This window comes from Geodermatophilus sp. SYSU D00663 (genome assembly GCF_054050655.1).
In genome coordinates this window covers 1-114,561 of record NZ_JBJGZT010000010.1, presented here as the reverse complement: position 1 = coordinate 114,561, position 114,561 = coordinate 1, and the positions used below count along the sequence as shown (strand labels likewise).

Here is a 114,561-nt window from a genome sequence, read left to right as displayed (position 1 = left end):
GAGCATGACCAGCAGGAACGCCGCGGAGTAGACGGCCCCGCGCAGCAGCGCCCACACCGTCTCCCCCACCGCGGCGTCGGCGGCCGAGACCGGCGTGGCGAGGACGGCGTCGTAGAGCTTGGCGTAGCGCAGCTTGAAGAACAGGTTGAAGACGGCGTCGTAGATGGCGCCGTTCATCGCGGCCGACGCGAGCAGCGCCGGGGCGACGAACTCCTGGTAGGTCAGCGCGGTGCCGGTGTCGGTGACGACGTCGCCGACCAGCCCGCCGATGCCGACGCCGATGGAGAACAGGTAGAAGAACGGCTCGGCGAACCCGGAGACGAACACCAGCCAGCTGCGCCGGGCCACCAGCAGGTTCCGGTACACCAGCTGCCCGGCCCGCCGCGCGGACAGCGGGTACAGCGGCACGATCCGCAGCAGCAGCGACGCCGGGCGCACCGGCGCGGGGACGCCGGTCACCGGACCAGCCGCCGCTGCAGCGCCCGGGCGGCCAGCCACGTGCCGGCGGCGACCCACAGCGCCAGGTAGCCGACGTGCAGCAGCGCGGACCCCGCCCCCGCCGTCCCGAGGGCGAGGTCGCGGGCCAGCGCGACGCCGTGCCACAGCGGGGTGGCGTAGGCGAACCACTCCAGCGCCGCCGGCAGCTGCGTCACCGGGAAGAACGTCCCGCTGAACAGGAACATCGGCACGATGAGGAACCGCTGCAGCGCGGCGAAGGCGGCGTCCTCCTCCAGCCGGGCGGCCATGGCCGTCACCGGCGCGGCGAAGGCCAGGCCGGTGAGCAGCGCGACCGGCAGCGCGAGCACCACCAGCGGGCTCTCCGCGGCGCCGAACAGCACGAGGACGACGAGGAACGCCGCGGCCGACGTCGTGACGCGGAAGGCGACGTAGAGCAGGTGGCCGGTGAGGACGTCGGCCGGGCGGGCGGGGGTGGCGAGCACCGCCTCGTAGAGCCGGTCCCACTTGAGCGCCCCGAGCACCGGGTAGGTCGACTCGCCCGTCGCCGTCTGCATCGCCGCGGCCACCAGCAGGCCCGGGGCGAGGAAGGCCAGGTAGCCCACCCCGCCCGGGACGCCGGGCCCGCGGTCGACGAGGGTGCCGAGCGTCAGGCCCATCGCGGCGAGGAACAGCACCGGCTCCAGCACGCTGCCGATCGCGCTGCTGCGCCAGAAGTGCCGGTGCGCGGTCAGCCGCTGGGCCAGGAAGGAGCGGGCGGCCGGGGACGGGACCACGTCAGTCGACCAGCGTCCGGCCGGTCAGCCGCAGGAAGACGTCCTCCAGCGAGCTGCGCCGGACCAGCGACGACAGCGGCCGCAGCCCGAGCGCGAGCACCTCGCTCAGCGCGGCGTCGCCGTCGGCGGTGTAGAGCAGCAGCCGGTCGGGCAGCACCTCGACCCGCTCGACGGCGCCGCGGGAGAGCAGCGGCGTCAGCGCGTCGGCGTGCGCGGCCGGCCCGCCGCCGCCCTCGGTCAGCGGGAAGCGCAGCTCGCACACCTCGCGGGTGGACCAGGTGGCGATCAGCTGCGCCGGCGAGCCCTCGGCGGCGATCCGCCCGCGGTCCATGACCACCAGCCGGTCGCACAGCTGCTCGGCCTCGTCCATGTAGTGGGTGGTGAGGACGAGGGTGACCCCGCGCTGCTTGAGCCGGTACAGCCGCTCCCAGAGCACGTGCCGGGCCTGCGGGTCCAGCCCGGTGGTGGGCTCGTCGAGCAGCACGACGTCGGGGTCGTTGACCAGTGCGCGGGCGATGGTGACCCGCCGCTTCATCCCGCCCGACAGCGGCTCGACCCGGTCCCGCGCCCGGTCGCTGAGCTGCACGAAGTCCAGCAGCTCCGCCGTGCGCTCCCGCACGACGGCCCGCGGCAGCCCGAAGTACCGGCCGTAGACCAGCAGGTTCTCCTCGACGGTGAGCTCGAGGTCGAGGTTGTCGGTCTGGGGGACGACGCCGAGGCGGGCGCGGATCGCCGGGCCGTCGACGGCGGGGTCCATGCCGAGGATCCGCAGCTCCCCCGCCGTCGGCGGCGACACCGCCCCGACCATGCGCATGGTCGTGCTCTTGCCGGCGCCGTTGGGCCCGAGGAAGCCGAAGGCCTCCCCGGGCGCGATGTCGACGTCGATGCCGTCGACGGCGGTGTGACCGCCGAAGCGCTTCACCAGGCCCCGGGCCCGGACCAGCGACTCCACCATGTCCCCCATGCTGACCCCGGCCCCGGGGGCCGGGTCGAGCCGACTACGCCGCGAGGTCCGGGAAGAACAGGCCGATCTCGCGGGCGGCGGACTCGGCGGAGTCCGAGCCGTGCACGATGTTCGACTGCACCTCGAGGGCGAAGTCGCCGCGGATGGTGCCGGGGGCGGCCTTGACCGGGTCCGTGGCGCCGGCCAGCGCGCGGAACGCCTCGACCGCGCGCGGCCCCTCGACGACGAGGGCGAGCAGCGGGCCGCCGGTGATGAACTCGACGAGCGAGCCGAAGAAGGGCTTCTCGCGGTGTTCGCCGTAGTGCTCCTCGGCGACCTCACGGGTCAGGGTGCGCAGCTCGGCGGCGACCAGGCGCAGGCCCTTGGCCTCCAGCCGCGAGACGACCTCTCCGACCAGGCCGCGGGCGACGCCGTCGGGCTTGACGAGGACCAGGGTGCGATCAGTCACGGGACGGCAGCCTACGGGTCGCCGTCCGTCAACTGTGGTTGACATCCCCGCGGGTGTCAACCACAGTTGACACCGTGACCGGCCGGACCGCGGACGAGACGCTCACCGCCGCCACCAGCGACGACCCCGCCGTCGGCCTGCGCGGGGTCCGCGCCCTGCGGGAGCTGGCCGACCGGCTCGAGGGGTTGCAGGTCGCCGCCGCCCGCCGGCGGGGCTGGTCCTGGCAGCAGGTCGCCGACGCGCTCGGCGTCACGCGCCAGGCGGTGCACAAGAAGCACGCCCGGTCGTCCGGGGCGACGTGGAGGGAGTCCTGAGGTGTTCGAACGGTTCGCCGCCGAGGCACGCACGGTCGTGGTCCTGGCGCAGGAGGAGGCCCGCTCCGCCGGGTCGGACGGCGTCGACCCGGTGCACCTGCTGGTCGCCCTCGCCGCCGCGCCCGGCCCGGCCGGCCCGCTGCTGGCCGCCGCGGGCGTGCACGTGACCGACCTCCGCGCCGGCCTGCCCTCCTCCGGGGGCGGTGCGCTCGACGCGGAGGCGCTGGCCGCGCTCGGCATCGACCTGGACCGGGTGCGGGCGGCCGCCGAGGCGGCGTTCGGCCCCGGCGCGCTGGACCGCGGGTCCCCCGGCCGCCGGAGGGGGCACCTGCGCTTCGCCTCCGGCAGCAGGGAGGCGCTCAAGGAGGCGCTGCGCGCGGCGATCGCGCGCGGCGACCGGGTCATCGACGGCCGGCACCTGCTCGCCGGGGTGCTCGAGGTCGGCGACCCCGCGGTGTCCGCGGCGCTGGCCCGCGCCGGCGCCGACGTCGCCGGCCTGCGCCGCCGCCTGGCGGGCGAGGCCGACGCGGCCTGACTCAGGCGGGCGGCGCGTCGTCCCCGGAGGGAGCGGCCGGCTCGCGGAACGGCGCGCCGAGCAGCTCCTTGCGGATCTGCAGCAGGTACAGCCAGATCAGCAGGAACACGCCGCCGACGAACCACATCGACGAGTCGATGAGCCCGGTGAGCAGCAGCGGGACCTGCAGCGCGGTGCCGATCTCCAGGCCGCGCGGCCGCCGCTGGACGCCGCTGGCCAGCACGAGGACGACGGCGAGCACGAGCAGGACCGTCAGCCGGGTGGCGCCGAGGCCGGCCTCGGTCTGCGCGATCGCCCGCGGGACGAACAGCACCGCGATGCCCTCGAGCAGCAGCACGGCGGCGGCCGCCCCGCGCAGCGCCCTCGCGGCCCGGACCGGGTCCGGCGCCGTCACGGCCGGCCGCCCAGGACCGTGCGGGCCTCGCCGGCGGTGACCACGCTGCCGGTGACCAGCACGCCGGAGCCGCCGAGGGCGTCGTCGGGACCGGCCTCGGCCAGCTCGATCGCCTCGGTGAGCGCCTCGGGCAGCCGCGGGGAGACGCTCACCCGGTCGGCGCCGAACACGTCGACGGCGAGCGCGCCGAGCTCGTCGGCCGGCACCGCCCGCGGCGAGCTGTTCTGCGTCACCACCAGCTCCGCGCAGACGGTCTCCAGCTCGCGCAGCATGCCCTCGACGTCCTTGCCGCGCACCGCGCCGACCACCCCGACCAGCCGGGTGAAGTCGAAGGACTCCCGGATCGCCTCGACGGTCGCGGCCATCCCGGCGGGGTTGTGCGCGGCGTCGACCAGCACCGTCGGGCTGGTGCGCACCCGCTCGAGGCGGCCGGGCGAGCGGACGGCGGCGAAGGCCGCGCGCACCGTCTCGACGTCGACGGTCCCGGTGGCCGCGCCGGCGCCGAGGAACGCCTCGACCGCGGCCAGCGCGGTGGCCGCGTTCTGCGCCTGGTGCGCGCCGAACAGCGGGAGGTAGACGTCGTCGTACTCCCCGCCCAGGCCCTGCAACCGCAGCTGCTGCCCGCCGACGGCGACCCGCCGGTCCAGCACGCCGAACTCGGTGCCCTCGCGCGCCACCACGGCCTCGACCTCGACCGCGCGACGGACCAGCGCGTCCAGCGCCCCGGGCTGCTGGTGGGCGAGGACGGCGATCGCGTCGGCCTTGATGATCCCGGCCTTCTCGCCGGCGATGGTGGCGACGTCGGGACCGAGGTACTCGGCGTGGTCCAGCGCCACCGGCGTGACGACGGCGACCCGCGCGTCGACGACGTTCGTGGCGTCCCACGTGCCGCCCATGCCGACCTCGACGACCGCGACGTCGACCGGCGCCTCGGCGAACAGCGCGTACGCCATGCCGACCACGACCTCGAAGAAGCTCATCGGGTGCTCGCCGGCGGCGTCGACCATCTGCACGTAGGGCGCGATGTCGTCGTACGTCTCCACGAACCGCTCGGCGCTCACCGGCTCGCCGTCGAGCACGATCCGCTCGCGCACCGACTGCAGGTGCGGGCTGGTGAACCGGCCCACGCGCAGGCCGAAGCCGCGCAGCAGCTCGTCGACCATCCGCGACGTCGTCGTCTTGCCGTTGGTGCCGGCGACGTGCACGACCGGGTAGGCCCGGTGCGGGCTGCCCAGCAGGTCCACCAGGGCGGCGATGCGGCCCAGCGAGGGCTCCAGCCGGGTCTCCGGCCAGCGGGCCAGCAGCTCCTTCTCGACGCGGGCCAGCTCGGCCTCGGGACTGCTGCTCATCCTCCCCAGGATGCCAGTCGCGCACTTCCTAGGATGGGGGCATGGTCGCCGATCCCCTCACCCCGGTCAGCACCACCCCGGGAGCCGGGGCCGGGGTACCCGAGAAGCCGAGCCTCGACGGACTCGAGGACACCTGGGTCGCCCGCTGGGCCGAGCAGGACACCTACGCCTTCGACCGCGCCGCCGCCCTCGCCGCGCCGCGCGAGCAGGTGTACTCGATCGACACCCCGCCGCCGACCGCCAGCGGGTCGCTGCACGTGGGGCACGTGTTCAGCTACACCCACACCGACATCGTCGCCCGCTACCAGCGCATGCGCGGCAAGCACGTCTTCTACCCGATGGGCTGGGACGACAACGGGCTGCCGACCGAGCGGCGGGTGCAGAACTACTACGGCGTCCGCTGCGACCCCTCGCTCCCCTACGACCCGGGCTTCGAGCCGCCGGCCAAGCCGGGCAAGGACCAGGTGCCGATCAGCCGGCGCAACTTCGTCGAGCTGTGCATGCAGCTGACGGAGGAGGACGAGCGCGCCTACGAGCAGCTGTGGCGCCGGGTCGGGCTGTCGGTGGACTGGTCGAACGTCTACCGGACCATCTCGGAGACCTCGCGGGCCACCGCGCAGCGGATGTTCCTGCACAACCTGGCCCGCGGTGAGGCCTACGCCCAGGAGGCGCCGACCCTCTGGGACGTCAGCTTCCGCACCGCCGTGGCGCAGGCCGAGCTCGAGGACCGCGAGCGCCCCGGCGCCTACCACCGGATCTCGTTCCACTCCGCCGACGGCCCGGTGTTCATCGAGACCACCCGGCCGGAGCTGCTGCCCGCCTGCGTCGCGCTGGTCGCCCACCCCGACGACGAGCGCTACCGGCAGCTGTTCGGCACGACGGTGCGCACGCCGCTGTTCGACGTCGAGGTGCCGGTGGTCGCCCACCGCCTGGCCGAGCCGGACAAGGGCTCGGGCATCGCGATGATCTGCACCTTCGGCGACCTCAACGACGTCACCTGGTGGCGCGAGCTGCAGCTGCCCACCCGCGCGGTGGTCGGCTGGGACGGCCGCTTCGTCGCCGACGCCCCGGACGGCGTCCCCGCCGGCGTCTACGCCGAGCTCGCCGGGAAGACGCCGTTCAGCGCCCAGCAGCGGATCGTGGAGATGCTGCGCGAGTCCGGCGACCTGCAGGGGGAGCCGAAGGCGATCACCCACCCGGTCAAGTTCTTCGAGAAGGGCGACCGGCCGCTGGAGATCGTCACCACGCGGCAGTGGTACATCCGCAACGGCGGGCGGGACGCCTCGCTCCGGGACGCCCTCGTCGCCCGCGGGCGGGAGATCCAGTGGGTGCCCGAGCACATGCGGCACCGCTACGAGAACTGGGTCGAGGGCCTCAACGGCGACTGGCTGATCAGCCGGCAACGGTTCTTCGGCGTCCCGTTCCCGGTCTGGTACCGGCTCGACCCCTCCGGCGACCCCGTCTACGACGAGCCGATCCTGGCCGACGAGGCGTCGCTGCCGGTCGACCCCTCCTCGGACGTGCCGCCGGGCTTCGACGAGTCGCAGCGCGGCGTCCCCGGCGGCTTCATGGCCGACCCCGACGTCATGGACACCTGGGCGACGTCGTCGCTGTCGCCGCAGGTGGCCTCGGGCTGGGACACCGACCCGGAGCTGTTCGCGCACGTCTTCCCGATGGACCAGCGGCCCCAGGCGCACGACATCATCCGCACCTGGCTGTTCTCCACCGTCGTCCGCTCGCACTTCGAGTTCGGCGCGGTGCCGTGGACGCACGCCACCATCTCCGGGTTCGTCGTCGACCCCGACCGCAAGAAGATGTCCAAGTCGAAGGGCAACGTCGTCACGCCGATCGACGTGCTCGAGCGCTACGGCACCGACGCCGTCCGCTGGCGCGCCGCCGGCGCCCGGCCGGGCGCGGACTCGCCGTTCGACGAGGCGCAGATGAAGGTCGGTCGCCGGCTGGCCATGAAGATCCTCAACGTCGGCAAGTTCGTGCTGGGTCTCGGTGTCACCGCCGACCTCTCCGCCGGGCAGGTCACCGAGCCGATCGACCTCGGGCTGCTGCGCCGGCTGGCCGACGTCGTCGACGAGGCGACCGCGGCGATGGAGGCCTACAACTACACCCGGGCGCTGGAGGTGGCCGAGGCGTTCTTCTGGTCGTTCTGCGACGACTACGTGGAGCTGGTGAAGTCCCGCGCCTACGGCTCGGACGACGCCGCCCGCTCCGCCCAGGCCACGCTGGCCCTCGCGCTGTCGGTGCAGCTGCGGCTGTTCGCGCCGGTGCTGCCGTTCGTCACCGAGGAGGTCTGGTCCTGGTGGCAGGCCGGCTCGGTGCACCGGGCGGCGTGGCCGGCCGCCGACGAGCTGCCCGGCGGCGGCGACCCGGCGGTCGTCGAGGTGGCCGCCGAGGCGCTGGCCGCGGTGCGCAAGGCCAAGTCGGAGGCCAAGCAGTCGATGCGGGCCGACGTCGAGTCCGCGACGGTGACCGCGCCGGAGGCGCAGGTGCCGCAGGTGGAGGCCGCGCGGGACGACCTGGTGTCGGCCGGGCGGATCGCCTCGCTGACCGTCGTCGCCGGCGAGGGCCCGCTGACCGTCGACGTCGTCCTCGCCGCCCCCGCGGAGGGGTGACCTCCAACCCTGTACCGCGGTGGCCCAGGATCGCGCCGGTCCTGGGCCACCGCGGTTCAGAGGTCGGGATGTCCACAGGGCTCCGGCGGCGGAGCACCCGCCTGGGCCAGGCTCCCGGCCCGTGCACGAACTCGCCGCCCTCCTCCCCCACGGCGCCGCCCGCCGCGACCGTGTCACCCTCGCCACGAGCTCCAGCAGCGTCAGCCGGTGGCTGACCCGCGGTGACGTCGTCCTGCTGCACCCCGGCGTTCTGGCCCTCGCCGACCGGGTGGACGAGTGGCCGGTCCGGGCTCTCGCCGCGGTGCTGTGGACCCGTGGGCCGCTGAGCCACCTGTCGGCCTTGGGCCTCCACGGTCTGGCGCCGGCGCGTACCGGGCCGGTGCACGTCACGGTGCCGGCCGACCGCTGGCCCCGCGGATCCGCAGGCGTCGTCGCCCACCGGACGACGCTGCCGATGCGCCCCGTCCGGGTGTCCGGCCTGCCCGTGCTCGGCGCCGCCCGCAGCCTCGTCGACGCCTGGAGCTGGGCCGCCAGCCCGCGCCGCAACCCGCTGGCCGCCGTCGACGCCCCGCTCGTGCGGCAGGCAGTGATCGAGGCGGTCCGCACCCGGGCGGTCGACGTCGAGGACCTGCGGGAGGAGTCCGCCGGCCAGCAGGTGCATGCCGGCCGGGTGGAGCTGACCGACCTGCTCGGACTCGTCGCGGGCGGGTGTCAGAGCGAGCTCGAGGTCTTCGGCGTCCTGCGCGTCCTCCGCGCACCGGGCATCCCGCCGTTCGTACAGCAGCACCGGATCACGCTCACCGGGGGCCGCACCGTCCACCTCGACGCGGCCTGGCCCGGGCTCCGGGTGGCCGTCGAGCTCGACGGCGCCGCCTTCCACGGCAGCCGCACGCAACGGGAGCGCGACCTGCGCCGCGACACGGCCCTGGCAGCGCTCGGCTGGGTCGTGCTCCGCTTCAGCTACCGGCGGCTGACCACGGACCCGGACGGCTGCCGGCGCGAGATCGAGGCCGTCCTGCGACGGCGCCGCACGGAGCTCTGAACGCCGGTGGCCCAGGACCACGCGGGTCCTGGGCCACCGGGGTACAGCGGTGTCAGCGCAGCGTTACGCGCTCTTCTCGCGGCGCTCGCGGGTGGGCTTGCGCGGCACGATCGTCGGGTTGACGTGCTCCAGCACGACCTCCTTGGTGATCACCACGGAGGCGACGTCCTCGCGGCTGGGCACCTCGTACATCACCGACTGCAGCACCTCCTCCATGATCGCCCGGAGCCCGCGGGCGCCGGTGCCGCGGAGGATGGCCTGGTCGGCGATCGCCTCGAGGGCGTCGTCGGTGAACTCCAGCTCCACGCCGTCGAGCTCGAACAGCCGCCGGTACTGGCGCACCAGCGCGTTCTTCGGCTCGGTGAGGATCTGGATCAGCGCATCCCGGTCGAGGGCCTGCACGCTGGTGATCACCGGGAGCCGGCCGATGAACTCGGGGATCATGCCGAACTTCAGCAGGTCCTCGGGCATGACCTCGGCGAAGGCGTTGGCCTCCTCGATCTCCTTCTTGCCGCGGATCTCCGCGCCGAAGCCGATGCCCTGCTTGCCGACCCGCTGCTCGATGACCTTCTCCAGGCCGGCGAAGGCACCGCCCACGATGAACAGCACGTTCGTCGTGTCGATCTGGATGAACTCCTGGTGCGGGTGCTTGCGGCCGCCCTGCGGGGGCACCGACGCCGTCGTCCCCTCGAGGATCTTCAGCAGCGCCTGCTGCACGCCCTCGCCGGAGACGTCGCGGGTGATCGACGGGTTCTCGCTCTTGCGGGCGATCTTGTCGACCTCGTCGATGTAGATGATCCCGGTCTCGGCGCGCTTGACGTCGTAGTCCGCGGCCTGGATCAGCTTGAGCAGGATGTTCTCGACGTCCTCGCCGACGTAGCCGGCCTCGGTCAGCGCCGTGGCGTCGGCGATCGCGAACGGGACGTTGAGCATCCGGGCCAGCGTCTGCGCCAGGTGCGTCTTGCCGCACCCGGTCGGGCCCATCAGCAGGATGTTGGACTTGGCGAGCTCGACCGAGTCGTCCCGGGAGCGCTCACCACCGGCCTGCACCCGCTTGTAGTGGTTGTAGACGGCGACGGCGAGGGTGCGCTTGGCCTTCTCCTGGCCGATGACGTACTGCTCGAGGAAGTCGTGGATCTCGCGGGGCTTCGGCAGCTCGTCGAACTTCAGGTCCGACGACTCCGAGAGCTCCTCCTCGATGATCTCGTTGCAGAGGTCGATGCACTCGTCGCAGATGTAGACGCCGGGGCCCGCGATGAGCTTCTTGACCTGCTTCTGGCTCTTCCCGCAGAACGAGCACTTGAGCAGGTCACCGCTCTCACCGATTCGTGCCACCTGCTGACCTCCACCTCAGGGGGTTTGCAGGTCCCGGGGATGCGGACCTGCGGATCGTGTGTCGCTTGCTGCCCGTGCTCGGCCCCGCGGGAGCGGGTGCCGCGAGAGTGACCTCCCGGCGCTGCCGGCCGGGGATCGGACGCTCGCCGACGGTACCTGCCGCCGCCGACGCCGCGGGGGTTCGACGCCCCGGTGCGCCGGGGGCGTCCGACTCGCGCGTCACTCCCGGCACTGCACCTCGAACGGTACGGGTCGAGTGCGCGACACGCGATGACTCGACCCGTACCGATCGGGCGATCACGGCGATCAGACCGGCAGCGCGTTGAGCTTGCGGCTCTGGATGACCTGGTCGACGATCCCGTACTCCTTGGCCTCGGGGGCCGTCAGGATCTTGTCGCGGTCGATGTCGGCGCGGACCTGCTCCACCGAGCGGCCGGTGTGGCGGGCCAGGATCTCCTCCATCTGGGCCCGCACCCGCGCGATCTCGGCGGCGTGGATCTCGAGGTCCGAGACCTGGCCGCCGGCCTCGCCGGAGGGCTGGTGGATCAGCACGCGCGAGTACGGCAGCGCCAGCCGCTTGCCCGGGGTGCCGGCCGCGAGCAGGACGGCGGCGGCCGAGGCGGCCTGGCCCATGCACACGGTCTGGATGTCCGGGCGGACGAACATCATCGTGTCGTAGATGGCCATCAGCGACGTGAACGAGCCACCGGGCGAGTTGATGTAGATCGTGATGTCGCGGTCGGGGTCGGCCGACTCCAGCGTGATCAGCTGGGCCATCACGTCGTTGGCCGACGCGTCGTCGATCTGCACCCCGAGGAAGATGATCCGCTCCTCGAAGAGCTTGTTGTACGGGTTGCTCTCCTTCATGCCGTAGCTGGTCCGCTCCACGAAGGAGGGCAGCACGTACCGGCTGGAGGGCAGCTGGAAGTCGCTCATCGTCTGTCAGTCCTCGCTGCTCAGTTGTCGGAGACCGGGTTGGCGCTGTCGGTCATCGCGGCGCGGCTGACGACGTGGTCGACGAAGCCGTACTCGAGGGCCTCCTGCGCGGTGAACCAGCGGTCGCGGTCGGAGTCCCGCTCGATCTGCTCGATGGACTGGCCGGTGTGGAACGCCTGCAGCTCGTTGAGCTCGCGCTTGGTGCGGCGGAACAGGTCGGCCTGGATGGCGATGTCCGCGGCGGTGCCACCGACGCCCGCCGAGGGCTGGTGCATCATGATCCGCGCGTGCGGCAGGGCGTAGCGCTTGCCCTTGGTGCCCGCGGTCAGCAGGAACTGGCCCATCGAGGCGGCCAGGCCCATGCCGTAGGTGGCGACGTCGCAGTCGATGAACTGCATCGTGTCGTAGATGGCCATGCCGGCGCTGACCGAGCCGCCCGGCGAGTTGATGTACAGGTGGATGTCCTGCTTGGGGTCCTCGGCGGACAGCAGCAGCATCTGCGCGGCCAGCTGGTTGGCGATGACGTCGTCGACCTGGGTGCCCAGGAAGATGATGCGCTCGCGCAGCAGGCGCTCGTAGACCGAGTCGTTGAGGTTCATCCCCCCGGCGGCACCCCGCATCAGCGGGCTGTACGCCGGGTTCGGGTCGGTGCTCACGGGTGGTGTGACCTCCGTTGGCGGTGGATCGAGTCGGTCTCGGTGGGCGGGAGGCGGGGCCGGCGGCCCTGGCGGGCCGTACCCCCGGCGTCCGCCCCGAGTCACGTCGACCCTAACGCGCACCCCCGGGCCCGGAGTCCCGGCGCGGGGGCCTGTTCGCCGACGGCGCAGCGCGCCCCCGGGAAGACGACGGACGCCGCCCTCCCCCGCGTGCGCGGGGGAGGACGGCGTCCGTGGTGGGCATCCGGGTGGCCCCGTGCCGAGGCTCACCCCGAGCTCGCTCGGGGTGAGGAGGACGGGTCCTCCGTCAGCCCTTGGCGACGTCCCCGCTGTCCTCGGTGGCATCCTCGGTCGCCTCGACGGCGGCCGCGTCGGCGACCTCGGCGTCGGGAGCCTCCTCGGCGGCGGTGTCGTCGGCGGCGGTGTCGTCAGCCGCGGGGGCGGCCTCGGCGGCACGCACCGTCTGCGGGCGGGCGGCCTCCAGGTCGACGACGTTGCCCGAGGCGTCGGTGATCGTCGTCTGCTCGAGCAGCTGGGCCAGCGCCTTGGTGCGGCGCACGTCGGCGACGAACTCGGCGATGTTGCCGCTCTGCTGCAGCTGCTGGGCGTACTGCTCCGGGCTCATCCGGTTGCGCGAGGCCTGCGCCATGATCTGCGCCGACAGGTCGTCGTTGTCGACGGTGATCTCACGCGCGTCGGCGATCGCGTCGAGGACGAACTGGGTGCGGACCGCCTCCTCGATGTTCTTCCGCTGCTCGGCGTCGTAGGCCTCGCGGCTCTCGCTGCCCGACATGGACAGGAAGGTGTCCCAGTCCATGCCGGCGCCGTTGAGCTCGGTGGTCAGCGCGTTGTTGCGGAACTCGAGCTCGCGGTCGACCAGGCCCTCGGGGATCGGGACCTCGGTGACCTCGAGCAGGTGCTCGACCAGCTTGTCGCGGGCCTGCGCGCCCTGCTGCATGACCTTCACCCGCGACAGCCGGGTGCGGACGTCGTCGCGCAGCTCCTCGAGGGTGTCGAACTCGCTGGCGGTGGAGGCGAACTCGTCGTCGAGCTCGGGCAGCTCCTTGGCCTTCACCGAGCGGACGGTGACGGTGACCTGCGCCTGCTCACCGGCGTGCGGGCCCTGCTGCAGCGGGGTCTCGAAGGTGGCCGACTCGTCGGCGGACAGCCCGCGGACGGCGTCGTCGAGGCCCTCCATGAGCGAGCCGGAGCCGACCTCGTAGGACATGCCGCTGGTGGTGCCGTCCTCGAGCACCTCGTCACCGACGCGGGCCTCGAGGTCGATGGAGACGTAGTCGCCGTCCTGGGCGGCGCGCTCGACGCCGGTCAGCATGGCGAAGCGCTCGCGCATGACCGAGACCTGCTGGTCGATCTCCTCGTCGGTGACCTCGACGTCGTCGACGGTGACGTTCAGGTCGTCGAGGGCCGGCAGCTCGATCTTCGGCGCGACGTCGACCTCGGCGGTGAACGCCAGGGTGTCGTTGTCGTCGAGGCGGGTCACCTCGATGTCGGGCTGGCCGATGACGCGGACCTGGTTGTCGCGGACGACCTCGGAGTAGACCTCCGGGATGGCGTGCTGGACGACCTGCTCGAGGACGACCGGACGACCGATGCGCTGGTCGAGGATGCGGTTGGGCACCTTGCCCGGGCGGAACCCGGGGACGCGCACCTGCCGCTTGAGCTCCTTGTAGACCTCACCGAAGGCGTGGTCCAGGTCTCCCCACGGCACCTCGATCGCCATCCGGACCCGCGTGGGGCCCAGTTCCTCGATGGTGCTCTTCACAGCGGCAGTGCTCCTCGGTACGACGGAAGGGGGACGCCGGGACCGGCGCCGGGTCGACCCCCGAGTCTAGAGACGCCGGGGGCGGGGTCGGGGTGGCGGGATTCGAACCCACGGCCCCCCGCTCCCAAAGCGGGTGCGCTACCAAGCTGCGCCACACCCCGTGGCGGCTGCGAGTCTAGGCGGGCACCGGCGGGCGGCGTGCCGCCCACGGGGCGGCCTCCTCCAGCGCGGCGGCGACCCGCACGAGCAGGTCCTCCCGCCCGGCGCCCGCGACCAGCTGCACGCCGACCGGCAGCCCGGCGTCGGTGGTGTGCAGCGGCAGGCTGACCGCCGGCTGGCCGGTGACGTTGGCCTGGGCGGTGTACGGGATGAACGCCCCGATGCGGCGGCCCTCCTCGCGCGGGCCTGCGGCGGTGAACCAGCCGAGCTCCGGCGGGGGCGCGCCCACGGTCGGGGTGACCAGCAGGTCGAAGCCCTGCCCGCCGTCTGCGGCCGGCGTCCAGAAGCGGGCCATCCGGCGGCACCAGGAGCCCAGCCAGGCGCGGGCGCCGAGGTACTCGGCCGAGGTCATCCGGTGGCCGGCGGCCCGGTAGTGGGCGTTGCGCGGCTCGAGCTCGTCGTCGGTGATCTCCCGGCCGAGGACCCGCTCGAGATCGGTGAGCATGCGGGCGGTGTCGGCGGCGATGGTGGCGTTGAAGTGCCGGGAGAAGCCGTCGTCGAAGAAGACGGCGGGCGCGGCGGGCTCGACGTCGCAGCCGAGGTCCTCCAGCAGCCGGCCGGCGCGGGCGACGGCGGCCCGGCACTCGGGGCTGTCGAGCCAGCGCTCCTGCGGCGGGGCGTCGACCAGGCCGACGCGCAGCCGGCCGACCGGGGCGCCGACCTCCTCGACCAGCGGGCGCGGCAGCGGCGGCGCGGCGTAGGGGTCGCCGGGCATCGGACCGGCGATCGCGTCGAGGACGGCGGCGGTGTCGCGGACGCTGCGGGTGACGACGCCGTCGATGGTGGCGCCGGCCCAGCCCTCGCCGACGTCGGGGCCCTGGCTGACCCGCGCGCGGCTGGGCTTGAGCCCGACCAGCCCGCACTCGCTCGCCGGGACGCGGATGGAGCCGCCGCCGTCGCTGGCGTGCGCGACCGGCACGTACCCCGCCGCGACGGCCGCGGCCGACCCGCCGCTGGAGCCGCCGGTGGAGCGGGTGGGGTCCCACGGGTTGCGCGCCGGGGGGTTGGCGGCGGGCTCGGTGGTGACCGTCGTCCCGAGTTCGGGGACGTTGGTGCGTCCGAGGACGACGAACCCGGCGGCGCGGAAGGCCTCGGCCAGGTGGCTGTCGCGCCGCCAACGGATCTGCGCGTCGCGCAGCGGGGCCAGGCCGTAGCAGGTCTCCTCCCCCGCCATGTGCGCCCCCATGTCCTTGAGCAGCAGCGGCACGCCGCGGAACGGTCCGTCGGGCAGCGTGCCGGCGGCCTCGGCGCGGGCGGCGTCGAACCGCTCCCGGATCACGGCGGCGAACTGCGCGTTCGTCGCCTCGATCCGGGCGATCGCGGCGTCGACGAGCTCGGCGGGGCTCACCTCGCCGCGGCGCACGAGGTCGGCCTGCGCGGTGGCGTCCAGCTCTGTGGGCTCGGTCACGCCCGGACGCTATCGGTCCGGCCCGCTACGCTGGTGCGGCACCTCGCGGGTGTAGCTCAATGGCAGAGCCCCAGCCTTCCAAGCTGGCCATGCCGGTTCGATCCCGGTCACCCGCTCCACGTACTGACCAGCTCATATGCTCGTCTGCACAGCTCAGTGGGCCGTTCGAGCTGTACTCGTGCCTCAGCGGCGTGGACCACTGACGGCCCCTGATCACCCGCTTTGACCGCTGCTTGAGGCACGCTTGAGGCACGACCTCGTCTGGTGCAGATGCCGACGGGGCAGTCCGCGGGCGAGCAGCTACGGCCGCTGCATCAGTAGCGTCGGCCCCCACTACACCTCGGGCCTCCGCCGAAATAACAAGTACCGACCGCAGCCACCCGAGTCACCACCACAGCTCCCGCGGGCTGCCTTGGCCCACCCGCTTCCGGAGCCGGCCGAGCAGCTTCTTGGTCTGGTCACCCCCGGTCCTCTTCGCCGCCACCTCGGCGTCGAGCGCCGCGGGCACTTCGGAGACGAGACTTCCTTGGCTTCTTCGTGGGGTGGTGACAACGAGATGCGTCTGGATGCGCAGCACCTTCGCCTCAGCCGTCGCCCGCAAGGAGAACTCCTGAGCGATCAAGCCAAGGGCGGAGGTGTTGCCGCTCACCCAGCTCTCGTCTCGTGCGGTGCCGCCCCGACCTGGGCGGTCGCCTCCGCGTCGATCAGCGCCTGCAGGATCGTGAGCAGCAGCCGGCGCATCACCTCGCCGCCATCAGCGCTGCGCAGTGCGGCGGTCAACCCGAGCAAGGCAGCCTGATCCAGCGCCATCGTGTGAGTCCTCTTCTGCGAGATCCTTGGCGGGTTCTCACACAGCCTCAGGCGGTGGCCCCTCGACGTCGGTGACCGACACCGTCACCGAGACGAGGGGCCCGATCTACACCACTCCAGGGGACTCACTCCGGCCGCCGAACGGGCGTGAGACAGGGCCGCCCGATCTTCCTCCGTCCGGGACTGCTCAGAAGGACACGTTCAGGTCAATCAGCACTTCCTGCTCGTGAACGCGCAGCGAGCGGAAGGACGACGACACCGTCAGCGTCGCCGGGATCTTCAGGCCGGCAGCCGCCTTCACCTCACGACTCGCCTCGCTGGTCACCGCCAGCGTCAACTGCTGCGAGGTGACCCGACCGCCCCGCCGGAAGAGGTCGACCAGCCCCCGCATGGTGCTGTCGTCGGTCAGGTGGTGCTCCTCCAGCAGCGACTGAGCCTGCTCGACGTCCGGTTCATGCGGCCTGAGCTTCGTCGTGACGCTCAGCCGCTGCTCCACCCGCTGTCGCAAGTCGCGAGAGGCGCTGGCGTTGACACCTAGGCCGCCCCTGTCGACCTTGACGCCGCCTTCCTGCAGGTCGCGGGACTGGTCCGTATCGTTGCGCTGGGCGACGACCTGCTTCGCGCCGAGGATGGAGCACAGGCTCGTGAACAACTCGAACTTGCGGAGGGAGAACTTCTCCTCTGCGTCGTCGGCGATCACATAGGCGTCGTCGTACGGGCTCAGCAGGAACATCCGGTCGGGGCCCAGTTGTCGCGATGCCACCAGCCGTTCGAGCACCCGGCTCTCGTAGCGACCGGTCGCGACCGCATCCCAGTTGACGATCCACGTCTCGGCGTCCGCCACCAGGTCGGGCGCCTCGTACGAGGCCTTGTCGCACTCGGCCTCGCGCAGCACGAGGATGCGCCGGCGCATCATCGGTGCGGGTTCGGTCATGGGAGCTCGCGCTGCGACCGCTCCAGCGGGGGAAGGCCCAGCGTGGTGCGCAGCCGGCGATGGGCCCGCTCCAGGAACTGCCGGAAGCGCTCGAGCAGCTCGGTAAAATCCGGCGACCGCCGACGGTGCGCGGCGACCGCTGCGTCATAGGCACTCCACGCCAAGCCGACGTCCACCGTGCGCCCCCCTTCCAGAGCGAATTCGGCGGCGCTGTCGATCTCGGCCGCGGCGTCGCCAGCGAACGGCAGCCACATCACGACCCGGACGAGGCGACCCTCCTCATCCCGTTCCTGCGCAGGCACCTCGAGCAGCGCGGCGTCGCGCGTGATCGAGACCCGGACCTGGGGGTGGGGCACCGGCCGCGCCCGACTGTTCCGCTCACCGAGGAAGACCCGGGCCGCCATGGCCTCCTCGTGGGTGGCCACCCGTCCGTCGACCCGGATGGCGACGTCCGCGGCTCCGACCGGTCTGGTCAGCACTAGGGAACGGCGGGGCTGCAGCATCAGAGAGCCTCCGTGATCGCTTCCATCAGATTCTTGGTCGCCTGTTCGCTGCTCATCGAGCCGCTGACGTACCGGACACCGGTGATCCGGCGCAGATCATCGACCTGCTTCTGCAGGCCTGCCTCGCCCATCAGACCAGCCCCATAGGCGGCATGGCGGGGCTCGGCGTCCCAGGCCTGGGCGTCCTGGTCGCGGAAGTTGAAGACGAGGAGCACGGAGGCGCGGGAGTCCTTCTCCTGACCCTCGAGCCACAGCTTCAGTTGCTGCAGGTCGCGGCGGTAGCGATCCACGGCGATCTCCCGCCTCCAGCGGAGATACGGGGCCCGCATCAGGTACAGGACGTAGTGAGACTTCTGGACTCGTTGTTTCCACTCGAGCCAGGCGGTCGTCTCCCCGGGCACGTCCTTGAGGTCAGCCAGGTGTAGGACGGTCCCGTCGTCCAGGGTGATCGTCCGACCCTTCAGGTCGTACGAGATGTTCGTCGCTTCGTACGTGCCGTCGCCCATGATGCCCTGCGACAGAAAGCGGGCGAGCGTCGTCTTCCCCGTCTGCGATGCACCGATGATCGCCAGCACCTTGCCGGACGCCTTCGCCTTGAGCGCTCCGCTGAAGTAGGCGATGGCTGCCGCGGTGAGGACCGCCCCGAGCCACGGCAGGAGAGGCACCAGGAAGACCACGCGTCACCTCGTCTCTCGACCCTCGACAGCCCGCCTGAACGAAACGGGCCGGCCGAGTCTTTCACGTTCCGAACCGAGCCGAGGGGAGGCTCGAGCAAGCCGGGAAGCGGTGTCGTCGCGCACGCGACCTGGCGACCGAGCCCGAGCACGGCGAAGGGCCGCCGACCTGGCAGAGACGACGCCGCCACCGCTCCAGACCCGACTCTGGTGGGAGCGCTCGATGAGCCCCGCGGTCTCCAAGGCGTCCAGGATGGACGCTCGGACCTCCTCGTCCTCCACCTCGCAGGAGAGCGGCGGTTGGTCCCCCGGCCGGAGTGACCTGAGTGGTGTACGCGCAGGAGCGGGCGTGCCGGTGCAGGTGGGCCGGCACACGGTCGAGCCAGTTTGAACCGGCGCGAGGCTCCCAGGACAGGACCTCAGGGTGGAGCGACCCCAGCGGCCAGCGCCTCAAGGCCGGGCAGCGGAGACGCGGCCGCCGTCGTCTTGCGGGCTGCCCAGTCGGGCGACCCGTGGCACGGCGACCTTCGCGACCGGCACGTAAGCCGCGGCAGCCCTGTCGCCGTGCACGTCGATGGTCTTCGCCGCCAGCCGGCACAGCAGCCGGACCTGCTCGATCGCGCTCCAGGACTCCGCGACCTGCTGCTGTTCGACGCCCGGGTCGGCGGCCGAGCCGCTACCCGTTGGTGCAGTGCCGCTCGGTCAGCGGCAATCCGCCACACCTGAGCCGGGTCGCCTCAAGCCACGCGTTCGGCAGGGACGATGTCGACGGCAGACCAATCCGCACGCGCAATAGGTCGCTCACTCACCCACCAATGGCGAGCCGCATCCATTCCTCCGGCCGCCTCGATCATGCGCGCCCGCCAGGCGGGGTGCATTCGCTTGGCGGGATGCCAGTCCAGCCAACGTATCGCTCGACACCGCACGGTGAAGCGCACTTCGCGCTTGTTACCCGAGGAGCGAGGCAGTCCGTGCTCAAACTCCAGTTCCGGTACGTCGAGTAGCCAAACGACGTCTGGCCCGACGTGCTCGCCGAAAGGCGGCATGTCCGCTCGCGAAGATCCGACGTTGGACTCGGTTGTCGTGATGACTCCGGCCTGCTGGATCAAGGAAAGGTTGTTCTGGGAGGTGAAATGGTAGAAGGTGCCAATCTTTCCCGGCTTGGGCATGTGCGTCTCCCCGCTCGCATGGACGTGAGACCTGTCGTGCCCGCACGGACAAGGCCCTCAAACTGCGACTCCGCGCGGGATATCATGGCACGCGCATCGCCCAGGGCGGCGGCGCGGTGCCGACTTCCCTCACGGTCAACAACGTTCGCGAACCGCGACGCAAGCTTGTAGGCCGCCCACTCAAGTCGTGCGCCGATGCTCAGCCCTGCATTCCCCCGGTCCGCCGGAGGCGGGTACCCTCGCCCGCCGCCGCTTCGGTGGCGGGCGCGAATCCGCCTTTGCCCCTGACGGTCGCCCAACGATGTCCATCCGATCCCTGACCATGCACCTCAGGCGGAGCACGGGACCGTGGAGCGGCCGGCGCCGAGACCGCAGGCGGTCCGTTGACCTCGTCCACACCCGCTCGGAAGCGGATACATCGTGCTCATCGTTGGCGAACTCCGGTCGCCTGAACGATGGTCGTCACCTGTCAGTGCAGACCCACCGCTCCGGCGGAGCCTGCCGCCGTCGAGCGGAGGCGATGAAGCCACCGCGCGACCAGTCAGAACTCCATGCCCCTGATCTCATATGTCGCATCGTCGGTGATCGACTCGCAAAACCGGTGCAGGCCCTCGTCGTCTTCCGGCCTCCGGTGGTGCGGCGGAAGCCGCTTCACTTGGGCCAGGATCTTGCGGAGTTCTCGGCCGGACAAGGTCACCTCCAGCCTCCCGACGGAGTTCCACCCACCGACGGCATCGCCACTGCGACTGGCGTCATAGGCGGCGTGATAGACGGTCGTCGCCGGACCGAACAGACCGTTGTGCAGGGACAGACTGTCCCCGCCCCCCTGGATGTACACGTCCACGGTCGTCATACCCGCACCACTCCCTTGCGTCTTGGACGCGTCCACTGCGCCTACCCCTGATGCCCCCAGCCCACAGCCGCCTTTTGGCGGCGTTTCATCGAGCTTGAGACCTTTCCGTTTGCAGCCGGTACAGGCTGGCCCACACCTCGGCGTAGACCGCCGCTCGGGCCGAGCCCTGGCGTTCGGCGACGGCCTGCTTGAAGTTGCCGTAGTCGATGTGGGCGGCCTCGTCGGCGACGAAGTCGGTCCACTGCTCCCCTGTAAGCAGCACGCGGTGCCGGTAGTCGGCGTGCGGGCGGGTGATGACGCGGGAGTAGTCGCCGTCGGCGAACACCCGGTCGACGAGCTGACGGGCATCGCCCAGGGTGCGCGTCCGCACAGCGAGCACGTCGCCGTCACCGGTGGCGACGGCGCTGTAGAAGCCGGTGGGGGTCAGCAGCCACATGACATCCTCCTGATCGCCTGAGTGGCGGCGGGGCCGGCCCGACGCCGGGTCGGGAGAGGTGAAACGAGTGCCGGAAATCGAGCGGGGGCACGTCTGCGAGGACCGCGCGGACTTCGTCGAGCTGCTGCGCTGGTGGCTGGAGACGACGGAGGAGGAGACGGTCGGGGACGTGGAAACCTTCGGCGGCAAGCCGTGGGTCCTCGTGGAGACGGGCGTTCTGCGGTGTCACCTGAACGCGGACACCACGCGGGCCGGGGTGCGGCGATTCCTCGACCTGCACCGGCCGCACGAGCCACAGCCGACCTGGCAGGTGATCGCGAACGCCCGGGGCACCGTGAACCGGGTGGCGATCGGTCCCGGCGCGGAGAAGATCAAGGGCCTCTACCTCTACACCGCCGAGGAGTTGCCGGCTCCGGCGACGCTGTGACCGGCGGACGTCAGCACCGGCCCGGCGCCCGCGACGTCTCGGGCACCACCGGCGGCGTCAGCCGCTGCGGCGTCGGCAGGTGCGTGGCCAGGACGAGTCCGGCGGCGGTCACCTGCTCGACGACCCGCTGCCAGATGTCCTGCGCCTGAGCGAGGCCCATGGGGGTGCAGCGGGCCGCCATCGCCAGATTCGGATGGATCACCGGGTCGAGACGGAGGCGCGGGCGTGCGAAGCCGGGGGTTCCGGGTTGGTGGGGCCGTGCGGGCGTGAAGCTGAACATGCCCGCCACCGGCTGCGCCGGTGTGGCGCCGCCGTACCAGGTGAACCGGAAGTCGGCGTGCGCGGGATCCTGCGCGAGCCCGTCGGTCACCAGCTCCTCGGCCGCGCCGTGGACGCCCTCCGGCGGGCCGTCGCTCGGGCGGTAGCCGGCGGCCTGTCCGACGACGAAGACGGTGTCGAGGACGAAGCCGCCGTGCAGTTTGCTGCCGAAGAGCACCACCGACCCGGCCGGCAGGGCCCGGAGCTTCGCGTTGGTGGGCTGCCGGCAGTTGGTGTAGGAGAAGCGGTCACCGAAGACGAGCGGGTCGGTGTTCTGCCGCCAGCCGCCGTGCTCGACGCGGTAGAAGGGGCGCTGCAGCGCCCGCGGCAGCGCAGGGCCGCCCGCCAGCAGCTCGACCACCTCGGACTGCGCCTCCCACTCCCCCCAGAACGTCACCTCCCCATGCCGGTCCGGGCCGTCGGGGCACTCCCGCCAGCTGCCCGGGGTGAGCAGGAACTTGCGGCCGTGGTCGCCGGTGTTCCACGGCAGCGACTCACCGACGGCCAGCGGCTGGGGCAGCCGCTCCCTGCCGGGATGGGGGAACTGGACGACGTAGACGTGGTCGGTCACGCGACCTCCTCGAGGATGCGGGCCCCCACCCGGCGCCGCGCCGGGTAGCTGAGGCTGCCGAACGGGGTGTTGGCGGCCCGGCCCCAGACGAAGAGGACCGGTCGGCCGCCGATCTGGTAGCGGCGCCGCAGAACGACGTAGGGCCTGGCCGGCTGGGGAATGGCGAACCACTCCGACCAGTCGGGATCGAGGGCGGGGAAGACGATGTGGGACAGGTGGCCGCGGGCGAGGGAGAGCAGGACGACGTCGGGCCGCAGCAGCTCGGTCAGCTCATGCCACAACTGGACCCCGCCGATCGAGAGCTGGGCACGGACGGCGGCCGGCAGACGGCTCCAAGTCGGGGACGTGGGCACCGGGCTGCACAAGTCGGTGTGCACCGCGGTGCTGGCCCCGAAGCCGCCGTCGAACGACGCCTGCAGCCCCTCCAGCAGGGGCCGGTAGGTGTTGAACCACCGCCAGTAGGGAGCGACGCGGAAGTAGTCGTTCAGCGAGGCGACGTAGGCGTCGCCGGCCTGCCGGACACCGCGTGCCGCGGGGAACCGCTGGTCGGGTTGTTCGGCGGGGAACTCGACCTGGGAGGGGTTGAGGCCGGCGGTGAGGATCCGCAGCGGCGAGGCGGCGTACGCGGCGGTGTCCCCGAACCAGGCGATCGGCCGGGACCCAGGGGTCACCACCGGGCCACAGACCTCCGTGGCCTCGCGGTGGGCGCGGAACGCGGCGTCGGCCGCGGCGAGCAGCTCGCTGCGCATGTCAGCTCGGCCTCCGTCCCCGGGTCCGGGACTTGAGGGCGGCGTCGGCCGACATCCGCTTGGAGGCCCGGGTCGCCAGCCCGCTGCCGGCCTCCAGCGCCAGCTCCTGCAGCTGGGCGGACTCCTCGCGCAGGTCGGTCGCCAGCTCGCCGGGAGCGGCGGCGAGGGCGCCCTCGACGGCCCGGCGAGCATCGGTCAGGACGCGCAGCGCCCCCGGGACGTCTCCCGCCTGCAGCAGGCGCGAGGCGGACCGCTTCGCCGCCTGGGCCCGCTGATAGAGCAGCTCGCTGCGGACGACGGGATCGGGCACCCGACCGGCCGCCGCGTCGCCGGGCACCACGTTGACCTGCACCGGCAGTGCGACGACCTGCTCGACCAGCGCGGGCACGGCCACGTACCGCAGCGTCAGGGTGGCGATCCGCGCCAGGCCGAGGGCCGGCATCCCGGGCACGGCGAAGCTGAGCACCACCTTGCGCACCTCACCGGACAGGAAGCCGCCGAGCTCGACCATGACCCCGCCCGGCACGGGCTGGGCGGGCAGGTCGTTGGCCACGGCCACCGCCGCGACCTGGGGCGTCATCTCGACCAGCAGCGAGGCGGCCTGCACCGACTGGGACAGCAGGCCGTCGACCTCCGCGGCGATCGCCCCGACGGCCGTGTCGGCGTCCTCGGCGAACAGCTCCGCGCCGCCACCACCGCGGGCGACCGCACCCAGCAGCGTCTCGTCAAAGCCCAGCCCGAACCCCAGGGTCGTGGTGGTCACCCCGGCCGCCAGCGCCGCGCCGGCGACACCGGCGAGCCGATCGGGGTCCACCACCCCGGCGTTGGCGTGACCGTCGCTGATCAGCAGCACCCGCGCCATCGCGCAGTCCCCGGCGCCGATGGCCCGGCGCGCCTCCTGCAGCCCGCGCAGGTAGCCGGCGGACAGATCGGTGGTCCCGCCCGCCTCGACGGCCCGGATGCGCCGCTTCAGCGACTCCTTGTCCGCGCACGGCTGCACCGGCACGACGACGTCCACCTTGTTGTCGAACACCACGAGGCCGAACCGGTCGTCCGGGTCCAGCCGGTCGACCAGGTCCGCCAGCGCCCGCCGGGCGCCGTGCAGCCGCTCGCCGGCCATGGAGCCGCTGCGGTCGAGGACGACCACCAGCGCGGCCGGCGGGCGCCGGTGGGTCGGCCCGGTGGCCGGAGCCGTCAGCTGCAGCAGGACGCTCACCTCGTCCCGCGCCTCGAGGGCCACCGCCTCGATGTCCAATGTCGCCGTTACGTGCATGGCATCTCCTCAGCTCGCGCACCCGCGGTGATACGATGCATACAGCATAATGCTCACAGCATAGCTACGCAAGGAGCATCGATGACCGGCCGGCAGGACAAGAGCGGGGACGAGGGCCTGGCGCGCCTCATCCGGGGCCGGCGTGAGGCCCTGGGGCTGAGCAGGCGCGACCTGGCGGACCGGACCGGCCTGTCCTATCCCTACATCTCGCAGCTGGAGACCGGCTACCGCCTGCCCTCCCCCAAGGTCATGCATCTCCTGGCGCGCACCCTGGGGATGCCGGCGAGCGATCTCTTCCAGGCCCTGCCCGGCGACACCGGGCAGGACGCGGCGGTGGATGCTCCCGCCGCGGCGCCTGGGGCCCCGGAGTCGCGGTGGATCGGGAATCCCGACTACCGGGAGCCGGCCCCGCAGCCGCGCCCCGGCACTCCGGAGGAGGCTGCCCGCGCGGCGATCAGTGCGCTGGAGGTCCTACCGCCGGACCGTCGCCTGGAGGCGCTGGCCACGGTCCAGGCCGCGGTGCTCGCCGGCGTCGTGCGGGACCAGGCCATTGGCACCCCGCCGGCCTGACGGACGCCAGCGGCCTCCCCCTTCCCGGCACGCGCTCCTCCATCGTCGACCCGGCCAGGACCGGCGCCGGTTCGGGCCAGCAGTCCTCCTGGCGGGTGAAGAAGTGCCCGGCGGCTGGCCGCACCCTGGTCGTCGCCCGCACGATGCGCGTCGGCGCCGGGGAGACCTGTGTGCCGCGTACTGGCGGGCCGGGTCCGTTCGAAAGAGCGACGCATGCCCCGATATCGATTCGCGTGGACGAACTTCCCCGGTGAACTGCTGCAGGCGCTCGCCGACGCGGGAGGACTCCAGGGGGACCCCGCGGAGGCGCTGCGCCGACGTTACGGGGCACGCCCCCGGCCCTCCTTCATCCAGGAGATGTGGCCCACGCTGCTAGAGGCCTGGCTGCCCACCGACCACGCCAGCCGCGGCGCGCTCACCGAGGCGTTGCGAGAGCTCGGGCTGGGTCGGTCGGACATCGGCATCCGCGGGACGCAGGAACAGCTCGACTACCTGCGGACCTGCCGGAACGCGCCACGACTGCGCGAGGTCACGCTCTCCGCCTTCCTGGCAGCGGGCGAACAACCACAGGCGGCCACTGGCACCGAGAAGGTCCGCGTGCCGGCCGTGCGACAGGTCGCCGAGGTGAGCACCGCGGACCCCGCGCAGGACCCCGCCTCCCCTCCGCGGCGCAGCACGTCGGGCGAGCAGCGCACGCCCGCGAGCCGCGACAGCAACCTGAACGCATGGGTGGAAGCGGTGCTGTGCGACGCCCTGGGCTGGAATGAAGCCAAACGGGACGCCGACGGTGACCTACCGATCCCCCGGGGCAGCGCCGTGCTGTTCGTCCGCCAGCACGACGGCAAGTCACCCTTCCTCGAGCTCTTCTCTCCGCTCTTGAGCGGATTTCCACCTGTCGCCGGAGGTCTACGAGGCGGTCAACACCATCAACTCGAGCGTGGCGATGGCCAAGGCCATGGTGACCGGCGACGGCCGAACCATCCTCCTCAGCGCGGAACTACTCGTCGACACGCTGTCGCCGTCGGAGTTCATGTTCGCCGTAGACATGGTCAGCAACGCCGCGGACCACTTCGACACCCTGCTGCAGAAGCGCTTCGGCGGGCACACGCTGCTCAAGGACGACTACTCCGACTCGACCGATGTCTAGGACCCGGGGCGGCGCGCTCAGCGCTCTGAGCGAGGAGATCGCCGCACTCGCCCTGGCCGTCGTGCCGTCCACAGCGATCGTGACCGGCCAGACCCGGGACTTCGGCGGCGGCAGCGGGTCGGCGTGGCTGTACGACGACCGGCACCTGGTCACCAACCACCACGTCGTGGAGGACCTCGTCGCGCCGGTGTGGGTCCGGTTCCCAGATTGCCAGGAGACCCGCGCGGAGGTCGTCGGGCGCGACGCGCTCACCGATCTGGCCGTGCTGCAGGTGCCGCGCCAGGCGGCCGGCCCTCTGGCGCTGCGCCCACTGCCGGCGCGCCTGGGCGAGTTGTGCTTCGCCCTGGGGAGCCCGTTGGGGAGCTATCCCGAGAGCATGTCCTTCGGCATCGTCAGCGGTCTCAAGCGGAGCCTGCCGACCAACAGCGGACGCCAGATCTACGACATCATCCAGACGGACTGCGCGATCAACCCCGGCAACTCGGGCGGCCCGCTCATCGATGCTCACGGCGACGTCCTGGGCGTCAACACGGCCGGCATCCGGGGCGCCGAGGGCATCGGGTTCGCGGTGCCGGCCGACACGGTCGCCGGGATCATCCCCGAACTCCTGGCGTACGGCTCCATCGCGCGGGCGTGGCTCGGGGTGAGTGTCGCCCCGCAACGGCCGGACGAGCGGACAGACGGCGAGCGCCTGGTCGTGACCGCGGTACGTCACACGGCCGCCGGCCCCTTCCAGCACGGGGACGTCCTGCTGGCCGTCGGACCGCACGACGTGCGGACCCGCCAGGACCTGTTCCGCATTCTGCGCAGGGACATGATCAAGAGCCGGGTGCCCGTCATTGTGTGGCGTGCAGGTCGCCGGTTCTCCTTCGAATGCCTGCCCGCAGAGCTGCAACAGTCATAGCGCTCGGGTGGACTAGAGCCGGTGCCGCCCCAACGGAAGACTGTCGTCCTGGGCCGCATGTCCGCCCAACCCATGCCCGAAGGCGCCCACTCGTGTTGCCGACGGGCGTGAGTGACACGCCGAGCACGGCAGCGGCGTCGATACGCCTCGCTGTAAGGCAAGCTCGTCCGGGTTCGCGAGCGTCACCCCTTGTGGTGGGTCGCTGACCCACCACGATCGCACTTCGTCCATCATGCGGGGTCCACGGTGCGGTCTCTGGCATGAACTGCACCGGCCGAGATCCAACGGGTTGTCGGCCGCCGCGATGGATCGGACCCCGGAGGAGTGACACCCAGGTGATCGGAGACTTGGGATACGGCGACCTGCGCCCGCGCACCTGGGTCGACGCCTTCCCCTGGCTTAAGGGAGCCGCCGACGCCTCGGGTCACCCCTGGTGGGCCGAGCCGATCGACGAGCCCGGCGTCGCCGTCCGGCAGCAGCGGATCGCCAGCATCGCCGAACTGGCGATGGGCCGCCTCAGCCAGTGGACGATCGGCCAAATCTTCCCCGGCCTGTCGCCGGAGACGGAGCTGCTGCAGCTGCGGATGCCGGTGCGGGCGCTCAACGCGCTCGGGCGGCACGGCTGCCTCACCGGCGCTGACCTCATGGGCGTTCACTTGCACGCAGTCATGGCGTGGCAGCAGGTCGGCGTTGGCACCGTCGACTCCATCCTTCAGGCGGTGGCGGACGTCTCGACCTCGCTGCCGACGCCGCGGGTCAGCGCCCCCTGGTCCGCCGGCGACGTGACGCCGGCGTCGGAGGACCGCGCGGCGCATCAGCCGGACTGGCTGGCGGCGTTCGTCGAGGACCTCGACCGCGTCGCCACTTGGTACGCCACGATCGGGCAGCCCGAGCGGGCGCTGCTGGGGGCAGCGCTCGCCCCCGGGACGCCGGACGAGGTCGTCAAGGCCCGGGACCGCCTCGAGGCACGGACCGCGAGGGATGTTCTCCCCGACGGGGCAGCGGAAATGGACGTAGCGAGTCTTTTCGAGGTGGCACTGGCGACCCTCGACCCCCGGGCCGTTCAAGTCTTGGCCAAGCGTCTCTTCGCTGACAATCCACGGACGCTGGATGAAATCGGGCGCGAGTACGGCGTGACCCGAGAACGAATCCGGCAGATTGAGGGGAAGGCGCGCGGGGCACTGCTCGGCCTAGTCGGCGACGGTGGCCAGCTGGGCCTGGTCGGCGATAGTGGTCAGCTTTCGATGGTTGCCGAGACTGCCCGGACCCTCATTGGAACGATTCGGCCGCTGGACGATCTGCTGGCTCTCATGCCGGCTCTCGGAAAGACCGTTGCGTCAGTCGGCCAGCCGGCATGGCGGGTCCTCGATCGCCTCGACGACGCCTATGAAATCGAGGACGGCTGGTGTGTCGTGCCGACCACCACCGCAGCCCGGACCCTGACCCAGACTCAATTGCAGGAGCGGGCTGACCGCTACGGCGTCGCCCGGCTCGACACCCTCAGCCTCGTGGAGAGCAGCCACCCGGAACGAGTGACGGAACGAACCGCGGCCTGGCTGACGCACTGCGGCTACATCGTCGACGGCGACTTTGTCCTTACTCGGACGCAGTCGGTGCAGGACTACGGCGCGGCGGTGCTGTCGGTTGTCGGCTCGCCGCTCAGCGCTCAGGAGATCGTCGACCGCTTCGTCATCGAGCGCAGCGCCAACTCGCTGCGCAACGCCATGAGCAGCGACGACCGCTTCGAACGCGTCGACCGAGACCGCTGGGCGCTCCGGGAGTGGGGCATGGAGGCCTATGCCGGCGTCCGGTCCCTAATTCGAGAGCGGGTGGCCCGTAGCGGCGGGCGTGCCCAACTCGAAGACTTGGTCGAGTACATCACCGGCCGCTACACCGTCACCGCCAGTAGCGTCGTGGCGTACGCCAGCTCGCCGCCGTTCCAGTGCAAGGCGGGCGTGGTCACGCTCGCGAGCGACGACCGTGAGGTCCGTAAGACACCCGAGGAGACCCGCCGCCTCTTCCGCCGTCCGGATGCCTGGGCCTACCGCGTACGCATCACAGCCGACCATCTGCGGGGCAGCGGCTCAGCAGCACCGGTGGCCATCGCGGGGCTCCTCGGCTTGCAGTTCGGACAGACGCGCCAACTCGCGTCACCTCTCGGGCCGCAGGCCATCGCATGGACCGCCAACCAGCCGTCCTTCGGCACCATCCGCCGCTTCCTGCTGGCCGGCGATGTCGCGGCGGGCACCGAAGCGTTCCTCGTGATCCACGACGACGGCAAGTTCTCCTTCGAGCCTGTTCGAGACCTGACCGGCGACCCGCTGCCCGATGCACTGAGCTTGATCGGCGCGCCGGTGACCGCCGACCGCGACGAAACCCGCAGCCTGTTGGCCGCAGCCGTCGGGCTTTCAGCAGCCACGCCGGTCACCAGCGTGATCGGCAGCTACCGCGAACGCGGTGATATCGACGTCGCAGACCTTCTGACGAGCATCCGCGAGTCCCTGGAGACAGGCCACACGCCGCCGTCTCCCACGCACCGTGTTGCCGTCGACGACATCCTGGATCTGCTGTGAGCATGCCTCCCCGAGGCCTGCGGTCCCTGTCCCTGCATGACCGTTATCGCAGCGATCAGGAAGACGTCGTCGCCACCTTCTACGTGCCTGCGTTCACCGTCGCGTCCAGCTACAGCCGAGCGGTGGGCTACTTCACCTCCAGCAGTCTCGCCCTGTACGCCCGCGGGATCGAGATGTTCGCCGCGCGGGGCGGCACGATGCGGGTGGTCGCCTCTCCGCATCTCAGCGAAGACGACATCGTGGACATCGAACGCGGCTACGACGTCCGCGCGGTCATCGAACGGGCGACCATGCGCGAGCTGGAGCTCGAGGAGCGGGAACCGGTCCTCGACGGGCTCGGCATGCTGGGCCGCCTGATCGCCGAGGGCCGGCTCGACATCAAGCTGGCATTCGTCGAGCAGGCGGGGCGCGTTGGCATCTACCACGAGAAGATCGGCGTCTTCCGCGACGACTTCGGCGACCTCGTCGGCTTCACGGGCAGCAGCAACGAGACCTACGGCGGTCTCATGGCCAACTTCGAATCTGTCGAGGTGTACCGCGGCTGGGCGGCGGGGGACGGCGCGCGGGCCCTCCGGCTCGAAAGCGACTTCCAAGCGCTCTGGGCCAACCAGACGCCGAACCTCGCGGTTGAGCGCTTCCCGGACATTGCCCGCGAGCGGCTCATCAAGCTCGGCAGCGAGCGACCGCATCGCCCGGTGCCAGGCCGCGACGACGCGCTGACGCCCGCCCCGCCCACCGTCTCCGAGCCGATGCGGCTGCGCATCCCCGACTGGCTGGACGTCCGCGGCTACCAGCGGCAGGCGGTCGAGTCGTGGCTTCGCCAGCAAGGCCGCGGCATCCTCAAGATGGCCACCGGCACCGGGAAGACGAAGACGGCCATGATCGCCGCCACCCAGCTCGGCAACGTCCTGGGGCAGCGCGAGCAACCCCTCGTCGTGCTCATCCTGGCGCCGTTGCAGCACCTGGTCGACCAGTGGATCACCGAGGTCGAGGACTTCGGCGTGCGTCCGATCGCCATCTACGAGGCGAGCCAGAAGTGGATGCGCGCCGTCGAAGACCAACTGGCCGAAGCCCGTCTCGGGCAGCGCCCGGTGGTGGTCATGGTCGCCACCAACAAGTCGTTCGCCGGCGACAGGTTCCAGGCGGTGCTGTCCCGCATCACGCAGCCGCTGCTGGTCATCGCCGACGAGGCGCACAACCTCGGCTCGTCGACGTATCGCGCGGCACTTCCCCCGGGCGCCACCTACCGCCTGGCCCTCTCGGCGACACCGGAGCGCTGGTTCGACGATGCGGGCACCGACGCGCTCATCGACTACTTCGGCCCCATCGTCTTCGAGCTCGGTCTCGGCCGGGCGATCGAGATGGGAGCGCTGTGCCGCTACAGCTACCTCCCGCGGCTCGTGGAACTGAACGACCACGAGACCGCTCTGTACATCGATCTGACGACGCAGATCGCCAAGCGCATCGCCGCAGGCGACAGCGTGCAGGACACCGATCCTGACTCCCCCATCGGCTTCCTGCTGCGGCAGCGCGCCGGCGTCCTGGGGCATGCCGAGGGAAAGCTGACGGCGCTCCAACAGGACCTGACCGCACGCCGAGAGTCCTGGTTCCAGCTCGTCTACTGCGCCGAGGGCCGGCGACCGACGGAGCCGGGTGACCCGCCGGGGCCCAACCAGCTCGACGAGGTCATGCAGTTGGTGGGCCACCGGCTGCAGTTGCCGGCCCACTCCTACGTCTCCGACACGCCCCGGCCGCAGCGCAAGGTGCTGCTGCGCCGCTTCGGCACGGGCGACGATCTACGGGTACTGGTCGCCATGCGCTGCCTTGATGAGGGCGTCGACATCCCCGATGCCCGCATCGGCTACCTGTTGGCCAGCAGCAGCAACCCCCGCCAGTTCATCCAGCGGCGCGGACGCCTGCTGCGCCGTGCCCCCGGCAAGGAGCGGGCCGAGATCCTGGATTACCTGGCGGTGCCGCCGGCCGCGGCACCGGTCAACTTCGATGTCGAGCGAGCCCTCTTGGCGCGTGAGCTGCAGCGGGCCCACGAGTTCGGCGCGTTGTCGGAGAACTATGCGACCACGCTTCAGGTGCTGCGGCCACTGAAGGAGCGGTACCAGCTCCTGGACATGTAAGCGGCGGCACCCTCGCCCACGACCACGACCACGGCAAGGAGACATCGGTGACCGATGACGGTCGCACGGAGAAGCAGGTGCTCGAGGAGCTCAGCGACGAGGAGCGTGCCCTGCTCAGGCGCGTCCTGGAGATCGAGCGCGCCAAGCTCCACTTGAGCGCCTACGACGCCACGGACGACCTGCTCGCCGCGGTCAAGGAGAACATTCCGTGAAGCTGCAGTCCATCACGCTGACGAACTTCCGCCAGTTCCAAGGCGTGCAGACGTTCGACCTGACCTCCGACGCCATCCGCCCCGTGTCGCTGCTCTTCGGCGCGAACGGAGCCGGCAAGACCACCTTCCTGAACGCCTTCACGTGGGCGCTGCACGGTGCGATGTCAGAGGACGTGGAACAGCAGGAGCGCATGGTCAGCGACAGCGTGTGGCGCGCGCTGCCGATCGGCCAGTCCGTCGAGGTCGCCGTCGAACTCCGGTTCGACCACGAGGGCCGCGACTACCGACTGCTGCGCCAGGCGCGCGTGCACAAGCAGTCCGACCACCAGACCCGCCTGTCACCCGAACTGCAGCTGTGGATGACCGCTGCCGATGGGGCGTCGGAGGTCGTGGGGGCGCCGCAAGAGACCGTCTACAGCATCTTGCCCCGTGGAGTGAGCCGCTTCTTCTTCTTCAACGGCGAGCGGATCGAGAACCTGGTCAAGCGAGGTGCCTACGCCGAGGTCCAACAGGACATCAAGGTGCTGCTGGACCTCGAGCAGGTCGAGCGGGCGCTCGTGCACCTGCCGAAGGTGGATCGCAAGCTCACCGCGGAGCTCAAGAAGCACGGCGGGGACAAGGCCACCGAGATCCAGGAGGCCATCGACGCCCTGCGCGAGCGCGAAACCGCCGATCGCGACCAGGTGAAACTGCTGGAAGGCGACCTGGCGGTGCTCACCGAGGAACGTGACGCGGTGCTCGACGTGCTGCGGCAGCACAACGAGACGCGACCCATCCAGGAGCGGCGCGACGCGGTCGCCCGCGACCTGGAAGAGGCCAAGGCGGCGCTTGCAACCGCCCAAGCCGAGCGGCAGCACCTCATCGCCACGCGCGGCTTCTTGGCCTTCACCGAGTCACTCGGCGACACGACCCAGGCGATGGCCGAGAGCTTGTACGAGAAGGGAAAACTGCCGTCCCCGCTGAAGCGGGAGTTCGTCGACAAGCTGCTGGACAACGGAGCCTGCATCTGCGGCACGCCGCTGACCGAGCACTCCGAGCCCTGGCTGCACGTGAAGGACTGGCGCCAGAAGGCCGGCCTGCAAGCGGTCGAGACGGCGTGGCAGCAGCTGAGCGGCCAGATCGGCCCGCTGGCAGCCGCACGCGTCGACCTGCGGGAGAGCCTGTCCTCGCTCATGACGCGCATCAACGCGGAGCGCGACCGGGTCGACCGGCTCATCGAGGAGCAGTCGGAGCTCGACGGCAAGCTCCGCGACAGCCGGCGGGAGGACGTGCAGGCGCTCGAGAGCAAGCGGATCGACCTGGATACGCAGCTCGGCAGCAAGCAGCAGCTCATCGGCTCGGTGCGGTCCGAGTTGGACCGTCTGGGGAGGGACATCGAGCAGAAGACCAGGGAGCGCCGCACCGCGGAGGTGACGGACGAGCTGGCCGCCAAGGCCCGAGCCCGATCGGACCTGGTGCAGTCGGTGAAGAAGGCCCTGGAGGAGATCCTCGCCATCCGCGAGGAGGACATGCGTCGTCGGCTCGATGCCGAGCTCAAGACGGTGTTCCGGAGCATCACCCACCAGAACCACGTGCCGTCGCTCAACCGGGGCTTCGAGTTGACGCTCCACAAGGACGTCGACGGCGTGCAGCTCCAGGTGCCGAAGTCAACCGGTGAGAACCAGATCCTGAGCCTGAGCTTCGTGGCCGCGGTGTCCAAACTGGCGCGCGAGATCCGCAAGGAGCGCCGGGCCGAAGGCGAGGCGCCGCCCGACGCGGGCCTCTATCCGATCGTCATGGACGCCGCGTTCGGCTCGCTCGACCAGGACTACCAGCAGGCCGTCTCGCGCGCCCTGGCGCAGATGGCCCCGCAGTTGGTCGTGCTGGTCAGCAAGAGCCAGGGCCTCGGCCGGGTCGTCACCGAGCTGATGCCCTACGTCAGCCACCTGGGGGTCATCGAAACCCACACCACGGCCACCGGCGATGTCGCGGACGACATCGAGATCGAGGGCGTCGCCCACCCCTACATCAGGCCGGCGAGCACCGACCACTCCGAGCTGAAGGTGATCAAGTGACGACAGCCCCCGCCGACGTTCGGATCCGCCGTCCACAGCCGCACGAAGCCCTGTTGCTTGAGCTGCAGACCGAGTCCCGGTTTCCGTATTTCCGCGACGTACTGCTGTTCGCGGCGGCACTCGGCTTCCGCCACGAACGCCGTGTGCCGTTCGCGGCCGCGTCGGGTGACCCCATCCGTTACGACACCCTGACGGCGCCGATGTTCAGCGAGGCGCTCGTCAACATGATCGCGGCCAACGTGGTGACTGATGATCCCGAGATCATGGACGCCACCCGCATCGAGGAGCGGGTCAAGATCTTCGAGGAGTACGCCAACGGCGGGCTGGAGTACCTCCAGGAGCAGGTCAACGTCCGGCACCAGCCGGCAGCCCTCGTCGTCGACGCCCTCGTGACGGAGGCCCTGTCCGAGAGCGGAGGCGCCAAGCCGGTCTCGGTGGAGGAGCTGCTCAGTGGGGCGAGGTGGGGGTAGCGGGCCGGCGCACCAGCCGGTGGCCCTGCACGGTAACCCCGGCCTGCGCCAGCACCGCCTCCCAGCCGGCCCGTGTGCCGATGCGGCTGGGATCGGCGTAGAGACCCTTCCGGTGCTCCGCCTTGGTCAAGCGCGCGTACATCTCCCGCCGCGGATCATCCGGTCCGACGAACTCCTCCTTGCGATGCAGCAGCGGCGGGTTGTCGACCTGGCGGTAGTCGCGCCAGTCGACCGTTAGCTTTCGGAGATTGACCGTGACCGCGCTGGCCAGGGTCGGGTGTGCCTGGCGCTCGAACGTCGGATACGAGAGGTAGGACACCTGAGGCTGGGTGACCGAGAGCTTCACCAGGTTGGCGTTCTCGACGGTCCCCGCCAGGACGCGTGCACACCCTTCGTAGACCTGCAGCACCGGGGGCAGGTGGCCTATCGCGCTGCGGTGGACATAGACGGCGCTTGGCGTCTGCTTACCCACCGAGGCGCTGCGCGCTGACACGAGCACGATGGCCGGGTCGCCACAGGACAGCAGCAGCCGGTCCGCCTGCACGCAGGCCGCCTGGTAAGTCCCGAAGAGGCTCCGGATGTCCGTGGCCAGGCTGGTCGGCAGCTGGCTGTAACTGGGCCGTCGGCCGAAGCGCGACAGGGCGATGTAGATCAACAGCTCCGAGCGGCGCTGGACGGTGATCTGCTGCCAGAGGTCGGTGTCGGTCACCTGCTGCAGCAGCCGGACCGCCCGGCCGATGCTGCCGAAGACCGTCGTGAGATCCCCTTCAGCCGTCCGGCTTAGCTCGCCCGGACGCGGCGGACGAGCATGCGCGGTCATGAAGTCCAGCAGTGGCTCCAGCCGCTCGCGGTTGGACTCGTAGATGGCCTGCGGCTCGATGCGGACGCGCGGTCGGTAGGTGTGCACCCGGCGGGCCAGGAAGTCTTGGGCGGCGGATGGCTCCCGGAACAGATAGAAGATGCCGGGCGCCGCGGCAACCGGTGGAACGCCGAGGGTCTGTTCGATCCAGGTGGCCAGCTCCGCCTGTTCGTAGAACTTCTGGAAGGTGCCGGTCCGGGTGAGCAGACCATCGCCGAAGGGCCGGCCGACGAGGTCGCGGGCGTCCCAGGCGAGGCGCGCGCTGACAACGAGCAGCCGGTTGGCCAACTGCCAGGCCTGGCGCAGGCAGGCGGCGCGTTCGGCTTGGTCCTCGATGACGTTGACGACGTAGCCGAGGTTGACGACGTCGGCGGCGGCCCGGGGCCCATCGGGCTGGTGGACCGGATCCCAGCCCGCAGCCGGAATGCCGAGTGCCTTGGCGTGGCGCACGTCGTCGCCGCGGCCGCTGCCGTAGTCCAGCAGCGTCTGGGATGGGTCGAGCAGGTTGTCGGCCAGGGCGGTCGCGAGCGGCCGGGACAGGTGGGTTCGGACCAGCGCTGTCCGGTGGCGCGCGACCGCCGGGATCACGCGGCTGCCACCTCCTCCAGTGCCAAGCTGGCCAGGCCGGCCACGTCAGTTACCCGGGGATCGCCGAAGAGGTAGCCGATGCCTCGGTGCAGGTGCAGCCGGAACTGCTGCGCCAGCGTCTCCTCGTCCAGTGCCAGGCCATCCTGGTGGCAGCGGGAGCGCAACAGGGCCCAGAGCGCGTCGCCGTAGTCGCCGGCGAAGACGCGCCAGGTCATCTCGACGTTGCTGTCTAGGCTGAGCTTGGCGGCCGGCGGTGGCGCCGGTTCGGCCAACGAACGGCACAGGGCCCAGCGGCAGAGGACGTTCCAGTGCATGATGCCGGTCCGGCGCTTGAGCGTGATGAGCTGGTCGCGCGCCGCCTGCGACAGCTTGATGTGTTCAAGGGGCATGCAGACTCACTCCCAGAAGTAGCCGGGCACGACGGCGGTGGCATTGGTCGTCGGGTTGAAGGCCAGCTGGTAGCTGCGGCCCACGTGCCGGGCCAGCCGGCGGTGGGCGGCATCGCTGATCTCGGTGTCGGTGGACAGCAGGATCACCTGGTGGCTGGCGTGCGGGAAATAGCGCTCCAGCAGGTGGGCCCGGTGCTCGCCGTCAAGCCGGCCGAGCGGCGTATCGATCACCACCGGCAGCGGCTGGCCGGCGGCGCGAGCCAATCCCCAGAGCAGGGCAACGGCTAGCAGCTGGCGCTCTCCGGCTGACAAGGCGCCAGCCGGCAGGGGATGGCCATCCGGTCCGGTCAGCCGTACGGCGTAGGTCTCCGGATCGATGGCCACGGCCGTGACCAGCTTGGACTTGCGCAGCAACCGGCCGAGCGCTTCCAGGACGAGGGCGCTGATGCCGTCGAGGTGGCGCCGGATGGCCGCCGCCCGTAACCGCTCAAGGGTGGCCTGGACCCGGTCGACGTGCTCGATTACGCGGCGGCCGTCGTCGGCCACCAGGCCGGCCTCGGCATGCTTCGTCAGTGCCGCCTCATAGGCAGCGTCGGCGCGGGCCCGATCCTGGCGCAGAAGGGCCAGCTGTTCTTCAAGCTGGACCAGCTTGGCGTCCAGCCGCAGCGCCTCAGCCGCGGCGGCATCCCGCTCAGCGAGCAGCGGTGCCAGCGAGGCGGCGTCGGGGATGGCGACGACCACCCGCTCGGCCTGGTCGAGCTCGGCTCGCACCTCCGTCTGCCGATGGACGAGCTGGGCCAGCCGCCGCTGCGCCGTCGGCAGCGTGCTACTGGCCAGCTGCTCGATGGCAGCCGCCTCGGCTAGACCCGTGATGACGGGTGCCTCGGCGGCGCAGGCCCTCGCCGCACGGTCGGCGGCCAGCCGCTGCTCCACCGCCCGAAGCGCCTTGGCCGTCAGCTTGTCGGCGCTGAGCCGCGCCAGCAGCGCCGCATCGCGCTCTTCCAGAGCCGCGGCGACGATGCGCTCACGGGCGGCCGCCGTCTCGGCTTCGGCCTGCCTCACCACCTGGCGCAGCAGGGCGGTCACCTGCAGCAAGGGGGCTGCCTCGGCCAGTTCGGTGCGCAACTCGTTCTCATAGGCGGCCAGCTGGCTCTTCAGCACGCTCGCCCGGGCCGCGGCCGTCTCCCGCTGGTCGAGCAGCTCGCCGCCCGCCGCGCGGTAGCGCTCGGTGAGCTCGAAGGCGAGCTTGTCGGCCCGTTCCTTCTCGACCCGGGCGGCGGCCACGGCCGCCGACGCAGCCTCCTCGGCTTGCCGGGCCGCCGTCACGGCCAACCGGCGCTTATCGACGGCCTGACGCAGCTCAGCGGGCACCTGCTCGGCCCGCCGCCGGCGCTTCAGCACCGCCAGGTCGGTGTTCAGCCGGTCCACCAGATCGAGCCCGAGCAGCGCGGCCAAGGCCGAGGCCAGCACCTGGCGCGACCGGTCTAGGTCGGCCAGCGCCTCGATCTGCTCGCCGTCGAAGAAGAACAACCCGGCAATGCCCCGCGGCAGAAACGTCTCGACGTAGTCGCTCCAGGTTGCGGTCAGGGCGCCGTCGTGACGGCTGTCGACCGACACCAGCAGGATCTCGCGGAGCGACTTGCCGGTGCTCTTCCAGCTGCGACGGATGCGGTAATGGCGTTCCTGGCCCTGCTGGTGGGCGTGGAAAGCCAGCTCGATGGCGGCACCTTCGCTATGCGGCACGCCGCGGTGAATCAGGCCGCGCAGATAGTTCTCGTAGCTTCCTGAGCGCCGTCCAGAGACCGGGGCCAGCGGCCCGTACAGGGCGACGTGGATGGCTTCCAAGATGGTCGTCTTGCCGGCCCCATTCAGGCCGCCGATCAGCACGATCGGCTTGCTCGGCGACGGGGGTGTCAGCTCAATGACGTGGCGGCCGGCGAAGGTGCCGACGTTGTGCAGGACGAGTTCGTCGAGGATCACGGCGCAACCCGCTGTCCGACCTCACGCACGAGGCCGTCGGCCAGGTCCAGCGGATCCGGCTCGGCGCCAGCCGCCTCGTCCACAGGACGGGCAGCCACTTCCTGCCGCTGCAGCGCCCGGAGCACGGCATCAGCTTCGTCGTCGTAGAAGCCGCGGCGCAGCGCCTTTTCGATGGCATCGAAGAGGCCGGAGCGACGTGCCTGTGCCCGGTGGCGCTGCTCGATATCGAGCAGCTCGCGCACCAGCTCAAAGTGCAGGCGGTCCTCCCCCACTACGTCACCGAGCACTTCGACCATGGCGGGGCCCAGCGGAAGGTGCTCGTCGAGCGGTCGGCCGGGGTAGGGCGTGCTAGTGACCTGCTGGTAGATGCCAGGCAGGTGGTCCTCGAACTCGTGCTTCTCGACAACCCAGAGACGACGGATCTCCTCCAGTTCGGCGAGCGTGATGAGCTCCAGCTGCTGAACGTAGTCGGGGCCGTTGGCCCGGATCCAGGTCTGGGCCTCGAGCAGCCGCTGCAGCCAGCGCTCACGCGACGCCTGGGTGTAGGGCCCGGGGATCAGCCGGTTGTCCTTGCCGAAGACCTGCACCGAGCCGTTCATCCGCCGAAAGTCACGCAGGTGGCGGTCGTCGGCGACATCAAGCTCGTTTCGCAGCTCCAGGAGTGGCAGCATCCACTCCTTTTCTTCATCGTTCTGGATCATGGCGGCCATCGACTTGTCCCGGTCGACCAGCGTGCACGTCCAGCAACCGAAGCGGCTGTCGCCGCAGCTGGGCGTGCTGGCGTCGACCACCAGCGGGCACTCGCCGTCGGCCGACGCCCCCTGGTACATGGTCAGCAGTTCCTTGTTCGAGTAGCCCCAAGGGTTCTTGACCTGCATCAGGAAGGTCCAGACGTCGTCGTTCGACCAGTTCTCGACCGGCGAGTAGACGAGGCAGTTCGGCAGCGAGTCATTCGGGCTGAGCAGGTCGCGCACCCGGCGCTCCTCTAGGGCCGTCATACGGTGCGACCGCCCGGCCGACTCGGCCTTGCGGGTGCCGAGCACCAGGATGGCCTCACCGTGGGCCTGGACCATCTCGCGGATGAATGTGTTCGACGGCTTGATCTTCAGCCGCTCGGTGCACCAGCGGAACTTGGGCCGTGGCGCCGGGTAGCCGCGACCGATCAGGTTGACCCAGAAGGTGTCGGCCACCGCCGGTGTCAGGCGGTGCGGCGTCAGCGGCAGGCTGGCGCTCCGAGCCGCCTCCCCCATGACGTCGAGCGAGTGCGTCACCCAGGCGGCCACCACGGGGTTCTCGACCAAGGTGTCTGTCGAGATGACGTGGACCGACTTGTGGCGCTGCTCGGCCGGTAGCCGTTCCAGCGCCAGCCAGACCAGCTGCAGCACCGCCGTCGAGTCCTTACCGCCGGAGTAACCGACCACCCACGGCACGCTGTCCGCCAGGTAGAGCTGCTGCGTCTGCCCGACTAGAGCGTCGACCGTGGCGGCGAAGCCGGACCCGTCGAAGGCGGAGCGGGGCCGGATGGGCAGGCTGCGCGTCATGCGTCTCCTCGTCGAAAGGTGTCGTCGATCTGCTGCTCTTCGGGCGGCAGCGGTAGGCCAAGGGCGCTGCGGATGGCCGCCGTCGTCAGTAGCACGTTGGCGCGGCTCTTCGAGACCTTGCCGCCGAGGACAGCGCGCCCCTCCCAGGCGGCACTCCCCCGGTGCCAGTCCAGCTGCCGCAGGCCTCTCAGGGTCTTCTGCCAGCTCGTCCGGCTCGTGCTGGCCCGCAGCAGACTGTTGCCGATGATGCCGAGGGCGTGCAGAACGATGCCGTGGCTGTGGATGAAGTCGCGGCGGATCTCACCGGCGCTCAGCTCGCGCTGCCGCACCATCGCCCACTCCGGGAACTGCTCGGCGACCACCTCCCAGTAGGCAGTCGCCAGGTCGACCCGCCGCTCCAGCGAATCCGGCTCGATGTCCTCGAGCAGCGCCCGGTTGGCGTTGTAGAAGGCCGACAGGGTGAACAGCTTGCGGGACCGCGCCGACAGGTTGCTCGTCTCGGTCTCGGTCAGGTCGTTGAACAGGTCCGACCGGAACACGACCAGCCGCGAGATGGCCGACATCTCGTCCCGGTGGTCGTAGAGCACGCCGATCGACTTGGCCGGCCGGATGGCGTGGCGGTTGAGGTCGGCGAACATCTGCTGCGAGCGCTGCAGCCCGATGTCCAGGAACATGACGATGGCGATGCTCTCGTCCCCGAGCTCCGGGTTCTCGGCCAGCGCCTGTTGGATGCCGGCCCGGCGGTGCTGCCCGTCGTTGATGACGAACTTGGCTTCCATCGGGATGGTCAGGGTGCCGAGCCGCTCGCCGCCGCGGCCGTCGGCGTCGAAGGCCTCGAACCGAACGTCGGCGTTGACCGACGCGGTGAGGGCCGAGAACACGTAGCTGGTCGGGTTGTCCAGGATGTAGCGGGCGATCTCCGGGACGCGTGCCTTGTTCAGGGTGCGCTGCGCGCGCAGCTCCGGCGTCAGCTCCTCCTCGTCGAAGACGAACAGCCGGGGAATGAGGCGCAGCGGGCACATCGTGACGTAGTACTCGCGGCCGGCCTGGACGCCCCGGATCGCTGGAAAGACGTACTCGAAGGCGGACGCCCGCGACCCGGCGGGGGCCGCGGAACTGACACGCGGTGCGGCCATGCCCGTCTGTCTACCCTCCCGATGTACGGATCGCAAGTTCCGTACAGAGGTACCGGCGTGTCCGAACTTTCATCGCCATGTTGCCGTACCTTGCGACCCATGAGGACGGTAGAGGCGAGCACCGACAGGACTGAGCACCGGCTCGTGGCCGGCGACCCCGGTCGCCCCGTCTACCTCGACTGCAACGCCACCACGCCGGTCGAGCCGGCGGTCCTCGCCGAGGTGATGCACTACCTGAGCGAGGAGTACGGCAACGCCGGCAGCCGGACCCACGCCTACGGCCAGGCCGCGAAGGAGCGCGTCCAGCAGGCACGGGTGGAGCTAGCGGCCGTCGTCGGCGCTCAGCCGGAAGAGGTGATCCTCACGAGCGGCGCCACGGAGAGCAACAACCTGGCCATCCTCGGCCTGGCTGCACACGGAGAGCGCACCGGCCGCCGGCACATCATCAGCACGCAGATCGAGCACAAGGCCGTCCTGGAGCCGCTGGAGGCGCTCGGCGCTCGCGGCTTCGACATCACCCTGCTCCCCCCGGTCGCAGGCGGGTGGATCGAAGCCGAGGCGGTGACAGCCGTCCTGCGACCGGACACACTGCTGGTGTCGGTCATGGCGGCGAACAACGAGACCGGCGTCATCCAGCCGATCGACGAGATCGCCTCGGCTCTCGCGGGCCACGAGGCCTTCTTCCACGTCGATGCGGCGCAGGCGTTCGGCAAGGTGATCGCCCCCCTACGCAACCGCCGGATCGATCTCATCTCCGCATCCGGGCACAAGCTGTACGCCCCCAAGGGCGTCGGCGCCCTGATCGCCCGCCGGCGCGGGTTCACGCGACCACCGCTGACACCCTTGATGCACGGCGGCGGCCAAGAGCGAGGTCTGCGACCCGGCACGTTGCCGGTGGCGTTGATCGCCGGCTTGGGGACCGCCGCTCGGCTGGCCCTACAGCAACACGAGCAGCGCACGGCGCACAACGCGGCCCTCAAAATGGAGGCCGTGGATACGCTCACGTCACTCGGCGCGTCCTTCAACGGCAACCCCGACCACAGCCTGCCTAACGCCATCAATTTCTCGATGCCCGAGATCGACTCGGAAGCAGCCATCGTTGCCTTGAGGGACCTCGTGGCCCTATCGAATGGTTCGGCGTGCACCGCCCAGAGCTACAAGCCAAGCCATGTACTGACGGCCGCCGGGTACTCAGAGCAGCGTATCGCGGGCGCCATTCGCTTGTCCTGGTGTCACATGACCGGAGAAATTCCATGGGCGCAGATCGCCGAACGCCTTCGGGAACTCGGAGGGCGCGTTAGTGAGCCTCTTCGCGACCCATCGGGGCATTAGGCGCAATGCACAGTCTGCGGAGGCGCGCTGCAGGGCTCAGTCGGTGATGCAGACCCGCCTTGGTGGCACCACCGGGAGATGTTTGCCCATGCCACACTCGTGCTCGACGACGTACTCGACGTCCGCCATCCAGCCCAGCCGTCACAAAGCCGCCAGGCCGCTTGGAAGCCAGGCCACCCCCGTCCGTCGTGCTGGATGTCCACTGGGCGGAGCGGGTCAAATCAACGTGAAGTGGATCAGCGGTACGACGTCCACGGGTAACAGCTACCCGCGCCGTGGCCGGGCGTCGGGGCACTGCCCTAATCGTATGACGAGTCGTGATCGGGCCGTGTCCGCCTCGTCGCTGGTTGGTAGCTCTAGCGACGTCTCCACCTGTCCAGCGACCAGGGCCCTGCCATAGCCGCACCCCGAGCGGACGACAGTCAGTAATTGACAATAGGCACACTGGCCGAGGGCGTTAGGACCCCCTGCGGGGGCGAGCAACTTCGGCAGGTCGCCAGCGGCTACATTCGAGCGACCCAACTGCCTTGCTGGCAATCCGTAGACGGCGGATCTGGCGCCTCCAGCGGTCAGTCGAACGACACCCTGCTCTCCCCAGCCCCCGGTCGTTTCCGCACTCGGATGGCGAGCCACCGGAAAGCACCGTGGCTTCCCCCCAGCTCGCTGTAGTTGTTCCACCGGATTGGATACTTGCCGGTCAATTCGCGCGTGTTGCCGGGATACAGGTCTTTCGCCCAGCGGAGCACTCCCTTGAGTGTCACCCCTTCGTTGATGTGGAACTCATGATCGTTGCTAGTCGCCCGGCGCGACGGCAACCAGAGGTTGCGGTCGTTGGTGAGCATGAGCGCCAGGCCGTTGTCGGCAACGCCCGCGCCCGTGAACTGCTCCAGTCGTGCAATATCGAAGACGAGATTGCGGCGGGCTAGGTCCGTGGCCGCATGGTGGCGCAGTCTGAACTGCTCCTCGGTCGACCCGTCGGTCCCGGTCCAACTGCGCGTGAAGTACTTCAGCTCTATGGCGGTCCGTCCAGCTGGGCTGCTGCACATGAGGTCCAGGTACTGCGAGCCCTTGAGCCCGCGCACGCCCCTCAGCGGCACCTCGAGCCTAATGTGAGCGTCGGGCACGAGGCTCTGGATCACCTGAGCGAAGGCAAATTGGAAATCCGCCTCTGAGTGGAAGACGGGGCGTCGCCGAGCAAGTTCCTCCATGACCGCTGGGACGTCGATGCGACCGGCGACGAAGGTCATGGCCGGAACCGTCTCATGCGGTGGGGCCAGGTACGCCGCGGCGCTCGGCGGCGAGCACCGCAGCCCGAGCGATAGGACGGTGCGGCGCCGGCCTGCGGCGTCGAGCCGATCCCACCTTCACCCAAAAGACACAACACTGGTCAACCGTGGCGGCGTGCGGCCCCGGGGTGGGTACCCTCCGCTCCGCCTGCGGCACACCGTCGAGCTCGTCCTCCACAATGCCGCCTGAGGCGTGCCGCAGGATTCAACCGTGTACACCCTCCTGGGCGCCGACGGCCAGCCCTACTCCAGCGAGACCCGCGGCACGTTGGGCGGCAACTCAAAGCTCCGGATCTACGGCCAGTTGGACTGCTGGAGCGCTCGCAACGCTCTCGGCAGGGGCTATGAGGAGATCCGCGTCTTCTTCGCTGACGAGGAAACGGCCATTGCGTCCGGGTACCGGCCGTGCGGCAACTGCATGCGGGTGCAGTATCGCGAGTGGAGAGGCCGCCAGCCCCGCACGCCGTAGCACACGTCGCGGCAGCCGGGCCCGTGTCAACATCTGAGCCGCCGGTTCCGCGAGGGCGACAGCCGGGGCCGTGAAAGCCCCCAAGACTGTGGCGGCAGGATCAGGCTTGACACGTCTTCAGCCCCGATGTCGGGATGACTCCGACGGCGACATTTCGGCGTCGCCTCTGCCCACCCCGGCTTGGGCTCCGGCCAACACCCCGCGCCGCCAGCGAGCATCGGCAAGGTCTTCTCTTGCCTGCGGCGGGGCCGGTCCTCTGGGTGTCCCGCGCTGGAGCGGGTGCCGGCTGTGGCTCCTCGTGGCCATCCGGCTGCTCCGCCGCTGAGGGCGCCCGCTGGCCAAGACGGCAGCTCGCTACCTCTGCAAGCGCGCGACCGGGTCGAGCAGTGAGCGCTTGGCCAGCGGGCGCCCTCAGCGGCATAGCGCGAATCAAGCGAGGCGTCGACGCTGCGACGAGGCTCGCGTTACGCCCGGCTGTAAACCAAGTCCTCGCTCTTCTCGAGGATCTGGTCCATCAGGCCGATCTCCTGGTCGAGCTCCTCACCTCGAAGCACCAGGAGCCGCTCCACGTCGAGCGTCGCCACGGCGAGCTGCGCGGCGCAGAGCTGGACGAAGTCGTCGTACTGCTCCTGCTGCACGGGGGACAGGGCATCCCACTCCGTCGGCGCCTCCAGTCGTCGAGACCATCGCTCGCGGGCGTGGGCACCATGAACCGCGATGTACTCCAGGATCTGGGCGGCGCGTCGCACGAGGTCGATGAACGCCTGCACGCCCCGCGCCTGCGCATCGAGTTGCGCCTCGGCCTCGCCGAGCTTCGCTTTGAGCTCCTGCCGCTGCTGCCGGTTTCGGCGCGCAGCCCACACGACACCACCCAGGGCCAGGAGCACTGCCGGGCCGGCGACAAGCCCCGTGAGAAGCGCAGAACCGCCAGCTATGCCGGCTCCGCCCGCCGCGAGGGTGCCGCCGCCCAGCAGTGCGAGCGCGGCATTGGACGCGGCGACGCCCGATAGCCCGGAGATGGCGACACCGGTCGAGGCGGTTCCCCAGGTGACAGCGGCGGTGAAGGCCGCGTAGGCCGTAGCCGCGCCTGCCGCGCCGCCCACGGCGGCACCGGCTGCCGCCCCAGACAGCGCCTGGGCCACCCCGTAGCTCGCGAAGTGCAGCCTGAACGCGGCTGTGGCCTCGGCGTCGGCGCCTTCTTCCGGGACGGTCTCTTCCAGGCTCTCCCGTGGCGGTGCAGGGGCTCCCGAGATGGCCTCGGCGGCGCGCACGAAGGGGAGGAAGAACTCGTCGCGAGCCTTGTCGTGCGCCTCGTTGAAGGCATCGACCGTGCTCGACAGGCGTTGGGTCCGTTCTTCGACGGTGCGCTGCAAGCGGAGCAAGCGGTGGCGCAGGGACTCGTCCGACGCGACCGCCGATCCTCCAGTGGACGCGGCGAGCTCTTCGGTGCGCCGCGCGGCAAGCGTCTCGAGCTCGCCGGGGAAGAGATCGAGGGCAGCATTGAGGCCGGCGAGCCGCCCGGGACTGGGCCTGGAGAGCCCGCTCTCGATGCGGGAGATCGCGACCCCGGCGCCAGCTTCTCCGTATCCCGCGCGAACCCCGAGTTCTCGTTGCGTCAGCCGCGGTGACCGCGCCTCACGCAGCTCACGTACGACCAGGCCGAGCGCCTCCGGCGAGTAGTTCAAGCCGAACGATCCCAGGAAGCCTTGAGCTCACCGCCGAGCGTCGCGCACGAGCGGGCAGCCTGGGCGACGTCCTTGGCCGCCTGCTTCGCGGCCTTGATGACAGCCGGATCCTCGGCAACGAAGGAAATCCGCCGCCCGACGTTGGTCGCCTCGTGGACCACTGCTGCCTTGTTGATGCGCGCCATGTCCGCCTCCGGTCGAGATGTAGGGATTGCAGTGTGGGACTTAGACCCTAACTTGTCCAGCGCATCACTAAAAAGACGTGGCCTTGGTCGGCGGGGAGGCTTCGAGTGCAGATGAGGGTGACTGCCAGCCGAGCCAGCGCGGTGATCGTTGTGGCAGTGCGGTGGTAGCGCAGCGCGAGGCGTTTGTAGGTCAACACCCAGCCGAGGGTGCGTTCGACGACCCAGCGATGCCGGCCCAGGCGAGCGCTGGAGCAAGTCCCCGGTGGTAGGTCGTCGGCTTCTCGTGGCCTCGGACAGGCCTTGACGGGGCGTCGTGCTCGGTCGGGCAACTCCTCCGGCCGCGACGATCTTGTGATCGTTCCACTCTGCCGCGATCAGGACGGCGCGGCCAACGCATGGCCCCCTCGCCCGCGACGAGGATCGACGGTCGGTCTCGCCGATGCGCGTTGTCTTGGCCACGGCTCCGGATGGTGCTGCCGCCTGCGGCGACGACTGAACGGACGAGGCCGCACGGCCTCGTGCGCGCTCCGTCGAGGCAGCCGGAACGGATGTTCCCCCTGCGGTGTCAGGCTCCTCGGATCTCGGGAAGTCGTGTGCGACTCTCCGTGGGCACGGGGAGAGGGGATCACAGTGACACCTGGTTGCCGACTGGCGCAGGCGGTGGCCGATCTGTCGCAGGAGGACTGGCGGCAGGCGCTCCAGCAGGCCGGGCGAGACGGCCGCAAGCCCATCGGCTCCCTGCTGAGGGTGACCGTGGCCGGCCGGCCCGCCGAGGCGGGCCTTCTCAAGGTCAAGGCAGCATCCTTGGACGACGCACGCAGGCATCACCTGGCGCAGCTCCTGACCGAGCCCGCGAGGCGAGCGGCCGCCGAACTGCTGGGAGACGCGGAGGAAGCTCCCACCGTCGAGGACTTCCGACGCATCTGGGACGAGTGGACGGCCCAGTGCACGGTCGCCCTCGCCAGGCTGTGCCTCCTGGTCGTTGAGGACCGCGGAGGCCCTGCGGCTGATGGTGCCCGCGCCTTCCTCGAGACCCTCGACGAGAGGGCTGGCGACGCCTCCGAGAGCGGCGAGATCGAACCCGCCCAAGCCCCGCCGCTCCCGACAGCGGCGGCGGACGAGGAGCCGGAACGCGTCTCCGGTGAGCCGGTTCCCGCCTCACCCGCACCCCGGCAGGCCGCTCGGGAGCTGCGGTCCTTGGCCGCCGAACGTGTAAGCACTCAGAACGAACTGCGCACCGCCGCCCGCCGCGTCCTGGAGGTCGCCGACGGGGACTCGCTGGTGGGCGCCGAGCTGGTCGACTCGCTGCGGGCCGCTGCCGAGGAGGCCGCCCGCATCGTCGACCGGGCAAGCGACCTCGTCGCGGCGCTCGGCCTCGACATCCCCCTCCGGCCGCCGCTGGCGGCATCGCTGGAGCGCGCCGTGCGCGCAGCCGTCGAGCTGGCGGAGGCGCAGGAACGGGAGGTCGAGGAGTCCCGGCGGCGAGCCGACCTGTCGGCTCGCCGGGACTGTGCCGCCGCCGCCGTGGCGCCGCTCCGGACGGTGGACGGCCCCGAGGAATACCGCGCGGCGCTCGACGTCCTCAGGGAGGCCGCCACGCCACCCGACGACGACCAGTCGCTGGGCGCTTGGCTCGAGAACGTGCCGTTGCTGGAGATGCTGCTCAGGCAGCTTCGGGGCGAGCGCATGCTCGACGGGGCCTCCTTCGAAGCATTGTCCGACCTGACCTCCCCGCTGGTCCTGGGCTTGGCGCTGTCGCACAAGCTGCGGCTGGCGAACCCCCCGGCGGCGACGGACACCGCAACGCCCGAGGGGGAACCCAGCGCGGCCTCCGCGTCGTCGAACCACGATGCCCACGCGGTGGCTGGGGCCGGCGACGGGGGACCCGAGGTGGCGCTCGAGGTACCCGCGGTCGCCGCGGTGCCGTCGGCCTCGCCGGCCGAGATCGAATCCGATCCGACGCCGCCCATGGGACCGGAGCGTCCGGCCTCCGCCGACCAGGCCGCGAGCGACGTGCCCGAGTCGCCCTCCGGGCAGCGGCATCCCTCGCATGCAGACGTCGACGCCCCCGAGGTCGACGCGGGCCCACCCCCCGCCCCGGCGGGGACGCAGCAGCCAGGCGCGGCCGGAACCGAACCGTCGTCGCGCCCGGGCGAGGAGCGGCAGCCAGAAGCCGACCGTGCTGCTGGTCCGCGCCCGTCCGCGGCAGACCACGGGCGCGCAGTCCGCCCTGCGCCCCCGCACCCCGCGGCGGCCGACGTCGCGGCGCAGGACCGCGGCGCGCCCGCACCCGGTGCTGCCGGCGACCACACGACAGCGCCGGACGCTCCGCCCTCCCGGCCCGGCCCGACGGAGCACGAGTCCGCCGCGAGCGCCGCCATCTCTCCCGCCGGCGTGTGGAGCGGCCTCGCGCGACTGCTCGACGACCGACACCTCGGCGCAGCTGCCTGGGCCGCTCGGGCCTTCGACCCCGACTGGGGAACCTCCCTGGAGGTGCTCGCGATCGCGGCCGCCCTGCGCAGCGATGCCGGTCCCCTGTCCGAGGCGCTGTGGGCCCGCACGCAGGCGTGGACCGACCTCCCCGCCGGGCCGGCTGCGCACGCGCTGGCGGCCGCGCTGTGCCTCGCGGCGCCCGTCGCCCCGTTCACCGGGGCGTCGGACGTGCTCGAACTCCTCGAGCCGCAACTGGCCCAAGCTCCCGAACTCCACACCCTGGCCACCACCACGGTGGCGGCAACCCGCCAAGGGTTCACGCTGGGCCCGGAGACGCCCCTGGCCGCTCCCGGAGACGCGCTCGACCAGGCCACGGCGGCCCGCTCCGCCGCCCAGCGCCAGCTCGCCACCGCGAAGGCCCGCAAGCTGAAGTACCAGCGGGCCACCCGCGTCTACCAGGCCTGGATGACCGAGGACGGGCTGCTCGGAGAGCTGTTGGCGGTTGTGCGGGACGACCGACGCGAGCGGGCGGACGCCGTTCGACGGGTCGCGCTCGCGCTGAACGACGACCGGGCGCTGGAGCGCGCGATCGACGACACCGACGCCGGCCTGCGCGGACCGCAGACCACGGCCCGGATCGTCGCCGACCCCCGCGCCAAGCTCGTTGAGCTGGCCCGCGAGGCCCTGGAGATCGTCGACAACTGGGCCCGGGCAGTCGCTGCGGCACGGGGGACGGACCGGGTCCGGCACCTGGAGACCGTCGCCGTCGCCCTGCGGCGCGCCGCGGTCGCGGCCCGGGAGTCGGTCCGGCAGCACGTCGCCGAGGCCGCCGGGACCGAGGAAGCGGTGGCCCTCCGCGCGGCCGCGCTGGCCACCGATCTCCTCGTTCGACGGCTCGACGAGGGCGTCCCGCAGGGGTTGGAGCCCTCCCCCGAGGACGTGCTGGACGGCTGGCTGCCGTACGCGTTCGAAGCTTCCCTCGACCGGAACTCCTGGCCGCACGTGCCGGAGGCGGCCCTCGGCGGCCTGTTGGCGGCGCCCTACCGGTCGCCAGTGACCGCGTACGAGGGATACGCGGCACGGATGGACCACGCCGGCAGCCGGCGGCTGATCGACGTCGTCCGCTCCGCCGACCCGGAGCTGGCGGCCAGCCTGGCGGAACGGCGGAGCCACGACCTCCGCGCGGCCGGAGCGGCGCTGAGCCGGCGCCTGGGTCGCCTGCGGTCGGCCTTCGACGAGCTGGAGGCCTATCCGGCGGCGCTGGAGGAGGGCGAAGCGATCGTCGTCCGAGGACTGCTGCTGGACACGGAGCAACCGACCGACGATCCGCTCCGCGCCTCGGCGCGGCTGGACGAGGCCGAGGCCGTGCTCCGGCGCGCCCGCGACCGGGTCACCGGTGAACTGCTGCGGGCCCTCGACGACCAGCGGCTGCAGCACGAGGACCGAGGTGCGGTGCGGCGCCTCCTCGAGGAAGGCGCCCTGGCCGCCGCCCACGAGCGGTTGGACGCCGCCCGCAGGGGCGGCGCCGTCGGCGCCGACGCCGTCGAGGAATACCAGCAGCTGCAGCGACGACTCTGGTCGCTGGGCATCGACGCCGCCGCCGACGCCGGCGTCTTCGACCGCGCCGCCGATGCCCTCACCCGAGGCGTTCGGTTCGAACCCTTCGGAGCGGGTCCCCAGGAGGCGGCCATCCGCCGGGCGCACGCCGATGCCCTGGTCGCCTGGACGGCGTTGTTCCGCGACAAGCGTGCCGGTGACTTCTACGGCCGGCTGCGCGCCGTGCTCGCCGTTCTGGCCCTGCAGGGTCCGACCCCGCGCAGCGATCCGCGCGCCCGGCCCCAGGGCACGGATCTGACCGTCGAGGTGGTCGACGCGCGACCGGTGCTGCCCGTGGTCATGCACGAACTGGGGTCCGGCGCGGCCGGCCGCTATCGCGTCCACGTCGTGTGGGACCAGATGTCGGCGGACCGGCTCGTCAGCCTCGCACTGAACGATCCCAAGCCCGACCCGCATCTGGTGCTGTACCGGGGAGTGCTGACCCGGAACCAGCGCCAAGCCCTCGCCGCCGCGGCCCGCGCCGAGGCGGCGTCCTCCCGCCGGGTACTGGTGGTGGACGACGTCGTCGTCCTGACCATGGCCTTCCACCCGGCGCCCACCTTCGCGCTGCTCGAGCACCTCGTCCTGCCCTTCGCCCGGGTCTCCGCATTCGCCCCGGATGTCGCCGGCAACGTCCCGCCGGAGCTGTTCCGGGGACGCAGACGGGAACTGGAGACGGTCCTCGACCCCCGCGGCAGCAGCTTCGTCTACGGCGGTCGGCAGGTCGGCAAGAGCGCTCTCCTGCGGGCCGCCGCGCGCGAGGTGGAAGCAGCGAACGACCCCGACCGTCGCGCCGTCTACCTGGACGTGCGGGGTCTCGGGCTCGGCCTGTGGCGGGACTCCGACGAGCTGTGGATCGACCTGTTGGAGGAGCTGCAGCGGGTCGGCGTCGTCACCGATCGCTCGAGCAAGACGGCCCGCGGCGAGGCCACCGTGACCCACATCCGCAACTGGCTCGAGGCCGACCCCAGCCGGCGCCTCCTCGTCCTGCTCGACGAGTGCGACGACCTGCTGGACGCCGACGCGCGCAGGGACTTCCCGATCATCGAGCGGCTGCGGGCCCTCATGAACCTCACGGACCGCCGTTTCAAGGTCGTGCTCGCGGGCCTGCACCAGGTCCAGCGCTTCGAGCGGCAGCGCAACGTTCCTCTCGCCCACTTCGCGCAGCAGCCGGTCAACGTGGGCCCGCTGGACCCGCCCGACGCCGTGGAGTTGCTCCGGGTTCCTCTCTCGGCCCTCGGCTACGAGCTGAACGAGGCGGCCATGTGGCATCTGCTCTCGGAGACCAACTACCAGGCCGGCATGATCCAGGTCTTCGGGCAGGCGCTCCTCCGCGAGCTGCAGTCGGCCCCCCGGCGCGGGACCGCCCTGCCCACGGTGATCGACCGCGACGACGTCGAGCGCGTCTACGACAACGCGAACCTCGGCGAGCAGATGCGCAGGCGGTTCATGCTCACCATCAACCTCGACGACCGCTACCGCTGCATCGCCTTCGTCCTCGCCCTGCGCAACCTGCAGCACGGCATGGACGCCGACTACGACGAGACCGAGCTGCGGGAGGCCTGCTCGTACTGGTGGCCGGAGGGCTTCGAGTCCATGCGCCCGGCCATCTTCCGCGGCCTGGTCGACGAGATGGTCGGCCTGGGCATCGTGGTCCGTCTCGGCGAGAGCCTGCGCATCCGCAATCCGAACGTCGTTCGGCTGCTCGGCAGCCGTCCGCACATCGAGGCCGAACTGCTCGACTTCGAGGGGCAGCAGCCCTCACCCGGGTTCCAGGCGTCGCTGTACCGGCGGGCCCTGCCCAACGGAGGCCGCAGCCCGCTGACCGAGGAGGAACTCGCCGCGGTCGTGGAGGTCGACGCACCCGGCCTGGCGCTGGTCGGCGGCAGCCGAGCCCTCGGCATCGACCACGTCGGCGCAGCGATCTCGGCGAAGCTGCGGGGACGCCGATCCGAGGTCACCCACCTGCCGGAGGTCGACCCCGGCGAACTCGCCGCACAACTCAAGGCCGCCGGCGACCGCATCGTGCTGGTCTCTGACTGCCGAGCTCTGTCGCTCGGTGAGGCCACCGAGATCGCCCGGGAGGTGCAGTCCGCCGTCGACGGGATGTCGCCGCGGACCGCGATGCGCCGGGCGGTCATGGTCCTGGGTCCCCAGGCCTTCCAGCTGTGGGCCGAGTCGAGCCCGCCGCTGCCCGGTCTGGAGAAGACCCTCCGGTTGGGTCTCCGGCGCGTGACCAAGTCCTCCCTCGAGGCCTGGTCCGGGGATGAGCGCCTCAGCCTCGATCGTGCGTCCTGCGCGGCCCTGCTGGAGGCCACCGGCGGCTGGCCCGCCGTCCTCGACCGTGCGCTGCGCAAGGGAGCCCGGAACGGTTGGACGTCTGCCGCCGCGGCCGCCCGCGATGAGGTCCTCGCCGAGGGAACCCTCGCGGACGACGCCCTCGGCCGGGTCCCGGAAGCCGAGGCCCTCGCCCGGGTCCTGCTCGAGATCGGTGAACCGGTCACCTGGGAATTCCTGTCCGAGCTGATCGAGGGTGGGCTCAGCGAGCGAGCGCGGGAGGCCTTGGGCGCGCTGCAGGTCACGGCGAGCCTGGAGGACGGCCGCTTCGAACTCCAGCCCCTGCTCGCCGCCGCCCTCAGGAACAACGTGGCCAGGTGAGTGGCTCGGACACCGACGCCGCGGAGTACTGGAGGCTTCCCGGCCCCCGCGACTACCTGGCCGACGTCGATCGCGCGCTGCAGAGCGACGGCTGGATGCAGCAGGTCCTCCTCGTCGTTCCTGAGCGGGGCGGGCCGCCCGGCCTGTTCGACCAGGTGGCCGCGCGTCCCTCCCCCCGGCGGCTCGTCCGGGTCCGGCTGGATCCGGACGGCGAGGACTGCGTGGTGGCTCACTGCCTGAGGGCGGCCGGCCATCCCCTGCCCGACCGGGTGCCCGTTGTGCAGGACCTGATCCGGGCAGACCTTGCTCACCACCTGTTGCTGGTCGAGGCCACCTCGGCCACGCGGGTGCAGATGGAGGAACTGCAGTCGGTGGTGTCGGCGGCGGCGGCGCTCGCCCACAATGCCCGCCCGGAGCAGATGCCGGTGCAGGTCGTCGCGATCGTCCCCGGCCGGCACATGCGCATCGCGAGCGGCACTCCCCGGCTGACGGTCCTCTACTGGTGGGGCCGGCTCAGCCGCCTGGACACGGCACTGTGGCTGCGCCAGGCCGGTCCCTCCGGCGCGGACGCGACTCGTCAAGCGGCCATCTCCGAGGTCGCAGGGTTCGACCTCGATCTGGCGCTCCGCCTGCAGACGGCGTGGGACGGCGAGGCGGACACGCTCTGCGGCACGGTCCTCGACTACGCCGGCGACCGACCCGAACTGTTGGACACCGGCCCCACCGCATGGACCGCACCCACCGACCGGCCGAGCACGGAACTGCTTGGCCCCTGGTCGTCGGGAGCCTGTGATCGTTGGGACAGGGAGGAGGTGACCTGGCACGCCGCAGCGATCGCCAAGCACGAACCGGAACGCCTGATCCGCGCCCTATGGCGCGCCCAGGCCATGACGTTGCTCCCGCTGCTGGATCAACAGCGGGAGCGCGTGCTGGCATGGCTCGACCGGCAGGGGCACGGCCAGCGGCTGCGCCAGGAGATCGGCACGGACCTGGTCGAGATAGGTGACCTTTGGTTCTACATGCGTCACCGGGCCGGCATGGCAGGTCGACCCCAGATGCCGCTCGTGGACTGGCTCCGCGAAGCCCGCAACGACGTGGCCCACCTCCGGTGCATCAGCGACGCGCGGCTGCGAGAAGGGATCGCCTTGATGTCCGAGTCCGCCCTCTGACCGTGAGCCGACACCTCGAATATCTTCCCCACAGTCCCCTGGCGGGGCCGGATGTCCGACGTGTCGCACGAGACGGATGCGACGACAGGTCGCCATCAGTTCAACGGCTTCGTCCGATCAGCCGGGGGGCCGCCCCCTTCCCCTACCGTCGTCCTCCGCGCCGAGAGCGCGTGCCATTACCGATCGCCCGAGGAGTGCCGTGACCGGCCCTGCCGAGACCGTTCCGACTGCGACCCGAGCGGAAGGAGCGTCCCCTGCCCCGGCCGTCGGGCTGGTACTCGGCACCGAGGACGCCACTCCGCTGAGGTTTCACGTCACCATCGCCGAGGGGCAGTACTTGCAGCTCGACGACGTGGTCGTCACCGCCCGCTGGGTTCCCGGCCTGGGCCCGGTGATGATCGCCGGTGTCGTCACCGAGGTGAAGGCCCGGCATGAGGGCGCGTTCTTCGCCTCCGACGTGGAGCTCATCGAGGACTCGATCCTGCCCGCCCGCGTCGTCGAGATCGCCGAGGTGACCACCACCCGGGTCGAGCCGGAGATGTATGTGCCGCCCCGCCCGGGCGAGCCGGCGGGGCGGGCGACCGGCGCCGAACGCGCGCAGGCGCTGTACTTCGACCAGATGGACCGCAAGCTCCCCGTCGGGCTCGGCCGCGACGGCGAGATCGTCTACCTCAACCTCGACTTCGTCGACGGCACCCGCGGCGCGCACATCTCCATCTCCGGCATCTCCGGCGTGGCGACCAAGACCAGCTACGCGCTGTTCCTGCTGCACGCGCTGTTCTCCTCCCGCGCCCTCGGCGCCGGTTCGCACAACGCGAAGGCGCTCATCTTCAGCGTCAAGGGCGAGGACCTGCTCTTCCTCGACCACCCCAACGTCCGGCTCGAGGACCCGCGCACCGGCGACGACCTGCGCGCCGCCTACGCCCGCCTCGGCCTGTCCGCGCAGCGGTTCGAGTCGGTCGGCTTCTTCTCGCCGCCGCGGCCGGGCGACACCTCCGGCCGGCCGGACGTGGTCGGCCGCACCTCCGGGGTGGCCGCGTTCTGGTGGACGCTGGCCGAGTTCTGCGCGGGTGACCTGCTGCCCTACGTGTTCGCCGACGCCGAGGACGAGCGCGCCCAGTACACGATGGTGATCCACCAGGTCGCCGCGCAGCTGCGCGCCCAGGCGGTGCCGGCCGGCCGGGACGGGGCGGTGAGCATCGACGGGGTCACCTGCCGCACCTACGCCGAGCTCGTCGACCGGGTCGCGGACCTCCTCGACAACGACACCACCCGCATCACGTGGGCCGGCGCCGCGGTCGGGCAGGGCACCGTGAACGCGTTCCTCCGGCGGCTGCGCTCCTCGCAGCGGGCGCTGGGCCCGATCATCCGCGGCGACGTGCCCGACCCCGGTGAGTCCCGCCGGGTGTCGACGGCCAACCAGCAGGTGACCGTCGTCGATCTGCACAACCTGCCCGAGCGGGCGCAGCGGTTCGTCGTCGGTGTCGTGCTCGCCGCCGAGAAGACCCGCAAGGAGGCCGCCGGGGCCGGCAGCCTGCTGTTCACCATGATCGACGAGCTGAACAAGTACGCCCCCCGCGAGGGCTCCAGCCCGATCAAGGACGAGCTGCTCGACATCGCCGAGCGCGGCCGCAGCCTCGGCATCATCCTCATCGGCGCGCAGCAGACTGCCAGCGAGGTGGAGCGGCGGATCGTGTCCAACTCCAGCGTCCGCATCGTCGGACGCCTCGACCCGGCCGAGGCCGGCCGTCCCGAGTACGGCTTCCTGCCGGCCAGCCAGCGCACCCGCGCGACGCTGGCCAAGCCCGGCACGATGTTCGTCTCCCAGCCGGAGATCCCCGTGCCGCTGGCCGTGGAGTTCCCGTTCCCGGCATGGGCGACCCGGGCCAGCGAGTGCGGCACCCCACCTCCCGCGCCGGCGACCCGGCCGTCCGGATCGGTGTTCGGGCGGCTGCCCGGCGCGCCGGCCGACGACCTCGACGACGACCCGCCGCCGTTCTGACCGCCCCAGCCCGGGCGTGAGTTTCCGATCCTGTCGGACCGGGCTGCCATCCTCCGCGCCGCGCACGCCCGCCGTCCCATCCCCCGTTCCCACCCGGCCGAGGAGCTCGAGCACGTGAAGCTGCTGCACACCTCCGACTGGCACGTCGGCAAGACACTGCGCGGCCGCAGCCGGCTCGACGAGCAGCGCGACGTCCTGCGCCAGATCGTGCGCATCGCCCGCGACCAACAGGTCGACGCCGTCCTGGTCGCCGGCGACCTGTGGGACACCGCCACCCCGTCGGCCGACGCACAGAGCCTGGTCGTCCGGGCGCTGCTCGCGATGCGCGACAACGGCGCGCACGTCGTCGCGATCGCCGGCAACCACGACCACCCCGGGAGCCTGGACGCGTGGCGGCCGCTGGCCGACGTCGCCGGCATCACCCTGGTCGGCACCGTCCGCGACGCCGACCACGGCGGCGTGATCCGCCTGACCGGCCGCGACGGCGCCGAGCGGCTCAACGTCGCGGTGCTGCCGTTCCTGTCCCAGCGGTACGCCGTGCGCGCCGCGCAGCTGGTCGCCGCCACCCCGGCGGAGAACTCCGGTTCCTACGACCAGATGGTCCGCGACGTGCTCGGCAGCCTGGCCGCCGGGTTCACCGACGACGCGGTCAACGTCGTCATGGCGCACCTGACCGTCACCGGCGGCCAGCTCGGCGGCGGCGAGCGGGAGGCGCAGTCGATCTTCGAGTACTACGTGCCCGCCACCGCCTTCCCGGCGACCGCGCACTACGTCGCGCTCGGGCACCTGCACCGCCGGCAGACCCTCCCGGCGCCCACCCAGGTCGTGTACTCCGGGGCGCCGCTGGCCGTCGACTTCGGCGAGCAGGACAACACCCCGGTGGTGTGCCTGGTCGAAGCCACGCCGACCACCCCGGCCCGGGTCACCGACGTCCCGATCACCGCCGCCCGCCGGCTGCGCACCGTCACCGGCACCGTCGCCGAGCTGACCGCCCGGGCCGCCGAGTTCGGCGAGGACTACCTCCGGGTCGTCGTCCGCGAGCCGGCCCGCGCCGGGCTGCGCGAAGACCTCACCGAGGCGCTGCCCCACGCGCTGGAGATCCGCATCGACCCGGAGTTCGCCGCGCCGCTGCACACCGGCCGCGCCTCCATCGAGCGCATCGGCCGCTCCCCCGGCGAGCTGTTCGCCGAGTACTGCGCCGGCCACGGCGTGGCCGACGAGCGGGTGCAGAAGCTGTTCGCCGAGCTGCACGACGAGCTGACCACCGCCGACCCGCTGGCCTGACACCGAGCGAGACAGGAGACCCGCCATGCGCCCGGTGCGGCTGCACATGGACGGCTTCGGCAGCTTCCGCGAGCCGACCACCGTCGACTTCACCGACACCGACTACTTCGCCCTCGTCGGCCCCACCGGCGCGGGCAAGTCCACCGTCATCGACGCGATCACCTTCGCGCTCTACGGCACCGTCCCCCGGTGGGACAACCGGCGGGTCGTCGGGTGGGCGCTGTCGCCGAACGCCGCCCGCGGCGTCGTCGAGCTCGTCTTCGACGCCGACGGCGACCGGTACACCGTCGCCCGCGAACTGCGGCGCACCAAGAGCGGCGTGACCCAGAACGCCCGCCTCGAGCGGTTCGCCGACCCCGCCGACGCGCTCGACCCGGCCACCGCGGTCGACGCGGTCACCGAGTCCCTGGCCACCGACTCCGGCGTCACCGCCGCCGTCGAGGAGCTCCTCGGACTGTCCTTCGACCACTTCACCCAGTGCGTCGTGCTGCCCCAGGGGGAGTTCGCCGCGTTCCTGCGGGCCAACCCCTCCGCCCGCCGCGACACCCTGCTCAAGCTGCTCGGCGCCGACCTGTACAAGGACATCGGGCAGCGCGCCAACGCCCGGGCGGCCACCGCCGCCACCCGCGCGGCCACCCTGGCCGAGCAGCTGACCCGGTTCGGCGACGCCACCGCCGACGCACAGGCCGCCGCCGAGGCCCAGGTCGCCGCGCTCGCCGACCTCGCCGCCACGGTCACCGGCGCGCTGCCGCGGCTCGCCGACGCGGAGACGGCGCGGGCCGCCGCGCGGGCCGAGGTCACCCGGCTGGCCGCCGAGGCGGACCGGCTCGCCGCGCTCACCCCGCCCGCCGACCTGGACGGCCTGGACGCCCAGCTGCGCGCCGCCAGCGGCGCCGCCGAGGCCGCCGCCACGGCCGAGGCCGCGGCGGAGACCGCGGACGACGAGGCCCGCAAGACGCTGGCCGCCGCCCCGGCGAAGGCACCGCTGGAGCGGGCCCGCGCCGACCACGCCGAACACGCCCGGCGACGTGCCGTCCTGCCGGAGGCCACCGACCGCGCGGCCGCGGCGCAGGCCGCGCGGGAGGCCGCCCGCGCCGCGGCGACCATCGCCGACGCCGCGCTGGAGGCCGCCCGCGCCGCGCGCACGGACGCCGCCGCCGCGGCGCAGGCCGCCGACGCCGCGGTCGATCGGCTGGAGGACGAGCTGCGGCGGCTGACCGGCGTGACGGTCCCCGAGGAGCTGACCGCGCACGACCAGCGCCTGCAGGCCGCGACCGAGACGGCTGCGACCGCCGCCGAGCGGCTGACCCGCGCCGAGACCGCCGAGGCCGGCACCCGCACCGCCCTCCAGGCGGCCGGGTCCCGCGCACCGCTGGAGCGGGCACAGGCCGCGATCGGTGAGCTCGGGCGCGCCCGCGCCGCCCTGGCCCCGCGGGAGCGCGAGCGGGACACCGCCGACGCCGAACTCACCGACGCCCGCGGGCGGCTGGCACGCGCCGAGGAGACCGCGCGGGCCGCGCACGCGCAGCTCGACGCGGCCGCGGTGGCGCACCGGGCGGCCACGCTGCGTCCCCACCTGGTCGCCGGCGCCCCGTGCCCGGTGTGCGAGCAGCCGGTGGCCACCGTGCCCGGCCCGGCCGAGGCGCCGGAGCTGCACGCCGCCGAGCGAACCGCCACCGAGGCCAACACCGCCCGGGACCGCGCCCGCGACGCCGTCCGCGCGGCGGAGGCCCGCGCCGCGCACGCCACCGCGCAGCTGACCGCCGCCGGCGACGCGGCCGGCGCCCACGCCGCGGCGCTGAGCGAGGCGCTCACCACCGCCGGACTGCCCGCCGACGCCGACATCGCGGCCGTCCGCGCCGCGCTCGGCCGGCTCGACGAGCTCGAGCGGGCGCTCGCCGACGCCGCCGTGCGGCTGCGGTCGGCCCGCGAGGCCGACACCGCCGCGCGCGGCGAGCTGCGCCGCGCCGAGGCCGCCGGCAGCGCGCTGCAGGCCCGGTTCACCGCCGTCCGGGACCCGCTGGTGGAGCTCGGCGCACCGGCCGCGACCGGAGCGCTGCTGCCGGCGTGGACCGCGCTGGCCACCTGGGCCGACGAGCAGGCCGCGGCGCGCACGCTGGCGCTGGCCGACGCCCGCGCCCGCGCCGCGGACGCCGGCACGACCCTGGCCGCCGCGACGCGAGCGTTCGCCGCCGCCGAGGACCAGGCGGACACCGCCCGCCGCCGCGCCGCCGCGGCCGCCGGCGACGCCGGGCGCGCGGCCGCCGAGCTCGAGCAGCTGCAGGGCCGCCTGGCCGAGCTCGACGCGGCGCTGGCCGGCGCCCCCACCGACGAGGAGGCGGCCGCGGCGCTGGCCGAGATCACCGGCCTGGAGGTCGCCGCGGCCGGCGCCGCCGAGCGGCTCACCGCCGCCCGCGCCGCCCACCGGCGGGCGAAGGCGACGCTGGCCGAGCTGTCCGGCCGGGTCGAGCAGGCGTGGCGGGCGCTGCGCGCCGCCCGCGACCGGCTGGTTCCCCTGGGCGCCCCGGAGCTGCCCGGCGGCGACGTCCTCGCCGGCTGGGCGGCGCTGACCTCCTGGGCGGGCACCGAGGCCGGCGCCCGGCGGGAAGCGCTGCCCAACGCGCAGCAGGCGGTCACCGACGCCGAGGCGCACCGCGCCGCCGTCGGCCGGGAGATCACCGCGGCGCTCGGCGCCGCCGAGGTGCCCCTCCCGGCCGGCGACGTGCCACTGGCCACCGCCGCACCGGCCGCGGTCGCCGCCGCCCGCGCCGACGCCGCCGGCGAGGTCCGCCGCATCACCGAGCGGCGGGCGGAGGCCGCCGCGCTGACCGACCGGCACGGCGCCGCGGTCGAGGAGGAACGGGTCGCCAAGACCCTGGGTAACCTGCTGCGCAGCAACCAGTTCCCCGCCTGGCTGGAGGCCGCCGCGCTCGACTCCCTCGTGGTGGCGGCGTCGGCCAGCCTCGCGCAGCTGTCCGGCGGGCAGTACGAGCTCACCCACGAGGGCGGCGACTTCCACGTCGTCGACCACGCCGACGCCGACGCCACCCGCAGCGTGCGCACCCTGTCCGGCGGGGAGACCTTCCAGGCGTCGCTGGCGCTGGCGCTGGCGCTGTCCGACCAGCTGTCCACCCTCGCCGCCTCGGGCGCCGCCCGGCTGGACTCGCTGTTCCTCGACGAGGGCTTCGGCACCCTGGATGAGTCCACCCTGGAGACCGTCGCGGCCACCCTGGAGAACCTGGCCACCTCGGGTGACCGGATGGTCGGCCTCATCACCCACGTCGCCGCCCTCGCCGAGCGGGTGCCGGTCCGCTACGCCGTCCGCCGCACCGCCCGCACCTCCACCATCGCCCGGGAAACCGCATGACGGAACCCGCCGACCCGCTGCCCAGCGCCGGCCCGACCACGGCACCGGCGCGGATGCGGTTCACCGTGGACGCGTGGGACCCCGCCTACGGCACCTCCAGCGAGCTGGAGGACGAGCTCGGCGAGTCCACCGCCCGCATCGACGTCGACGTCGAGCGGTCGGCAGCGGCGTGGGCGCCGATCGACGCCGCCCCCGGCACACCGCAGCCCGAGGCGGTGCTGTTCGTCGACGGGGTGCGCCGCATCGAGGCGCGGCTGTGGATCGACGACGTGGCCGCCGGCGGGCCAGCCACCGAGGCGTCCGCCGCGCTGGCCGCCTCCTACGCCGCCGGCGTGGTCTGCTGCTGCAAGTCCGGCGCGCACCACCTCGTGTCCCAGACCCGGCGGGGGCTGTTCACCATCGCCGCGCACGCGGTCGACGTGACCACCCGCGCCGGCACCTACCTCGCCTGCCGCACCGCGCCCGGCGCGGCGACGCCGCTGTCGGTGACCCTGTCCCAGGCGCTGCAGCGGCGCCTCGGCGAGCTGGAGCTGCAGGTCGCCGTCGACGCCCGCGCCGGCCTGGCCGCCCACGGCGTCGGCGACGACGACCTGCTCGTCGTCGACGGGCCGCTGCGCGGCCGCACCCACCTGCCCCGGGCGCTCGGGTTCATCAAGAGCCACCGGTCGGCCTACCTGCCGCCGGCGCTCCACGCGATGGTCGGGCGGCTGACCGCCGGGCAGCGCACCCCGGTGTTCCTCATGGGCACCAGCTGGGACCGGCACGCCTGGTACCTGCGGCTGCCGTGCCTACCCGGCTCCCCGTGGGCCGGCGTCGTCCGGGTGGAGTGCTCGGCCGACCTGCCCACCGCGGAGGTCGTCGCGCTGGCCACCGCCAGCCAGGTCACCCTGTGCCGGTACGCGTCGACGGAGTACAAGGACACCCGCGCGCCGCAGAACCTGGTCCCGATCGCGGGCCTGGAACGGGAGCTGCGCCGCCGCCTCGGCGACCCGCGGCTGCTGCACCGCGCGCTGCGGGCTGCCTCCGCCTGACGCGTCACCCGATCCGCCGCCGCGGGTTGGTGACAGCCCGCCGTCGCATCTCGGTGCCGCCGGTGCATCGCCAAGCTGACCGAGCTCGTCGAGGGCCTGCTTGAGATGTCGCGATCTACCAGCGCGCTCGGGACCGGGGCGCCCGACATCCGCACGCCGTTCGCATCCTCGCCCGAGCCTGGTGCCGGGTCGTCTGGCGCTGCTGGACCGACGGCATCGCCTACGACCCCGCCTGCCACGGCGGCCTACAACAGCTACTGGCCGCCGCGGGTTGACACAAGGCTCTCAGGCTTCGTCCAGCATCCCGGCGGTGCCCTTGTCCACTTCGAAGATCTGGAAGACGGCGTTGACGACATCCGCGACGGCCGTGGAGGACCCCATCTCCAGGCGTCGACCGGTGCGGACTAGGACCTCGCGGCGCAGCTCGGCCCAGGACCTCCCCGAAGCGGCGGGGGTGCGCCACCAGAACACCCACTGCTTGGAGCTGCCGCCGACGGGCGCCGCGTCGAAGCACAATGCGGGCGGTTCGGCCACCCACCTGTCTTCGTCGCCCTCGTCCCCGCGGGCGACCCAGACGCACCGGGCGCCTGGCCGCCACGCCCCCTCCGGCCCCCACGAATACCCGACTGTCCCGGCGGCCTGCTCCAAGTCCTCCCCGCGCGCACGCCGCTGCCGCTCCGCGGCCCTGGTGACCGAAGGCGGCTCGGGGTCGCCGTAGGAGTACAGGAAGAGACGGTCGGTGGCCCTGGCCGCACGCCCCGCGGCTCCGTCCGGCCGTGGGGGCCGGAACTTCGTCTTCGCCCAGACCACGTAGTCCTCGTCCACGAGCGTGCTGTCGGAGTCGGCGGTCAGGCCGCGGACGAACGCTCGAAGCTCCCGCACCTGTGCGGCCTCGGTGGCGATGATGCCGGCCTCCGCCTGACGCACCGCCGAGGCGGACGCATTGGCCGAGCCGACGAATGCCGCGTCGCCGCCGACGTAGATCTTCGCGTGGAGCCGAGGATGCGACCGCACACGCACTCCTCGCTCCAGGAACACCTGAAGCGCGTCGGGGCTGGTGGCCCCGGACTTCAGGGCGCGCAGGCTGGCATCGCAGACCAGTAGGTCATCCCGACCGAGGGTGGCCAGCAGGTCCGGGGCGTCGGAGCCGAGGAAGGCGACGGCGACCAGTTTGCGCTTGCGTGTCTTCAGCACTGCCGTGATGGCGGGCCAGACATCGGTTCCCGTGACGATGCGCGACACGTCGCCATCCTCGTCCGCGGCGTGGATGCTCGTGTCCAGGCGCGAGCTTCGTAGGTCGGCATGCTGGGCCTTCGCCCGCATGTTCCGCACCGAGTCAGCCCGCCGCAAGGCACTGCCGGCCCGGCTGCACGAGTACAACCATCACCGGCCCCACACCGCGATCGGATGTCACCCACCCATCACGCGCCTGAACAACCTCGCTGGGCAGTACAACTAGGTCAGGCGGAGGCCCCCGTATGTCCAGGTCAGCGCGGGAGTCTCCGACGGTCGCGCTAGCAGGCGGCGGTCGCCCGACTCCGCGAGAGGTCTCAGGCAGCTGCGCCTGGGCCGGGAGAAGCGGCTGAGGGGCTTGGCGCTGGCTTGCGAGTCGGCTTGGGGGGCGCTCGTCGTCCGAGGGCCCCCGGCCGGCCTGTTTCGACCCCATCGCCATTCGGGTGAGGCGTGTAGCTTTCGCGCTGGCCGTACCGATCACGAGGGACCGATGTCTGAGCCAGTCGACACCGTGCACACCGAGCCGTTGCCGACCAAGCCGAGCCGACGAACAGGCAAGTGCGCGGGATGCCTTGAGTCCGTACCACTCGAACGCGGCAGCGGCATCGTTCTGCCGCACGGAACAAGACGCTGTGCTGGGACGGGCAAGCTGCCCATCCACAGGACCGACCCCGGGCGATGGATACTGCGCATCGCGGCGGCTGGCGTGGCACTCACGTCGATCGTGTGGGGCTTTTCCTCCTGTGGCGATTCGAGTCACGAGGCGAACTCCGCGGCCGAGGAGCGACCAAGCGGGACCGACTCCGGTCCCGACGGAGAATTGCCCTCCGCGCCACCGCCAACCCCGACGGACGCGGACGATTCTGGGTCGATCGCGGACCTTCTGGCCAGCCGCGGCGTCACTGACCTAATGGTCCGCCAGCTGGGCACCAAGGCCGACGAGACCGGATATGGCCTTGCGCCCGGCACTCCCCTGCCCTTCGAACAGGCGCAGAGTTTCGCGGCGATCATCGTGCCCGTCTGCGACAAGGTCGCAGACGGGCAGACGACCTGGTCCGCACAGACCGCTCAGGACGTCGCCGATGGAGCGCCCCCCACGGACGCCCGGGAGATGAACGGCTACCTGCGAGACGTCTTCTGTCCGCAGCTCTCGTAAGAGCGACCGAGGTCGCGCGTTTGCTGACCACGGGCCCGCGTCTTGCGCGCCTTCGGCGCGCTCCGCGGCTGCCGGGTCGCCTCCGTCACCAGGGTGGCCTGCGCCCGATCGGCGAGCAGCCGCGCGTGGACGACCTCCGAGTCGTGCACCGCCCCGGACAGCTGCTGCTCGAGGGCGTGCCGGCGCGCCAAGGAGTCCCAGGCCCCGGCGCCGTCCTAGGCGCGCTCCCGGACGACGTCGGCGGTCACGACGGCCGCCGCCGTCCCTTCCTCGGCCGGCCGGCGCTGCCGCTGGGCCAACTGCCCGGCATCGGCCACGTCCTCCGGGTCCACCCCGTACCGAGCCCGCACCTCCTCGGCCATCCGCCGGGCGGCCGCCTCCGCTCGGTCGTCGTCCGCCCGCCACGCGGTGGCCGCCTGCCAGGCCCCCGCGATGTCCTCCAGGGGAGGCCTGCGTCCACCACTCGGGTCGCCCGGTCCCCTGCAGCAGCGCGACGTCGGCCCGCCGCTCGGCGCCGAGCCGGGCCTGCAGCGTCCGGGCCTCGGCCAGCGACTGCGCCTCGGCGCGGCGCAGCTCCTGTTCGCGCCGCCGCGCGAGGTGCTCGGCCCACTGGCCGGCCGCGGTGACCACGACCCGCGCCACCGAGCTGAGCGCCTCGTCGATGGCGTCGCCCTCCGCGTAGCTCACCGCTGCGCTCCTCTCTCCTGCCCCGTCGACCGCGCCGCGGTGCTCCTCCGTGCGCGCTGCAGATCGGTGGGCAGCACGCTGCCCACCGGCCGCCCCGCGGGGGCTGGTCCGTACCGGGCGGCGCGGTCGTCGGAGGACGCGCGCACCAGGGCGACGGGGAGGGCCGCCACCACGGTCTGCAGCGCGCCGCGGACCGCCGCGGCGAGCTCCGCGGCGCGCTGCGCCTGCCCGGCCGCCAGATGGGCGTCGTGCATCGCCTTCGCGGTGTTCAGCAGCTGACGGACCGGCACCGCCTGGGCTACGGGCCCCCGGCCGCCATGGCCAACCGAGGCCAGCAGCAGCGCGGCCCCGCGCGCGGACGGCCCCCGCCGCGGCTCCCGGACCTCGTGCGCCCGCAGCTGCGCCGAGCGGGCGAGGGCGTCCGCGGTCGCCGCCAGCGGCCCCGGCCGGTCCCCCTCCACCGCCCGGGACCAGGCCGCGAAGGCGCCGGCCGTCTCACCGGCGACCCGCGCCCAGGTCGCCCCGTCCTCGACCGGCACCGACCGCAGCCAGTCCCGCAGCGACCCGACCTCGGCGGTGTACCGCTCCCACGCCTCCGGGGTGAGCTCGGCGGTGTACCGCTCCCACGCCTCCGGGGTGAGCTCGGCGGTCTCCCGCTCCGGCGCCGCCGGGCGGCGGTGCCGTCGGGCGGCGCTCCACTCCGCGGCCGCCGCGGCTGCGGACTGTGACGTGTCCTCCCAGCTCTGCCGCAGCCGGACCAGCGTCAGGTCACGGGCCAGCGTGCCGCCGCCGAACCCGACCGGCCGCTCGGCTCTGGCCGACCGGGAGGCCACCGAGTAACCGACCACGACGCTATCGGTGCGGGCAGTAAAGACGTAGCGGCTGCCGAGTGCGGCGATGCCGGCCCGGAAGGCGGCGTTGGTGCCGTAGCCGGCGTCGGCGACCACCACCGGCGGGACCCGGCCCCAATCGGCCAGCTCGGTGAGCATGTCCAGCGCCAGCCGCCACTTCGGTCGGTGCCGCACGCCCTCGGGAATGCCGGCCCGGGCCCGCCGCACCCGGATTGCCGCCGCGGCCTGCTCATCGGCCACCTCCGCGTCGCCCCAGCCGGCCGGCAGGAACAGTCGCCAGGAAAGCGGGCAGGAGGCGGCGTCGGTGACCGCGTGCACCGAGACGCCGATCTAGCAGTTGGCGACCTTGCCCAGGGTCCCGGAGTACTGCTGGGCCACTCCCGGCGAGGCGGTGCCGAACTTGGGAAAGCCGGTGTCGTCGACCACCGACGCATCCGGGCCGATCACCTCGACCGCGCGGCGGGCCAGCCGCTTACGGACCTCGGCCACCGGCCAGGTGGAGGAGGAGACGAACTGCTGCAGCCCCTGGTGATCCACCCCGAGGCGCTCGGCCATCGGCTGCATCGACTTGCGCCGCCCGTCCAGCAGCAGCCCGCGCAGGTACGTCACGCCCTTGCCCCGCTGATCCGAGCGCACCAGCGGCGCGAACACCTCCGCGGCGAACTCCTCCAGCCGCCCACGGACCGCGGCCAACTCCTCCGGAGTCATCCACTCATCGCAGCGCCACCGACCAAGGCGGACAAGAGCTAACGAAGCACTACTAGTCGCGATCCCGATCCGGGCGACGACGTCGTCGAGACCACCGTCGCCCGCCTAATTCAGCTGCTCCGGGACTTCGGTCGGCGGCCGGCTCCCCCAGCGCTGGGCATGCAGCCGAGCGGATGTGGTCGCGCCACAGCGCGCTGGCGTGCTCGGCATCGCTGGCCTCAACCTGCTCCATGGCGCCGTCAATCTGTCCATGCGCTGCCGCGGCCGGTCGGGTTTCGCCAGCGAGCGCCCGCGCAGCGGCGCCAGCCGCGTCCGCAGCAGCCGCGCCTGGCCGTGCAGCCCCTCGGTATCGGCACCGTGGTGGAGCACCGCGTAGAACTCGGTCTGCGCCCCAGCATCTCGGCACGTCACCGCGCCCCCAGCGCCACGACGAGGGTGACGGCCCGGGACGTGAATCCTGAGCCTCCCTCGACCGCGGAAGAGACGTTTCGAGGGGCCACGAGTACAGCTCCGGGGTCGACGACACCTCGAGCACGGACTTGAAGCCGATGCCCTTGTGCCCGATGGCCTCACCCTGCGCCTTGGTGGACCGCCCGATGTGGCCCAGGGAGTCGAGCACGACCGTCGCCGGGAAGGGCTCCCCCCGGTTGGCGACCACCAAGGCGGGACCGTGGGAGTCGACGACGATCCGGACCCCGGACCGGTCGCCGGTGGTGTCCGCGTTCCGCCAGGCGTCGGCGGCGTTCTGCAGCAGCTCGATGAGGAAGCGGCCGTGATACTCGCGCCCCAGCAGACGCTCGGCCCGCGCGAACGAACAGGTCGTCTGTACCTGCTCCGCAGTCCGGTGGACCATCCGCTCGCCGACTCGTCGCTCTATGAGGGCGCGCTGAGTAGCGCCCTCCTCACCCCCGTGAAGCACTGCGCGAGTATGGCCGGGCAGGCTGGGCGAAGAGCGGAGTCTCGGCGCGGGGGCCGGTGCTGCACCCTCGGGCGCGCTCTTGAGCGGATGGGCCGGGCGTTGAGGGAACTGGATCCGGCAGCGCATCCGTTCGCGTGGCCGGCCGTGTCGCCTAACCGCGTGACGGCAACTGGTGGTGCGCCCCATCACCGCGGTGCGGGGCATCCTGATCAAGCTTAGGGCCGCCCATCGGTTCACTGAGTCGGGCGTTGTCGCCAGGCCCGTCGCCGCGCCGGTGTTCGAGTCGGTTGTCAACGTCAGCCGCGGCCCCGATTCGGCGCCAGAGGGCGGGCCTAGGAGATGTCGGTGCTGGACCTCCAGGATCCGGCCTCAAGTTCCTCACATGACATCCCCAGGGCGCGGCGCCTGGTGACGTCCGTCAGCGACGTCCAGTGACCTTGGTAGAGGTCACTGGACGTCCAGTGACCTTGGTAGAGGTCGGGCTTGCCATTACGAGTCCTCCGAGCGCGCCGACATGAGGGAACTTCCCCCTCCAGCGCCGCCGCAAGCGCGAGTGGGGGTGTTGAAAGACATGACCCCGCCCTGACTTGGTACTGAACATCTGATACTGCTCGAGGGTCACACCTCTCAAGCTGACAATGCAGATCGATTTGCACCACTGGCTCCGAACGCCCCGGCCCAACGATATGGCCACGAACATGAGCCGAACGGGGCACATCACTCCATCAGCGATCAACGGGCCAGACAGTCACGCCCCCGAACCTCTTCTCCTCGGCGCGACCCGGTACCCCACCAATAGTCACCGCCCCGTCGGTGGCCAGCGGGCACAGACTTTCATCGTCGGCGTGGTAGGCGAGCAGGCCGCCGGAAAGGGACGCATTCCCCAAGCCGACCTTTCGGTCGTGCGAGCAGTAAGCACGCCGAACGCAAGCCGGACAGAATGCCGCTGCGTACCGCGGCGCCGGATCGCCTGGGCCACCGCAGCCCGGGCAGCGGCCCTCTGGATGGCGGGTCCGTGAGTCGCTGCTCTCGCCGCGCACAGGCCACTGCTGTCCCTCAGAACCGGCATCATCCCGAGACGACGGTCGATCGCCGTTGATTGCGTCAAACAGATCACGACCCATTTCAAAGGCCTCCTCCTCCGTAGGAGGCCGACCCTGTGGTCCCGCTACGTAGTGCTTGCCCTGCATGACCTCGGGCGGAGGTGACTGACCCTCCGGCCCTGTCACGTGCTGCTGTGGACTGGAGCTGTCGGGAGACTGTCGGCTCACGGCTTCTTCCTTTCCGTCGCGCCGCCGTTCTACTCGACCGGCCTGCGACGCTCGGGGAACGGTTGGGCTCGCATCACGTGTCGGCCGCCTAGACTGGTAGCTGCGTGGGCCCTTGAACACGTCGAACGTCTTCTATCGGGGCAGCCCAAGCGGAAGCCCGGTGACGATGGCGCTGTCGTCGGGCGCCTCGAGGGCCTCCCTGGGTCGAAGCCAGGCTCTGCCGCGTCGGCTGTGCGCGTACGAGACTTTGATCGACTGGTCAGGCCTAGCGGCCTACCACCAACGTCGCCACCGCCCACCCCCCAATCGAGGGAACTGGTGGCCAGCCACCGAAACGGCCCCTTGGCGGGCAAGCCGCCCAGCGGATGCGCTCTGGACGGCTCAGTAAGAATGCGCATGCAGACGCAGCTCCGCACGTCCGCATCCTTGTCGGCCTTGGAGGACACCATGCCCGCACCTTCGCCGTTCAGCATCCCGCCGTCGGAGATCAATTGGTCATCGCCGTGGTGGACCGCGCTCTGGCACCGGATTGGACATCACAACGTCTGCCCCAGCGAGTGCCCAGCCACCGGCCAGATGCACCCCGACTACCACGCCGCCGAGGCGTGGGCACGCACACTATTGAAGACCGCTGGCTACCAAATCGATTACGCCGATGATATCGACGCGGTTGACATCGCCGAGTCACTCATGACATTGGCGGCACTGTACTGCCCTCAGTTGCGCCGCCGATAGCAGCGAAAGGCGACGCCGAAGGCGCGGCGGAGGGGTAAAGCCCCGGGAAGGGCAGGTAGGAAGGCGAAGAGCTGGCCTCCTAGATGAGGCGGGTGAAGTGACCCCTGCGAGGCGGACACCTCGTTTCGTGTCAGGTAAATGATCTCGTAGGCGGTAAATGTCAGGAACGGGGTGACCCGGTTCAACTCGCGACGTTCGGCGACGAGCGCTACGGGACCCCGGACGGCTCCACGGTGCTCTACGACGACACGCTGAGTGTCTTCTGCTACGCCAAGCGCACTCCCGACGGTGCCCCAATCTCCTCCGAGGTACCCCTCGACGCAGCACCACCGAACCAGGTACCGAGGCACGTCCAAGACGCGCCGAACCGGCGCATGGCCGGATCCGTGACCGCACCGAATGGATGCCGCCTCCACCCGATCCGAACGAGCCGCCGGCGGACCCGGGGGCGCTGCTGACCTTCGATCCGGACGGCGGCCTGCCGCCGCCTGGGCGCCGGGGGCAGCGCGCCCGAGCCGCCGGCCGGTGACGGCGTCGAGATCGTCTGGAAGGTGTTCGCCGGTCCCGCCCGGGACCTGTGGTGGGCCCGTCTGCTCAGCGCGCTGACCCGTGACGGTCGGCCAGCCGACGCCGATGCCGCACATGCTGCACATGCGCGCATATCGTCCGCGGTGTCGCCTACTTGGTCGGTGATCCACACATCGGCGACGTGACCTCCCTCGCGCGGCTTGCTCTCACACCTCACCCAATCGGGCGACTAGCAGCAGACACGCCGCGCGTTGGCGTTGACACCATCTCATGTCTGCGCAAACATCCTCACTAGTCGGTGAGGACACCTGCAGCTACTTAGCAAACAGCTGATGCATCTGCTCCTCCCGAGGCCCTGCCCAAGGAGGAGACAGCATGCCCAAGAGCCCCACGGCGACCGGGGCCGACCTCGCCGACGCCGGATGGAGCGACTGGAGACGCACCGTCGTCCACGAGCCCCCGGCGCTGCACCTGGACGGCACGGTGGCCTACGTCGAGGGCTGGGCGTTGCTCGTCCCCGCCACCAGCGGTGTCTACCTCGTGCATGACCTGCGCGGCTTCCTCTACATCGGCCGCACGCGCAACCTCAACACCCGCTATCGCCAGCACTACTGGGCCACGCACAACGCCAACCTCGTCGTCGCTTTGCGCCACCCCATCGGGCAGACGCAGTTCAGTTGGATCTGCTGCGACGAGACCACGGCCGTCGCTCTCGAACGCGACCTGATCCGCGGCTTCCAGCCCCTGTGCAACGGAGTCCGCTTCGTCCACTGACCCGACCGGTCAGCGCACTACATCTCCCTGCATGACCCACTCACCAGGAGGAATCGCCATGGCCATCACCGTTCCCGCCCTGCGCGGGCAGATGGGCACCATCCAGTTCTACGAGACCAAGATGCGCGCCAGCGAGCTCACCGCCATCTCCCGGCCCGCCAGCGAGGAGGAGAGCTGGGCCACCCTCGACATCGAGGAGCGGCTGCAGCGCGAGCTCAACGACAAGCGGGTGCGGGACGACATCATCCCCTACCTGGCGAAGTCGCCCGACCGGTTCTTCGGGTCCCTGCTCGTGCTCGTCGACAAGCCCGAGCTCTTCGAGTACGAGGGCGCCGGCAAGTACCTGAGCAACAACGTCCCGGCCGCCTACCGCAAGACGCTCGAGCAGATGGGCACCCTCACCATCGAGGGCGGCCGGCTCATCGTCCTCGACGGTCAGCACCGGTGGGCGGCGCTGCGCAGCGTGGTGCAGGGCAAGGACGACAAGGGCAACACCGTCAGCGGGCCCTGCGTCGGTGAGGTTCCCAACGACGAGCTCGTCGTCGTCTTCATCCCCTTCGTCAACAGCGAGACCACTCGCCGGATCTTTAACAAGATCAACAAGAACGCGAAGCCGACGGGGCGCAGCGACAACATCATCACCAGCGAGGACGACGGCAACGCCATCATCGCCCGGCGGCTGCTCGCCGCCGAGCAGCCGCTCGGCGGCAAGTACACCTCCAAGGACGGCAAGGAGGAGCTGCTGGTCAACTGGCGGTCGACGACCATCAGCCCGCGCAGCGCCCAGTGGACGACCATCTCCGCCGTCCACGAGACGGTGATCGACGTCCTCAAGCACCACAAGATCGAGTTCAATGAGAAGGAGCAGATCCACCGGCCCGACGCGGACCTCCTGGACAAGGCCTACGAGCACGTCCACGACTGGTGGACCGCCGTCCTGGAGGGCGTCGACGCCTTCCGGGAGATTCTCAACCACCCCAACCAGGTCGCGCAGATCCGCAAGGACCATCCCGAGTGGGAGCTCCTGCTCAAGCCGGCCACGCACATCGTGCTGTTTAAGGCCCTGATCAAGGCCGTCGACCGCGGCGTCCCGCGCGAGGACGCCATCCGCCGGCTCGGCCGGCTCGACTGGCGCGCAGAGGCCCCGCTGTGGCGGGACATCCTCATCGCGCCCGGCGGTCGGATCATCGCCCGTGCCGAGAACTACGACGTGACCGCCGAGGTGATCGCCTACCTCGTCGGGGGCGAGAGCTCCACTCAGACCGTGCGGGACGAGGTCGCCAAGCGGGTGGCCGACTTCCGTGGCGAGCCCCAGTACACCTTGCCCGACCCGGTCGAGTAACAACGATTCGCCACGGCGAGGCCCCCGCTCTCCGCGCGGCCTCGCCGTGGCAGGTGAACCGGAAGCGGTCAGCCCGATGTCGGGGCCGCGCCGGCTGCCTTCGGTAGCGATCGGCCTTGATGGCAGGCCCAAGCGAGGACGTCCTCCCTGGTCCACACCTTGCCCATCGCCAGTCTCGCCACCGGCGGCGGGAAGTCGTGCTGGTTGACCAGCTGCTGAACGCGCTGGCGACTCACCCCCAGCAGGCCCTCGATCTCCTGAGCGCCGACCAGATCAAGTCGATCCCCCATGGCGGGAGCCTAACCGCCCCTAGTCTCTTGACTAGTATGCCGACTCACGGGACACTAGTCATGTGACTAGTCAAGCCGCAGAGCTAGAGCCCTGGCCGGCGGATGGAACAACCGCCGCCTACGTGCCGCAAAGGCCCTATCCCAACGGCGTGACGCTCTGGCGAAGCAGCCGGTGGCTGGGCAACGGCTTCGGCAACCAGATCCGCTACGTGGCGGTCAGTCCCGGGGGCTACGTCATCGGTCGCTACAGCAGCGAGCGTCACCGCACCAACGCCTGGGTGCTCGACGACCCCGACCTCAGCCCGGAGCGGCAGGGATCTCCGGAGCGTCGATCCACGGTGACGACGCGACTGGTGAAGTGGCGTCGTGCAGTGAAGGGTCTGAGCCGGGAGCAGCTGCCGTAGCTTCACAGGCTCCACCGGGCAGGCTCCCGGCGCATGTGCGGCGTGGGGCTGGATCAGCGGTGGTTGACGCCGGCGCGTTAGGAGCCGATGAGCTTTAGGAGCACCGTGAAGGCGCCGCCCCAGGCCGCCCCTGCCGCGAGCAGCGCGGCGGGCAACGACCTTGCTTCGAGGTAGGTGAGGACCCCGGCCGCGGCCCCGAGGCAGGTTGCCAGGATGAGGATGACTGCGACCCTCAGGGGTAGCAGCCCAGTGTCCTCGCGCCTCTCTTCGTCCATCAAACCTCCTTGAGGTGATCTCGCGGGAGGATGTCGCACCCCAAGTGGTCGGGTGGTACGGATGCCTAGTGTCCCCAGCAACACCATGCATGTTTGCACAGACAGTTGCATGTGTCTACTTGGACACGCAGCGCGTTTGTCTTATGGGGAGGCCTCAGCAAGGCAGCCTGTAGGAGTTGCCGCAAGCGACCGTCGCCGGTCATGTACCTGTGAGTGCGGCGGCGAGTAGATAGTTGGGGAGCGGTCGAGCTCCACCGGCACGACACTGGTCTCGTAGTGGGCAACGCGACGACGGGCCGACGACCTACAGAGACGGTGGATGGTCACCGCCAGCCCTAGGGTTCGAGTCGTGCAGAGCATTCATGACCGCGACGGTCGTCCCATCAAGGAGAACTACACCGCGGTGGCCCAGGCGGATGCAGGCGGTCAGGTCACCGGCCTGGTGGCGGAGATCGACGGCGATCGGATCTGTATCGCCGAGGCGGGCAGCGAGGATCGCGTCTGGGTGCACGCCCGCAACGTGCAGATGGTCGACGGTCCGCAGTAGGCCGCAGCTCGCGAAGCGTCAAGCTGTGGCAGCAGTACACCGCCGATGGCGACTTCGGCCGACACTGCCGAGGGCCGGAGGGAACTATGCGGTGGGCGGCCCTGTGAGACCTGATCGGTGCTCAGGTCGCGGGACAGACGTCCACGGGACTCCAGCTGCAGCACGAGACGCTCAGGCGGTCGGTTCGGCACCGTGTCTGGGTGCCCAACATCATGCGACCAAGCTGCCCCGTTCACGGGGACCGGTACCTGGTGCACTGTCCACCCGATCCGCCCGCGGTGGTCCGGTCTCACCAGTCGGGACGTCCGATGCGGGTAGTTTCCCCAGCTGACAGCGGGCAGTGGCAGTGCATCCGTTACCCGAGGGCAGAGGAGGTCGAGAACTGGGCGGCGCACGGCTTCTCCCGCGACCGCCAGCGTTCACCAGCAGGAGGTGATCGAGACTGGCACCGGGCATCGGGCCCCGGTATCGGGTGGTAGCTGTGGAGGGCGGCGGCGCCGTGGACGGCAGCGGCGGCTCGGGCGATGAGCGGGTGTTCTTCCGGGACGTGAAGCCCTACATGGCGCCGGCGTCGCTGGAGGAGCTGCGCGGCCCGAGCGGTAGGGTGGTCGAGCTGCCGCGCGGTGTCTGGTGGGCGCCCGGCGGTGATCGGATCGACCTGGACGTGCCGGGGGAACGGCGATGGCCGATCAGGCGGTGCTGGCCGAGGGCAGCGTTTCCGACGAGGTCGCGGTGCTGCACCGGGGCCGGCTAGACGAGTTAGTCCTATCGGCCGGCGGGGTCGAAGGCCGCTGTAGAGGCGGGCGGAGGGTGTTCAAGCTCGGGTTGTGAGCACCGACCTAAACACCCTCCTGACCGCACTGTATGTCTGGATCGACGACCATCTGACCCCTTCCGTGCGCGGCGGACGCCGCCCGCGGCTGACCGACTCCGAACTGCTCACCCTGGCCACCGCGCAGGCGCTGCTGGGAGTGCCCTCCGAGGCCCGCTGGCTGCGCCTGGTACCGGCGGCGCTGCCTGGCGCGTTTCCCTATCTGCCCGGCCAGTCCGGCTACAACAAGCGACTGCGGGCGGCCTTGCCGCAGCTCAAACGGGTCATCCGGGACCTGGCCGCGGACACCGACCTGTGGGCCGATCGGATCTGGCTGATCGACTCCACCCCGATCGAGTGCGCCCGCTCCCGACCGACGGTGACCCGCTCGGACCTGGCCGGCATCGCCGGCTACAGCTACTGCCCCAGCCATTCCCGCTGGTTCTGGGGGCTGCGGCTGCACCTGATCTGCCCGCCGGCCGGACTGCCGATCAGCTGGGCGCTGGCCGACCCGAAGATCGACGAACGCCAGGTGCTTCTCTGTGTCCTCGACGCCGACGCCGACCTGCTCGCCGCCGGCCCGGGCCTGCTGCTGCTGGCCGCCAAGGGCTACGTCTTCGCCGAACTGGACGCCTATCTCCACGCCCGCGGCGCGGAACTGCTGCGCCCGTCCTACCGCAACCGCGCTCCCCGGCCCGGTCAGGCGCTGCTGGCCCCGATCCGGCAGCTGATCGAGTCGGTCTACGACACCCTCAAAGGCCAGCTGGACCGGAACTGCACGGCGGGCGCAGCCTGCTCGGGGTGATGACCCGGGTGGCCCAGCGGCTGCTTGCACTCACCGCCGCCATCTGGCACAACCGGGCCACCGGCCAGCCGCTCACCCGGTCCTTGGTCGCCTACGACCACTAACCGGGGTTCGGACTTACTCGTCTAGTGGCGGTGTGGGCGGAGCTGATGCTGCCGTCACGAGTACGCCAGCTGTGGAAGGAGCGGTTCCCTGAGCTGCGGGCCGCGGTGGGTGCTTGAGCGCGGAGACTGACGTTCAGCGGGACGTGACCCGGCGGGCGCTGGCCGGGATTGGGCTGGCGGGGTTCGCGTTGGCCGGTTCTGGAGCGATCCGGGAGCACGGGATGATTGCCCTCCCGACCGAGGACGTCGACTGTTCACCACCAGCCAGGACCTCGAAAAGTTCGCCGGCGCGGTCGACCGCGTCGCGACCGATCTATGGGACGCGGGCTACCAGGTCGACGAGCTGACCCGCGCCGAACAGTTCGCGCGACTGCACGTGCGGGCGCCGCAGGACATGCAGCTCTACGTCGACCTGAGCGTGGACTGGCGGCGCGACGAGCCGGTGACGCTGGCCGTCGGCCCGGTGCTCAGCCTGGAGGACGCGGTCGGCAACAAGGTGGCGGCGTTGTTCAGTCAGGCCGAGGCGTGGGACTTCCTCGACGTCGACACGATCAGAGCCGCCGGCCGGTTCACCGACGAGGAGTTGCTGGCCGCGGCCGCCGAGCGCGATCCGAGCTTTGACGTCCACCTGTTCGGGCGGCAGCTGGAGGCGGTCCGCCGCGTGCAGCCCGTGCAGGTCGCCCGGTATAGGGTCGACGCGACGCAGTGCAGGCGATCCAGAAGCGGTTCACGCAGTGGGCGGCGCGGTGCCTGGCGAGCGCAGCGCGCCGCTGGCGGCGGCATCCCCGGCGGTGACCGTGCCGTTGCGTGCGGGATTTCCCCCGCCGGCGACCGAAGTGACCCGGCAATCGCCCGATGCGCATGAGCACAGCCGCCCACGCGCCTACCGGGCGGACCGGGATGGAGGACTCGAGCGGTGACCGCCCACCGCCGCCACGACAGCCGCCTACTGAGCCGGCTCGTGTCGACCTCGGAGGAGAGGTCTGACCGCATCACGGCTGACCGACCCACCGGGCGTGGCCCCTTCCCGCTTGAGCGCGGCGACCCGGTTTGCGCAGCGTCTCGTGGTTGACGCCGAACTCACGAGCGACCTCACGGACCGGCCGGCGGCCGTCCACCACGAGCATCGCCGGCTGCCGGCGGAACTCCTCGGAGTACTTGTTGACCCTCCCCAACCGGGCCTCCTCCCTGGCTGCTGCCAAGTCTGGAGGTGTCCAGCCCACGGGGGCAGTTCACAACAGCAAGGAGCCGCGCTTCCGGCCGCCATGTGTGGCGCTGAGGCACGCGGAAGGCACGGCATCCGGCTGACTTGGCCCTGAGCAGCCAGGATGGCCCTTGAAGCGCTAAGCCTTCCAAGCTGGCCATGCGGGTTCGATTCCCGTCACCCGCTCTCCTCGACCGGCACCCCGGCGAACCGGAACAGGCCGTCCGTCCAGAGGCCGTTTCGTGCCGGACACGCCCGGTTACGGTCGTTCCGCAGAGGGGCCCTGGTTCGAACAGCGTGCCCAGGTCCTCTCCCGTTCCCCGGGCAGGTCGCCGGGACCGGGAGGCGACATCGTGGAAGCCAGCGAGCGGGTCACGTGGGAGGACTGCCCGATCTGCCGGCGGCCGGCGGCCGTCGGGTGGGTCGACGGGCAGGCCGTGGAGTTCGACTGCCCGGGCGGCTGCCGCCCGGGCCGGGCGCAACTGGACGCCTTCGCCGCGCGGCGCGCCCGACCGCCGGTGGTCTGGCTGACCCGCATCTAGCCCTGCCGGACGCCGCTCAGTCGGTGAACCCGCGGGTGAGCAGCACGACGGTGACGAACGTCCGGTAGAGGGCGACCGGGTCGTCGTCGGCGATCCGGACGTCGAGGGTCCCGGTGCGCTCGACCCCGACGACCCGGCAGGCCAGCTCGGCCAGGTCCGCGTTCCGGAAGGTGACCTCCAGCGTCGCCGGCAGCTCGATCGCCGGGAGGCCGGCGGCGGACAGGCCCCGCACGGCGGCGGCCGCCCGCTCGCGGATGAGCGCGCACGCCTCGGCCGGGTGCAGGCTCTCGGCCGCGAACCGGGTGACCGACCGCTTGACCACGGCGGCCTCGATCCCCGGGCACACCGCGCGCGCCTCCTCGGCCGTCGTCTCGTCGCCGGTGACCAGCACGACCGGCACGCCGTGGCCGAGGGCGACCAGCGCGTTGATGCCCGACTCCCCCACCTCGAGCCCGTTCAGCCGCACGCGGGCGACCGCCGCCGGGTTGTAGGTGTGCGACAGCACCGAGGCCGGCCCGGACATCGAGCCGTGGTAGCTGACGAGGAAGACGGCGTCGAAGGAGCCGTCCAGCCCCTCCATCATGTACATCGGCTTGTGCCGGCCGGCGAGGTAGCGGGCGTTGCCGAGCAGCTCGCCGGGCCGCAGGTTCTGCATCGTCGAGTGCGAGTCGTTGACGAGGAACTCGGTGGCGCCGGCGTCCATCGCGCCCGCGATCGCCGCGTTCACCTCGTCCTGCAGCATCCGCCGGTAGTGCTCGTACTCCCCACCCGGGCCGCGGCACTGCGCCCAGTCGACGACACCCGCGGTGCCCTCCATGTCCGACGACACGTAGATCTTCACGGGCCCCATCCTCGGCCGCGCCCTCCGGCGGCCTCGCACCGCGGCGGCACGGGGCCGCCGGAGGCGGTCAGTGGTGGGCGTGGACGACGGCGTGGCCGAGGCCGCGCCCCATCAGCCAGCGGTTGACCGGCAGGGTGACGACGAACGCCACCGCGAGGGCGGCGGCCAGGGACAGCCAGAAGAACGCCGAGCCGACGCCGGCCTCCATCGCACCCGGGACGCCGACCAGGACGGCGTTGTCGACCAGCTCCATCACCGCGATCGAGACGGTGTCGGCCGCCAGCGCCACCCGCAGCGCCCGGCGGAACGTCAGGCCCGCGCGCAGGACACCGCGCATCGTCAGGGCGTAGCCGAAGACGAAGGCCAGCGCGACGGCCAGGGCGACCGTGGCCCAGGTGGACAGGCCCAGGCTGGTCCCGATGACCATCCCGAGGACCTCGCCGATGGCACAGCCGGTGAGGCAGTGCAGCGTGGCCTGCACCGCCGCGGCCCAGGGAACGGCGTTCCTCCCGTGGCCCGCGTGCCGATCCGTGGTGGGCATCCGGTGGACGTGGTCGCTGTGCATGTCCCCTCCTCCGTCGGTGCCGCCATGTATACCCCCCGGGGGTACTGGGGGCAACCCCTCGACGCGCCGCCGCCCCCCGACCCGGGTGGGTGGGAGGCGGCGGTGGAGGCGGGCGGGAGGTCAGCCGGCGGCGGGCGCCGCGTCCGGGGTGAGCGGCAGGCCGAGCCGGGCGAACAGGTCGTTGTCGAGGTCGAGGAAGCTGGTGATGTGCCGGATCCGGCCGTCCTCGATCTCCAGGACGTGCAGCGCCCACGGGGTGTGGCCGCCGTCGTCCGTGGGGCGCCACTGCGCCACCGCCGGGCTGCCGTTGGCCTCGGTCAGCAGCAGCCGGGAGTTCCGGCAGCCGCTGCCCGGGCCGAGCATCCAGGTGCCGATGTCGGCGGCGCTGCCCAGCCACATCTCGAACGGCGGCATGTGCTGGGTGGCGTCCTCGTGCAGCAGGGCGACGAAGGCGTCGATGTCGTAGCGCTCGAAGGCGTCCAGGTAGCGGTCCAGCAGCTCGCGGTGGTCGGTGTCCAGCGGCCGCTCCTCCGGGGTGCCGCCCATGGCCGCCAGCGTGGCGCGGGCCCGCTGCAGGGCACTGTTGACCGAGGCGACGGTGGTTTCGAGCAGGGCGGCGACCTCGTCGGCGTGCCAGCGCAGCACGTCGCGTAGCAGGAGGACGGCGCGCTGCCGCGGCGGCAGGTGCTGCAGCGCCGCCACGAAGGCCAGCCGCACCGACTCACGCGCCACCGCATGCTCGGCCGGGTCGCCGTCCTCGGGCAGGACCGCGCGGTCGAGGACCGGCTCGACCCAGGCATCGGCCGGCCGCTTGGCGGCCAGGGACGCCTCGACCGGCGACCACGGCGAGCCGGAGAGGTCCATGGGCAGGGCCCGGCGCTGCCGCCCGGAGAGCTGGTCGAGGCAGACGTTGGTGGCGATCCGGTACAGCCAGGAGCGCAGCGAGGAGCGGCCCTCGAACGAGCCGAAGCTCTTCCACGCCCGCACCAGCGTCTCCTGCACCGCGTCGTCGGCGTCGAAGGACGACCCCAGCATCCGGTAGCAGTAGCCGGTCAGCTCCCGCCGGTGCTCGAGCAGTCGCGGGTCGAGCTCGTCGGACACCCCGGTCAGCACGCTGGTCACGCGGACCACCTCTCCTCGGTCGCCATCCCCGTCGACGGGCGGTAGTCCACCACGGAGGACCGACGGAACGGGAGTCCCCGGCGGGCTGACCGTCCCGGACACCGACCGCCCCGCCCAAGGGCTCCGTCTGGGCGGTCGAGTGCGGGTGGGACGGGTGCGTCAGGGCGCCAGCGGCTCGCCGGTGCGGACCCGCCGCCAGTTCGCGACGGCGGACCGTGCGGGGTCGATGACGCCCTCGGACTGCGCCCGGTCGACGAGCGGCTGGCGGATCTCCTGCTGCTCCTCGTGGACGACCGGCGCGGTCGAGGTGCCCGGGAAGCCGGCACCCGAGCGCCGGTGACCGTTCACCGGGGGACTACTGGTAGGTGACGAGTTGGGGCCGCGGGGAGACCTGCGCGATCGTCTCCTCGGGCGTGAGCATCGGCGAGTCCTCGTCGTAGAAGTTCTTCCAGCCCCAGGCCAGCCCCTCGGGGCCGATGCCGTGCAGCACCCGCCACGTGTCCTGCTTGCTCCCCTGAGGGCCCTGCCCGTCGGCGTGCACCATGACGGCGACCTCGTCGCGGGACAGGTCGACCTGCTCGCGGCCGGGGATCATGTCCACCCGGAACTGGTGCAGCACGAGCAGCTTCTGCGGCAGCCGGTTCTCGCGGGTGAGGTCGGCCAGCCAGGTCACCACCCGGTTCACCTCGTCGATGCCGACCGAGCCGATCTGCGTCAGGTGCACCTGGTTCGGCGCCAGCCGCCACTCGGGGTCCAGCGCCAGCCCGACGTGCGGCAGCTCCAGCAGCGGCCGGTACAGCTCGGCCTGGGTGACGAAGTCGGTGCGCCCGGGCTGCAGGTCCAGGACGACGTAGAGGCCGGCCTCCCCCGCGGCCTCCACCCACGGGCGGATCTGCTCCAGCGGCGCCTCGAAGGAGTAGTCGTTGCCGTCGGTCGGGAACTCCGAGGCGACCGTGGCGATGATCTCGAAGGCCGGGACGACGGTGGCGTCGGGGACCAGCGACTCGTAGGGCGCGGCGTGGTCGCGGGCCCGCTGGACGCTCGCCTGCACGTCCTGCTCGCCGAGCACGCCGAGCGCGCCGGTGCCCGGGTGGCCGTAGAGCGCCACCATGAAGTGCTGCGGGAACAGCGTCTGCCCGCCGCCGGGCAGCTGGGTGCCGGTCGCCGCGGTCTCCACCTTCCAGTCCAGGCCGTCCTCCGCGCCGAACCCCGCGCCCAGGGCGACGACGGTCTCCGCGCCGGACACCGCCTCGACCGCGTCGGCCGACCCCCGCGGGTCGGTCTGCCCGCCGGTCACCTGCACGCGCGCGCCGGCGGCCCGGGCGGTGGCGACGCCGGCCAGCGACCCCGGGTCGCCGTCGGCCAGGACGACGGTGCCCTCGAGCGGCTCGGCGCGGGTGACCGCGGGCAGCTCGCCGTCGGCCTCGCCCTCGGCCGCGGCGCCGTCCTCCTCGGGGCGCAGGGCCGCGGGTCGGTCGGGGTCGAGCGCCGCGACCGCGGCCGCCTCGCCGTCGGCCGGCACCGGGTCGGCGTCGGCGAGGTCGAGGCGTGTGGCGGCGGCGACCGCCTCGGCACCGGCCGGGACGCCGACGACGTCGGCGTCGCCGGGTGCGGTGTCGGCGCCCACGGCGAGGACCGTGCGCGCGCCCAGCCGGCCGATCTCCTCGGCGACGGCAGCGTCGGCGTCCTCGCCCTCGGGGTCCAGCAGCAGCGGCACGCCCAGGCCGACCGCGGCCGAGGCGCCGAGCAGGGTCGCCGCCCGGTCGCCCTCGGGGGCGACGACGACCACGCCGGCCTCGTCGAACAGCGCGCGGCTGGCGCTGACGGCCGACGCCGCGGGCTCGGCGTCGGCGACGACGGTCAGCCGCTGGTCCGGTGCGGAGGTCGCGACCGGGGCGGTGCCGCCCCCGTCCTCCTCCGCGGCGGTGGACGCCGTGCAGCCGGCGGCCAGCAGGAGCGCGCTGAGCGCGACGGGTACCGACCTCGGGCGCACGGGCGACCTCCGTCCAGCCGGGCACGCGGCCGCGCGGGGGCACGGCGCCGTCGGCGCGCTCGGGATCGCGCCCGACACTAGCCAGGACGCTGGACACCGGCCCGCCGTGACCGGGAGCATCGCCGGCGACATGAGCAGCGCAGCGGGTGTCGGGCCAGCCCGACAGCGGATCGACCGGCTGACGGGATCGGCCGGGCGCCCCCGCGCCAGCAGGCTCGCTGCATGACCACCGACACCCTCGTGATGCCCTCCGCGACCGCCGCCCCACCGCACGCCGGCCTCCTGCGCCGGCTGCTCGTCGACTCCGGCTACGCGCTGCTGTCGCTGCCGGTCGGGATCGCCGCCTTCGTCGTCGCCGTGACCGGCGTCGCCGTCGGCGTCGGCACCGTGGTGGTCTGGGTCGGCCTCGCTGTCCTCGCGCTCACCCTGCTCGCCGCCCGCGGGTTCGCCGCGCTCGAGCGGGCGCAGCTGCCCGCGGTGCTCGGCCACCCGGTCCCCCGCCCGGCCTACCTGACCCCCGACGGCGGCCGGGTGCGCCGGCTGCTGACCCCGCTGCGCGACCCGCAGTCCTGGCTCGACGTGCTGCACGCCGTCGTCCGGTTCCCGCTCGCCGTCCTGGCCTTCGTCGTCACGGTCACGTTCTGGGCGCTCGCGCTCGGCGGGATCACCTACGGGCTGTGGGACTGGGCGCTGCCGCAGGAGGGCAACGAGGACCTGTTCGAGCTGCTCGGCTTCGACGGCGGCACCCCGCTGCGGATCGTCGGCTACACGGCGATCGGCCTGGTCGCCGCGGCCGTGCTCCCCTTCGCCGTCCGGGCGGTCGCGCTGCTGCAGGCGCAGCTCGGCCGGGTGCTGCTCACCTCCCGCGCCGCCACCCAGGCCGAGATCGGCCGGCTCTCCCGCGGCCGCGACGCCGCCGTCGCCGCCGAGGCGGTGGCGCTGCGCCGGCTGGAGCGCGACATCCACGACGGCCCGCAGCAGCACCTCGTCCGCCTGGGCATGGACCTCTCCCGCGCCCAGCGCCAGCTCGAGCGCGACCCCGCCGCCGCCCGCACGACGCTGGCCGAGGCCGGCGTCCTCGCCAGGGAGGCGCTGGAGGAGCTGCGGGCGCTGTCCCGCGGCATCGCCCCGCCGGTGCTCGCCGACCGCGGCCTCCCGGCGGCGCTGGCCGCGCTGGCCGCCCGCTCGCCGGTGCCGGTGGAGCTCGCCGTCGACCTGCCCGACGAGCGGCCGGCGCCGGTCACGGAGAACACCGCCTACTTCGTCGTCAGCGAGGCGCTGGCCAACGTGGCCAAGCACAGCGGGGCCGGCGTGTGCCGGGTCGAGGTGCGGCGGGCCGGCGACGTGCTGCGGGTCGTCGTCGAGGACGACGGCGAGGGCGGGGCGCTGCTGGTGCCCGGGCACGGCCTGGCCGGGCTCGCCGACCGGCTGCGCGCCGTCGATGGCGCGCTGGCCGTCGACAGCCCGCTCGGCGGCCCGACCCGGACCACCGCCGAGCTGCCGTGGGCCTGACCCCGGACGGCCGGCCGCTGCGGGTGGTGCTCGCCGAGGACTCGGTCCTGCTCCGCGAGGGGCTGGTCCGGCTGCTCGAGGAGGCGGGCACCACCGTGGTGGCCGCGGTCGGCGACGGCCCGTCGCTGGTGCGCGCCGTGGGCGAGCACCGGCCCGACGTGGCCGTCGTCGACGTGCGGATGCCGCCCACGCACACCGACGAGGGGTTGCGCGCCGCCGTCGAGGTGCGCCGGGCGGTGCCCGGGACGGCGGTGCTGGTGCTGTCGCAGTACGTCGAGGTGGCCTACGCCGACGAGCTGCTCGCCGACGGCCGCGGCGGCGCCGGCTACCTGCTCAAGGACCGGGTGACCGACCTCGACCAGCTGCTCTCCGCGCTCGCCGAGGTGGTGGCCGGCGGCACCGTGCTCGACCCGCAGGTGGTCGCCCAGCTGTTCGCCCGCCGCCGCGCCGACGACCCGGTGCGCCGGCTCACCCCGCGCGAGCGCGAGGTGCTCGGGCTGATCGCCGAGGGCCACTCCAACACCGCGATCGCCCGGCAGCTGGTGGTCACCCCGGGCGCGGTGGAGAAGCACACCCAGCGGATCTTCGCCAAGCTCGGCCTCGCGCCCGACGAGGACCGCAACAGCCGGGTCATGGCGACCCTGGCCTACCTCCGCGGCTGAACGCGGTCGCGGGCCGCCGTCCCCGCCCGGTAGACACCAGGCGTGACCGATCCCGCCGACCTCCGCCCCGTCACCGCCGAGGAGTGGCCCGCCTTCAGCCGGGCGATGCTCGAGGTCTTCGGCGACGACCCGATCGGCGACTTCACCGAGCGGGTCCCGCCGACGGCGGAGCTGGACCGGTCGCTGTCGCTGTGGGCCGGCGACGGGCGGGTCGCCGCCACCGGCGGCATCTACAGCCGGCAGGTGACCGTGCCCGGCGCCGTCGTCCCGTGCGCGGGCGTCACCTGGGTGACCGTCTCCCCCACCCACCGCCGCCGGGGTGTGCTGACCGCGATGATGCGCCGCCAGCTCACCGAGCTGCACGAGCAGCAGGGCGAGCCGCTGGCCGCGCTGTGGGCCTCCGAGGGCTCGATCTACGGCCGCTTCGGCTACGCGCCCGCGACGCAGCGCGGGAACCTGCGCGGCTCCACCCGCGACATGGCCTTCCGCCCCGGCGTCGACCTGGGCACCGGCACGGTGGCCCCGGCCGACCCCGAGGCGTGGCGGGCCGGCGCCGCGCGGGTGCACGAGGCGCTGCGCCGCTGGGTGCCCGGCACGTTCGAGCGCGACGGGCGCTGGTGGGAGCGCGCGCTGCGCGACCCGGCCGAGCGCCGCGGCGGCGCCGGCGCCCGCCGGTACGTGCTGCACACCGAGGCCGACGGCGAGGTCACCGGCTTCGCCGCGTTCCGCGTGCGCACCCGGTGGACCGACGACGGCCTGGCCGACGGCACGGTCGTCGTCGAGGACGTGCGGGCGCGCAGCACCCCCGGCTACGCGGCGCTGTGGCGGTACCTGCTCGACCTGGACCTCGTGCGGACCGTGGAGGCCGGCTACGCGCCCGCCGACGACCCGCTGCGCCACCTGCTGGCCGACCCGCGCGCGCTGCAGGCGCGCCCGCTGGACGGGCTGTGGCTGCGGCTGGTCGACGTCGGCCGGGCGCTGGCCGCGCGCCGCTACCCGGCGCCGATCGACATGGTCCTCGAGGTGCGCGACCGGTTCTGCCCGTGGAACGACGGCCGCTGGTGGCTGCGCGGTCACCCGGCCGGGGCGTTCTGCGCCCCCACCGACGGCGACCCCGACCTGGTCGTCGACGTCGAGGCGCTGGCCGCGGCCTACCTGGGCGGGGTCTCGCTGGGCACGCTGCAGGCGGCCGGCCGGGTCACCGAGGTGAGCCCGGGTGCGGTCACCCAGGCCGCCACGGCGTTCTCCTGGCCCGTGAGCCCGTTCTGCCCGGACCAGTTCTGATCGTCAGACTACGTCGCCGCGCGTGGGGAGGCCGCCGGCGGGACGGTGCCGGTTCTGCTCGTAGTCGTGGATCAGCCCGATCCGGCGGACGTGCCGCTCGTCGTGGCTGAACGGCGTCCGGAGGAACTCGAGCACCAGCGCGGTGGCCTCCTCGATCGAGTGCTGGCGGGCGCCGATCGAGACGACGTTGGCGTCGTTGTGCTGCCGGGCGAGCTGGGCGGTCTCGGTGTTCCACACCAGCGCCGCGCGCACCCCGGGCACCTTGTTCGCCGCGATCTGCTCGCCGTTGCCCGAGCCGCCGATGACCACGCCGAGGCTGCCCGGCTCGGTGACCACGCGCTCGCCGACCTCGAAGCAGAACGGCGGGTAGTCGTCCTGCGGGTGGTACTCAAAGGCGCCGCAGTCGACCGGCTCGTGCCCGGCCTCGGTGAGCGCCTGCTTGAGGTGCTCCTTGAAGTCCAGCCCGGCGTGGTCGGTGCCGACGAAGACGCGCATGCGCCGAGTCTGTCAGGGTCGGGTGGTGGCGGTGCTCGGGGTGGACGGCTGGCGCGGGGCCTGGGTCGGCGCGCTGCTCGACGGCCGCACGGTGCGGTTGCTCCACCTCGACGACGCCGCGGCGGTCCTCGCGGTGCCGGACGTCGACGTCGTCGCCGTCGACATGCCCATCGGCCTGTCCGACGACGGTGTGCGGACCTGCGACGTCGCCGCGCGGGACGAGCTGCGCGGCCGCGGCGCCGCCGGCTCGGTGTTCCCCGCCCCCGTGCGCCCGGTCTTGGCCGCGCGGGACTACGCGCACGCCCGTGAGCTCTCGATCGCTGCGACCGGCGGGCGCTCGCTGTCGGCGCAGTCGTTCCGGCTGAGGCGCTCCATCCGCGACCTCGACGACGCCCTCGGCGACCCGTCTGACCCCCGCGTGCACGAGGTCCACCCCGAGCTGGCGTTCCGCGCCCTCGACGAGCGCGTGCGCGATCCGAAGGCGAGCGCCCGGGGCCAGGGGCAACGCCTGCGCGCACTCCAGCCGGTCATGGACGTAATGGACGCGCTGTCCGAGGCGCCGGCAGGCATCCCGGCGGTCGACGCGCTCGACGCCTGCGCCGCCGCGTGGTCGGCCCGGCGGATCGCCGACGGCGCCGCGGAGTGCGTGGGCGACGGCTCGCTCGACGCCCGCGGCCGGCCGATGCGGATCTGCTGGTGACGTTCACCGAGGTCGCCGACGGCGTCTTCGTCCGCCGGCACGGGTCGCTGGACCTCAACTGCGGGCTGGTCGTCGGCGACGGCGCCTGCCTCGTCGTCGACACCCGCTCCTCCCCCGCCGAGGCCGCCGACCTCGCCGCCGCCGTGCGCCGGGTGACCCCGCACCCGTGGACCGTGGTCAACACCCACGCCCACTACGACCACTGCTTCGGCAACGCCGCGTTCCGGCCGGCGACGGTGTGGGGCACGCGCGGCTGCGCCGCCGACCTGCTGGCGACCGGCGAGGCGCAGCGCGCGGCCCGGGTCGCGGAGCTGCTGGCGGCCGGGGACGACGAGGCCGCGGCGCAGGTGCGGCGGGCGCCGCTGGACCCGCCGGACGCGCTGGTCGACGACGTCGCGGTGCTCGACGTGGGCGGCGTCGAGGTGGTGCTGCGCTTCCTCGGCCGCGGGCACACTGGGCACGACCTGGTCGTGGAGGTGGAGGACGGCACCGTCTTCGCCGGGGACCTGGTCGAGGAGGGCGCCCCGCCGGCGTTCGAGGACGCCTTCCCGGCCGAGTGGCCCGCGACGCTGGGCCGGCTGCACGCGCTGGCCCGCGGGCCGGTCGTCCCCGGCCACGGCGCGGTGGTGGACGCGGACTTCGTCGGCGCCCAGCGCGAGGAGCTGCTGGCGGTGCTGGCCGCCGTCCGCGCCGGCCGGCTGGACCGCGGCCCCTACGACCAGGCGGCGATGCGGGCCGCCGCCTCCCGCCTCACGTGAGGCGGCGCACCACCGGCAGCGGGAGCACGCGCAGCAGCGCCGACACCGGCCGCCACGGCCACTCGGGCACGTAGGCCCGCACCGGCTCCCGCTCGATCGCGGCGACGAGGGCGTCGACGCCGGTGTCGAGGTCGACGGTGAACGGGCCGCGGCGGCCGACGTTGATGTCGGTCTCGATGTAGCCGGGCAGCACCGTGGTGACCCGGATGCCGGTGCCGAGCAGGTCCGACCGGATGCCCTCGGCGAGCGCGTTGAGCGCGGCCTTGCTGGCGCCGTAGGCGGTGCGGGTGCCGCGCATCCCGCGGACCGAGGCGACCGAGCTGACGACGACGAGGTGGCCCGACCCCTGCGCGCGGAACAGCTCGACGGCGGCCTCGCACTGGGCGTGGGTGCCGAGGACGTTGGTGAACAGCGTCGCGCGGTTGGCCCAGCCGGCGCCGGTGCCCACCGACGCGCCCTTGCCGATGCCGGCGTTGGCGACGAACCGGTCGACGCCGCCCAGCTCCGCGGCCAGCGCCGGGACGCCCTCGGCCACGGCCGTCGCGTCGTCGACGTCGAGGGCCGCGGTGACCACCCGGATGCCGGGGTGCGCGGCGAGCAGCTCGTCGCGCAGCTCCTCCAGCAGGTGCTCGCGGCGGGCGGCCAGCGCGAGGTCCCGGCCGCGCGCGGCGAAGCGGCGGGCCATGCCCATGCCCAGCCCGGAGCTGGCGCCGGTGATCAGGATGCGCTGGCGGGTCGGTCGCGGCACGCCCGGCAGCATGCCAGCCGTGCACTTCCGCGGACCCGCCCGGTGCGGGTCCGCGGAAGTGCACGGGCGGGCTCAGCTGTTCTCCAGCTCCAGGGCGTCGGCCGGCACCGAGTCCATGTCCGGGCCCGACGTGCGGGTCCGCTTGAGCTCCCAGAAGTCCGGCAGGTTGGCCAGCAGCACGGCGCCGTCGAAGGCCCGCCCGGCGTCCTCGCCCGTGGGCACCCGGCTGATGACCGGGCCGAAGAACGCGACGCCGTCGATGTGCATGACCGGGGTGCCCACGTCGTCGCCGACCGGGTCCATGCCGGCGTGGTGGCTCTTCTCCAGCGCCTCGTCGTGGTCGGTGGAGGTCGCGGCCTCGGCCAGCTCGGCCGGCAGGCCGACGCGCTCGAGCGCGGGGGCGATCAGCTCGTCGAGCTCCCTGCCCTCGTGGTGCCGCAGCGTGCCCATGGCCGTGTAGAGGTCCCCGAGGACCTCGTCGCCGTGCTTCTCGGCGGCGGCGATCGCGACCCGCACCGGGCCCCACGCCTGCTCCATCATCTTCTGGTACTCCTCCGGCAGGTCGCGCCCGCGGTTGAGCACCGCCAGTGACATGACGTGCCAGTGCAGGTCGATGTCGCGCACCTTCGCCGCCTCCAGGACCCAGCGGCTGGTCAGCCAGGCCCAGGGACACAGCGGGTCGAACCAGAAGTCCACCCGGGCCCTGGTCGGGGCGCTCTGCACTGCCTCGGTCATCGATCGCTCTCCTCTGGTCCGTCGTCCTCGGGGCCGGGGTCGCACCTCCGGCCACTGCCCGCTGCCAAGTGCCCCGTCCGGCCGCTTGTTCCCGGTGCCCTGCGGGCGTGTCGGCCGTCCGTGGCAGGCTGCCGGGCGTGGCCGTACCCAACCTGACCCGCGACGACGCCGCCGCCCGCGCCCGCCTGCTCGACGTCGACAGCTACGACCTCCGCTTCGACCTCACCGACGGTGAGGGGCGACCGGGCAGCGGGACCTTCCGCTCGACGACGACGGTGCGGTTCACCTGCCGCGAGCCCGGCGCCGCCTCGTTCGTCGACCTGGTCGCCGAGACCGTCCGGTCCGCCACGCTCAACGGGGTCGAGCTCGACGTCTCCACCTACACCGAGGAGGGCGGCCTGCCGCTGCCCGACCTCGCCGCCGACAACACGCTCGTCGTCGACGCCGACTGCCGGTATTCCAACACCGGCGAGGGCCTGCACCGCTTCGAGGACCCCGAGGACGGGCACGTCTACCTCTACACGCACTTCGAGCCGGCCGAGGCCAAGCGCGTGTTCGCCTGCTTCGACCAGCCCGACCTCAAGGGCACCTACGAGGTGCACGTCGTCGCGCCGTTCGACTGGCAGGTGGTGTCCAACACCGGCGGCCGCACCATCGAGGCCGGGCCGGCGGGCTCGCAGCTGGTGCACTTCGAGCCGACCAAGCGGCTGTCGACCTACCTGGTCGCGCTGATCGCCGGCCCCTACGCGCGGGTGACCGACTGCTACGAGGACGTCCCGCTCGGGCTGTACTGCCGCGCGTCGCTGGCGAAGCACCTGGACCCGGAGGAGCTGTTCCGGGTCACCAAGCAGGGCTTCGAGTTCTTCCAGCGGGTGTTCGACTACCCGTACCCGTTCGACAAGTACGACCAGCTGTTCGTGCCGGAGTTCAACGCCGGCGCCATGGAGAACGCCGGCGCGGTCACCGTGCTGGAGGACTACGTCTTCCGGTCGCGGACCAGCCGGGCGCGCTACGAGCGGCGCGCCGAGACGGTGCTGCACGAGCTGGCGCACATGTGGTTCGGCGACCTCGTGACCATGCGCTGGTGGGACGACCTGTGGCTCAACGAGTCCTTCGCCACCTACATCTCCACGCTGTGCCAGGCCGAGGCCACCGAGTACACGACCGCCTGGACGACGTTCGCCAACACCGAGAAGGCCTGGGCCTACGCGCAGGACCAGCTGCCCTCGACCCACCCGATCGCCGCGGACATGGTCGACGTGGCCGCCGTCGAGGTGAACTTCGACGGGATCACCTACGCCAAGGGCGCCTCGGTGCTCAAGCAGCTGGTGGCCTACGTCGGCCGGGAGGAGTTCCTCGCCGGGATCCGCCGCTACTTCCGCACCCACGAGTACGGCAACACGACGCTGGCCGACCTGCTCGACCCGCTGTCGGAGGCCACCGGCCGCGACCTCACCGAGTGGTCGGCGCAGTGGCTGGAGACCAGCCAGGTCAACACCCTGCGCCCGGTGTACGAGCTCACCGACGACGGCCGCTACGCCTCGTTCGCCATCGAGCAGACCGCCGTCCCCGAGCACCCCGTGCTGCGCCGGCACCGGCTGGCCGTGGGCCTGTACGACCGCGGGCCGGACGGGCTGACCCGCACCACCCGGGTCGAGCTGGACGTCGACGGCGAGCGCACCGAGGTCGCCGAGCTGGCCGGGCACCCGGTGGCGGACCTGGTGCTGGTCAACGACGACGACCTCACCTACGCCAAGCTCCGCCTCGACGACCGCTCGCTGGCCACGCTGCGCGAGGCGATCGGCACGGTCCCGGACCCCCTCGCCCGCGCGCTGTGCTGGGCCGCCGCCTGGGACATGACCCGCGACGCCGAGCTGCCCGCCCGCGAGTGGGTGCAGCTGGTGCTGGCCGGCATCGACGCCGAGACCGAGATCAGCGTGGTGCAGTCGCTGCTGGCCCGGGTGCAGTCCGCGCTGACCTCGTACGCCGACCCGGCGTGGGCCGAGACCGGGTGGGCCGCGCTGGCGGACAAGGCGCTGCAGGCGCTGGAGTCGGCCGAGCCGGGCAGCGACGAGCAGCTGCAGTGGTCGCGCACCCTGGCCGCCGCGGCCCGCACCGAGGAGCACGCCGCGGTGCTGCGCGGGCTGCTCGACGGCTCCCGCACCGTCGAGGGCCTGACCGTCGACGCCGACGCCCGGTGGGCGTTCCTCAACGGCCTGGTGGCCATCGGCGCGGCCGGCGACGCCGAGATCGACGCCGAGGCCGAGCGGGACGCCACCGCCACCGGGATCCGGCGCGCGGCGACCGCGCGGGCGCTGCGCCCGACCGCGGAGGCCAAGGCCGAGGCGTGGCACCGGGCGTTCCACGACCCGGAGATCCCCAACGCCGTGCACGAGGCGCTGGTGGCGGGCTTCTGGCACCCGGCGCAGCGGGAGCTCACCGCGGAGTACGTGGACCGGTACTTCACCGAGTGCGGCCCGATGTGGGCGCGCCGGCCCGGCGAGATCGCGAAGAACGCCGTGCAGTACCTGTTCCCGTCGGTCGTCGAGGAGCGGACGCTGCAGGCCGCCGACAGGTGGCTCGGCCAGGAGGGGCACCCGGCGCCGCTGCGCCGGCTGGTCTCCGAGGGCCGCGACGGCATCGCCCGCGCGCTGCGCAACCGGGCGCGGGACGCCGCCGCCGGCGCCTGACCCGCTGGACGCGGGAGGCCCAGGACCCGCCGGGTCCTGGGCCTCTCGCGTCCACCAGGGGCGTCCGGCCCCCTGCAGGGTCCCGCCGCCAGCTCGCGGGTGGGTGGGGGCAGGGGGTCCTTCGTCAGTGCGTGCGGGCGCCGCGGGGGTGGCCGGCCTGGTCGGACAGCTGCCGCAGGCCGTTGACGATCCCGCCGACGAGGTCGCCGGAGGCGAAGGAGTTCGTCATCGACAGCACCGCGAGCGCGCACGCCCGGTCGGGCAGCCGGCGGGCGGCCGAGGCGCCGGTGACGACCTCGATGACCCGCTGCCCGGGCGAGACGGCCAGCAGCACGGACTCGGCCGGGTCGCCGCCGCGGGCGTGCAGCTCCTCGGCGCGGATGCGGGTCTTGGGCCCGAGGTCGCCGATGTAGAGCGTGAACCGCAGGCCGGTCTCGCGCGAGGACATCGTCAGCGCCTCGTCGAGCCGCGCCAGCTCGCGGTAGCTGAAGATCGTGTCGTAGCCCTCGTCGGCCCGGTTGGGCGCGGTGTCGACCGTCCCGGTGTCGTGGGCGTCGGCGTCCAAGACGCGGGTCATCGCCGGCCTCCTGAGGCGGTCGCGAGGTGGATGGGTGTCACGAGGGCGGTCACCAGGTGCCGCGGGCGCCGCCGAGCGGGCCGCCGGCGGACGGGGCCGGCGCACCGGCGGAGACGGCGGTCGCGCCGTGCGAGCCGCCGGCGATCACGTGCGAGCCGGTGGTGGTCCCGGAGCCGCCGTGGCCGGACCCGGTGGACGCGGTCTCGCCGTACAGCGAGGACCCGACGGCCTGGGTGTCGCCCTGGCCGGCGGCGTGCGTCGGGGCGTCCTTCGGCTGCGGCTCGTACCAGACCGGCTCGTGCTCCCAGGGCTGACCCGGCTTGTACCGGACGCCCTGGCGCTTGCGCCCGCCCGGCAGGTAGGTCAGCGCCCACAGGAGGACGAACACCGCCAGCGGGGCCACGAGGAAGACGAGCAGGGTCTCGACGACGGTCACGCCCGGAATCTACCGCCCTCCGTGATCACCTATGCGTACGCGTCCCAGCCCGGCGGGTGGCGGTGCGCCCACGGCCGGGCCTGCTCCAGCTGGGCGGCGAGGGCGATCAGCGTGACCTCGTCCGCGGGCCGCCCCACGAGCATCGTCCCGACCGGCAGGCCGTCGCCGGTCCAGTGCAGGGGAACGCTGACGGCCGGCTGGCCGGTGACGTTGTAGAGCGCGGTGAACGCGGCGTACCGCTTGTTGCGCTCGAAGTCCTCGGCGCCGTCGCCGTCGGCGTCGAACCAGCCCAGCGGCCGCGGCGTCATCGTCGTCACCGGGGCGACGAGGACGTCGAACCCGTCGGTGGCCTCGACGTAGCGGCGGGCGAACAACCGGAGGGCACCCAGGGCCTCCATCGCCGCCTGCGCCGACAGGGCCAGCCCGCGGGCGCGCAGCTCCCGGGTGAGCGGCCGCAGCTCCCCCACCCGGCCCGGCGGCACCGGCAGCGTGGTCCCCGACAGCGACCACACCCGCTCGAAGGCGCCGAGCACGTCCGGGCCCACCAGGCCGGGCGGGACGTCGACCACCTCGTGCCCGAGGTCGGTGAGCAGCGCGGTGGCGTCGTCGAGGGCCGCGGCCACCTCGGGCTGCAGCACCGTGCCGGGCATCGGGGACTCCAGCGCGCGGCCGATCCGCAGCCGCCCGGGCGGCCGGTCCGCGGCGGCGAGGAACGTCTCCCCCGGCGGCAGCGGCGGCGCCCAGGCGAAGTCGCCGGTGACCGGGCCGGCCATGGCGTCGAGCATCGCGGCGGCGTCGCGGACGGTGCGGGCCAGCGGCCCGTTGGTGCCCAGCCCGGTGACGTCGCTGCCCAGCGGCCCGTTGCTGATCCGCCCGCGGGTCGGCTTGATGCCGAACAGCCCGTTGATGCTGGCCGGGATGCGGATCGAGCCGCCGCCGTCGCTGCCCTGGGCGAAGGGCACCATGCCGGCGGCGACCGCCACCGCCGCGCCACCGCTGGACCCGCCGGCCAGCCGGGTGGGGTCCCACGGGCAGCGGGCGGGGCCGGCGAGGTCGTTGTCGGTGTAGCAGGGGTAGCCGAACTCCGGGGTGTTGGTCTTGCCCAGGCTGATCGTCCCGGCGGCGGCGAGCTTGGTGACGACGGCGTCGTCGACCTGGGGCACGAAGTCGGCGAACACCGCGGAGCCGAAGGTGGTGCGCACGCCGGCGGTGTTGTTGAGGTCCTTGATCGCCGTCGGCACGCCGAGCAGGGGCGGCAGGTCGCCGCCGCGGAGCACCCGGGCCTCGGCCTCGGCCGCCGCGGCCAGCGCCCGCTCGGGCGTGACGGTGACGAAGGCGCCCAGGCCGGCGTCGAGGGCCTCGACGCGGGCGAGGGCCGCCTCCACCAGCTCGACGGGGCTGACCGTCCGGTCCCGGACGGCGGCCGCCTGCTCCAGCGCGGTGAGCTCGTGCACCTGCGTACCGGTCACGGGCGGCGACGGTAGCCCCGCCCGGTAGACACGTCGCCGTGTCCCTCTCCCGCGCGCACGCCGAGGCCCTCGACGACGCCGACCCGCTGGCCGGGTTCCGCGCCCGCTTCGCCGGCGTCGACGACGGCCTGCTCTACCTGGACGGCAACTCGCTGGGCCGGATGCCCGTCGACACCCCGGCGGCGCTGGCGCGGGTGGCCGAGCAGGAGTGGGGCCGCGGGCTGGTCGGGTCGTGGTCGTCGTGGATCGACGTCGGCACGCGGGTCGGCGACGTCATCGGCACCGGCGTCCTCGGTGCCCGGCCCGGCGAGGTGCTGCTCAGCGACTCGACCACCGTCGACCTCTACAAGCTGCTCGTCGCCGCGGCCGACGCCCGCCCGGGCCGGGACGTGCTGGTCTGCTGCGCCGACGACTTCCCCACCGACCGGTACGTCGTCGCCGGGGTCGCCGCCGCCCGCGGCATGACCGTGCGGGAGGTGCCCGCCGACGTCGACGAGGGCCTGGACCCGGCGGTGCTCGCGGCGGCGCTGGACGGGCGGGTCGCCGTCGTCGTGCTGTCCGCGGTCGCCTACCGCTCGGGCGCGCTGGCCGACGTCGCGGCGGTGACGGCGGCGGCCCGCGACGCCGGGGCGCTGGTCGTCTGGGACCTCTCGCACGCGGCGGGCGCGGTGGAGCTGGACCTGACCGCGAGCGGCGTCGACCTCGCCGTCGGGTGCACGTACAAGTACCTGGGCGGTGGGCCGGGCGCGCCGGCGTTCCTCTTCGTGCGGCGTGAGCTGCAGGAGACGCTGCGCCAGCCGATCTGGGGCTGGTTCGGCCAGCGCGACCAGTTCGCCATGGGACCGGCCTACGACCCGGTGCCCGGCGTCGGGCGGTTCGCCACCGGGACGCCGCCGGTGCTCGCCGCCGCGGCGGTCGAGGTGGGCGCGCGCCTGGTGGCCGAGGCCGGCACCGACCGGCTGGCGGCGAAGGGGCGGGCGCTGACCGGGCTGCTGGTCGACCTCGCCGACGCGCACCTGGTGCCGCACGGCGTGGCGCTGGCCAGCCCGCGCGACCCGGCGCGGCGCGGGTCGCACGTCACGCTCGCCCACCCGCACGCCTGGCAGCTGACCCGGGCCCTGGTCGACCGCGGGGTGGTGCCGGACTTCCGCACGCCCGACCGCGTGCGCCTGGGCCCCGCGCCGCTGTACACGCGGTTCGTCGACGTCTGGGACGCCGTCGACCGGTTCCGCGCCCTGCTCGAGGACGGCGGCTGGGCCGCCTACCCCGAGGAGCGCGCCCGCGTCACCTGAACGGAACACCGCTGTCGGAGACACCGCTCACCGCATCGAGGAGTGACGATGGTTGATGCACCGGCGCATGAGGCACTGCGCTATCTGATCCGTTCCTCCGGCAGCCCGGAGGTCAGCACCAACAACGTCCTCAAGGCACTACTGGACGCTCACCCCGAGATGCGCTGCGCCTTCCTCGCCTTCCTCGGATCGGTGACCGGCCTCTCGCTCGATGACTGCGTCGTCGAGCGAGAGGCGTACGAACAGGATCCGGTCACGGGCAAGAAGTCCTACCGGGACTTCCTCGTCACCTCGAAGGGGTCTCCCCGGTGCATCGTCGAGACCAAGGTGGACTCAGCGCTCACCTCGGAGGACCAAGCGCCGCGATACCTCGAGCAACTCGACGCCGATGGCTCTCTCGTCCTGGTCACGCGTGAACCGTTGGTCGACGCCTTGGCGGTACAGGTCCGCGAGCAGCTGGGTGTCCGTCTGAGCTCTTCCACCGGCAGCTACACGGGCCATGCCGACACTCGGACGGTCGTGGTGCTGTCCTGGTCCCAGTTGCTCAACGGGGTCCTCGACCGCTCCGGGCGGCCGTTCACGGAGTTGCTGGCCCTGGACGCCGCCCTCGTCGGGGTCAGTGACTTCGTTCCCTTCACGGCATCCGTGCAAGACGTGGCGACAGGTCGCATGGTGCAGCAGGTGGTCAGCATCGCCCGAGACCTCTGCGACAAGCTGAAGACCCGCCTGGACGAGGAAGAGGTCCGCTACGACTCGTTGACGCGCTCACGCGGTTGGGACACCGATCCGACGGTCACGATCACGGTGTTGCACCACCAGTTCTGGGTGGGTTACAGCCCTGACCACTGGGCGACAGTGCCCGGCGATCCACGTGACGACTCGGCGGGATTCGCTTCAGCCAGCTTCCCCAGTCCCGTCTGGGCGGGGCGGTTCTACACCAGACCCACTCGGGCCGATCGGGCCGTCGTGTCCGCCCGGCGAGAGCGACTGGATGCGCTGGGAGTCACGAGACCTCTCGGGATACCGCTGGGAGCACCTCGCGACGCCGTCGTGGAGTCGCTCCTCGAGCAGGCTGTGGCTCACGTGCGAGTCATCAGCGAGGCGCTGCACGAAGACCCGTCGGTGATGGGCGTGCCGACCTCCGCGGTGTCGGAGGACGTCGAAGCACCCGAGAGCGACCCTCCGTCCGAGTGACGATCCGGAGTCGACTCAGTCGGCCTCGGGCGGGACGCCGATCGGGTTGCGGTCGGGGAAGAGACCGGCGGCGACGACGGCGCGGCGCAGCGGCACGAGGAGCTCGGCGAGCCGGTCGCAGCGCGTGTCGCCGAGCGTCCGCCACGGGCCGAGCGCGAGGCGGTCGGTGTCGGCCTCGATCGCGGTGACCATCGCCAGGCCCTCCGCGGACAGCTCCACGTCGTCGGGTCCGCTGCCGTCGAGCCAGCCGCGCCGGGCGAGCTCGTCGGCGGCGGCCGCCCACGCGTCGTCGCCCCAGCCGCGCGCCTTCTGCAGCCACGCCCGGTCGACCCGGCCGGCGGCGGCCACCAGCACGTGCGCGCCGACGCCGGACACCTCCCGGCCAAGCAGCGCCGCGTTGTGCCCGTCGCCGCGGTGCTCCCGCAGCGTGGTGAGCGCCTGCCACAGCGCCAGGTGCGGCTCGTCCGGCTCGGCCACCGCCGCGTTCGCCGCCGCCAGCGGCCGGCCCGGCAGGTCGACCGCCTCGGCGGCGATGCGCGCCAGCTCCGCGGCCTCCGCGGCCTCGGCCGAGGACGCCCACTCGCCCAGCACCCGGCGCACGACGGCGTCGACGGCGGCGAGCCGGACGCGCAGCGCCTGCTCCGGCGTCACCGCCGACCAGACGCCGGGCACCCGGCGGGCGACGAACGACGGCGCGAAGTTGTAGAACGCCGCCGTGACCACCGCGGGCCCCACCGGCCCGAGCGGCGCGGCGCGCAGCGCGAAGTACGTGGCCCAGAAGCCGGACAGCCCGGCCTCCCCGGCCGCGGACCGCGCCTCGTCGGCGAAGTAGGTGACCGCGTGGTACGGCTCGCCCAGCGCCCACAGCCGCCGGGCGGTGCCCGCGGAGGTCACGGGGTCCTCCTCCGGCCGCTCGCCGGCCCCGTCCAGGGGCCCGGCCCGGGCCTGCGACGGACGGGGAGGACGGGGTCCTCCCTCATGCGGAGACGCTCTCCGGCATCCCCAGCCACTCCCGCCAGCGGGGGTCCACGGTGCGTGCACCGAGCAGCCGCCAGGCCGCGCCGCTCGGCGTCCGCGGCGGGTGTGGCAGCTTCCACCCGAGCTCGGCCAGCGACCGGTCGGCCTTGGTGTGGTTGCACTTCCGGCAGGCGGCCACCACGTTGTCCCACGTGTGCGTGCCGCCGCGGCTGCGCGGGACGACGTGGTCGATGCTCGTGGCCGACCCGCCGCAGTAGACGCAGGTCTGCCCGTCGCGGGTGAACACCGCCCGCCGGGACAGGGGCACCTGCGCGGGGTAGGGCACCCGCACGAAGCGGGTGAGCCGCACGACCACCGGGACGGCGAGGGCCACCCGCTCGGCGTGCACCACCTCCGCGGAGTCGTCCACCGGGACCGCCTTCTCGGCCAGGACCAGGACGATCGCGCGGCGGCTGGAGACCACGCACAGGGGTTCGTAGGTGGCGTTGAGCAGCAGCGTGGCCGACGCCGTGCCGGACGAGGGCACGGGCAGCCGGGGGACGGGGACGGGGTCGCGCCGCGGACCTGGGTGGCCCGCCGGCGACGACCCGGACGCGGAACGCGACACGGATCACCTCCGACGCCCCGGACCGCCGTACCGGGGCGGCCGCACAGGGCTGTGCCCATCCTGCCCTGACCTGCGCCTCCGGCGCGCGGGGAAACGATTCCGGAGGGTGCCGGGGCGCCGACGGGGGCGCCGTTACGGTGGTGCGGGTGCGCTACCCCGACGCCGAGAGACTCGACCTGGTCGAGGACCTGCACGGTCACCGCGTGGCCGACCCCTACCGCTGGCTCGAGGACCCCGACGACCCGCGGACGCAGGCGTGGACCGCCGCCCAGGACGCGCTCACCGCCGACGTCCTCGGCGCCCTCCCCCTGCGGGCCGACCTCGCCGCCCGGCTCGAGCGGCTGGTGCACGCCGGCGCCGTCGGCGTCCCGGTGCACCGCGGCGGCCGCGCCTTCTCCACCCGCCGCGACCCCGGCCAGGAGCACGCCGTCCTGCGGGTGCGCGAGGCCGACGGCAGCGTGCGCGTGCTGGTCGACCCGATGGCCGTCGACCCCTCCGGGACGACGACGCTCGACGCCTGGGCGCCGTCGTGGGAGGGCGACCGGCTGGCCTACCAGCTGTCCACCGGCGGCGACGAGGAGTCGCGGCTGTACGTCCTCGACGTCGCCACCGGCGAGCGGCTCGACGGCCCGGTCGACCGCTGCCGCTACTCCCCCGTCGCCTGGCTGCCCGGCGGCGAGGAGCTCTTCTACGTCCGCCGCCTCGCACCCGACCAGGTGCCCGCCGGCGAGGAGCAGTTCCACCGCCGGGTGTGGCGCCACCGGGTCGGCGCCGACCCCGACGACGACGTCCTGGTGCACGGCGAGGGTCTGGACCCGACCAACTACTACGGCGTGCGCACCAGCCGCGACGGCCGCTGGCTGGTCGTCTCCGCGTCGGCCGGCACCGCCCCGCGCGACGACGTCTGGCTGGCCGACCTGACCAGCTCTGCACCCAGCACCCGCCCACCCCTGCAGGAGCTCCAGGTCGGCGTCGACGCGCAGACCGCCGCCTGGGTGGCCCGCGACGGCCGGCTGTGGCTGCTCAGCGACCGCGGCACACCGCGCTGGCGGCTCGCCGTCGCCGACCCGGCCGACCCGGCCACCTGGGCGGTCGAGGCGTGGGCCGACGTCGTCCCGCAGGCCGAGGACGGCGTGCTGTCCGACGTCGCGCTGGTCGACGGTGCCGACGGCTCGCTGCAGGTGCTCGCCGTCCACTCGGTCGACGCCACCGACCGGGTCTCGGTCTGGGCCGGCGACGGGTCCGGCCGGCTGGCGGAGGTGACCGGCCTGGGCGTCGGCAGCGTCTCCGGCGTCAGCGCCCCGCCGGAGGGCGGCACTATCGCCTGGGTCGGCTACACCGACCACTCCACCCCGCCGTCGGTGCTGCGCTGGGACGCCGCCGAGCCGACGGCGCTCACCGAGGACGAGCGCGCCCCGGTGGCCGGCGAGGTGCCGGAGGTGACCGTCGTGGAGACGCACGCCACCTCGCGCGACGGGACGCCGGTGCACCTGTTCGTGGTCTCGCGTACCGGCGAGCCGGACACCCCTCGGCCGACCGTCCTCTACGGCTACGGCGGGTTCAACGTCGCGCTCACCCCGTCCTACTCGGCGCAGGCGCTGGCCTGGGTGGCCGCGGGCGGGGTGTGGGCGGTGGCCAACCTGCGCGGCGGCTCCGAGCACGGCGAGGAGTGGCACCGCGCCGGCATGCGGGAGCGCAAGCAGAACGTCTTCGACGACTTCGCCGCGGCCGGCGAGCACCTGGTCGCCCAGGGGTGGACGACGCACGGGCAGCTCGCGGTGATGGGCGGCTCGAACGGCGGCCTGCTCGTGGGCGCCACCCTGACCCAGCGGCCGGACCTCGCCGCGGGCGTCGTCTGCAGCGCGCCGCTGCTGGACATGGTCCGGTACGAGCGCTTCGGCCTGGGCCGCACCTGGAACGACGAGTACGGCACCGCCGAGGACCCGGAGGAGCTCGGCTGGCTGCTCGGCTACTCGCCGTACCACGCCGTCCGCGAGGGCGCCGCCTACCCGGCGACGCTGTTCACGACCTTCGAGTCCGACACCCGCGTGGACCCGCTGCACGCCCGCAAGCTCGCCGCCGCGCTGCAGGCCGCCACCAGCGCCGACGCGCCGGTGCTGCTGCGGCGGGAGACGTCGGTCGGCCACGGCGCCCGGGCGGTCAGCCGCACCGTCGGCCTGGCCGCGGACCAGCTGGCCTTCCTCGCCGCCGCGACCGGCCTGTCCGGATGGCGCGCGGATCACTCCTGATCCGTCGCTCCGACCTGACACCATGGAGAGTGATGACTGCTCCACCCTCCGTAGTGACCGCCGCTGCTGACAGCGGGCTCGCCGGCTCCATGCCCGACTGCGTCTCCGACCCGACGACGCTGTGCGCCAAGGTCTACGAGCTGTCCGGCATCGACTGGCTGGCGAACAACGCCGAGGCGCTGATCGAGAAGCCCGCGAAGATCCTGCTCGTCGTGGTGATGGCCGCGGTCGTCCGGCTGCTGCTGCACCGGGCGATCCGGCGGCTGACCGACCGCACCGCCACCGGGTCGATGCCGACGATCCTGCGGCCGCTGCGCAACCGCGCGGCCGCCGGCGGCGGCGACCCGCTCGAGCAGGTGGCCGCCCGGCGCACCCAGCGCGCCGAGGCGATCGGGTCGGTGCTGCGCAGCTTCGCCTCGTTCGTCGTCATGGGCATCGCCGTCGTCCTCGTGCTCGGCGAGCTCGGCATCAACCTGGCGCCGATCGTGGCCAGCGCCGGCGTCGTCGGCGTCGCGCTCGGCTTCGGCGCGCAGAACCTGATCAAGGACTTCATCGCCGGGATCGGGATCATCCTCGAGGACCAGTACGGCGTCGGCGACGTCGTCGACCTCGGCGAGGCCAGCGGGACGGTCGAGGCGGTGGGCCTGCGGATCACCCGGCTGCGCGACGTCAACGGCGTCGTCTGGTACGCCCGCAACGGCGAGATCCTGCGCGTGGGCAACAAGAGCCAGGGCTACGCGCAGGTGGTCATCGACATGCCCGTCGCGCACGACACCGACCTCGAGCGCTGCCGCACCGTGATGCAGGAGGTCGCCGACGGCATGTACGCCGAGGACGAGTGGGCGGCGGTGCTGCTGGCCGAGCCCGAGTCCCTCGGCGTCGAGCAGATCCTCTCGGAGGGCGTCTTCATGCGGGTGCAGGTGCGCTCGACCAACGCCGACCAGTGGCGGGTCGGCCGCGAGCTGCGCATGCGGCTCAAGGAGCGGTTCGTCGCCGAGGGCATCAAGACCCCGCCCCCGCTGATCGGCGCGTCCTCCGGCGCCGCGGCCGCCGGCGCCCGATGAGCACCGGGGACGGTCGCCGCGCGACCTCCGAGGGGAGGGCCACCGACCGGGCGAGCTTCCGTGCGGTCTTCGCCGTCCGCGAGTTCCGGCCGCTGTTCGGCACCTACACGCTGTCGACCATCGGCGACGAGCTCGCGCGGGTGGCCCTGACCGTCCTCGTCTACCAGCGCACCGACTCGCCGCTGCTGTCGGCGTTCACCTTCGCGCTGGGCTTCCTGCCGTGGGCGCTCGGCGGCCCGGTGCTGGCGACCGTCGCCGACCGGTTCCCGCGGCACCGGGTGCTGATCACCAGCGACGTCGTCCGCGCGGTCCTGGTCGCCGGGATGGCGGTCCCCGGGACGCCGCTGCCGCTGCTGCTGGTCCTGCTGTTCCTCGTCGCGCTGTGCGCGCCGCCGTTCGAGTCGGCGCGCTCGGCGCTGATGGCCGACGTCCTGGAGGGCGAGCGCTACGCCGTCGCCACCTCGCTGACCAACGTCAGCCTGCAGGTGGCGCAGGTGGTCGGGTTCCTCGCCGCCGGCGGGCTGGTCACCGTGCTCGACCCCTCGGTGGTGCTGCTCGTCAACGCGGCCACCTTCGCCGTGTCCGCCGTGTGGCTGACCCTCGGGCTGCAGCGGCGGCCGGCGCCGACGGAGGAGCTCGCGGCGCCGTCGTCGGTGTGGCGGGAGGCCGGCGAGGGGCTGCGGCTGATCGGGGGCAGCCCGCGGCTGGTGGCGATCATCGCGCTGCTGTGGGTCGGCACGCTGTTCGCCAACGCCGCCGAGGGCATCGCCGCCCCGCTGACCGACGAGCTCGGCGAGCGCGCGGTCCAGGTGGGCGTGCTGCTGGCGGCCAACCCGCTCGGGGTCACCGTCGGCGGCCTGGTGGTCGCCCGCTTCCTCGGGACGGCGCGCAGCGACCGGCTGATGCCGGTGCTGGTGGGCCTGTCGCTGGCGCCGGTGCTGCTGGCCGGCCTGGTCGCCGTGACCGCGGGCCCGGGCCGGGGCGCGTTCGCCGTCGTCGTCGGGCTGATGTTCGTCGCCGGGCTCGGCGCCTCCTGGACCATCCCGCTCAACGTCGCCTTCGTGCAGGCGGTGCCGCCGGCCTACCGGGGCCGGGCCTTCGGCGTCGCGGTCAGCGGGCTCTACGGCATCCAGGGCGTCGGTGCGCTGGCCGCGGGGCTCGCCGCCGAGGGGCTGTCGCCCAGCGCCGTCGTCGCGTTGACCGGCGGGATCGGGCTGGTCGCGGTCGTGCCGCCGCTGCTCGCCTACGGCCGCACCCGGACCCTCGTGGCGGAGGACCGCCCGGCTGCGGGACCATCGGTGTCATGAGCGAGGCGACCCGGTCCCTGCCGTCGGCGCGGACCTTCTACGAGGAGGTCGGCGGAGAGCCGACCTTCCGGCGGCTCGTCGCCCGCTTCTACGCCGGCGTCAAGGCCGACCCGGTGCTCGCGCCGCTCTACCCCCAGGACGACTGGGAGGGTGCCGAGACCCGCCTGCGGCGCTTCCTCGAGCAGTACTGGGGCGGCCCCACCACCTACTCGCAGGAGCGCGGGCACCCGCGCCTGCGGATGCGGCACGCCCCGTTCGCCATCGGCCCGGCCGAGCGCGACGCGTGGCTGCGGCACATGCGGGACGCCGTCGACACCCTCGACCTCACCGAGGAGCAGGACGCCACCCTGTGGGGCTACCTGCAGATGGCCGCCCGCAGCATGCAGAACCGCTGAAGGACCCCCTCGCCCCCCACCGCCCGCACGCTCGCGGCGGGCCCCTGCGAGGGGGCCGTCCTCGATCACTAGGAGCCCGGTGAGTTCCCTCACCCCTGCCCGCCCGTTCCGCCGCACCGACGCCGACTGGTGGCGCGACGCGGTCTTCTACCAGGTCTACATCCGCAGCTTCGCCGACGGCAGCGGCGACGGCGTCGGCGACCTCGCCGGCATCCGCGCCCGGCTGCCGCACCTGGTCGACCTCGGCGTCGACGCGCTGTGGATCACGCCCTTCTACCCCTCGCCGATGGCCGACCACGGCTACGACGTCGCCGACCCGCGCGACGTCGAGCCGGTGTTCGGCGACCTCGCCGAGTTCGACGCGCTGCTGGCCGAGGCGCACGCGGCCGGCATCCGGGTGACGGTCGACCTGGTGCCCAACCACACCTCCGACCGGCACGAGTGGTTCCAGGCGGCCCTGGCCGCCGGCCCCGGCTCGCCCGAGCGGGCGCGCTACCTGTTCCGGGACGGCCGCGGGCCCGACGGCGCCGAGCCGCCGAACAACTGGCCGTCGGTCTTCGGCGGGCCGGCGTGGTCGCGGGTGCCCGACGGCCAGTGGTACCTGCACATCTTCGCGCCCGAGCAGCCCGACCTGGACTTCACCAACCCCGAGGTGCTCGCCGACCTCGAGGAGACCATGCGGTTCTGGCTCGACCGCGGCGTCGACGGCTTCCGCATCGACGTCGCCCACGGCATGGCCAAGCCCGACGGCCTGCCCGACATGGAGCCCATGGAGGACACCGGGCTGCTCGACGACCACGGCCCGGGCGACCACCGGTTCGACAACGACGGGGTGCACGAGGTGCACCGGCGCATCCGCGCCGTCCTCGACGAGTACCCCTGCACCATGGCCGTCGGCGAGGTGTGGGTCTCCGACGACGACCGCCTGGCCGACTACCTGCGCGCCGACGAGCTGCAGCTGGCCTTCAACTTCAAGCTGCTCACCGCCGACTGGGACGCCGACGACCTGCGCGACGCCGTGGTGCACTCGCTGGAGTCGGTGGCCCACGTCCCGGCGCCGGCCTGCTGGGTGCTGTCCAACCACGACCGGCCCCGGCACGTGACCCGCTACGGCGGCGGCGGGCTGGGCACCCGGCGGGCGCGCGCCGCGGCGCTGCTGCAGCTCGCGCTGCCCGGCGCGGCCTACGTCTACAACGGCGACGAGCTCGGCATGCCCGACGTCGACCTGCCCGACGAGGTGCTGCAGGACCCGATCTGGGAGCGGTCCGGGCACACCGAGCGCGGCCGCGACGCCTGCCGCGTCCCGGTGCCGTGGTCGGGCACCGAGCCCTCCTACGGCTTCTCGGCGCAGCGGGACACCTGGCTGCCGATGCCCGGGGGCTGGGGGCCGCTGACCGCCGAGGCGCAGGCCGCGGACCCGTCGTCGGTGCTGTCGCTGTACCGGGCCGCGCTCGCGCTGCGGGCGTCGTCGCCGGCCTTCACCGGCGAGTCGCTGGAGTGGCTGCCCGCGCCCGAGGGGTGCCTCGCGTTCCGCCGTCCCGGCGGGCTGGTGTGCCTGGTGAACCTCTCCGCGCAGGCCGTGCCGCTGCCCGAGGGCCGGGTCCTGCTGGCCAGCGCCGACGTGGCCGGCGGCGCCCTGCCGACCGACTCGGCGGTCTGGCTGCAGGCGTGAGCGGGGCGGGCGCGGCGCCCTCCGCTCCGGGAGGCGCCGCGCCCGCACGCGGGTAGCATCGGATCCGGAACTGAGCGTCACGGGGGGACGCTGACGCCGCGGTCGACCGACCCCGTGTCGGCGGCCCTGTGCCGGGGGAGGCGCGCCCACCGATGACGTTGCTGCAGGTCCAGGGCCTGACGAAGTCCTTCGGGGCCCGCCGCGTCCTGCGGGACGTCTCCTTCACCATCGACGAGGGCGAGATCGTCGGGCTCGTCGGCACCAACGGGGCCGGCAAGTCCACCCTCGGCGACGTCATCGCCGGCATCACCCCCGCCGACGCCGGCTCCATGACGCTGCAGGGCCACCCCTACGCGCCGCTGTCGGCCGACGACGCCCGCCACCTCGGCGTCGGCGTCGTCGAGCAGCTGGTCCACATCGACCCGGCGCTCACCGTCGCGCAGGCGGTCCTCCGCGGCACGACCCAGGCCGGCCTGCCGCCGCGGGAGCTGCGCCGGCAGGCGCAGGTGCTGCTCGCCGAGGTCGCCCTCGACGTCGACCCGGACACCCCCGTCGGGGACCTGCCGCACTTCGTGCACGGCCTCGTCGAGACCGCCCGGGTGCTCGCCGAGGACACCCGGCTGGTGGTGCTCGACGAGGTGTCGGCGCCGCTGCTGCCCTCGGAGGTGGGCCGCCTGCACGCCGTCGCCGGCCGGCTGAGCCGGCAGGGCCGCGGCGTCCTCTACATCAGCCACCGGCTGCCCGAGATGCTCGAGGTGGTCGACCGGGTGCTCGTCCTGCGCGACGGGCGGATCGCCCTCGACGCGCCGGCCGACCGGCTGGACCCGGTGCGGCTGGCCGCGGAGACCGTCGGCGAGCCGGTGACGCCGCCGGAGCCCCGGGTGGCCTCGGCGCCCGAGCCCGCGGCGGCCGGGCCCACGGCGGCCGAGGAGGCCCCCGTGCGCCTCTCGCCGCGGCTGGTGCCCTCCGACGAGGTGGTGCTGCGGGTCCGCAACCTGCGGGTGCCGGGCGCGGTCGAGGGCGTCGACCTGCTGCTGCGCCGCGGCGAGGTGATCGGCCTGACCGGGCACCGGTCCTCCGGCGTCCGCGAGATCGCCGACGCGCTGTCCGGGGAGCTGCCGGCGGTGACCGACGAGCTGCGGCTGTTCGGCGAGGAGCGCTCGCTCGGGTCCTCCGCGGACGGCCCGGCGCTGGAGCTGCCGGTGTACCGCCCGGACGAGGACGCCTACGGCGTGGACCCCGGCGAGACGATCGCCCGGACGATGACCCAGGAGGCCTGGGGCTCGCTGTCGGACCTGCGCACGGAGATCGCCCGGCTGCGCGGGGTCATCCGCACCGTGCACCAGATGGACGTGAAGACGCTGAGCATCCGCACGGTGTTCGGGGCGCTGTCCGGCGGCGACCAGCACAAGCTCGCGCTCGCCCGGTGGATGTCGGAGTGCGCGCGCGACGTCGTCGTCCTCCACGAGCCCACCCGCGGCCTGGACGTGCGGGCCCGGCGGCAGGTCCGCCGGCTGCTGGACGAGGCGACCGCGCACGGGACCTCGGTCGTCGTCGTGTCGGTGGACCCCGACGAGCTGGCCGAGTGCTGCGACCGGGTCGGCATCGTCGCCGGCGGCCGCGTCGCCCGGTGGATCGACACCGGCGAGCTCGCCGTCGACGCGGTGCGCGACCGCATCGTCGAGGCCGCCACGGCGGCCGCCTGACGACCGGGCTCGGCCACCGGGCCGCCGCGTCGGCACCCTCCCCGGCCCCCGTCCGGGTCGGGTGCCGACGCCGCCGGCTCAGACGCTGACGGTCGCCGCGACCGCGCGCAGCTTGTGCCGCGCCAGCGCCAGATTGGCGGTGACGCGGTTGAGCACGAGGTAGATGAACAGGCCGGCGTTGCCCTGCCCCTTGAGCACGTTGATCAGGTGGTACTGGCTCTGCAGCGTGATGAGGATGTCCTCGACCTCGTCCTTGAGCTCGAGGTCGTTGATCGTGCGCAGCTTGGCGCGCACGACGTTGGAGTTGCCGGCGGCCGCGACGTTGAGGTCGAAGCCGGGCGTGCCGCCGGACGCGAGGGCCATGCCGCTGTCGATGTCGACGATCGCGGCGCCGCTGGCGCCCTCGATCGCGAGCAGGTCCGCGATGACGGTGTCGAGTGAGGCCATGGGAAGGGCTCCTGTCGTCTCGAGAGGGGGACGCAGCGACGGGCTGCGCACCGGGCCGGGAGGCGGCCCGGGTCGACCGGACGGGCCGGGCGTCTGGGGAGGCACGGCGTCCTGCGGCGGCTCGGCCGCCGGGGCGTCGTGTGCCGCACCCGGCGGGGCCGGGAGCGGCGTGGGCCGGGGCGCCGGCCGGGTGACCGGCTCCTCGACGGCGGGTGGCGGGGGCTCGGGCGGGGGCTCGGGCGGGGGCTGCGGCGGAGGTGCCGCCGCGGCGGGCCGGGCGGCGCTGGCGCGCCCGGGCCACGGGTCCCGGTGCGGCTCCCGGGTGGGCTCGGCGGTGGGGTCCCGCGGTTCGTGACGTCCCCGCGACCACAGTGACGCCCACCACCCGGTTGCCATGCAGATTCCGCCTGTTCCTCGCCTCCGCCGAAGGCCTCAGCGACCCCAGAAAACACGTCGCGCGCGGCCCGGGCAAACCGGCGGACGTATCTGCAGGTGAGCGCCCGGACACCGACGGCGACGGGCCCGGCGGGGTCCCGGGACGCCCGCCGGGCCGGTCCCGCGCGCCCCTCGGGTACCTTCCGCGGGGACCGCGCGGGCCCGTCCCGCTGCCTGTGGAGGAGACGCCGTGAAGACCCGGGACCTGGCCTACGTCGCCCTCTTCGCCGCGATCATCGCCGCGCTGGGGACCCTGCCGGCGATCAACGTGGGGCCGGTGCCGATCACCGCGCAGACCCTCGGCGTCATGCTGGCCGGCAGCGTCCTGGGTGCCCGCCGCGGCTTCCTCGCCGTCCTGCTGTTCCTGGTCCTGGTGGCGGTCGGGCTGCCGCTGCTGGCCAGCGGCGCCGGCGGCCTGGCGCCCTTCGCCGGCGCCACGGCCGGGTACCTCTACAGCTGGCCGCTCGCCGCGTTCGTCGTCGGCTGGCTGACCGAGCGGGTCTGGGACCGCTACAACGTCGGCTGGGGCCTGGTGGCCAACGTCGTCGGCGGGATCGTCGTGGTCTACGCCGTGGGCGTCCCGGTGCTCAAGGCCGTGGCCGGGCTCGACTGGGGCACCGCGCTGTGGACCGGCGCCGCCGTCTTCATCCCCGGCGACCTGTTCAAGGCCTTCGTCGCCGCGGCCGTCGCCGACGTCGTCCGGCGCAGCTACCCCGTCATCGACCGTCCCCGCCGGGCGGCCGGCACCCGGTGAGGCTCCGCCGTCCCGGTCCGGCGCCCGCCGCGGACGAGCTCGCGGAGCCGAGGCGCGGCATCGAGCTGCGCGGCGTCGGGCACCGGTACGGCGAGCGGGTGGTGCTCGAGGACCTCGACCTCACCCTGACCGAGCCGCGGGTCGGCGTCGTCGGTGCCAACGGCTCGGGCAAGAGCACCTTCGCCCGCCTGCTCAACGGCCTGGTCGTGCCCACCGAGGGGCGGGTGCTGGTCGACGGGCTGGACACGCGCACCCAGGTGCGCGCCGTGCGGCGCCGCGTCGGGTTCGTCTTCCAGGACCCCGACGCGCAGATCGTGCACCCCACGGTCGCCGAGGACGTCGCCTACGGGCTGGAGAACCAGGGTGTCCCGCCGGACGAGCGGGCCACCCGTGTCGCCGAGGTGCTGGCCCGCTACGGCCTGGCCGGGCACGCCGACCACCCCGCACACCTGCTGTCGGGTGGGCAGAAGCAGCTGCTGGCCATCGCCGGCGTGCTGGTCATGCGCCCCGCCCGCATCGTGTTCGACGAGCCGACGACGCTCCTGGACCTGGTCAACGCCCGGCGGGTGGCCGAGCTGATCGCCGGGCTGGAGCAGCAGGTGGTCGTCGTCACCCACCAACTGGACCTGCTCGACGGCTTCGACCGGGTGCTGGTCGTCGACCGCGGCCGGGTGGTGGAGGACGCCGCCCCCGGCCCGGCCGTGGCCGCCTACCGCGCGCTGATGGCCGGCCGGTGACCCTCGCGCTGTACGTCCCGCGGGACGGCGTCGTCCACCGGCTGCCGGCCGGGGCGAAGCTGCTCGCCCTCGCCGTCCTCGCCGTCACGCTGTTCTGGCTGCCGACGCTGACCGCGGCCGGTGTGGCCCTGGCGGGCGTGCTGGCCGTCGGGCTGCTGGTGGCCCGGCTGCCGGTCGCGGTGCTGGCGCGGCAGGCGCGGGCGGTGCTGTGGTGGGTGCTGGCGCTGCTGGTCGTGCACGCGCTGACCACCGACCTGCGCACCGGCGCGCACGTCGGGCTGCGCCTGCTCACGCTGGTGCTGGCCGCGGCCGTGGTGACGGCGACGACGCGGGTGAGCGCGATGGTGGCGGTGGTCGAGCGGCTGGCCGCCCCGCTGCGGCTGGTCGGGGTGCGGCCGGCACGGGTCGGGCTGGTGGTCACCATGGCGCTGCGGTTCATCCCGGTGCTCGTCGAGCGGGCGGACCGCATCCGGGAGGCGCAGGCGGCCCGCGGCGGCTCCCCGCACGGCCTGCGCGGGCTGCGGACGACCGTCGCCCCGCTGCTGGTGCAGGTCCTGCAGATGGCCCACGACGTGAGCGAGGCGCTCGACGCCCGCGGCGCCGACGACGCCCCGCCCCCGCGCCGCCGCCGGCGCTCCCCCGCCCCGGAGGTCCCGCGATGACCGTCCTCGAGATCTGGACGACCCCGGCCGCCGCCGCGCCCATGCGGCGGGTCCCCGCCGGGCGGCTGCTGGCCGGGCGCGGGCTGGAGGGTGACCGCTACGCCCTCGGCGGCGGCACGTGGGCGCGCTACCCGGACCTGGAGAAGCAGCTCACGCTGATCGACGCCGACGACGTCGCGGCGGTCGCGGACGAGGTCGGCGTGCCGCTGACGCCCGGGGACACCCGCCGCAACCTGGTCACCACGGGGGTCGACCTGCCCTCGCTGGTGGGCCGGTGGTTCGCCGTCGGCGACGCGCTGCTGTTCGGGGTGAAGCGCTGCCCGCCGTGCGCGCACCTCGAGCGGCTCACCGGCGCCCGTCTGGTGAAGGCGATGGTGCACCGCGGCGGGATCAACGCGGCGGTGTTCGCGGGGGCGGGGATCGCCGAGGGCGCCGTCGTCCGGCCGGTGCCGGAGGAGGAGGCCGCCCGCCGCGGGGCGCCGACGGGGGCGGACCGGCCGGTGCCGCGGATCGTGGCCGGCTGAGGGCTCAGACCAGCCGGTAGAAGCGGAAGACCTCGTCCCGGACGTCGAGCACCTCGACGTCGGTGAAGCCCGCCTCGCGCGCGTACCGGCGCAGCGTGGCCGGCCGCATGACGGTCCCGGTCGCGGCCGAGGGCCGGGTCGAGAGCCCGTCGGGCAGGCAGCACACCAGGCTGTAGCCGTACATCAGCCGCTCGACGTCGTCGCCGGGGGCGGTGAACTCCTCGGCCACCCGCTCGTCCACGACGAGGACCGCGCCGCCGTCCCCGGCCAGCCGCCGCATGGCCGCGAGCACCGCCACGGGGTCGGCCAGGTCGTGCACGCACTCGAAGGCCGTGACGACGTCGTAGGTGCCCGACACCGTCGCGGCGTCGGTGACGGCGAACCGGACCCGGTCGGCGACCCCGGCCTCGGCCGCGTTGCGGCGGGCCGCCTCCACCGACGGCGCGTCGACGTCGAAGCCGTCGACGGTCGCCGCGGGGTAGGCCAGCGCGATGCCGATCGAGGACCAGCCGTACCCGCAGCCGACGTCGGCGACCCGGCCGCCGCGCCGCAGCGCCGCGTCGACGTCGGGGATCGACGGGAGGTGTTCGCGCCCCAGCGGGCCGAGGAACAGCGGCCGGTTCGCGGCGGCCTGCGCCTCCCGGACGTCGGCGCCCTGCTGCGCCCAGGAGATGCCGCCGCCGGTGCGGTGCACCTCGGCCCAGTGCGTCGGCCTGCCGGCCGGCCGCGACGACGAAGCGGACCAGCGGGAGGAGGTGGTCGCCGCTGAGGACGTCGAGGAGAGGGGCGCGGTGACCGGGTGGGAGGGTGAAGCGGCGGGCCCGCGCGTCGCCGGGGCGGTCGGGGTCGTCGGCGGCGATGAGGATCCCGGTGACGGCCTGCTGCTCCAGCCACTCGCGCACGTAGCGCTCCGCCGTCCCGGTGCGCTCGGCCACCTCGGCGGAGGTGAGCGCGTCGCCGTCGGCGAGGGCCCGGTAGTAGCCGAGCCGGTCGCCGATCGCGATCGCCTGGGCGTCGAGGCAGGCCAGCACGGTGTCGAACAGGCGCCCGGCGAGGGCCTCGGTGGCCGTGTCGGTGGCCGAGTCCTCGACGGCGGGTGCGCGGGTGTCGGTGGTCATCGCGGACCGGCTCCTCTCGGGTGGGCCCGGCCGGTCGGCCGACCGCGCCGGCGGTCGCGATCCTGCCGTGGCCGGGTGCCCGTCGTCCGCCCGCGGACCGTCCCGACGGCGCGGAACCCGGCGCGCCCGCGGTCCGTCGTCTGTGTGTGGACACCCTCCGCACGCTGCTGAACCTGGTCTGGCTGGTCCTGCACGGCTGGCTGCTCGCCCTGGCCTACGCGCTCGCCGGCGTCGTGGCCTGCCTGCTGGTGGTGACCATCCCGTTCGGCATCGCCGCGTTCCGGCTCGCCGGGTTCGTGGTGTGGCCCTTCGGCCGGACGACGGTGCGGGCGCCGGGCGCCGGCGTCGCCTCGGCGATCGGGAACCTGGTGTGGTTCCTCGTCGCCGGGTGGTGGCTGGCGCTGCTGCACGTGCTCGCCGGGATCGCCTTCTGCGTGACGGTCGTCGGGATCCCGTTCGGGATCGCGTCGTTCAAGCTGGCCGCCGTCGGGCTGTTCCCGCTGGGCAAGCGGGTGGTGGAGACCGCTCCCCCGCGCGACTGGGTGCACGCCGGCAGCGGCGTGGTGCAGGGCGCGCCGGCCGCCCGCTGGTGACCCCCGGGCTCAGGCCTCCGGCTCGTCGGCCCAGCGGGCGAGGAAGTCCTTCTCGTCCGGGGTGAGCCGGCGCGGCCGGTCGATGGAGAAGTCGAAGGGCACCAGCAGCGTGCTGCCGGTGACGGCGAGCCGCTCGTGGTCGAAGACCTCGTAGTGGCAGGTGAAGGCGGCCGCCCGGACGCCCGACACCCAGATCTGCACGTCCAGCGGCCGGGCGGAGTAGACGACCGGCCGCTTGTAGGCGATCTCGTGGGCGGCGACGACGGTGCCGCGGCGCAGCCCGGTGCGCTCCTCCAGCGACGCCCGCTCGAAGAACAGCGCGACCCGCGCCATCTCGAAGTACTGCAGGTGGACGACGTTGTTGACGTGGCCGTAGGCGTCCATGTCCGACCAGCGCATCGGGACCTGCACCGTGAACCGCACGGTCCGACACCCTGCCGCACGCCTCCCGCGCCCGTCGACCGCGGCTCCCGACGCCGTGTGCGCGCACCGCGCCCCGGACCGCCGCCTGCCCGCGTCGTGTGCACACTCGGCGCCCGCGGACGCCGACGGCGGCCGGAGCGGGTGCTCCGGCCGCCGTCGGTGGGGTGCGACCGCGAACTAGTCGCGGGTCAGCTTGCGGTACGTGGCACGGTGCGGGCGGGCGGCCTCGGGGCCGAGCCGCTCGACCTTGTTCTTCTCGTAGTCGGCGAAGTTGCCCTCGAACCAGAACCACTTCGAGTCGCCCTCGTAGGCGAGGATGTGGGTGGCCACGCGGTCGAGGAACCACCGGTCGTGGCTGACCACCACGGCGCAGCCGGGGAACTCCAGCAGCGCCGACTCCAGGCTGGTCAGCGTCTCGACGTCGAGGTCGTTGGTCGGCTCGTCGAGCAGCAGCAGGTTGCCGCCCTGCTTGAGGGTCAGCGCCAGGTTCAGCCGGTTGCGCTCACCGCCGGAGAGCACGCCGGCCGGCTTCTGCTGGTCCGGGCCCTTGAAGCCGAACGCCGCGACGTAGGCCCGCGAGGGCATCTCGACGTTGCCGACCTTGATGTGGTCCAGCCCGTCGGAGACGACCTCCCACAGCGTCTTCTTGGGGTCGATGCCGCTGCGGGTCTGCTCGACGTAGGAGATCTTCACGGTCTCGCCGACCTTGATCTCACCGTCGTCCGGCTTCTCCTCGCCGACCAGCATCTTGAACAGCGTGGTCTTGCCGGCGCCGTTGGGGCCGACGACGCCGACGATGCCGTTGCGCGGCAGCGTGAAGGACAGGTCGTCGATGAGGATGCGGTCCCCGAAGCCCTTGGTGAGGTCGTGGCTCTCGACGACCACGTTGCCCAGCCGCGGGCCCGGCGGGATCTGGATCTCCTCGAAGTCCAGCTTGCGGTACTTGTCGGCCTCGGCCGCCATCTCCTCGTAGCGCTGGAGGCGGGCCTTGCTCTTGGCCTGGCGGGCCTTCGCGCCCGACCGCACCCACTCCAGCTCCTCGGCCAGCCGCTTCTGCCGCTTGGCGTCCTTGGCGCCCTCGACCTTGAGGCGGGCGGCCTTGGTCTCCAGGTAGGTGGAGTAGTTGCCCTCGTAGGGGTAGGCCCGGCCGCGGTCGAGCTCGAGGATCCACTGGGCGACGTTGTCGAGGAAGTACCGGTCGTGGGTGACGGCGACGACGGTGCCGGCGTACTTCTCGAGGTGCTGCTCCAGCCACGCGACGCTCTCGGCGTCGAGGTGGTTGGTGGGCTCGTCGAGCAGCAGCAGGTCGGGCGCCTCGAGCAGCAGGCGGCACAGCGCGACGCGGCGGCGCTCACCACCGGACAGGACGCTGACGTCGGCGTCGCCGGGCGGGCAGCGCAGCGCGTCCATCGCCTGCTCGATGCGGGCGTCCAGCTCCCAGCCGTCGTGCTGCTCGATGACCTCCATCAGCTCGCCCTGCTCGGCCAGCAGCGCGTCGAAGTCGGCGTCGGGCTCCCCCATCGCCGCGCTGACCTCCTCGAAGCGGGTCAGCGCGTCGCGCAGCGGCTTGACCGCCTCCTCGACGTTGCCGCGCACGTCGAGCTCCTCGTTGAGCGGCGGCTCCTGCAGCAGGATGCCGACGGTCGCATCGGCGGCCAGCATCACGTCGCCGTTGGAGGGCTGGTCCAGCCCGGCCATGATCCTGAGGACGGTCGACTTGCCCGCACCGTTGGGGCCGACGACGCCGATCTTGGCGCCGGGCAGGAACGACAGGGTGACGTCGTCGAGGATGACCTTGTCGCCGTGCGCCTTGCGGGCACGGGCCATGGTGTAGATGTACTGAGCCACTGGGCGTTCGAGCCTTCCGTCGGTGCGCGGTGTCGATGCGCAGGGAGGGGCGGGCCGGTGCGTGCCCCGGCCCGGCCCCCGTGCGTTCTCGTCCCCGATCCTCCCAGTTCGCGGCGGCTAGTGGAGAGCCGGTTCCGGCAGAGCGTCGAGCGCCGCACCGGCCGCGGACGAGTCGGGGTCCACCTCGTACAACGGCTGGACCGGCTCCGGATAGTCCCGCCCGTCGGCGGCCTCGTCGACCGGCTCGGCCGGCGGCGGCGCGGCCGCCGTCCGCCGGGTCTTGCGGAACTCGGCGGTGCCCTTGCTGAGGTCGAAGCCCACGGTCCGGGCCCGGACCCGCGGCCGGCTGTGGCGGCCCGTGTCGTTCTCCCACTCGTCGGTGCGCAGCGTGCCCCGGACGATGACCGGGTCGCCCTTGCTGACGCTGTGCGACACGTTGCCGCTCAGCTCGTTCCAGCACTCGACGTCGACGAAGAACGTCGCGCCGTCGACGAAGCCCTGGGCGGTGCTGTCCCAGCGCCGCTCGGTGGAGGCGACGCGGAAGTTGGTGACGGTGCCGCTCTGCGTGCGCACGCGGCTGGGTGACGTGACGACGTTGCCGACGACGGTGATCTCGGTGGTGCTCACGGTGCTCCTCGGGTCCCAGGAGCCGGCACGGTGCCGGTCCGGGCCCGACCCTCGTCCCGCGCGGGGGCCCGTGGCGGCGCCGGGAGCGGCCTGTGGAGGACCCGGCGCCTGTGGACGGCGACCGGCCCGGTCGTCACCCGCTCACCCCCGGCGCCGTGGAGGTGTCATCATCGGCGACCGAGCGCCCGTAGCTCAGCGGATAGAGCAGGTGCCTTCTAAGCACTTGGTCGCAGGTTCGATCCCTGCCGGGCGCGCCGGTCACCGCCACTTGCCGTGGACCGCAAGTCGTCCCGAAGGGCGCTGCAAGCGGGCGGCGGGACGGTGCTCCCGAGCACCCGGGGACGGCCCCGGGACCGCACCGAGGAGCACCCCGTGACCCAGGTCCACGACCCCCGCAACGCCCAGCCGCGCGCCCCGCAGGGCCCCTACGCCCCGGCGCCCTTCCCCGCCCCCAACGGCTGGGACGGCCCCGGCGCCCCCTACGGCCAGCAGCCCCCCAGGAAGCGCACCGGCGCGATCGTCGGCAGCGTCCTCGCGGTGCTCGTCGTCGCCGCGCTCGGCGTCGGCGCCTTCCTCCTCCTCGGCAGCAAGGTGCTCGACACCGCCGAGGCCGAGCGGCAGATCGCCGCCGTCGCGCAGGAGCAGGCCGGCGTCACCGTCACCGACGTCAGCTGCCCCGAGGACGTCGAGCTCGCCGCCGGCACGGTCACCACCTGCACCGCGCAGCTGGAGGGCCAGGAGGTGACCTTCACCGTCGAGCAGACCGACGACGAGGGCAACGTGACCATCGACAGCGACCAGGTCTACGTGCACGTGGCCGACGTCGAGGCGACCCTGAGCGAGCAGTTCGCCGCGAGCACCGGCCTCGAGGTCGTCTCCACCTGCGACGCCGGCGACCGCACCGTGCTCGTCGCCGAGGACGGCCTGACGCTGGACTGCCAGGTGGCCGCGGCCGACGACCCGACCAACAGCGCCCTCGTCACCGCCACGCTCGACGCCGAGGGCAACGTCAGCTTCGAGTGACCCCCAGGACGCAGGAGAGGCCCGGGGCCCCCCCCCGGGCGCGGGCCGCTCCCGGGGGTGCGTCACAGCGCGCCCGCGGGGGTCCAGCCCACCCCCCGCGCGACCTTGCCCGCCAACTTATC

At 72.9% G+C, this 114,561-nt stretch carries 100 protein-coding genes, 3 tRNA genes and 7 pseudogenes (1 of these 110 only partly in view); 54 read left to right on the top strand and 56 right to left on the bottom strand.

Annotation, left to right across the window (positions count from 1 at the left end; genetic code table 11):
• The 4 genes in view from ACI79Z_RS10085 to ndk are tightly spaced (at most 43 nt apart) and all read right to left on the bottom strand, a layout consistent with a single transcriptional unit that may run on beyond the window.
• Nucleotides 1-459, bottom strand: the 5' portion of a protein-coding gene (locus ACI79Z_RS10085) for an ABC transporter permease (RefSeq protein ID WP_456902541.1). 375 nt of this gene lie to the left of the window's left edge; the window shows 459 of its 834 coding nt (coding positions 1-459); it begins with the start codon at nt 457-459; the stop codon falls past the left edge of the window.
• Nucleotides 456-1,232, bottom strand: a complete 777-nt coding sequence (locus tag ACI79Z_RS10080; protein WP_387985408.1) for an ABC transporter permease — start codon at nt 1,230-1,232, stop codon at nt 456-458. Before ACI79Z_RS10080 ends, ACI79Z_RS10085 begins: the two co-directional genes overlap by 4 nt.
• Before the next feature lies 1 nt (nt 1,233).
• Nucleotides 1,234-2,187 (bottom strand): ABC transporter ATP-binding protein, encoded by a 954-nt coding sequence (locus ACI79Z_RS10075; RefSeq protein WP_456902539.1) that lies wholly within the window; start codon nt 2,185-2,187, stop codon nt 1,234-1,236.
• A 43-nt stretch (nt 2,188-2,230) separates the two neighbouring features.
• Entirely contained in the window at nt 2,231-2,644 is a 414-nt protein-coding gene (gene ndk, locus ACI79Z_RS10070; RefSeq protein WP_106280974.1) for a nucleoside-diphosphate kinase, read from the bottom strand.
• Between the two features lie 74 nt (nt 2,645-2,718).
• On the opposite strand from ndk, the gene ACI79Z_RS10065 reads away from it, so the two are divergent.
• The gene (locus ACI79Z_RS10065; protein ID WP_456902538.1) at nt 2,719-2,958 is read left to right on the top strand and encodes a helix-turn-helix domain-containing protein; all 240 of its coding nucleotides are present in this window, start codon (nt 2,719-2,721) and stop codon (nt 2,956-2,958) included.
• A 1-nt stretch (nt 2,959) separates the two neighbouring features.
• Nucleotides 2,960-3,493 (top strand): Clp protease N-terminal domain-containing protein, encoded by a 534-nt coding sequence (locus ACI79Z_RS10060; RefSeq protein WP_456902537.1) that lies wholly within the window; start codon nt 2,960-2,962, stop codon nt 3,491-3,493.
• 1 nt (nt 3,494) lies between these two features.
• On the opposite strand, the gene ACI79Z_RS10055 is transcribed toward ACI79Z_RS10060, so the two are convergent.
• Together ACI79Z_RS10055 and folC are read right to left on the bottom strand one after the other, a co-directional pair.
• Entirely contained in the window at nt 3,495-3,887 is a 393-nt protein-coding gene (locus ACI79Z_RS10055) for a DUF4233 domain-containing protein (RefSeq protein ID WP_387985420.1), read from the bottom strand.
• A complete protein-coding gene (gene folC, locus ACI79Z_RS10050; protein ID WP_387985422.1) occupies nt 3,884-5,236 on the bottom strand; it encodes a bifunctional tetrahydrofolate synthase/dihydrofolate synthase in 1,353 nt (450 codons plus the stop codon). The genes ACI79Z_RS10055 and folC overlap by 4 nt, the downstream gene beginning before the upstream one ends.
• Before the next feature lie 41 nt (nt 5,237-5,277).
• Between folC and valS the strand changes: the two genes are divergently transcribed.
• Both valS and ACI79Z_RS10040 read left to right on the top strand, forming a co-directional pair.
• Nucleotides 5,278-7,863, top strand: a complete 2,586-nt coding sequence (gene valS, locus ACI79Z_RS10045; RefSeq protein WP_456902536.1) for a valine--tRNA ligase — start codon at nt 5,278-5,280, stop codon at nt 7,861-7,863.
• 121 nt (nt 7,864-7,984) lie between these two features.
• On the top strand, nt 7,985-8,905 hold the full coding sequence (locus ACI79Z_RS10040; RefSeq protein ID WP_456902535.1) for a DUF559 domain-containing protein: 921 nt from the start codon (nt 7,985-7,987) through the stop codon (nt 8,903-8,905).
• Nucleotides 8,906-8,968: 63 nt separating this feature from the next.
• On the opposite strand, the gene clpX is transcribed toward ACI79Z_RS10040, so the two are convergent.
• The 6 genes from clpX to ACI79Z_RS10010 form a co-directional block, all read right to left on the bottom strand.
• Nucleotides 8,969-10,240 (bottom strand): ATP-dependent Clp protease ATP-binding subunit ClpX, encoded by a 1,272-nt coding sequence (gene clpX, locus ACI79Z_RS10035; protein ID WP_387985428.1) that lies wholly within the window; start codon nt 10,238-10,240, stop codon nt 8,969-8,971.
• Between the two features lie 306 nt (nt 10,241-10,546).
• A complete protein-coding gene (locus ACI79Z_RS10030) occupies nt 10,547-11,176 on the bottom strand; it encodes an ATP-dependent Clp protease proteolytic subunit (protein ID WP_387985431.1) in 630 nt (209 codons plus the stop codon).
• 20 nt (nt 11,177-11,196) lie between these two features.
• Nucleotides 11,197-11,832 carry an ATP-dependent Clp protease proteolytic subunit gene (locus tag ACI79Z_RS10025; RefSeq protein WP_456902534.1) on the bottom strand — a complete coding sequence of 212 codons (636 nt, stop codon included), beginning with the start codon at nt 11,830-11,832 and terminating at the stop codon, nt 11,197-11,199.
• A gap of 307 nt (nt 11,833-12,139) precedes the next feature.
• On the bottom strand, nt 12,140-13,615 hold the full coding sequence (gene tig / locus ACI79Z_RS10020) for a trigger factor (protein ID WP_456902533.1): 1,476 nt from the start codon (nt 13,613-13,615) through the stop codon (nt 12,140-12,142).
• An 87-nt stretch (nt 13,616-13,702) separates the two neighbouring features.
• A tRNA-Pro gene (locus ACI79Z_RS10015) sits at nt 13,703-13,776 on the bottom strand.
• 14 nt (nt 13,777-13,790) lie between these two features.
• Complete coding sequence (locus ACI79Z_RS10010) at nt 13,791-15,242, bottom strand: amidase (RefSeq protein ID WP_456902532.1); 1,452 nt, start codon at nt 15,240-15,242, stop codon at nt 13,791-13,793.
• A gap of 45 nt (nt 15,243-15,287) precedes the next feature.
• Between ACI79Z_RS10010 and ACI79Z_RS10005 the strand changes: the two genes are divergently transcribed.
• Nucleotides 15,288-15,361, top strand: a tRNA-Gly gene (locus ACI79Z_RS10005).
• 266 nt (nt 15,362-15,627) lie between these two features.
• On the opposite strand, the gene ACI79Z_RS10000 is transcribed toward ACI79Z_RS10005, so the two are convergent.
• The 8 genes and pseudogenes from ACI79Z_RS10000 to ACI79Z_RS09965 all read right to left on the bottom strand — a co-directional run bounded on the left by ACI79Z_RS10000 (nt 15,628) and on the right by ACI79Z_RS09965 (nt 20,621).
• Complete coding sequence (locus ACI79Z_RS10000; protein WP_456902531.1) at nt 15,628-15,891, bottom strand: hypothetical protein; 264 nt, start codon at nt 15,889-15,891, stop codon at nt 15,628-15,630.
• 11 nt (nt 15,892-15,902) lie between these two features.
• Nucleotides 15,903-16,052 (bottom strand): annotated as a pseudogene (locus ACI79Z_RS09995) (IS256 family transposase); the annotation flags it as partial.
• Between the two features lie 187 nt (nt 16,053-16,239).
• The gene (locus tag ACI79Z_RS09990) at nt 16,240-16,986 is read right to left on the bottom strand and encodes a hypothetical protein (protein ID WP_456902530.1); all 747 of its coding nucleotides are present in this window, start codon (nt 16,984-16,986) and stop codon (nt 16,240-16,242) included.
• Nucleotides 16,983-17,489 (bottom strand): hypothetical protein, encoded by a 507-nt coding sequence (locus ACI79Z_RS09985; protein WP_456902529.1) that lies wholly within the window; start codon nt 17,487-17,489, stop codon nt 16,983-16,985. The genes ACI79Z_RS09990 and ACI79Z_RS09985 overlap by 4 nt, the downstream gene beginning before the upstream one ends.
• Nucleotides 17,489-18,166 (bottom strand): hypothetical protein, encoded by a 678-nt coding sequence (locus ACI79Z_RS09980; protein WP_456902528.1) that lies wholly within the window; start codon nt 18,164-18,166, stop codon nt 17,489-17,491. Before ACI79Z_RS09980 ends, ACI79Z_RS09985 begins: the two co-directional genes overlap by 1 nt.
• Nucleotides 18,167-18,900: 734 nt before the next feature.
• Complete coding sequence (locus ACI79Z_RS09975; RefSeq protein WP_456902527.1) at nt 18,901-19,332, bottom strand: hypothetical protein; 432 nt, start codon at nt 19,330-19,332, stop codon at nt 18,901-18,903.
• Between the two features lie 541 nt (nt 19,333-19,873).
• Complete coding sequence (locus ACI79Z_RS09970; RefSeq protein WP_456902526.1) at nt 19,874-20,176, bottom strand: hypothetical protein; 303 nt, start codon at nt 20,174-20,176, stop codon at nt 19,874-19,876.
• A 94-nt stretch (nt 20,177-20,270) separates the two neighbouring features.
• A complete protein-coding gene (locus tag ACI79Z_RS09965; RefSeq protein WP_456902525.1) occupies nt 20,271-20,621 on the bottom strand; it encodes a hypothetical protein in 351 nt (116 codons plus the stop codon).
• Nucleotides 20,622-20,688: 67 nt separating this feature from the next.
• Here ACI79Z_RS09965 and ACI79Z_RS09960 point away from each other — a divergent pair, with 67 nt between their 5' ends.
• Nucleotides 20,689-21,048, top strand: a complete 360-nt coding sequence (locus ACI79Z_RS09960) for a hypothetical protein (protein ID WP_456902524.1) — start codon at nt 20,689-20,691, stop codon at nt 21,046-21,048.
• 10 nt (nt 21,049-21,058) lie between these two features.
• Here ACI79Z_RS09960 and ACI79Z_RS09955 read toward each other — a convergent pair whose 3' ends face one another.
• Genes ACI79Z_RS09955 through ACI79Z_RS09945 form a run of 3 tightly spaced genes read right to left on the bottom strand, consistent with a single transcriptional unit; the run spans nt 21,059 to nt 23,959 of the window.
• Complete coding sequence (locus ACI79Z_RS09955) at nt 21,059-21,937, bottom strand: hypothetical protein (RefSeq protein ID WP_456902523.1); 879 nt, start codon at nt 21,935-21,937, stop codon at nt 21,059-21,061.
• Entirely contained in the window at nt 21,934-22,686 is a 753-nt protein-coding gene (locus ACI79Z_RS09950) for a hypothetical protein (RefSeq protein WP_456902522.1), read from the bottom strand. The genes ACI79Z_RS09955 and ACI79Z_RS09950 overlap by 4 nt, the downstream gene beginning before the upstream one ends.
• 1 nt (nt 22,687) lies before the next feature.
• Nucleotides 22,688-23,959: a vWA domain-containing protein gene (locus ACI79Z_RS09945; RefSeq protein WP_456902521.1), complete on the bottom strand. Its 1,272-nt coding sequence runs from the start codon at nt 23,957-23,959 to the stop codon at nt 22,688-22,690.
• Between the two features lie 81 nt (nt 23,960-24,040).
• On the opposite strand from ACI79Z_RS09945, the gene ACI79Z_RS09940 reads away from it, so the two are divergent.
• The 9 genes and pseudogenes from ACI79Z_RS09940 (at nt 24,041) to ACI79Z_RS09900 (ending at nt 34,021) form a co-directional block, all read left to right on the top strand.
• Complete coding sequence (locus ACI79Z_RS09940; RefSeq protein WP_456902520.1) at nt 24,041-24,529, top strand: helix-turn-helix domain-containing protein; 489 nt, start codon at nt 24,041-24,043, stop codon at nt 24,527-24,529.
• Between the two features lie 213 nt (nt 24,530-24,742).
• Nucleotides 24,743-25,405 (top strand): annotated as a pseudogene (locus ACI79Z_RS09935) (T3SS (YopN, CesT) and YbjN peptide-binding chaperone 1); the annotation flags it as partial.
• 16 nt (nt 25,406-25,421) lie between these two features.
• A complete protein-coding gene (locus ACI79Z_RS09930; RefSeq protein WP_456902569.1) occupies nt 25,422-25,676 on the top strand; it encodes a T3SS (YopN, CesT) and YbjN peptide-binding chaperone 1 in 255 nt (84 codons plus the stop codon).
• Nucleotides 25,669-26,580: a S1C family serine protease gene (locus ACI79Z_RS09925; RefSeq protein ID WP_456902519.1), complete on the top strand. Its 912-nt coding sequence runs from the start codon at nt 25,669-25,671 to the stop codon at nt 26,578-26,580. Before ACI79Z_RS09930 ends, ACI79Z_RS09925 begins: the two co-directional genes overlap by 8 nt.
• 335 nt (nt 26,581-26,915) lie before the next feature.
• Nucleotides 26,916-29,153 carry a sigma factor-like helix-turn-helix DNA-binding protein gene (locus ACI79Z_RS09920; protein ID WP_456902518.1) on the top strand — a complete coding sequence of 746 codons (2,238 nt, stop codon included), beginning with the start codon at nt 26,916-26,918 and terminating at the stop codon, nt 29,151-29,153.
• A 2-nt stretch (nt 29,154-29,155) separates the two neighbouring features.
• A complete protein-coding gene (locus tag ACI79Z_RS09915) occupies nt 29,156-31,285 on the top strand; it encodes a DEAD/DEAH box helicase family protein (protein WP_456902568.1) in 2,130 nt (709 codons plus the stop codon).
• Nucleotides 31,286-31,332: 47 nt separating this feature from the next.
• A complete protein-coding gene (locus tag ACI79Z_RS09910) occupies nt 31,333-31,497 on the top strand; it encodes a hypothetical protein (protein WP_456902517.1) in 165 nt (54 codons plus the stop codon).
• Nucleotides 31,494-33,551: an AAA family ATPase gene (locus ACI79Z_RS09905; protein ID WP_456902516.1), complete on the top strand. Its 2,058-nt coding sequence runs from the start codon at nt 31,494-31,496 to the stop codon at nt 33,549-33,551. The genes ACI79Z_RS09910 and ACI79Z_RS09905 overlap by 4 nt, the downstream gene beginning before the upstream one ends.
• The gene (locus tag ACI79Z_RS09900) at nt 33,548-34,021 is read left to right on the top strand and encodes a DNA phosphorothioation-associated protein 4 (RefSeq protein ID WP_456902515.1); all 474 of its coding nucleotides are present in this window, start codon (nt 33,548-33,550) and stop codon (nt 34,019-34,021) included. The genes ACI79Z_RS09905 and ACI79Z_RS09900 overlap by 4 nt, the downstream gene beginning before the upstream one ends.
• On the opposite strand, the gene ACI79Z_RS09895 is transcribed toward ACI79Z_RS09900, so the two are convergent.
• Genes ACI79Z_RS09895 through dndB form a run of 5 tightly spaced genes read right to left on the bottom strand, consistent with a single transcriptional unit; the run spans nt 33,999 to nt 40,514 of the window.
• Entirely contained in the window at nt 33,999-35,468 is a 1,470-nt protein-coding gene (locus tag ACI79Z_RS09895) for a DNA phosphorothioation-associated putative methyltransferase (protein WP_456902514.1), read from the bottom strand. The genes ACI79Z_RS09900 and ACI79Z_RS09895 overlap by 23 nt on opposite strands.
• Nucleotides 35,465-35,857: a DNA sulfur modification protein DndE gene (gene dndE / locus ACI79Z_RS09890; RefSeq protein WP_456902513.1), complete on the bottom strand. Its 393-nt coding sequence runs from the start codon at nt 35,855-35,857 to the stop codon at nt 35,465-35,467. The genes ACI79Z_RS09895 and dndE overlap by 4 nt, the downstream gene beginning before the upstream one ends.
• 6 nt (nt 35,858-35,863) lie before the next feature.
• Nucleotides 35,864-37,837 carry a DNA sulfur modification protein DndD gene (gene dndD / locus ACI79Z_RS09885; protein WP_456902512.1) on the bottom strand — a complete coding sequence of 658 codons (1,974 nt, stop codon included), beginning with the start codon at nt 37,835-37,837 and terminating at the stop codon, nt 35,864-35,866.
• Nucleotides 37,834-39,378: a DNA phosphorothioation system sulfurtransferase DndC gene (gene dndC, locus ACI79Z_RS09880; RefSeq protein WP_456902511.1), complete on the bottom strand. Its 1,545-nt coding sequence runs from the start codon at nt 39,376-39,378 to the stop codon at nt 37,834-37,836. Before dndC ends, dndD begins: the two co-directional genes overlap by 4 nt.
• Nucleotides 39,375-40,514 carry a DNA sulfur modification protein DndB gene (gene dndB / locus ACI79Z_RS09875; protein ID WP_456902510.1) on the bottom strand — a complete coding sequence of 380 codons (1,140 nt, stop codon included), beginning with the start codon at nt 40,512-40,514 and terminating at the stop codon, nt 39,375-39,377. The genes dndC and dndB overlap by 4 nt, the downstream gene beginning before the upstream one ends.
• Nucleotides 40,515-40,613: 99 nt before the next feature.
• Here dndB and dndA point away from each other — a divergent pair, with 99 nt between their 5' ends.
• The gene (gene dndA / locus ACI79Z_RS09870) at nt 40,614-41,846 is read left to right on the top strand and encodes a cysteine desulfurase DndA (RefSeq protein ID WP_456902509.1); all 1,233 of its coding nucleotides are present in this window, start codon (nt 40,614-40,616) and stop codon (nt 41,844-41,846) included.
• 569 nt (nt 41,847-42,415) lie between these two features.
• Here the strand turns inward: dndA and ACI79Z_RS09865 are convergent.
• Nucleotides 42,416-43,093, bottom strand: a complete 678-nt coding sequence (locus ACI79Z_RS09865) for a hypothetical protein (protein WP_456902508.1) — start codon at nt 43,091-43,093, stop codon at nt 42,416-42,418.
• A 250-nt stretch (nt 43,094-43,343) separates the two neighbouring features.
• Here ACI79Z_RS09865 and ACI79Z_RS09860 point away from each other — a divergent pair, with 250 nt between their 5' ends.
• Entirely contained in the window at nt 43,344-43,601 is a 258-nt protein-coding gene (locus ACI79Z_RS09860) for an Ada metal-binding domain-containing protein (RefSeq protein ID WP_456902507.1), read from the top strand.
• Nucleotides 43,602-44,065: 464 nt separating this feature from the next.
• Here the strand turns inward: ACI79Z_RS09860 and ACI79Z_RS09855 are convergent, their stop codons facing one another.
• The 3 genes and pseudogenes from ACI79Z_RS09855 to ACI79Z_RS09845 form a co-directional block, all read right to left on the bottom strand.
• Nucleotides 44,066-45,286 carry a helix-turn-helix domain-containing protein gene (locus tag ACI79Z_RS09855; RefSeq protein ID WP_456902506.1) on the bottom strand — a complete coding sequence of 407 codons (1,221 nt, stop codon included), beginning with the start codon at nt 45,284-45,286 and terminating at the stop codon, nt 44,066-44,068.
• Nucleotides 45,283-45,471: a hypothetical protein gene (locus tag ACI79Z_RS09850; protein ID WP_456902505.1), complete on the bottom strand. Its 189-nt coding sequence runs from the start codon at nt 45,469-45,471 to the stop codon at nt 45,283-45,285. The genes ACI79Z_RS09855 and ACI79Z_RS09850 overlap by 4 nt, the downstream gene beginning before the upstream one ends.
• Before the next feature lie 47 nt (nt 45,472-45,518).
• Nucleotides 45,519-45,731 (bottom strand): annotated as a pseudogene (locus ACI79Z_RS09845) (transposase); the annotation flags it as partial.
• A gap of 400 nt (nt 45,732-46,131) precedes the next feature.
• Here ACI79Z_RS09845 and ACI79Z_RS09840 point away from each other — a divergent pair.
• The 6 genes from ACI79Z_RS09840 (at nt 46,132) to ACI79Z_RS09815 (ending at nt 61,011) form a co-directional block, all read left to right on the top strand.
• Nucleotides 46,132-52,158: an AAA family ATPase gene (locus ACI79Z_RS09840; protein WP_456902504.1), complete on the top strand. Its 6,027-nt coding sequence runs from the start codon at nt 46,132-46,134 to the stop codon at nt 52,156-52,158.
• Nucleotides 52,155-53,327, top strand: a complete 1,173-nt coding sequence (locus ACI79Z_RS09835; RefSeq protein ID WP_456902503.1) for a hypothetical protein — start codon at nt 52,155-52,157, stop codon at nt 53,325-53,327. Before ACI79Z_RS09840 ends, ACI79Z_RS09835 begins: the two co-directional genes overlap by 4 nt.
• A 337-nt stretch (nt 53,328-53,664) precedes the next feature.
• Nucleotides 53,665-55,329: an ATP-binding protein gene (locus ACI79Z_RS09830; protein ID WP_456902502.1), complete on the top strand. Its 1,665-nt coding sequence runs from the start codon at nt 53,665-53,667 to the stop codon at nt 55,327-55,329.
• Between the two features lie 114 nt (nt 55,330-55,443).
• Nucleotides 55,444-56,613 (top strand): exonuclease SbcCD subunit D, encoded by a 1,170-nt coding sequence (locus ACI79Z_RS09825; protein WP_456902501.1) that lies wholly within the window; start codon nt 55,444-55,446, stop codon nt 56,611-56,613.
• Between the two features lie 25 nt (nt 56,614-56,638).
• Nucleotides 56,639-59,980: an AAA family ATPase gene (locus ACI79Z_RS09820; RefSeq protein ID WP_456902500.1), complete on the top strand. Its 3,342-nt coding sequence runs from the start codon at nt 56,639-56,641 to the stop codon at nt 59,978-59,980.
• Nucleotides 59,977-61,011 (top strand): hypothetical protein, encoded by a 1,035-nt coding sequence (locus ACI79Z_RS09815; protein WP_456902499.1) that lies wholly within the window; start codon nt 59,977-59,979, stop codon nt 61,009-61,011. Before ACI79Z_RS09820 ends, ACI79Z_RS09815 begins: the two co-directional genes overlap by 4 nt.
• A 285-nt stretch (nt 61,012-61,296) precedes the next feature.
• Here ACI79Z_RS09815 and ACI79Z_RS09810 read toward each other — a convergent pair whose 3' ends face one another.
• Nucleotides 61,297-62,253 carry a phospholipase D family protein gene (locus ACI79Z_RS09810; protein ID WP_456902498.1) on the bottom strand — a complete coding sequence of 319 codons (957 nt, stop codon included), beginning with the start codon at nt 62,251-62,253 and terminating at the stop codon, nt 61,297-61,299.
• A gap of 91 nt (nt 62,254-62,344) precedes the next feature.
• Here ACI79Z_RS09810 and ACI79Z_RS09805 point away from each other — a divergent pair.
• Both ACI79Z_RS09805 and ACI79Z_RS09800 read left to right on the top strand, forming a co-directional pair.
• Nucleotides 62,345-62,470 (top strand): annotated as a pseudogene (locus ACI79Z_RS09805) (IS481 family transposase); the annotation flags it as partial.
• 684 nt (nt 62,471-63,154) lie between these two features.
• The gene (locus ACI79Z_RS09800) at nt 63,155-63,400 is read left to right on the top strand and encodes a hypothetical protein (RefSeq protein WP_456902497.1); all 246 of its coding nucleotides are present in this window, start codon (nt 63,155-63,157) and stop codon (nt 63,398-63,400) included.
• A gap of 683 nt (nt 63,401-64,083) precedes the next feature.
• Here ACI79Z_RS09800 and ACI79Z_RS09795 read toward each other — a convergent pair.
• Nucleotides 64,084-65,646: pseudogene (locus tag ACI79Z_RS09795) on the bottom strand (IS701 family transposase).
• A 52-nt stretch (nt 65,647-65,698) separates the two neighbouring features.
• Nucleotides 65,699-66,499, bottom strand: coding sequence for a sacsin N-terminal ATP-binding-like domain-containing protein (locus ACI79Z_RS09790; protein WP_456902567.1), 801 nt, complete (start codon nt 66,497-66,499; stop codon nt 65,699-65,701).
• A 1,733-nt stretch (nt 66,500-68,232) separates the two neighbouring features.
• Between ACI79Z_RS09790 and ACI79Z_RS09785 the strand changes: the two genes are divergently transcribed.
• From ACI79Z_RS09785 to ACI79Z_RS09770, 4 genes are all read left to right on the top strand, one after another.
• Entirely contained in the window at nt 68,233-68,571 is a 339-nt protein-coding gene (locus ACI79Z_RS09785; protein ID WP_456902496.1) for a hypothetical protein, read from the top strand.
• 903 nt (nt 68,572-69,474) lie between these two features.
• Nucleotides 69,475-69,873, top strand: a complete 399-nt coding sequence (locus ACI79Z_RS09780; protein ID WP_456902495.1) for a GIY-YIG nuclease family protein — start codon at nt 69,475-69,477, stop codon at nt 69,871-69,873.
• A gap of 58 nt (nt 69,874-69,931) precedes the next feature.
• Entirely contained in the window at nt 69,932-71,215 is a 1,284-nt protein-coding gene (locus ACI79Z_RS09775; protein ID WP_456902494.1) for a DNA sulfur modification protein DndB, read from the top strand.
• Between the two features lie 439 nt (nt 71,216-71,654).
• Complete coding sequence (locus ACI79Z_RS09770; protein ID WP_456902493.1) at nt 71,655-71,909, top strand: hypothetical protein; 255 nt, start codon at nt 71,655-71,657, stop codon at nt 71,907-71,909.
• Nucleotides 71,910-71,986: 77 nt separating this feature from the next.
• On the opposite strand, the gene ACI79Z_RS09765 is transcribed toward ACI79Z_RS09770, so the two are convergent.
• Nucleotides 71,987-72,184: a hypothetical protein gene (locus tag ACI79Z_RS09765; protein WP_456902492.1), complete on the bottom strand. Its 198-nt coding sequence runs from the start codon at nt 72,182-72,184 to the stop codon at nt 71,987-71,989.
• Nucleotides 72,185-72,533: 349 nt separating this feature from the next.
• Between ACI79Z_RS09765 and ACI79Z_RS09760 the strand changes: the two genes are divergently transcribed.
• The 3 genes and pseudogenes from ACI79Z_RS09760 (at nt 72,534) to ACI79Z_RS09750 (ending at nt 75,316) form a co-directional block, all read left to right on the top strand.
• Complete coding sequence (locus ACI79Z_RS09760; protein WP_456902491.1) at nt 72,534-72,731, top strand: hypothetical protein; 198 nt, start codon at nt 72,534-72,536, stop codon at nt 72,729-72,731.
• A gap of 827 nt (nt 72,732-73,558) precedes the next feature.
• Nucleotides 73,559-74,451, top strand: a pseudogene (locus tag ACI79Z_RS09755) (IS982 family transposase).
• A 394-nt stretch (nt 74,452-74,845) separates the two neighbouring features.
• Entirely contained in the window at nt 74,846-75,316 is a 471-nt protein-coding gene (locus ACI79Z_RS09750) for a hypothetical protein (RefSeq protein WP_456902490.1), read from the top strand.
• A gap of 127 nt (nt 75,317-75,443) precedes the next feature.
• On the opposite strand, the gene ACI79Z_RS09745 is transcribed toward ACI79Z_RS09750, so the two are convergent.
• Nucleotides 75,444-75,674 carry a transposase gene (locus tag ACI79Z_RS09745; RefSeq protein ID WP_456902489.1) on the bottom strand — a complete coding sequence of 77 codons (231 nt, stop codon included), beginning with the start codon at nt 75,672-75,674 and terminating at the stop codon, nt 75,444-75,446.
• 334 nt (nt 75,675-76,008) lie between these two features.
• Between ACI79Z_RS09745 and ACI79Z_RS09740 the strand changes: the two genes are divergently transcribed.
• Nucleotides 76,009-76,197 (top strand): hypothetical protein, encoded by a 189-nt coding sequence (locus tag ACI79Z_RS09740; protein ID WP_387985460.1) that lies wholly within the window; start codon nt 76,009-76,011, stop codon nt 76,195-76,197.
• A 16-nt stretch (nt 76,198-76,213) separates the two neighbouring features.
• Here ACI79Z_RS09740 and ACI79Z_RS09735 read toward each other — a convergent pair whose 3' ends face one another.
• The 5 genes from ACI79Z_RS09735 to ACI79Z_RS09715 form a co-directional block, all read right to left on the bottom strand.
• The gene (locus ACI79Z_RS09735) at nt 76,214-77,038 is read right to left on the bottom strand and encodes a M55 family metallopeptidase (protein WP_456902488.1); all 825 of its coding nucleotides are present in this window, start codon (nt 77,036-77,038) and stop codon (nt 76,214-76,216) included.
• A gap of 67 nt (nt 77,039-77,105) precedes the next feature.
• Complete coding sequence (locus ACI79Z_RS09730; RefSeq protein ID WP_387985464.1) at nt 77,106-77,603, bottom strand: DUF4396 domain-containing protein; 498 nt, start codon at nt 77,601-77,603, stop codon at nt 77,106-77,108.
• 120 nt (nt 77,604-77,723) lie between these two features.
• A complete protein-coding gene (locus ACI79Z_RS09725; RefSeq protein ID WP_456902487.1) occupies nt 77,724-78,725 on the bottom strand; it encodes a sigma-70 family RNA polymerase sigma factor in 1,002 nt (333 codons plus the stop codon).
• Between the two features lie 159 nt (nt 78,726-78,884).
• Complete coding sequence (locus ACI79Z_RS09720) at nt 78,885-79,073, bottom strand: hypothetical protein (protein WP_456902486.1); 189 nt, start codon at nt 79,071-79,073, stop codon at nt 78,885-78,887.
• A gap of 7 nt (nt 79,074-79,080) precedes the next feature.
• On the bottom strand, nt 79,081-80,718 hold the full coding sequence (locus ACI79Z_RS09715; protein WP_387985472.1) for a hypothetical protein: 1,638 nt from the start codon (nt 80,716-80,718) through the stop codon (nt 79,081-79,083).
• 222 nt (nt 80,719-80,940) lie between these two features.
• On the opposite strand from ACI79Z_RS09715, the gene ACI79Z_RS09710 reads away from it, so the two are divergent.
• Genes ACI79Z_RS09710 through ACI79Z_RS09700 form a run of 3 tightly spaced genes read left to right on the top strand, consistent with a single transcriptional unit; the run spans nt 80,941 to nt 84,176 of the window.
• Nucleotides 80,941-82,230: a sensor histidine kinase gene (locus ACI79Z_RS09710; RefSeq protein WP_456902485.1), complete on the top strand. Its 1,290-nt coding sequence runs from the start codon at nt 80,941-80,943 to the stop codon at nt 82,228-82,230.
• The gene (locus ACI79Z_RS09705; protein WP_456902484.1) at nt 82,221-82,892 is read left to right on the top strand and encodes a response regulator; all 672 of its coding nucleotides are present in this window, start codon (nt 82,221-82,223) and stop codon (nt 82,890-82,892) included. Before ACI79Z_RS09710 ends, ACI79Z_RS09705 begins: the two co-directional genes overlap by 10 nt.
• A 42-nt stretch (nt 82,893-82,934) precedes the next feature.
• Entirely contained in the window at nt 82,935-84,176 is a 1,242-nt protein-coding gene (locus ACI79Z_RS09700) for a GNAT family N-acetyltransferase (protein ID WP_456902483.1), read from the top strand.
• Between the two features lie 3 nt (nt 84,177-84,179).
• Here the strand turns inward: ACI79Z_RS09700 and ACI79Z_RS09695 are convergent, their stop codons facing one another.
• Nucleotides 84,180-84,671 carry a ribose-5-phosphate isomerase gene (locus ACI79Z_RS09695; RefSeq protein WP_456902482.1) on the bottom strand — a complete coding sequence of 164 codons (492 nt, stop codon included), beginning with the start codon at nt 84,669-84,671 and terminating at the stop codon, nt 84,180-84,182.
• A gap of 25 nt (nt 84,672-84,696) precedes the next feature.
• Between ACI79Z_RS09695 and ACI79Z_RS09690 the strand changes: the two genes are divergently transcribed.
• A complete protein-coding gene (locus tag ACI79Z_RS09690) occupies nt 84,697-85,371 on the top strand; it encodes a DUF429 domain-containing protein (RefSeq protein ID WP_456902481.1) in 675 nt (224 codons plus the stop codon).
• Nucleotides 85,368-86,129 carry an MBL fold metallo-hydrolase gene (locus tag ACI79Z_RS09685; protein WP_456902480.1) on the top strand — a complete coding sequence of 254 codons (762 nt, stop codon included), beginning with the start codon at nt 85,368-85,370 and terminating at the stop codon, nt 86,127-86,129. The genes ACI79Z_RS09690 and ACI79Z_RS09685 overlap by 4 nt, the downstream gene beginning before the upstream one ends.
• Here the strand turns inward: ACI79Z_RS09685 and ACI79Z_RS09680 are convergent.
• Together ACI79Z_RS09680 and ACI79Z_RS09675 are read right to left on the bottom strand one after the other, a co-directional pair.
• On the bottom strand, nt 86,122-86,877 hold the full coding sequence (locus ACI79Z_RS09680; RefSeq protein WP_387985487.1) for an SDR family oxidoreductase: 756 nt from the start codon (nt 86,875-86,877) through the stop codon (nt 86,122-86,124). The genes ACI79Z_RS09685 and ACI79Z_RS09680 overlap by 8 nt on opposite strands.
• A gap of 72 nt (nt 86,878-86,949) precedes the next feature.
• Nucleotides 86,950-87,612, bottom strand: coding sequence for a mycothiol-dependent nitroreductase Rv2466c family protein (locus ACI79Z_RS09675; RefSeq protein ID WP_387985490.1), 663 nt, complete (start codon nt 87,610-87,612; stop codon nt 86,950-86,952).
• Nucleotides 87,613-87,749: 137 nt separating this feature from the next.
• Between ACI79Z_RS09675 and pepN the strand changes: the two genes are divergently transcribed.
• Nucleotides 87,750-90,302 (top strand): aminopeptidase N, encoded by a 2,553-nt coding sequence (gene pepN, locus ACI79Z_RS09670; RefSeq protein WP_387985493.1) that lies wholly within the window; start codon nt 87,750-87,752, stop codon nt 90,300-90,302.
• A 124-nt stretch (nt 90,303-90,426) separates the two neighbouring features.
• Here pepN and ACI79Z_RS09665 read toward each other — a convergent pair whose 3' ends face one another.
• The 3 genes from ACI79Z_RS09665 to ACI79Z_RS09655 are packed head-to-tail and all read right to left on the bottom strand — an operon-like array spanning nt 90,427 to nt 92,784.
• A complete protein-coding gene (locus tag ACI79Z_RS09665; protein WP_387985495.1) occupies nt 90,427-90,879 on the bottom strand; it encodes a DUF5130 family protein in 453 nt (150 codons plus the stop codon).
• 49 nt (nt 90,880-90,928) lie between these two features.
• Entirely contained in the window at nt 90,929-91,315 is a 387-nt protein-coding gene (ctaJ, locus tag ACI79Z_RS09660; protein ID WP_387985497.1) for an aa3-type cytochrome oxidase subunit CtaJ, read from the bottom strand.
• A gap of 29 nt (nt 91,316-91,344) precedes the next feature.
• Nucleotides 91,345-92,784, bottom strand: a complete 1,440-nt coding sequence (locus tag ACI79Z_RS09655; protein WP_387985499.1) for an amidase — start codon at nt 92,782-92,784, stop codon at nt 91,345-91,347.
• A 38-nt stretch (nt 92,785-92,822) separates the two neighbouring features.
• On the opposite strand from ACI79Z_RS09655, the gene kynU reads away from it, so the two are divergent.
• Entirely contained in the window at nt 92,823-94,076 is a 1,254-nt protein-coding gene (gene kynU / locus ACI79Z_RS09650) for a kynureninase (RefSeq protein WP_456902479.1), read from the top strand.
• 48 nt (nt 94,077-94,124) lie between these two features.
• Entirely contained in the window at nt 94,125-95,270 is a 1,146-nt protein-coding gene (locus ACI79Z_RS09645) for a hypothetical protein (protein ID WP_456902478.1), read from the top strand.
• Between the two features lie 15 nt (nt 95,271-95,285).
• Here the strand turns inward: ACI79Z_RS09645 and ACI79Z_RS09640 are convergent, their stop codons facing one another.
• Together ACI79Z_RS09640 and ACI79Z_RS09635 are read right to left on the bottom strand one after the other, a co-directional pair.
• On the bottom strand, nt 95,286-96,164 hold the full coding sequence (locus ACI79Z_RS09640; RefSeq protein WP_456902477.1) for an SCO6745 family protein: 879 nt from the start codon (nt 96,162-96,164) through the stop codon (nt 95,286-95,288).
• Nucleotides 96,165-96,246: 82 nt separating this feature from the next.
• Nucleotides 96,247-96,774 carry an HNH endonuclease gene (locus ACI79Z_RS09635; protein WP_387985509.1) on the bottom strand — a complete coding sequence of 176 codons (528 nt, stop codon included), beginning with the start codon at nt 96,772-96,774 and terminating at the stop codon, nt 96,247-96,249.
• A 227-nt stretch (nt 96,775-97,001) separates the two neighbouring features.
• Between ACI79Z_RS09635 and ACI79Z_RS09630 the strand changes: the two genes are divergently transcribed.
• From ACI79Z_RS09630 to ACI79Z_RS09605, 6 genes are all read left to right on the top strand, one after another.
• A complete protein-coding gene (locus ACI79Z_RS09630) occupies nt 97,002-99,104 on the top strand; it encodes a prolyl oligopeptidase family serine peptidase (protein ID WP_456902476.1) in 2,103 nt (700 codons plus the stop codon).
• A gap of 53 nt (nt 99,105-99,157) precedes the next feature.
• The gene (locus ACI79Z_RS09625; RefSeq protein ID WP_387985515.1) at nt 99,158-100,168 is read left to right on the top strand and encodes a mechanosensitive ion channel family protein; all 1,011 of its coding nucleotides are present in this window, start codon (nt 99,158-99,160) and stop codon (nt 100,166-100,168) included.
• Complete coding sequence (locus tag ACI79Z_RS09620) at nt 100,165-101,475, top strand: MFS transporter (RefSeq protein WP_456902475.1); 1,311 nt, start codon at nt 100,165-100,167, stop codon at nt 101,473-101,475. The genes ACI79Z_RS09625 and ACI79Z_RS09620 overlap by 4 nt, the downstream gene beginning before the upstream one ends.
• Nucleotides 101,472-101,870 carry a globin gene (locus ACI79Z_RS09615; protein WP_387985520.1) on the top strand — a complete coding sequence of 133 codons (399 nt, stop codon included), beginning with the start codon at nt 101,472-101,474 and terminating at the stop codon, nt 101,868-101,870. The genes ACI79Z_RS09620 and ACI79Z_RS09615 overlap by 4 nt, the downstream gene beginning before the upstream one ends.
• A gap of 79 nt (nt 101,871-101,949) precedes the next feature.
• Nucleotides 101,950-103,542 carry a glycoside hydrolase family 13 protein gene (locus tag ACI79Z_RS09610; RefSeq protein WP_387985523.1) on the top strand — a complete coding sequence of 531 codons (1,593 nt, stop codon included), beginning with the start codon at nt 101,950-101,952 and terminating at the stop codon, nt 103,540-103,542.
• 152 nt (nt 103,543-103,694) lie between these two features.
• Nucleotides 103,695-105,248 carry an ATP-binding cassette domain-containing protein gene (locus tag ACI79Z_RS09605; RefSeq protein ID WP_456902474.1) on the top strand — a complete coding sequence of 518 codons (1,554 nt, stop codon included), beginning with the start codon at nt 103,695-103,697 and terminating at the stop codon, nt 105,246-105,248.
• Nucleotides 105,249-105,326: 78 nt separating this feature from the next.
• Here ACI79Z_RS09605 and ACI79Z_RS09600 read toward each other — a convergent pair whose 3' ends face one another.
• Nucleotides 105,327-105,695: a hypothetical protein gene (locus tag ACI79Z_RS09600; protein ID WP_387985528.1), complete on the bottom strand. Its 369-nt coding sequence runs from the start codon at nt 105,693-105,695 to the stop codon at nt 105,327-105,329.
• A gap of 625 nt (nt 105,696-106,320) precedes the next feature.
• On the opposite strand from ACI79Z_RS09600, the gene ACI79Z_RS09595 reads away from it, so the two are divergent.
• From ACI79Z_RS09595 to ACI79Z_RS09580, 4 genes are read left to right on the top strand one after another with little or no spacing between them, the layout of a single operon-like run.
• Nucleotides 106,321-106,884, top strand: a complete 564-nt coding sequence (locus tag ACI79Z_RS09595; RefSeq protein ID WP_387985531.1) for a biotin transporter BioY — start codon at nt 106,321-106,323, stop codon at nt 106,882-106,884.
• Nucleotides 106,881-107,621 carry an energy-coupling factor ABC transporter ATP-binding protein gene (locus tag ACI79Z_RS09590; protein WP_456902473.1) on the top strand — a complete coding sequence of 247 codons (741 nt, stop codon included), beginning with the start codon at nt 106,881-106,883 and terminating at the stop codon, nt 107,619-107,621. The genes ACI79Z_RS09595 and ACI79Z_RS09590 overlap by 4 nt, the downstream gene beginning before the upstream one ends.
• Nucleotides 107,618-108,283 (top strand): energy-coupling factor transporter transmembrane component T family protein, encoded by a 666-nt coding sequence (locus ACI79Z_RS09585; protein ID WP_456902472.1) that lies wholly within the window; start codon nt 107,618-107,620, stop codon nt 108,281-108,283. The genes ACI79Z_RS09590 and ACI79Z_RS09585 overlap by 4 nt, the downstream gene beginning before the upstream one ends.
• On the top strand, nt 108,280-108,807 hold the full coding sequence (locus ACI79Z_RS09580) for an MOSC domain-containing protein (protein ID WP_387985539.1): 528 nt from the start codon (nt 108,280-108,282) through the stop codon (nt 108,805-108,807). The genes ACI79Z_RS09585 and ACI79Z_RS09580 overlap by 4 nt, the downstream gene beginning before the upstream one ends.
• A gap of 4 nt (nt 108,808-108,811) precedes the next feature.
• Here the strand turns inward: ACI79Z_RS09580 and ACI79Z_RS09575 are convergent, their stop codons facing one another.
• Nucleotides 108,812-109,501, bottom strand: coding sequence for a class I SAM-dependent methyltransferase (locus tag ACI79Z_RS09575; protein WP_456902471.1), 690 nt, complete (start codon nt 109,499-109,501; stop codon nt 108,812-108,814).
• Nucleotides 109,502-109,718: 217 nt separating this feature from the next.
• Nucleotides 109,719-109,925, bottom strand: a pseudogene (locus ACI79Z_RS09570) (hypothetical protein); the annotation flags it as partial.
• Nucleotides 109,926-110,071: 146 nt separating this feature from the next.
• Here ACI79Z_RS09570 and ACI79Z_RS09565 point away from each other — a divergent pair.
• Nucleotides 110,072-110,518 carry a YccF domain-containing protein gene (locus ACI79Z_RS09565; RefSeq protein ID WP_387985545.1) on the top strand — a complete coding sequence of 149 codons (447 nt, stop codon included), beginning with the start codon at nt 110,072-110,074 and terminating at the stop codon, nt 110,516-110,518.
• Nucleotides 110,519-110,527: 9 nt separating this feature from the next.
• Here ACI79Z_RS09565 and ACI79Z_RS09560 read toward each other — a convergent pair whose 3' ends face one another.
• The 3 genes from ACI79Z_RS09560 to ACI79Z_RS09550 all read right to left on the bottom strand — a co-directional run bounded on the left by ACI79Z_RS09560 (nt 110,528) and on the right by ACI79Z_RS09550 (nt 113,416).
• The gene (locus ACI79Z_RS09560; protein ID WP_387985547.1) at nt 110,528-110,941 is read right to left on the bottom strand and encodes an acyl-CoA thioesterase; all 414 of its coding nucleotides are present in this window, start codon (nt 110,939-110,941) and stop codon (nt 110,528-110,530) included.
• Nucleotides 110,942-111,118: 177 nt separating this feature from the next.
• Nucleotides 111,119-112,789 (bottom strand): energy-dependent translational throttle protein EttA, encoded by a 1,671-nt coding sequence (gene ettA, locus ACI79Z_RS09555; protein ID WP_387985550.1) that lies wholly within the window; start codon nt 112,787-112,789, stop codon nt 111,119-111,121.
• A 117-nt stretch (nt 112,790-112,906) separates the two neighbouring features.
• Nucleotides 112,907-113,416: a single-stranded DNA-binding protein gene (locus tag ACI79Z_RS09550; RefSeq protein WP_387985553.1), complete on the bottom strand. Its 510-nt coding sequence runs from the start codon at nt 113,414-113,416 to the stop codon at nt 112,907-112,909.
• Between the two features lie 181 nt (nt 113,417-113,597).
• Here ACI79Z_RS09550 and ACI79Z_RS09545 point away from each other — a divergent pair.
• A tRNA-Arg gene (locus ACI79Z_RS09545) sits at nt 113,598-113,670 on the top strand.
• 118 nt (nt 113,671-113,788) lie between these two features.
• Nucleotides 113,789-114,439: a DUF4333 domain-containing protein gene (locus ACI79Z_RS09540; RefSeq protein WP_456902470.1), complete on the top strand. Its 651-nt coding sequence runs from the start codon at nt 113,789-113,791 to the stop codon at nt 114,437-114,439.
• The last annotated feature ends 122 nt before the right edge of the window (nt 114,440-114,561 follow it).

What these genes read in the sequence shown, in the direction of transcription:
- ACI79Z_RS10075 (WP_456902539.1), bottom strand. Translation starts at nt 2,187, where the DNA reads ATGGTGGAGTCGCTGGTCCGGGCCCGGGGCCTGGTGAAGCGCTTCGGC.
- folC (WP_387985422.1), bottom strand. Translation starts at nt 5,236, where the DNA reads ATGAGCAGCAGTCCCGAGGCCGAGCTGGCCCGCGTCGAGAAGGAGCTG.
- valS (WP_456902536.1), top strand. Translation starts at nt 5,278, where the DNA reads ATGGTCGCCGATCCCCTCACCCCGGTCAGCACCACCCCGGGAGCCGGG.
- ACI79Z_RS10030 (WP_387985431.1), bottom strand. Translation starts at nt 11,176, where the DNA reads ATGAGCGACTTCCAGCTGCCCTCCAGCCGGTACGTGCTGCCCTCCTTC.
- ACI79Z_RS09990 (WP_456902530.1), bottom strand. Translation starts at nt 16,986, where the DNA reads ATGACCGAACCCGCACCGATGATGCGCCGGCGCATCCTCGTGCTGCGC.
- ACI79Z_RS09985 (WP_456902529.1), bottom strand. Translation starts at nt 17,489, where the DNA reads ATGCTGCAGCCCCGCCGTTCCCTAGTGCTGACCAGACCGGTCGGAGCC.
- ACI79Z_RS09975 (WP_456902527.1), bottom strand. Translation starts at nt 19,332, where the DNA reads ATGCCCAAGCCGGGAAAGATTGGCACCTTCTACCATTTCACCTCCCAG.
- ACI79Z_RS09965 (WP_456902525.1), bottom strand. Translation starts at nt 20,621, where the DNA reads ATGTGGCTGCTGACCCCCACCGGCTTCTACAGCGCCGTCGCCACCGGT.
- ACI79Z_RS09950 (WP_456902522.1), bottom strand. Translation starts at nt 22,686, where the DNA reads ATGCGCAGCGAGCTGCTCGCCGCGGCCGACGCCGCGTTCCGCGCCCAC.
- ACI79Z_RS09945 (WP_456902521.1), bottom strand. Translation starts at nt 23,959, where the DNA reads ATGCACGTAACGGCGACATTGGACATCGAGGCGGTGGCCCTCGAGGCG.
- ACI79Z_RS09940 (WP_456902520.1), top strand. Translation starts at nt 24,041, where the DNA reads ATGACCGGCCGGCAGGACAAGAGCGGGGACGAGGGCCTGGCGCGCCTC.
- ACI79Z_RS09925 (WP_456902519.1), top strand. Translation starts at nt 25,669, where the DNA reads ATGTCTAGGACCCGGGGCGGCGCGCTCAGCGCTCTGAGCGAGGAGATC.
- ACI79Z_RS09915 (WP_456902568.1), top strand. Translation starts at nt 29,156, where the DNA reads ATGCCTCCCCGAGGCCTGCGGTCCCTGTCCCTGCATGACCGTTATCGC.
- dndE (WP_456902513.1), bottom strand. Translation starts at nt 35,857, where the DNA reads ATGCCCCTTGAACACATCAAGCTGTCGCAGGCGGCGCGCGACCAGCTC.
- dndC (WP_456902511.1), bottom strand. Translation starts at nt 39,378, where the DNA reads ATGACGCGCAGCCTGCCCATCCGGCCCCGCTCCGCCTTCGACGGGTCC.
- dndB (WP_456902510.1), bottom strand. Translation starts at nt 40,514, where the DNA reads ATGGCCGCACCGCGTGTCAGTTCCGCGGCCCCCGCCGGGTCGCGGGCG.
- dndA (WP_456902509.1), top strand. Translation starts at nt 40,614, where the DNA reads ATGAGGACGGTAGAGGCGAGCACCGACAGGACTGAGCACCGGCTCGTG.
- ACI79Z_RS09865 (WP_456902508.1), bottom strand. Translation starts at nt 43,093, where the DNA reads ATGACCTTCGTCGCCGGTCGCATCGACGTCCCAGCGGTCATGGAGGAA.
- ACI79Z_RS09850 (WP_456902505.1), bottom strand. Translation starts at nt 45,471, where the DNA reads ATGGCGCGCATCAACAAGGCAGCAGTGGTCCACGAGGCGACCAACGTC.
- ACI79Z_RS09820 (WP_456902500.1), top strand. Translation starts at nt 56,639, where the DNA reads ATGCGCCCGGTGCGGCTGCACATGGACGGCTTCGGCAGCTTCCGCGAG.
- ACI79Z_RS09815 (WP_456902499.1), top strand. Translation starts at nt 59,977, where the DNA reads ATGACGGAACCCGCCGACCCGCTGCCCAGCGCCGGCCCGACCACGGCA.
- ACI79Z_RS09800 (WP_456902497.1), top strand. Translation starts at nt 63,155, where the DNA reads ATGGTCCGCCAGCTGGGCACCAAGGCCGACGAGACCGGATATGGCCTT.
- ACI79Z_RS09790 (WP_456902567.1), bottom strand. Translation starts at nt 66,499, where the DNA reads ATGGTCCACCGGACTGCGGAGCAGGTACAGACGACCTGTTCGTTCGCG.
- ACI79Z_RS09785 (WP_456902496.1), top strand. Translation starts at nt 68,233, where the DNA reads ATGCAGACGCAGCTCCGCACGTCCGCATCCTTGTCGGCCTTGGAGGAC.
- ACI79Z_RS09780 (WP_456902495.1), top strand. Translation starts at nt 69,475, where the DNA reads ATGCCCAAGAGCCCCACGGCGACCGGGGCCGACCTCGCCGACGCCGGA.
- ACI79Z_RS09775 (WP_456902494.1), top strand. Translation starts at nt 69,932, where the DNA reads ATGGCCATCACCGTTCCCGCCCTGCGCGGGCAGATGGGCACCATCCAG.
- ACI79Z_RS09765 (WP_456902492.1), bottom strand. Translation starts at nt 72,184, where the DNA reads ATGGACGAAGAGAGGCGCGAGGACACTGGGCTGCTACCCCTGAGGGTC.
- ACI79Z_RS09750 (WP_456902490.1), top strand. Translation starts at nt 74,846, where the DNA reads ATGCAGCTCTACGTCGACCTGAGCGTGGACTGGCGGCGCGACGAGCCG.
- ACI79Z_RS09730 (WP_387985464.1), bottom strand. Translation starts at nt 77,603, where the DNA reads ATGCACAGCGACCACGTCCACCGGATGCCCACCACGGATCGGCACGCG.
- ACI79Z_RS09710 (WP_456902485.1), top strand. Translation starts at nt 80,941, where the DNA reads ATGACCACCGACACCCTCGTGATGCCCTCCGCGACCGCCGCCCCACCG.
- ACI79Z_RS09695 (WP_456902482.1), bottom strand. Translation starts at nt 84,671, where the DNA reads ATGCGCGTCTTCGTCGGCACCGACCACGCCGGGCTGGACTTCAAGGAG.
- ACI79Z_RS09675 (WP_387985490.1), bottom strand. Translation starts at nt 87,612, where the DNA reads ATGACCGAGGCAGTGCAGAGCGCCCCGACCAGGGCCCGGGTGGACTTC.
- ACI79Z_RS09665 (WP_387985495.1), bottom strand. Translation starts at nt 90,879, where the DNA reads ATGACCCGCGTCTTGGACGCCGACGCCCACGACACCGGGACGGTCGAC.
- ACI79Z_RS09645 (WP_456902478.1), top strand. Translation starts at nt 94,125, where the DNA reads ATGGTTGATGCACCGGCGCATGAGGCACTGCGCTATCTGATCCGTTCC.
- ACI79Z_RS09620 (WP_456902475.1), top strand. Translation starts at nt 100,165, where the DNA reads ATGAGCACCGGGGACGGTCGCCGCGCGACCTCCGAGGGGAGGGCCACC.
- ACI79Z_RS09615 (WP_387985520.1), top strand. Translation starts at nt 101,472, where the DNA reads ATGAGCGAGGCGACCCGGTCCCTGCCGTCGGCGCGGACCTTCTACGAG.
- ACI79Z_RS09605 (WP_456902474.1), top strand. Translation starts at nt 103,695, where the DNA reads ATGACGTTGCTGCAGGTCCAGGGCCTGACGAAGTCCTTCGGGGCCCGC.
- ACI79Z_RS09600 (WP_387985528.1), bottom strand. Translation starts at nt 105,695, where the DNA reads ATGGCCTCACTCGACACCGTCATCGCGGACCTGCTCGCGATCGAGGGC.
- ACI79Z_RS09580 (WP_387985539.1), top strand. Translation starts at nt 108,280, where the DNA reads ATGACCGTCCTCGAGATCTGGACGACCCCGGCCGCCGCCGCGCCCATG.